Below are 113259 nucleotides of genomic sequence, written 5' to 3' on the forward strand. Positions count from 1 at the left end.
ACCGCACGAAGCGCGGCCCGGACCTCGGTGTGCGGGAGCGCGCGGTGGTGGCTTGTGGTGTGCCCATTCACCTTCGGCAGGGCCTCGACCGCCTGGTCGACCGGGTTGTCCGGGCGGTAGTTCCGACCCACGCACCAGCGGAACACGGCGGCGATCCGGTGCCGGGCCTTCCGCGCGGCGGCAGGCTTCGAGTTCCAGATCGGCGCGAGGCACCGCAGCACGTCCGCGCTCGTGATCCGGTCCACCGACTTGTCGAGGAGAGGGGCGGCATGGAGCCGGAACGTGGACTCCCACTGCTCGGGAAGCGGGCTCCCGACCTTCCACGCCTCGCGGTGCAACTCGATGGTCTTCTCGGCGGCCTCGGCGAACGTCGGGACGCCGCGAAGACCATTGAACTACACCGCGAGGCGTGGAAGGCCGGGAGCCCGCTTCCCGAACAGTGGGAGTCCACGTTCCGGCTGCACGCCGCGCCGCTCCTCGACAAGCCGGTGGACCGGATCGAGAGCGCGGACGTGCTCCGGTGTCTCGCGCCGATCTGGAACTCGAAGCCCGCCGCCGCGCGAAAGGCCCAGCACCGGATCACTGCGGTCTTCCGGTGGTGTATCGGTCGGAACTACCGGCCGGACAACCCGGTCGAGCGCGCGGTCGTTGCACTGCCGAAGGCGAACGGCCACACGACAACGCACCACCGAGCGCTGCCCCACGGAGAGGTCTCCGCCGCGCTCCGGGCGGTTCGCGGGACTACCGACACGCACCCCTCGGCGGTTCTGTGCGTCGAACTGATCGTGCTGACGGCGGTTCGTCCCGGCGAGGCACGGGGCGCGCTCTGGGACGAGATCGACATGGACGCGGCAAGGTGGACGATTCCCGCTTCGAGGATGAAGGCGGGCCGCGAGTTCGTTGTGCCGCTCAGCGCAGGCGCACTGGACGTACTGGACCGGGCGCGCAAGCTGGCGACCGAATCGCCGCTGGTGTTTCCGTCGCGGACCGGCGGGCCGCTGCCGCCGAAAGCACCGCTCAGGGTGCTCAAGCGCGCCGGGGCTGCCTCGACGCTGCACGGGTTCCGGTCGAGCGCCCGGTCGTGGATGGCGGAGTCCGGCGTCCCGGCCGAGGTCGCCGAGGCCTGCCTCGCCCACGTCCCGAGAAGCCAAGTCGTTCAGGCGTATCAGCGGTCCGATTTGTTGACGCGCCGCGCCGAAGTCATGCAGGCGTGGAGCGAGTACCTCGGGTAGCCACACCCCTCCCACGACCCCGATCAGCACGGCCTTTCCACCTCCGTAGCGCGGTCGGCGGGCAGCCGCGACCGGGTTGCCCCCATCCACGTCGGCGGGCCGGGTCGAACCGTCCTCGTCGGACCGGCTTCCACACCTCTGGACGATCACTCGACAATTTGCCAATGGGGGTGTCTCTGCCGCGCCGCTGGCGGCGGCCTCGAACGGCTCTCGGACAACGTCGGACGACCCCGAACGACTACGGACGAAGTAGGTCATTTCCTACAGTTGACGCCCCTCTGAACAGCCTTTCAGCGTTCGAGCATGGAGACGCTGGAAGGACAGTTCATTTCGCGGATCAGCGCGTTTCTCGGGCGCTCGGGCCTGAGCCGGACCGCGTTCGGCAAGAGGGCGGTGGGCGACCCGAATCTGATGCGCCAGATCGACCGTGGCCGATCGCCGTCGCTGAGGACGGCGGACCGGATTCTCGCGTTCATCGCGGAGCAGAACGGTGAGTGCCGACGTGCGGGGGATCGGCTTCGACGTCCGCGACACCGAAGACCGACCAGCAAGCAGCGAACAAAGAGGAGGAGCATGACGATGACCGGGAACCCCAACGAACAGAGAACGAAACCGCCGACGCGCTTCCTGCGGCTGCCGGAGGTGATGGAGCGCACCGGCCTGTCGCGGAGCACGATCTATGTCCGGGTGGCTGCGGGGCGCTTCCCCCGGCCGGTCGCGCTGGGCGGGCGTGCAGTCGGCTGGATCGAGGCCGAGGTGGACGAATGGGTCCGCGAGCGCATCGCCGAGAGCCGGTTCGACGGCGATCAGGCCCGTGAGCGCGGCGGGGCCGCGCACGGGGACCACGAGGCCGGTTGGCGGGCGGCGGAAGCCCGCCCGGTTCGATGATACGGCGCGCTGGAAGCGGCCAGGGAACAGCCCGTTGGCCACGCCTTGGGGAGTCAAGCCAGCGTACCCGGTGTAAGACACCGGGCTGGCGAGGGGATGGCGCCGCCCCCCTTCGATCCCCACCAAGATCCGCGCGCCGCTGCGGCGCGCGGGCGGGGGCTCCGCCCCCCGTCCCCCGTGTTGGCCGGTCGTCCGATGAGTGACCGGCGCCCCGCAACCGTCTCCGCCCGCGTGTCGGCGGCCGAACTCGCCGACTGGCGGGCCAAGGCCGCGGCCGCTGGCGTCCCGCTATCGGCGCTCGTCCGGGAGGCCATGGCCCGAACGCGGACATGGACCGCCCCGGCGACCGAGGTCGAGCGCGAGCGTACCAAACAGGTCGCGCGGATCGGCAACAACCTCAACCAGATCGCTCGCTGGGTGAATACCCACAAGGCGGCCATCGAGGCCGTCGAGGTGATCGCCCACCTGATCGCCATCGAGCGGGCGCTCCGGGCACTGGCCCGTGTCGGAAGCCCGGACGCGGATGCTCGTTAAGTTCCTCGCCCACGGGACCGGATCGGCCCGCAAGGCGGCCCGCTATCTCCTCGGTGAGCGTGACGCGGCCGGGAAGCCGCGCGAAGATGTCGAAGTCCTGCGCGGGGACCCGAACCAAGTGGCCGATGTGGCCGACACTCTGGCCTTCGAGCACAAGTACACCTCCGGCGTGATCGCATGGGCACCGGAGGACGAACCCACCGAAGAACAGATCGACGCGGTTCTCGACGCGTTCGAGGAGACGGCCTGGGCCGGGCTCGAACCCGACCGCTACGCTTGGGCGGCGGTGCTCCACCGGGAGCAGGGCGGCGGTGCCCATGTCCATGTCTTGGCCGCACGCTGCGACCTTGAGACCGGGCGGAGCGTCAACATCGCCCCTCCGGGCTGGGAGAAGACGTTCGGCCCGTTCCAAGACGCCTTCAACCACGAACACGGCTGGAGCCGACCCGACGACCCGGCGCGGGCCAGAGTGCAGCAGCCCGGACACCGCGCCTACGTCGAAGCTGCCCAGCTGCGCGCCGGGCTCCGGATCGAAGCCTCCCCCCGCGACCTGATCCGGGACTACCTGCTCCAGCGCGTCGAGCACGGCGCGGTGAAGGACCGCTTCGATGTCGTCGCCGCGCTCCGGGAGGCGGGCTTGGAAGTGCCGCGCCAAGGCAAGAACTACCTGACCGCGATGGACCCCGAGACCGGAGACCGTTGGCGGCTGAAGGGACGGCTCTACGCCTTTGACTTCCAGCGCGAACGACTTGACCGAGCGGATACCGAGGCGGTTGGAGCACGAGCACAGGGAAATCGGGGAGTTCACCCCGAGCGAGCTCGCGCGGCCCGCCGAGAACTCGCCGCGCGCCGCGAGGAACGCGTTGCATACCATCGAGCGCGATACGGGGGTAGCGACCGGGCGGATGCGCGCGCTGCTGCCGAGGGCTTGGCTCCGACTGCTGACATTCGGTCTGAGCCTCTGGCTCGGCATCTTCGGCGGAAGCTGGGCGACGATGCGGTGGCTGCGGACGCGCATCCCAGCCCGGATCGAGACGGACACCAACCTGGACGTCGACATCGAGGAGGCCCGGCGGACGCTCGTGCGGATGGAGGTGGACACCTGGCGGATCGCACTTCTGAAGATCGAGGTAGAGCAGGCCGTGGTGTTGTCGGCGGGGACGCTGGACAAACCGCGCTGGACCTGGCGCGAGCGGCCTGCCGCAAGGCTCTCAAGAGAGTGAGGAAGCTGTATGAACGAGTTGGAACGGCAGTTGACGGCGGCCTTGAAGAGGTTGTCCGAGCAGTACGAGACGGAGCAGCGGCGGCACTCCGGGCAGGTCGAAGCCTTGCGGCGGCACGTCGAGCGGCTGAGCGCGGAGAACGACACCTTAAGGCGGCAAATCGAGCGGCTGAACGCGCAAGTGACGCGCTTGAAGGAGTACTACGGGACATCCGCCGCCGCGAGACCGCGCGGCCACGGCTGGTGATAACGCCGCCGCGCAGGCCGGACCGCGATGCCGGACCGAGCCGGTGAGGGTGCCCCATATCAGGAAGTCGGCTGTGCGGGATCGAGAGGACGGCCACTTGCGAATGAGCGATACCGGCACGCGGGAGGGCGGCACCCGGACCGTCGCCAACGAAACCCGGCGGGCTGCCCTGGGTTGTCAACCCCTTGGACGACCAAGCATTATTGGTCAGCGGGCATGTCAACGGAAAACGGTTCAATAGGAACAGCGAGGAGAGCTTCGAGGCGATGGTGCTGAAGCGTGGATGCCGCAGGGTATGCCACCGAGCGGGTTCTACGCCTCCCGACCGCAGCCCGAACGACGTGCCGGGCCACACCACCTGCGATTCCCACGTGCCGTTGGAACTTCTTGGCGTCCACGGAGTCGAGCCGCCGACACTCGGGGAGGACATTCCGTGAACGGTTTTCGGTTCATCGACCTTTTCGCGGGCATCGGGGGGCTGCGTCGTCCGTTCGAGGAGATCGGCGGCAGGTGTGTGTTCACGTCCGAGTGGGACCGCTTTTGCAAGCAGACCTATTCGGCCAACTTCCCGGAGAGTGCCGACCACCAGTTCGTCGGGGACATCCGACCCTACTCGTCCCTTCCCGAGATGATTCCGGCGCACGATGTCGTGCTCGCGGGATTCCCGTGCCAGCCGTTCTCGATCGCCGGAGTCTCCAAGAAGAACGCTCTGGGCCATCCCCACGGTTTCCTGTGCGACACCCAGGGAACGCTGTTCCACGATCTGGCGAAGATCATCGCCCACCACCGTCCCTCGGCCTTCCTCCTCGAGAACGTGAAGAATCTGAAGAACCATGACCGTGGGCGAACGTTCGCGACGATCCTGCACGTCTTGGAGACCGAACTCGGATACAACATCCGCACGAGGATCGTGAACGCCTCCCCGTGGGTGCCTCAGAAGCGCGAACGCATATTCATCGCCGGGTTCGAGCGGGACACCGGATTCGACTTCGACGATCTTGAAGTCCCGACCGGGAACCACCCTACCCTTGAAACCATCTTGGAGGCGGACGTCGATCCCAAGTACACGCTGAGCGAACACCTCTGGACCTATCTCCAGAACTACAAGAAAAAGCACCGCGCGGCCGGGAACGGGTTCGGCTACTCGCTGTTCGGACGGGGAGATGTGGCTCGGACGCTCTCGGCCCGCTACTACAAGGACGGCTCCGAAATCCTTATCCGGCAAAACGGTCTTCCACGACGGCTCACGCCACGGGAATGCGCGAGGCTGATGGGGTTCGACGAGCCGGACGCACCGACGTTCGAGATTCCCGTCTCGGACACGCAGGCCTACCGTCAATTCGGCAACGCGGTCGTGGTTCCCGTGGTACGTGCCATCGCACGGCTCATGGCCCCCCACATCGAGGGCGCTGTTGCATGAGGCGCGGACAGCTTCGCGACCACTTCACGGGAGTCGGCGCCAAGTACCTGTCCGCAGTTGATGCGGAGCCGAAGAGGTCCAACCAGCATGAGATCGGCGTGACGCCAGACATGAGGAGGCAGGTCCTGGGCGAACGCAAACAACGCTTCAACGTTCGCTATGTCTGGCTTGGCGAGGAGCAAGGCACGCTTGCCGCCGACGGGAGCGCCGCTCCCGAGCCCGACGAGCCGGGCGGGTTCACTTCCTACGCCCCGGCCACATACTACGACGCGAGGGAGAATCAGCCCCACCGTTCGCCGGAATGGCGGCTCTACTATTCCGCGAATCCCGTCACGGAGGCCATGAGGGAGGGCGATGCGCTGTTCTTGGCGATGCACAATGATGGACTGCTCTACTTCGTCGTCGCCGCTGCGGGGTCCACAGGCGAGCAGCAGCTCTCATGGCTCTTCGGAGTAAGCCCCGGCAAGTCCTTTCTCGCGCGCGAGATCGAGGCCGACGAGCCCTTGGGGTTCGCCGCCCGCTACATTTTCGACGAACTCGGGGTGGTGTTCGAGGAGGCCGATGAGGCCAGACTGGACGGCATCATCGAGCAGTTCGGCACAGTGTTTCCCAAGACCGCCGATTTCTCCGAACTCGCGCGCAACACCTTGCAGGATGCCGTCAGCCCGGAAGATGATCCGGACGGTGCACTCCTTGCTTGGCTGGAGCATGAGGAGGCCCTCTTCCGCCGCCTTGAGCGCAAGGTCGTGGCGGAACACCTCCGGGACGGCTTCGTCACCGAGGATGAGGTCGACGTGGATGGTTTCCTGCGTTTCTCGCTCAGCGTCCAGAATCGGCGGAAGGCGCGGATGGGCCATTCTCTGGAGCACCAAGCGGCGGCGGTCTTCCGCGCCCGCAAGCTGTCGTTCGACCGCGGTCCGATTACGGAACACAACCATCGGCCGGACTTCCTTTTCCCCGGCATCGAGGCATATCGGGCCGCCGCCACGGGGTGGTGGTGCTTGGCAATGCTCGGGGCCAAGTCGAGTTGCAAGGACCGCTGGCGGCAGGTTCTGGTCGAGGCGGAGAAGATTCCGGACAAGCACCTCCTGACACTCGAACCCAGTATATCCGAGTCCCAGACGCACCAAATGACCGTCGCGAAGCTTCAACTGGTCGTGCCCCATGCCATCCACGCCAGCTACACCGCGAACCAGCAGGCATGGCTATGGACGTTCGAGGAATTCATCACGGAAGTCGAGGCGCGACAGCGATGACGAATGGGAGACCGGAGCCATGGCTCCGCAGCCGAACCGGACGACGCGGCCGCTGGTAGAGGGGAGGCCTGGGAGCGATCCGCTCACTGCCCGACAGCGCAGCGAGTTGATGGGCCGGATCCGCTCCAAGGACACGAAGCCCGAGATGATGGTCCGGCGGCTCGTTCACGGCATGGGCTACCGCTACCGCCTCCACGCCAAGGAACTGCCGGGCCGTCCCGATCTGGTGTTCCGACCGCGCCGCAAGGCGATCTTCGTCCACGGCTGCTTCTGGCACCGCCATACGGGCTGCCCGGCAAACCGGCTCCCAACCACCCGGCGCGAGTTCTGGCGGCAAAAGCTGGACGGCAACGTCCGCCGCGACCGACGAAACGAGGGGGCCTTGGAGGAGATGGGCTGGCGCGTTCTGGTCGTCTGGGAGTGCGAGACGAAGGACCTGGATCATCTGGCCGACGCGGTCAGGAGGTTTCTTGGCCACGCCCATGGACAACCGCGGGTCCCGAGCAAGGCCGCCACAAGGGCACATTCGCACCCTTGACCATTTCCGCCCATGGCGACCAAGGCAGGGAACGGCTCTCTTGGGCGGTCACCGCGCCAGCAGGGCTGACGATAGGAGGATCACGCTGTGGAGCTATTCGCCTTTCAGTTGCTGTACGACAACATCCACGACTTCAAGACCACCGCGATGCATGTCGAGTCGGAGATCCGACATCACGGCATACGCAGTGATAGCGACGGCACCGTGCCCACCATGCAAGGCCGCAAGCACCGGGACATGTGGGTGTCGATGAAGACGGTCTCGCACTACAACCTCGGAGTCGCGTTGGAGTTGATGCTGAAGCTGATCCTTCACCTGACCAACAAGCCCATCCCTCGGGGGAAGCAGGGTCACTGTCTAGCGAAGCTGTACGGGCAGATTCCCGAGGAGTACCAAGATCGGCTTGAGTCCACATATCGAAGCGTGCTTCCTGCCGACGGCCTGACCCTTATTGCATTCGCCTGCACTCCGACACGCCGGACGCCTCCACAGCCTCCCGTCAACAGAGAGATCTCAAACCTTCAGGGCTGGTTCGAGTACCTTGATAGCGATCTGAGATGGTGGGAGAAGCGTTACTCGTGGGAGGCGCTGGACGGTGGGCGCTGGTGTCACCACCTCAGCGACATCTCTACCTTCGTAGAACTCATCAACCGCGTAATGCTCCAGATCGAGAGACCTTCGGTGGCCGGGGTGGGGGAATGACGTGCCAACGTTCGCGTCCGTGGCATTCGCTAATCCCCCCAGAAGTGTCCAGCTGCATCCGATAGGGTCGCATGGCTTCTCGTCCCAAATCTGCATATCTTGAGTGATACATGAGTCGATATGATCCACCATAAGTCGTTGTTCACTCGTACGTTATAGTTTCATACGATAGTTCCGCCCGAACTGGGCGACCTCGACGGGCTGGAAGTGCTGGCGCTCCACGCCAACGGCCTGTCGGGCTCGATCCCGCCCGAGCTGGGGGACCTCGCGAGCCTTTTGTTCCTGAACCTGAGTACCAACGACCTTTCGGGTGCGATTCCACCGGAACTCGGCGACCTCGCGAGCCTAACGACGCTGCAGCTCTTCACCAACGGCCTGTCGGGCGGGATCCCGGCCGAACTCGGCAACCTCGCCAGCCTGAGCGAACTGGACCTGAGCTCCAACAACCTCTCGGGTGCGATCCCGCCCGAACTCGGCGGCATCGCCAGCTTGGAGTACCTGTCGCTCCACACCAACGGCCTGTCAGGAGCGCTCCCGGAGAGCTTCCTGCAGCTGACCCGATTGGAGTCGCTGGCCGTCAGGGGCACCTCGATCTGCGTTCCCGGGAGCGCCGCGTTCACCGCGTGGCTGGCCGGGCTCGAATACCAGGATGCCGGCGACCTGGACCGCTGCGTCAGTCCCGACCGGGCCCCGCTGGCGGCGCTTTACGAAGCGGCCGGCGGGTCCAAGTGGACGAACAGTGCCGGTTGGCTGACCGACGCACCACTGGAGGAGTGGTTCGGCGTGGAGACGGACGCTTCCGGGAGGGTCACGAAGTTGGGCCTCGGCGCCAATAACCTCTCCGGTTCGATTCCACCGGAACTCAGCGACCTCGCGAGCCTGACGACGCTGGAACTCTTCACCAACGGCCTGTCGGGCTCGATCCCGCCGGAGCTCGGCAACCTTGACGAACTGGAGCTGCTGGCGCTCCACGCCAACGGCCTAACGGGAGGGCTCCCGCCCGAGCTCGGCGACCTCGCGAACCTTGTGTTCCTGGAGCTTTTCGGAAACCAGTTGACGGGTCCCATTCCGCCGGAGCTCGGCACCTCGCCAGCCTGACCTCCCTGAACCTCGGCGGGAACAACCTGTCGGGCTCGATCCCGCCGGAGCTGGGGGACCTCGCCAGCCTGACGAGCCTGTCGCTCCACACCAACGGCCTGTCGGGAGCGCTCCCGGAGAGCTTCCTGCAGCTGACCCGATTGGAGGTGTTGGCCGTCCCGGGCACCTCGATCTGCGTTCCCGGGAGCGCCGCGTTCACCGCGTGGCTGGCCGGGCTCGAATACCACGACACCGGCGAACTGGACCGCTGCGTCGGTTCCGACCGGGCCGGGTGGACGCTTGCGGGGGGGTCACGGAGTTGGTCGGAGACGTTCCCGCGGGAACGCCTCCGCAAGTCGGTCACCTTGAAGCACCCCCCTGCTGATACCAGATTGAGCCTGTTCCAGGGCTTCATCCGGCGGGACGGACAGGTGTCGAGTCCCTCTGCCTGAAGAAAACACCCCGCATACGTTCCCGCGGGAACGTCCGGAACGCTCGGAAACGTTCCCGCGGGAACGTCCCTGACCCGCGACTGACCAGGAAACTCCGGAAACCCAATGAGATCTCTCTCTGGTGTGCATCCGCCCGTGGCCACGCCTTTTGGCGAGGACGGCGAACTGGCACTCGACGCGTTCGACAACAACCTGCGCGAGTGGCTCTCGCACCCCGTCGCCGGCATCGTCGTCGCGGGCTCCACGGGAGAGGCCCCGCTCCTCGACCGCCGCGAGCTTTGCGCGCTGGTGGAGACGACCGCCGCGCGTATCGGAGACCGCACGCTCACGGTCGGGACGGGGGCCGAGTCCACGCGCGAGGTGATCTCCGTGACCCGCGAGGTGGCGGGCCTCGGCGCCGACGCCGTCCTCGTGCGCTCCGGCTCGTACTATCTGAAGGCGATGAAGCCGGGTGTGGTGCGCGATCACTTCCTGGCGGTGGCGGACGCGTCGCCGGTGCCCGTCATCCTCTACCACATCCCGCAGTTCGTTCCGGTGCACCTGACGCCGGATCTCGTCGGCCGGCTCGTCGAGCATCCCAACATCATCGGGATCAAGGATTCCTCGGGAGACCTCAGGAACCTCGGAGCCCTGATCGAGGCATGCGGCCGCGATGCGCAGGTGCTCGTGGGCTCGGGAGCGCTCCTCTACGCGGCGCTGGAGGCGGGAGCGGTCGGCGGCATCCTCGGCGTGGCCGTGGTCGCGACGCGGTCGTGCTGCCAGATCTTCGACGCCTGGCGGGAAGGCGACCATCGCCGCGCCGGCGCGATGCAGGAGCGCGTGGCTCCGCTACACAAGCGCCTCGTGGCAGAGGGAGGAATCGCCGCCGTGAAGGCCGCGCTCGACCGGCTCGGTCTCTACGGCGGCCCCACGCGGAGCCCGCTCAAGCCGGCCGACGACGCCAAGCTCGCCATGGTCGATGCCGCCCTGGAAGCCGCCGCCCTCGGCGTCTCCGCCTGAGCCCGGCCCGAAGCCGTTCCCGGGTCGCCATATTGAAGCTATGAGCACCAGCAGCGACGGCATTGCGCCAGAGTCCCTGGCGGAGCTTCAAGCGGCGATCTCCCAATGGCACGAAGCCCGCAAGGAGATGGCGAGCGAAGACGAGGATCGCCTCTGGGAAAAGCTCCGTCTCGAGTGGAACTACAACAGCAACCACATCGAGGGGAACACACTCACATACGACGAGACGGAACTTCTCCTGCTTCACGACCAGGCCGTCGGTTCGCATCCACTGCGTGACTACGAGGAGATGAAGGCGCATAACGTCGCCATCAGCCTGGTCCGGAGACTTGCGCCAGCCGAACCGCCCCTCACTGCAGCCGATATCAGAGAACTGAACCGGGTCCTCCTCAAGGAGCCTTTCTGGAAGTCGGCGGAGACGCCCGACGGCGGGGCGACCCGCAAGTGGATCGAACCGGGGAAGTACAAGACGGAGCCGAACCACGTGCGGACGCGTGCGGGGGAACTCCACAGGTTCGCCGAGCCCGAAGAGACGCCCGCGCGCATGGAAGAGTGGGTACGCGAGTTCCGCAGCGACCTGGCCCGGACGGACTACCCGCTCCCGGAGTTTCTGGCCGAATCGCACTGGTCGTTCGTCAACATCCATCCCTTCGATGACGGAAACGGACGCACGGCGCGACTCATCACGAACTACATTCTCCTCCGCAAGGACCTGCTTCCGATCGTGATCAAGAGCACGGACCGCGACCGATACTTCGGGGTTCTCCGTCGGGCGGACGCGGAAGACGGCCTCCCGCTCGCGGAGTTCATGCTCGCTCAACTCCTATGGTCGCTCGACCTCGGAGTTCGCGCGGCGCGCGACGAACCGATCGCCAACCCGGAGGAGTTGGTCACGGCAAGAACCCGAATAGAAAGCCGGCCATACAGTGTTCAATGAGAGCGTGCGCTGCGTCGTCGTCGTGGGCGCGCAGTGGGGAGACGAAGGGAAGGGGAAGATCGTGGACGTGCTCGCCGAGCAGGCCACGATCGTGGCGCGCTACCAGGGTGGCGCGAACGCGGGGCACACGGTGCGGGTGGGGGAGGGCGCCGACGAGGAGGAGTTCATTCTCCACCTCATCCCCTCCGGGATCCTGAATCCGGAGACGCGCTGCCTCCTCGGCAACGGGGTCGTCGTGGACCCGTGGGTGCTGAAGCGTGAGATGGACGCGCTTCGCGGCCGCGGGATCGACCTCGACGGTCGGCTCGGGCTCAGCCGGCGGGCGCATCTCGTCCTCCCCTATCACCGGCTGCTCGATGCCGCGCAGGAGGACAGCCGGGGCTCGAAGAAGATCGGGACGACGGGGCGGGGGATCGGTCCGGCGTACCGCGACAAGATCTCGCGCACGGGGCTCCGCGCCGGCGATCTGCGCAACCTCGACTACACGCACGAGATCGTGGCGGGGGCGGCGGTGCGCGCCAATGTCGCGCTGGCGGGACTCGGCGACGATCGGCGGGTGGATGAGGACGAGGTGATGTCGCAGCTGGAGGAGGTGCGCCCGGCCATGGTGGCACTGCTGACGGACGCGGGGGACGAGATCCGCGGCGGGCTGGCGACCGGCGGACGCATCCTCCTCGAGGGAGCGCAGGGGGCGCTGCTCGACATCGACCATGGGACATATCCCTTCGTCACGTCCTCGACGACGACGGCGGGAGGCGCCGCCTCGGGGGTTGGGATCGGCCCCACGCTCATCGACGAGGTGATCGGCGTGGTGAAGGCCTACATCACGCGGGTAGGCGAGGGTCCGCTGCCGACGGAACTTGCCGAGGCGGAGGCCGAACGGCTGCGGCAGCTCGGCGGCGAGTTCGGCGCCACGACGGGCCGTCCCCGCCGCCCCGGCTGGTTCGACGGCAGCGTCGCGCGCTACGCGGCCGGCGTGAACGGCCTCACCGGCCTCGCGGTCACCAAGCTGGACGTGCTCGACACCTTTGAGACGGTCCAGCTATCCACCGGCTACGAACTAGACGGCGCCCCGGTCTACTCGTTTCCGGATTCCGTCGCGGATCTGGCCCGCGTGTCCCCCGTCTACGAGCGCTGGGTGGGCTGGAACGCGGACACGACGGGGTGCCGGGCCTTCGACGACCTTCCCGGCTCAGCGCGCCGCTACCTCGCCCGGATCGAGGAAGTCTGCGCCACACCGATCCGCTTCGTCGGCGTCGGCGCCGCCCGCCGCGAGACGATCGCCCTGTCCGCGGACGCCGCTGCCTGACTCGTTGCCTGAAGTCTCGGAAAGCCCTAAACTGCGCGGCTCAATACGGATCGGGTGCGGGCGGTGCGGCGCCTTCTCGAGACGCGAATGGAGACCTTCCAATCGCGTTTTTTTTTCGGTCGCGAAGCAGCCCGGTCCGGTCGGCCGTTGGATCGTCTTGAGAGTGGTGGATGTTCGAACGTCTCGGTGACCGGCTCGACGGTGCGCTGAAGAAGTTGCGCCAGCGCGGCGTCATCACGGAAAAAATGCTGGACGAGGGGCTGCGCGAGGTGCGGCGCGCCCTGCTCGAGGCGGACGTCAACTTCCGGGTCGCGCGCAACTTCCTCGCCAAGGTGAAGGAACGCGCCCTCGGCGAGGACGTGCTGAAGTCGGTCCGGCCGGGCGACCAGATCGTGAAGATCGTTCACGACGAACTGGTCGCCCTGCTGGGCGAGGCGGCGCCGGAGGCGTCGGAGGCGGCGGTCCCGCCGACGGTGATCATGCTCGTCGGCCTGCAGGGGTCGGGGAAGACGACCACGGCGGCGAAGCTGGGGCGGCGCCTGGCGACGGAAGGCCGGCGGCCGGGGCTCGTGGCGTGCGATCCTTACCGTCCGGCGGCGCCGGAGCAGTTGGAGGCGCTGGCGAAGCGGGTGGACGTCCCGCTCCTGGCGCGGCCGAGCGGCGAGGACATGGCGGAACTCGCGCGCGGCGCGCTGGACGAGGCGAGGAAGAGCGGGGTCACGCACCTGCTGCTGGACATGGCGGGCCGGCTGCAAGCGGACGAGGAGTTGCTGGACGAACTCCGTCGCGTGAAGGCGGCCGTGGAGCCGCAGCAGGTCCTGCTCGTCGCCGACGGCATGACCGGGCAGGAGGCGGTGCGGATCGCCGAGGGCTTCCACGGTGCGGTGGGACTCACGGGGGTCGTCCTCACGAAGATGGACGGCGATGCCCGCGGGGGCGCGGCGCTCTCGATCTACAGCGTGCTCGGCGTGCCGATCCGCTTCGTCGGGACGGGCGAGCGGCCCGAGGACCTCACGGTCTTCGATCCGGAGCGCATGGCCGGACGGATCCTCCAGATGGGGGACATCGTCGGCCTCGTGGAGCGCGCGCAGCAGACGGTCGACCTCGGCGAGACCGAGCGCTTGCAGAAGAAGATGCTGGGGGGGAAGGGAGACTTCGATCTCGCGGACTTCCTGACCTCGATCCAGCAGATCCAGAAGATGGGACCCCTGAAGGGGTTGCTGAAGATGATGCCGGGTGTCGACGCGAGCATGCTGGAGCAGGCGAACGTCGACCCTCGACGGGTGAGGCACCTGGAGGCGATCATCCTCTCGATGACGCCGGAGGAGCGGAAGCGGCCGGAGATCCTGAACGGGTCGCGCCGGGCGCGGATCGCCAAGGGATCGGGACGGCCGGTGCACGAGGTGAACCGCCTGCTGAAGCAGTTCCGCGAGATGCGGAAGATGATGAAGAAGATGGGCAAGCTCATGCCCCGGATGATGGCCGGAGGTCCCGGCGACCTCGGCCGCCTGATGGGCTGAAATCGGGACGGAATCGGAGAACTGAATGGCGACGACAATCAGACTCAAGCGGCGTGGGGCGAAGAAGGCGGCCTCTTTCCGCATCATCGTGACGGATTCGCGGGAAGGGACGGCGGGCGCCTCGATCGAGCGCCTCGGGCTCTACAACCCGCGTACGCAGCCGTCGCTCGTGCGGATCAACGCCCAGCGCACGCTGCATTGGCTCAACGAGGGCGCGCAGCCGAGCGACACGGTGCGCTCGCTGCTCCGGAAGACGGGCGTGTGGCAGCAGTTCCACGACGGCGTGGATCCGGCCTCGCTCGAAACGGCGATCATCGAGATCGGCCCGCCGCCCGGACAGCGCGGCACCTCGCAGCGCCCGAAGCCGAGCGCCGAAGCCCCGCCCGAGCCCGAGCCCGAGCCGGAACCTGAGGCCGCGCCGGAGCCGGAGCCGGAGCCGCCTGCCGCGGAGGAAGCCGCACCGGTCGAAGCCAAGGCCGAGGCAGCCGCTCCGGCAGACGAATCCGCCGCCGAGGCGACCGAAGATGCCACTGAGGCGGGCGACGCCGGCGACGCCGCGGACGACGCTGGCGACGCGGCGGACGACGCTGGCGACGCGGACGACTAGCCTCACCGGCAGCCCCGTTGCGGTGATGTCCGACGCGCCCGTGATCGTGGCCCGCATCGTCCGGCCTCACGGGATCCGCGGCGGGCTGCTCCTGCAAGCCGAGACCGACCATGCCGAGGCGCTCTTCGAGGCGGGTCGGCGGCTCCAGCTCGTCGACTCGGACGCCCGGGCGCTCACGCTCGAGACGGCGAGGCCGCACAGCGGGCGCTGGCTCGTCGAGGTCCGCGAAGTGGCGGACCGCACGGCGGCCGAGGGGCTCCGCGGCGCGCGCCTGGGCGTCCCCCGCGACGAACTGCCCGACCTGCCCCAAGGGGGCTATCTCCTGCATGATCTGATCGGCATGTCGGTGTGCGAGGCGGGCGCGGCCATCGGCGTGATCAGGGACGTCTACGATCAGCCGGGCGCGCCGCTCCTCGCGCTGGAAGTCGGCGGCCGCGAGCGGCTCATCCCCTTCCAGGCCGATCTGGTGGTGGAGCTGGATTTCGAAGCGGGGGAGGTCCACATGACGCTCCCCGCCGGCCTGCTCGATATCTGAGCGCCTTGAGCTCCCGGCCGGCCGCGCGCGACGAGACGCCGATGCGCATCAACGTCCTCACGATCTTTCCCGGCTACCTCGAGGGTCCGCTGGGCCTCTCGATCCCGGGCCGCGCGCGCGAGGCGGGGCTCGTCGACTACCGGCTCATCGACCTGCGCGACTACACGGCGGACCGCCACCGGACGACGGATGACGAGCCCTTCGGCGGCGGGGGCGGGATGGTGATGAAGCCCGAGCCTTTCGACGCGGCGCTAACGGCGCTGGACCGCCCGGGGCGCGTGGTCTCGCTCTCCCCGCGCGGGCGGCCGTTCGACCACGAGGCGGCGGTGCGCTTCGCGCTCGAGTCCGACCTCACGCTCCTCTGCGGACGCTACAAGGGGATCGACGAACGGGTCGTGGACGCCCGGGTCGACGAGGAGATCTCGATCGGTGACTACGTCCTCAGCGGGGGCGAGCCGGCCGCGCTCGTCGTCATCGACGCCGTGGTGCGTCTCCTGCCGGGGGCGCTCGGCGATCACGATTCGGCCGCCTCCGACTCGTTCTACGAGGGGCGCCTCTCCGCTCCCGCCTACACCCGGCCCGCCGAGCACGGCGGCCGATCGGTGCCGGACGTGCTCCGGTCGGGGGATCACTCCCGCATCGACCGCTGGCGCGCCGCGCAGGCCGATGCGGCCACGCGCCTCCGCCGTCCCGACCTCCTGGATCTCGACGCCGCCGACTGAGTTCGCCAGCGGAGCGGATTTTGGCGCGCGCCCGTCGACAATGGTATACTAAAAGGCTGCGGCCGTACCCATCGTCACATCGCCGCAACCCTCCCGTGACAGAGTTTGGGACGCAGCTCGAGACGATACAGAGACGTAGAGAAACAAGGATAGACGAACGATGGATCCCAGAATCGCCGGCATCGAGGAGGGGTATAAGCGCACGGACCTTCCGGCTTTCGCGCCGGGGGACACGGTGCGCGTCCGCGTGCGCGTGAAGGAAGGCCAGAAGGAGCGCGTGCAGCCGTTCGAGGGCGTCTGCATCAGTCGCCGCGGGGCGGGGATCAACGCGACCTTCACTCTGCGGCGGATCTCGGGCGGCGTCGGCGTCGAGCGGATCTTCCCCCTCCACTCCCCGTGGATCGCGGGGCTCGAGGTGGTTCGGCGCGGTGATGTCCGGCGGGCCAAGCTCTACTACCTGCGCCAGCGCCGCGGCAAGCGGGCCCGGGTGCGCGAGCGGAAGTGGTGGCTCGACAAGAAGCAGGACGGCTGACGCAGGCTCCGCTCGACTACGAAGAAGAGGGCTGGGCTTCCGGCCTGCGCGTGGTCGTCGGGATCGACGAGGCCGGCATGGGTCCGGTGGCGGGTCCCGTCATGGTGGGGGCCGTCGCGCTCCACCCCGGCCAGCAGTTCGAGGGCTGTACGGACAGCAAGCAGGTCCCCCCGGCCCGCCGTGAGGAACTCGCCCGACGCATCCGCGCGGAGAGCCTTGCCTGGCGCGTCGCGGCCGCCTCGACCCGTGAGATCGAACGCCTCAACGTCCGCGCGGCGACCATCGTGGCCATGCGCCGTGCGCTCGATCGCTTGCCCCTCGAGGCGGATCTCGTGCTCGTGGACGGCAACCCGGTGCCGGAACTCGGCGAGCACCGCTCGATCGTCGGTGGAGACCGGGCCTCGCATTCCATCGCCTGCGCCTCGATCCTCGCGAAGGTCACGCGCGACCGCCTGATGCGGCGCCTCGGCGCACGATACCCGCTCTACGGCTGGGCGTCCAACAAGGGATACCGGACCCGCGAGCACATGGAGGCGATCCGGCGGCACGGCCCGACGCCGCACCACCGGGTCACCTTCCAGGGCGTCCTGCAGAGGGAGTTCGAGTTCGATCCGGAGTTCAGTCCGGAAGCCTGAGGGCGGGCGGCAGGCCTGCGCTCGCGTCCCCGCCGTACCAGCTCGCGATGACCGTCTCGGCCGGCTTGCCCTGCGGCGAGTAGTCGGTCGCGATCCAGTCTCCGGCCGGGGATCCCGCGTACCACTTCCAGGCGAACCCGCCCGCGAACCAGGGACGATTCCACCACACGCGGAAGAGCGCCTCGTAGGCGGCGGACTGCGCCTCGTAGTTCGCCGGCACGCCGCGCGCCCGCCGTCCCTCCGGCAGTTCCCACTGGCGCCCGGCGGCCCCGTCCACGCTGCGGTAGCCGTACTCGGCGAACAGAATCGGCTTGCCGGTGGCGATGGCGACTTCGCGCAACTCCTCGCTCCACGGCTGCCACGCCTCGACCAGCGTCTCCATGTCCGGCGTGGCGTCCCGGGCGAGTGGGAAGTAGGCGTCGACGCCCACGAGGTCGAGGGCATCCCAGAACTCGATGAAGGCGTACTTGTCCCAGTTCGCCGCGTAGGTGAGCCGGCCCCCGTAGATCGCGCGCACCTCCTCGATGAGCGCCCGCCAGTAGTCGGGCCGCGCGAGCGCCACGAGATCGACCTCCGTCCCCACGCTCATCATCTCCACATCCATCGAGTCGGCGACCTGCGCGAAGCGGAGGATGTACTCCCGGTATCCGGAGAGGAACGTCTCCCAATCCTCCTCCGTCTCGGGCTCGTACTCCCCCGGCCAGCCCTGTCCGCGCACCCAGAGGTGGGGCTTCAGGAGCACGGAGAGCCCACTCGCGCGGGCGTATTCGATCGTCTTCGCTACGCCGTTACTCCGTTCGCCCCAGAACTGGCGCTCGCGGTCGAAGGCGACGCGGGGCTGGGCGGGATCCACGAAGGCGTAAGGGACGACGGCGACCCAGTTCGCCCCCGCCAGGGCAGCGGGCACGAGCGCGTCCGGCGCCAACTCCCGTCGCGGGGCGGAAAAGGAGAGGCCGCGGATCTTCTGCTCGGGCTCGATATTCGCCGCAGCGACGGCCAGGCGGCCGGACAGGATCGCATCCCGCTCCGCCCCGCCCGACCCACAGCCCGCGAGGGACAGCGCCAGGGTCAGCCCGCAGGCGGACAGCGCGAGGGTCAGCCTGCGGGCCGTCACCGCCAACCTCAAAACCGGAGTTCTCATTCTCAGTGTTCTCATACTCATCTATACCATCGTGCCTTTCGGCACCTCGAATCTCAACACGTTCGCGACTCTTCCCGTGCGAGCCGCCATCGTCCCCCGTACGAGCCGCGACCTCGTGTCGGGTTCACGCGCCCGTGGTGTCGCCGCCAGCGTCCCACTTGAACGAAGCCCGGGTCCGGGGTTTCTTGTGCCCATGAATGCGCCCACGCATGCGGAACCCTTCGACTTCGACGGAGCCTACGGCGGCGACTACGAGTACATCGCCCGCACCGTAATCCCCGGCTACAGGAGTTCGTTCCGGCAGGCGCTCGCCCTCCTGAGGGGACGCTTGGGGCCGCGGCCGCGCGTGCTGGTCGTCGGGGCCGGGACCGGCATCGAGATGGTCACCTTCAAGACGGCGGAGCCAGGGTGGCGGCTCAGTGGCGTCGATCCGTCGCGCCAGATGATCGACATCGCCGAGCACCGGATGCGGGAGGCGGGCGTGGCCGACGGCGTCCGGCTCGTCCACGGGCACGTCTCCGACCTCGAGGAAGGGGATTTCGACGCCGCCACCTGCTTCAACGTCATGCACTTTCTCCCCGATGACGGCGCCAAGCAGTCGCTCCTGCGCGACATCGCCCGCTGTCTCGCGCCCGGCGCGCCCTTCCTGCTGTTCGAACTGCACGGAGACCGCGAGGGCCCCCGCTTCGATGAACTCTTCGCGGCATGGAGCCGCTACTGGGAGATCCAGGGGATGGGAGAGACGGAGCGGGCGGCGTTCCGGGCGAAGATCGAGGAGGGCATCCACTGGGCTTCCGAGGCGCGCCTTCTCGAACTGCTCGCGGGCGAGGGATTCGAGGACGCGTGGCGCTACTATCGGGCGCTCCTCTACGGCGCCTGGATCTCCCGCCGCGCGCGGTAGCGCCGTAACCGGCCGCGACGTTCCCGCGGGAACGTCTCAGCTCCCCGGGTCCAGCTCCGGGAAGTAGCTCGAGAAGAAGCCGCGGTCGCGGGTGAGGAAGCGGTCGGCGGCTGCGACTGCGTGGGCGCCGATCAGGAAATCCGTGATGATGCGGTCCCGGGTGCCTCCCGCCTCGCGATAGCGTCCCCATCGGTGACCGGCATCGTGCGCCATCGTCGGGTCGATCGGGGATACGACGACATTGACCTCCCGGAGCGCCCGGTCGAGCGTTTCCCGATCCAGGAAGGCGGGCGCCAACTCGGCGTATACGACGGTCGAGACGATGATCGCCCCGGCGTCATACGCTGCCACCAGCCAATTCCTCGAGGTCGCCCCGTGCCGCTCGTCCTGCAGAAAGATGTCCAGGAGGACGCTGGTATCCACCGCGGTAATCACCGGCCGCGAATTGCCTCGAGGTAGTCGTCCGTGTTCCCGCCCCTCCCAAGGATGCCGTAGACGCGGTCCACGGGATGTTCCGCGGCGGTCTTCTTGCGAATGAGCAGGCCCCCCTCCGTCGGGACGAGTTCCACCTCGACGTTGTGATTCATGCCGAAGCGCTCTCTCAGCTTCTTCGGGATGGTGATCTGCCCCCGCTCGGAGATACGCATGCCTGAACTTACCCCTCTGTGTAAAGTATGAAATACTTATGCAGATAATCATATCTATGTATGCGTTCCACGAGCAAGGCGTTGCCGGAGGAGGCGCCTTCGGACAGCATACTGAGGGAGGACCGTCAACTGGGGATCATCACAGGCGAACTGGTGAGACGAGGCTACGGCCTCGGAAGGCGAGGGCGGGGGCGCTCCGTTGCGTCGCTCCCGATTGCTTTGCCGTTCGTGTTCCTGACGTGCGGCGGGGCCGGAGTCGGCGAGCCGGATCCCGGAGCGGCGCGCGTTGCGTCGGTCGAGATCATGCCGGGCGCCACGCTGATCGTGGGAGAGGGCGGGGAAGCGAGCTTCTCGGCCGTCGCCCGCACGGAGAGCGGAGCGACGGTGTCGGGTGCGTCCGCGCGCTTCGAGTGGTCCGTCGAAGATCCGGCGGTCGCGACCCTCACTTCGGGATCCTCGGCGATGGCGGTCGCGAGGGGGGGCGCGCCGGGGGTCACGCGGGTCGTCGCCGCGGTGGATGGGGTGCGCGGCGAGGCGCGGCTCGAGGTCTTCGTGCCGGAGGAAGTCTCCCGCTACGAGCCGGGGCGGAGGTACCTCGGTCGGAACGGTTACGTGGAGTACATCCCCGGGGACATGGGGATTATCCTGTCCGCCGCTCACGGTGGCGCCATTCTCCCGGCCGAGATCCCCGACCGCGAGGGCGGGACCCATGTGACAGACACGAACACGCGCGAACTGACGCTCGCCATGCGCGACGCGCTGTTCGAACTCACGGGACGGACGCCCCATGTCATCATCTCCCACCTCGTGCGCGCGAAGCTCGATCCGAACCGTGAGATCGTGGAGGCGGCCGAGGGGAACCCGTACGCGGAGCAGGCGTGGCGCGAGTTCCAGGGGTGGATCGAGACGGCGCGGACGACGGTGGCCGAAGACTTCGGGACGGGGCTGTACCTGGACATCCACGGCCACGGCCACGCCATCGACCGGCTGGAGTTGGGCTATCTGATCGGCCGGGACGATCTCGACCTGCCGGACGCGGCGCTCGACCGGGCGGAGGTCATCGCGCGCACGAGCATCCGGACGCTCGGGGAGACATCCTCCCTCCCGTTCTCGCAGCTTCTCCGCGGCGCGACATCCCTCGGAGGGCTCCTGGAGGCGGAGGAGGTGCCGTCGGTGCCGAGTCCGGCGGACCCTTCACCCGGCGACGCACCTTATTTTCGCGGGGGATACAACACGCGCGAGCACGGCTCGCTGCTGGCCGGCGAGATGGTGAGCGGCATTCAGATCGAACACCACTACCGTGGGGTGCGGGATACGGACGGGAACCAGCGCGACTACGCGGCCCGGGCGGCCCGCGCGCTGCGGCGCTTCATGCTGGAACACTACGGGGAGCACTACGCGGGGATCGGGGGTACGAGTCCACCATGAACAGACCTGGAATGTGCACGCGGCGGCTCGCGGCTCGGGCCGGACTCCTGGCGGCCACCGGGGCGGCCGTAGTGGCGGCGGTGCCCCACGCGTGCGCGATCCTGGCCCAGGAGAGGCCACCGGAGGCGTCCGGGGAACCCTCTCCGGAATCGACGGTGCTCATGCTTTGGGGGGGCGTACGAGCCGATGGCGAAGTCGTGCTCGAACCCGCTTTCGCGTATGAGGGGAGTGTCCGCGGTCCGGGGGCGCCCGGCGACTACCGGGTGCGGGGTCTGGACGGCGAGGGGGAGACGCTGTTCTCGATCAGCTTCACGCCGGGCGAGATCTCGGACGGGAGCAAGGGGTTCTCGTACTCGATTCCGTTCGATGCGGCGTGGACGGAGGCGCTGGACCGGCTCGAGTTCAGCGCGCCGGAGGGAGTCACGACGGTGGACCGGGAGGCGGGCGCCCGGGCGATGATGGTGATCGACCGCGCCACGGGGCAGGTGCGGTCGATCTTGCGCCGCGGTCCCGTCCCGCTTCCGCCGGAGTTGGCGGCCGACAGTTCGCGGGTCAGGATCCTGCGGGGACTGCCGCGCCCACTGCTGCGCCCGCCGCCGCGTCCGCCCGGTTGACGTGTTAGCTTGGGTCGCGCCGGGCGGGTCTCACGTCGTACTCGCCCCGAGTCTCGGCCGGGTAGCTCAGTTGGTAGAGCAACGGACTTTTAATCCGCAGGTCGTGGGTTCGATCCCCACCCCGGCCCCTCTCTCCCGCGGCGGCCTCACTCCGGAGACCGGTCACCTCGATCCAGTCGAAGAGCGCGGTGCGGCCCGTCGCGCCCTGTCGCGGCACGCCCCACACTCCGACCGAGATCAGGTCGGTGGGCAGGTCCGCCCTGAACTGGAATTCGAACAGTTCCTCCGTCGCCGCCTCCACCCGCAGCCGCTGGCCCCTGAGGCTGACCGCGACCTCGGTGAGTTCGCCCGCGCCGTCCCTGACCGCCTCCGACCTGCCGTAGGTGTCCCGTACGACGTACCACCCGGGCCCGAACTGCCCCTGGGCGTCAAACACGTAGAAGCGGTAGTTGGTGTCCTCGTCGTTGATCGACACCCCTGACCCCAGGTTGAAGGCGTAGACCGGAAAGCGTGCGTGTCCGGTGAAGAAGACGAGGGATGGGTCCGTGTTCTCGGTCGTGGCGCGGCCCATGCTGGCGCGCACTTCCCACGACGTGATCGGCGATTCGAGGTCGCGGGTCACCGTACCGCGGCGTCCGCTCGTGGTATTCCTCACGCTAAGGATGCCGTCCGTCACGGTGGCGGTCGCGTACTCGGTCTCCCAAGCGGTGGGGTCGAACGCGTTGAAGTCGTCGCGGAACCCGTCGGGCCGGGCGGCCGTGACCGTTACGGTGAAGTCCTGTGTCGCTTCCCGTCCTCGGGAGTCGCTCGCGGTGACCGTGACGTTCGCCGTCCCCGTAGCCACGCCCGTCAGCGCGAGTAGGCGGTTCGGGACCGAAGCGGTGACGATGCCGGAGTCCGTGCTCGCCGCCGCATAGGCGAGCGAGTCCCCGTCGGGATCCCGGAAGTACGCCGACACATCCAGGCGCACGGTCTCCCCCGCGAGGAGGCTTTGGGTGGGGATCTCGTCGACGGTTTGGGGCGAGTTGTTGGGCGGGCCGACGACGACGGAGGTGCTCTGCGCGGCCGAGAGGCCGCCGGGGTCGCGCGCCGTGACAGTGAGCGTCACCGCTCCGGTCGAGACGCCGGTGATCGTGACGACGGCCCCGGACGCCGAGACCCGGGCGATGTCCGAGTTCGTCGTCGCCGCGGTGAATGTGAGCGAGTCCCCGTCGGGATCCCGGAAGTACGGCGACACGTCCAGCGTCTCCGCTTCGCCGGCGGGGAGGCGCTGCGGCGCGAGCATCTCGACCGCTTCCGGCACGCGGTTGGGCAGTTGCGCCGTCACCTCGAACTCCTGGGCGGCCTCGAGGCCCTCACCGTCCCGCGCCGCCACCGTGACCGTCGCCGTGCCTGCGCCCCCACGGCGGCCAGCGTCAGCGTGGCGTCGGCCGCGGAGGCCGTGACCACCGCCGTATCGCTGCTCTCGGCGGCGTAGGCGAGAGTGTCTCCGTCGGGGTCCCGGAAGTAGACAGAGAGGTCGACGGTGAGGTAGGCGCCCCTGGTGAGGACCCGGGCCGGCATCGTGTCCGCCACCGTCGGCGCACGGTTGCGTGGCCGCACCGTGACGGCGCCGCTGAGAGCGGCGGAGCCGGGCGAAACCTCCGTCACGGTGACCGGCGCGGATCCTGAGAACGCCCGCGTCCAGTCCTCGTTCTCGGTCACAGTGCTTAGGCCGGTCGGCGGCCTGTTCGACATCGAACTGCAGTTCCTGAGCGCTGTGCCCCCGACACATGAGGCGACCTTCCAGGCTGCGGCGGCCTGGTGGGAGTCGACGCTCGCCGAGACGGAACTTGCGGACGTCCGGTTCTCCGCAGGACAGCGCACGTGCAGCGACACGCCTCAGTTGTCGGAGGCACAGACGATCGATGATCTCCTCATCCTTGTGAGCGTGGTCGAGATCGACGGGCCGGGTGGTACGCTCGGGAGCGCCGGGCCCTGCCTGATCCGCACTTCCTCGCTGCTGCCCATCCTCGGGAGGATGCGGTTCGACGTCGCCGACTTCGACCGGATGGAGCGGACCGGCGATCTGTTCGAACTCGTCCTGCACGAGATGGCGCACGTGCTGGGGCTGGGGACCCTGTGGGAGCGTCACGGCCAGCTGCGGAACCCCTCGACGGCGGGCGTCTCGCGCGACACGCACTTCGCGGGCAGGGCCGCCATCGAGGCGTTCGACGAGGCGGGGGGCACGGCATACACCGGGGGCGGGAAGGTGCCCGTGGAGAACAGCACGGGCCTTAGGGGATCGGATAACAGCCACTGGCGAGCCTCGGTGTTTGGGAACGAACTCATGGTCGCGTTCCAGAAGAGCGGCATCCGCGAACCGATGAGCGCGATCACGATCCGGTCGCTCACCGACCTCGGCTATGCCGTCAACCTCGACCTCGCCGAGCCGTACCGGCTGCCGCTCGCCGGCGCCCGCGCGGCGCCTGACCCCGACCACGTCATTTTCCTCGGCGACGACATCCTGCGGGAACCCATCCACGTGGTGGATTCCGAGGGCCGCACGGTGCGCGTGATCGGCAGCGATCGATGAGGACCCGGGCAAGGATCCGCGCGGCGGGCGTCGTCGTGGCCGCCGGCTGGCTCGCCGGATGCGCCGACGGGACCATGGGGCCGGCGCCGATCCCGCCGCCTCCGCCACCGCCACCGCCGAACCATCCGCCCGAGGCGAGCAGCACCCTGCCTTCGGCAACGCTCGTCGTCGGCGACACGCTCGCTTTCGCCGTGTCGAATTTCTTCCGGGACCCGGATGGAGACTCGCTCGCCTACACGGCGGAGACCACGCAGGCCGGGGTGGCGGAGGCGACAGTAGCGGGGGACCGCGTGACCCTCATCGGGGTGGCGCCGGGTTCCATCGCACTCACGGTGACGGCGCGCGACCCCGGCGGGCTCTCCGCAGCGGACTGATTTCCAGCCGGCTGCCATGCGCGACCACCGATGCGATGGTCGGATCCTCCGCCTCCGCCGTGTAGGCGAGTCTGTCCCCGTCGAAGTCCGTGAAGTGCAGCGACAGGTCGATGACCGCGGCATTCATCGTCGTCAGCAACACGTCGGGAATCGGGTCCGTGGCCACCGGCGGCCGGTTGGGCACAGTCACGGTGAACACCTGCTGGGCCGCGAGTCCGTACGTGTCAGTGGCCGTCAGGGTGATCGTCGCCGTGCCTTTGCGTACGGCGGCGACTGTGAGGTACACCCTGCCCTGCGAGACCATGGCCACACCCGCGTTCGAAGTGGCGGGCGAATAGGTCAGCGTGTCGCCGTCGGGGTCCGTGAAGTAGCGGGTCACGTCCACGCCCATCGAGTTGCCGGCTCTCAATTCGAGGGCGGGGATCGAATCGACCGGCGCGGGCGCCCGGTTGGGCACCGTCACGACGAGCGTCTGGCGGGCGGAGAGGCCGTTCGGGTCGCGCGCCGTCACCGTCACGACGGCTGTCCCCCGGGCCACTGCCGCGACCGTCAGAATATCTCCCGCCACCGCGGCCGCGACCACTTCGGCGTCCGAGGTCCCGGCCTCGAAAGTCAGGTCGTGGCCATCGGGATCCCGGAAATGGGAGGCGAGGTTCAGAGATGCCGAATCGCCCGGCGCCAGTTGCAGGGCGGGGAGCGCCGCCCGCGCGACCGGGGCCTGGTTCGTGACCGTGACCGCAAAGATCTGCTGCGCGGCCTGCCCGTCGGGATCCACGGCCGTCACCGTCACCGTGGCCGTACCCCGCGACACCCCCGCGACCGTCACCTCGCTCCCGGCGATCGAGACCGAAGCCATCTCCGCGTTCGATGAGGACGCCGCGTAGCGCAGCGCGTCCCCGTCCGGGTCGCGGAAGAAGGGCAGCACGTCGAGCGTGGCGGAGTCCCCCACCACGAGCGCCGCGGCGGGAACCGACCCCACGGCGGCCGGCGCCCGGTTGGGCGGGGGAGGAGGAGGCCCCGGCACCGGCTCCGTGGCTCCCTCCCCGCACGCCGCGGCCAGAACGAGCGCGGCCAGGGCCAGCCGTCCCCGCACGTCACGGAATCGGGTCACTAAATCGGATATCTCGCCGCGCGCGTCAGACTAGTTCCAGCGGTAGCCGAGGCGGGCGTAGTAGAAGCCGCCGTTGGAGCCGAAGGGGGAGCCCGGGCCGTAGCGGTTGCCGGAGAACGTCGCCCCCGGGTTCTCCTGCGGGTAGGTGTTGAGCGCGTTCTGGCCGCCGACGGCGAGCGTCATCGCCTCGCCGATCGACCAGGTCGCCTCGAGGTCCACGAGGTACGCACCGGGATATGCGAGGTCGTCCCGCGCATCGAACCAGCCGTCGTAGGAACTGAGGCGCGCGAGCAGCCCCAGAGGGCCGAACGCGCGCTTGCCCGTAAGGATCCAGCGCGTGGCGGGGAGCGCCTCCTCGAGCTGCCGGATGCGGGTCTCGTCCACCTTCTCCGGGTCGAACTTTGTGACCTTCGTGTTCGTGTGGTTGAAGGCGAAGCTGATCGAAGTCCCGCCCCCCGCGGAGGGCGGCGCCCAGGTCGCGACGACGTCGATGCCCTGTGTGCGCGTGCTGAAGTCGTTCGTGAAGAAGCGGAATTCCTGCAGGTTGCGCGCGCTCACGATGCCCTCCTCGACGAGCCGCGTCTGTTCGTCGGCCGTGAGGGTGAAGCGCTGCGTCAGCGCGAGGCGGTCGGAGAGTGCCACGCGGAAGTAGTCCGCCGTGAGAAGGAAGGCGCCGAGGTCCAGCACCGTCCCGGCCGCGAAGTTGCGGGATCTCTCGGCGTCGAGCGGGACCCCGCCGCGCAGCGCCGCGACCGCCGAGGTGGAGGGGATGGTGCCGCTGTTGACGAGGTCCCCGAGTTCGCGGTCGAAGATGGTCGACACGTTGAAGGCGTTCTGCTGGCCGGGCGTGGGCGCCCGGAAGCCGGTGCTCAGGCTGCTGCGCAGCGCGAGGTCGTCGGTGAGCCCGTAGCGTCCCGCGAGCTTGCCATTCAGCGTGGATCCGAAGTCCTCGAAGTTCTCGAAGCGCAGAGCCCCGCCGAGCGTCCAGCGGTCGTTCCGGTAGTCGTGGAGTTCGGCATCGGCGTACACGGCGGTATTCGTGCGGTGCCAGTCGCCGGCCGCGATCGGACTGAAGCCCGGGAATCCGTTGGAGCCTGCGCTGAATCCCTGCGGCGCGAGGGGCCCGAGCCTCCACGAGGCCTCGTCGCCGAGCCCGATCGTGAAGTACTCGTCGCGCCACTCGATGCCGCCGGCCACGTCGAGCAGGTCGCTCACCGTGTAGGCCGCGTCCACGTGCAGGTCGACGTCCACCTGACGGTAGAGCCCCGGATCGAACTCCACGGGCGTGGCCGAGCCGAGCGAGGCGTTCACCGTGTTGAAGATGAAGAAGTCCACCTCGTTCCGGCCCCAGTTGGCGCTCACGTCCCAGTGGAGGCGTCCGGCCTGTCCCTCGACCCCCGCAACGAGGGAGGCATCCGTCACATCCGCCCCGAATTGGGGCGTGAAGCCGCCGGGGAACCGCTCCTGGAAGGTGAAGCAGTTGGGATCCGAGAGGACGTGATTCAGGGCGGCCTGGTCCGGGAGCCCGTCCGTGACCCTGACCACGGGGCAGCCGGCGGAGCCGTCGAGCACGCCATCCTCGGCGTCGAGCAGGTCGCCGATGAGGAGCGTCTCCCCGCCGTCCAGGCTGAACACGCCGCTCCGCGTGTTCGGGTTGCGGAAGAAGAAGCCCCCGGTCACGTGCTGGCTCGCGTAGTTCGCGTGCGCGTAGGCCTTCGTGGAGCTGCCGAGGAAATAGCCGAAATTGCCCCACAGCTTGAGGTCGTCCTCGATCTCCGGCGCGCCCCAGATCTGCGCGGGATCCCGCACATGCGTGTTCCCCCGCGAAACGAGGAGGGCGGCGTCCGACCGCTGCACGCTGCGGCTGGTCGAGTTCGACCGGCCGTACTCGGCGCTCAGGTTCGCGAACCCCGTGGCCCCGAGCGGAAGTCCGGTATTGCCGGAAATCGTGTAGCCCTCCCCGCCGCCGTCGCCGAAGCCGCCGGCCCGCATCTCGAGCGCGCCGCCCGAACGCGCATCCCTGAGGTGGAAGTTCATCACGCCGGCGATCGCGTCGGAGCCGTACTGGGCCGAGGCGCCGTCGCGCAGGACCTCGACCTGGCGCAGCGCGATGGCCGGAATGCTGGAGAGATCCGGCCCCTGCGCGCCGTCGGCCACGCCGTTGCCGATCCAGAGGATGGCGGCCGCCCGATGGCGCCGCTTTCCGTTCACGAGCACGAGCGTGTGGTCCGGGGCGAGCCCGCGCAGGTTCGCGGGTCGGATGATCTTGGCCGCGTCCCCCGTGGCCTGCGGGTTGATGTTGTAGGAGGGGACTGTGGTTCGCAGGAGGTCGCCGATGTCCGTGTCCCCCTGATCCATCAGTTCCGAGGGGGCGATCGCGTCGATCGGGACCATCGACTCGGTCACGGTACGGGGTCTCGAGCGGCTGCCGGTGGCGACGAGGCCGGCGACGGAGATGACGGTCTGGGTCAGGGGGACCTCGAGCACGACGACGGAGTCGTCCACGACGGTCGCCTCGCGGAATTCGATGCCATAGCCCAGCAGGCGAACCTCTACCCTGACGGGGCCGGGCGGGAGGCCCGGGAGGTGGAAGTGTCCCTCGAAATCCGTGATCCCGCCGTAGCCGAGCCCCGGAAGCGAGATCTGTGCCCCCGGCAGACCCGCGCCCGTCTCGGCGTTGAGCACGATGACGTCCAGTCCACCTTCCTGTGCGAGGACTCCCGCCGGCGCCATCGGCAGCGCCAGGACCGCAATGAAGAAGATTCTCCGCATCCTACGCCTCCTTCACGCCCGTCGGGGCGGCGGAGAGCAGATTCCTGGTCCAGGCCGCGACGTGGTCCATCTGCCCCTCCCGTTCGCCCGCCCACCGGGGCAGCCGGAGGGCGTTGGCGACCAGCACGCCTCCGCCGCCGAGGCCCATCAGCGCGGGGACCATCAGCGCGGCGCCCGTCCTGCCGTCCGCGACCATGAGGAAGGCGACGATCACCGACATGACGGCAAACATGACCCCCAGGACGGTCGTTTCGAGCGCGTCGCCCTTGCGCGTTCCCAGGCGGAGCCGGTGGCCGGACTCCGACTGTTCGAGAACCGCGTGGAGGTTCCCGTTGCTCCATTCGCGGATCCCGCCCTCGGCCCTGACCTCGCCCTTCGCGTCGAACGTGGCCCGCAGTTCGGCGACCAGAAATCGCCACTCGCGATCCGTCAACTCCCGCGGGAGATCAACGACCCGGCCCGCGGAAATCGGAATGCCCAGCAACTTCCGCCGCGGAAGCGTGCGCGGGAGCGCCTCAAGGTCCGCGGCCGCCACCGCGATCCGCTCGGCGGAGAGGCCGACCTCCAGACCCACAGCCTGGAGTTCCTTGAGCGTGAGGCCTCCCTCCACGCGCGCGGGCGGGCTCGCCCGGTCTTCCTCGGCGGCGCGCGCGAAAACCTCTCGGATCTCTTCTTCTCCGTACCGGCGTTTGCTGTCCATGGCGGCGTGAATCTGTAGTCCATCGGCGGGCGATGGAAGGATGACGATGGCGGCACGGATGATGGCGGAATGGCACCGGACGACGCAGCTTGTCGCGGTGCGCTGCGCCGGGGGGCGCACCGAGTCGGGCGGGTAGCGAGACGAGGAGGGGGATGTGAAAGCCATCAAATGGCTTGCGGCGTTTGCGGTCGTTACGCCTCTGCTAGGTCATGGATCCGGGGCGGCGCAGACCGCGTTCGGAATCAAGGGCGGCGCGACCTATGCTGACGCGGCTTTCAGGGACCAGTTCACGTCGGAAGCGCTCCTCCGAAAGGTGGGCGGCGGCTTCGTGACGTTGCCGCTGTCGGAGCGCGCCACGGTTCAGTTGGAGGCGCTCTATATCGAACGGGGGTTCTCGACCTCGGGCCTCCACCAGGATGGCTCGAGCACGAGGATGTCCTATCTGGATTTCCCTATCTTGCTAAGGTTTCGCCCGACACCGAACGCCGGGCGCGTGCGTCCGATCCTCGTGGGCGGCGCGTACTGGGGGCACGAAGTGGCGTGCCGTCTGGAAGGCGGCGTGGCGCAGTTCGAGGAGAGCAACAGCTGCGAGGGGCGGTTCCAGCTGCGCGGGGTCGCGGACGTGGGCCTGATCGTCGGCGCGGCCCTTGAGGTGACGACCGCCGACGCCTGGTTCGTGACGCTCGAAGCCCGCTACCACTACGGGGTGAGGAACCTTCACTGGGACCCCGCGTCCGATGGCGCGCAGGCGCGTAACCTGTCCGCCATGGCCGGTGTTGGAGTACGGGTCGGAGGCTGACCGCTAGTCCGGTCCGCCGGGCCGGCCCGTGGCCTGCCATGCGGGAGGCGGCGTGGCGGGCCACGCCTTGACGGCTTCGACGATCCCGCGCGCGGACTTCTCCGGCGCCTCCAGGATCACGCCCCGGTCTCGCGCGCTCGTCATGAACCCCGTCTCGATGATCACGCCCACCGTGCTCGGATGGAGTGCGTGCCGGTAGCGGCGGTAGTTGAAGGCGTAGTAGTTCCGCATGCGGCGCGTTGCGATCGGCAGGCCCCGGAGACCCGTCGCTTCTCCGTACTTCTCCCGCAGGATCTGCGCGATCTCCGGCGCGCGTCCCGTGGCGTCCCGGCGCGGAGAGGCCACGCGGTATCCTGAAGCCTGGGGGCTGTCGCTCCCGTCGGCATGGATCGCGATGAAGAGGTGCGCGCGATAGCCCGGGGGGACGACGGCGGGGAGGATGTCGACCTCGTAACCGAGCGCCTCGAGTTCGGCGCCCGCGAGCCGGGCGATGGCGAGGTTCGCCTCCCACTCGGCGGTCTCCCGCCACCGCGTACCGTTGTAGCGGATACGGCGGAGTTCGTGAGGGGCTTCATCGGCCCGCCAATGCCCGGCCTGCAGTCCGATGCGGATGGGTGCGGCGGGCCCGGGCACCGTGGCGTGCCCAAGCGCGCTCGCCTCGCCCTCCGACCCGCGTCGGGCGGTGGACGATTCCTGGGCGACTGCGGGTCGGGGCGCCTCGTGTCCGGCGACGAGGGCCACGGCGACCGTGAGCAGCGTTAGCCTCAAATCTGGCCTCAAGTGCGCGATCTCCTCCCAAGGCGATCCCGGCGGGCCTCGACATCCGACCCCCAGCCAAGACCGTTGACGCTACCCGCGGCAACTCTCACGGGCAATACGCGCCGCCCGGCCGGGGTTCCCGTTCAGCGGCAGCGCAGGCCGGGACTCGCCGGGAGCCCATCGGTGGCGGAGGCCGCGAGCGCGTTGAACAGGAGCTTGAACGTGTTGCGCGGCTGGCCGCGGAAGTGGGGCCGGAAGGCGAAGAGCACGACGTGCCCCGCTCCGACTTCGACCTGCGCGACGGCCGGATAGCCGGCGAGCACCTCCTCGCCGCCCAGCGTCCAGCCGCTGACGAGGAAGTCGTCGTCCGCGTAACACACGGGCGTCGAGACTCGGCCGCCGCCCGCGACCCCGCCGCTCGCCGCGCCGCCGGTGCGCTCGAGCACCTGGCTGCGCGCGAAGAGGGCCATCGCCTCCTCGTCCATCCCGTAGCCGAGTGGGTGCGAGGGGTCGACATCGAGCCGGATGACGGAACCGGGGATGAAGAACTCCTGCGAGGACAGCCCGCGAGTCCGGTTGCGGAAGGGGAGGGCGAAGGTCTCGATGGCGTAGTCCACGGCCTGGTCGAAGGCCACCAGCCACCCGCCGCCCTCGACGAAGCCCCTGAGCGCGGCGGCGCCCTCCTCGCCGAGCCCGCCGGTGTACTGTTCCGGCATGGACCCGGGTGCGTGTCCCTGCGCGATCCCGCCCGCGCCCTGCGAGGGAAGAAGGACGACATCGAAGCGCGACAGGTCCCCTTCTCTCACGTCCGCGTCCCACACGTTCTCCCACTCGAAGCCGTACTGGTCCAGCACCCAGCGGGTCCAGCCCTCGGGCATCGGGGCCTGCCACGAGCGATAGATCGCCACGCGCGGCGCGTGGGCCTCGGCAACGGCGTCGGAGGAGGGCGAGGCGGACACCCCGGTGAGCGTCAGGCCGTGGTCGGCGGCGAGCGCGCGGGCGGCGTCGGCGGACAGTCCGGGGAGCCAGTACGCCCCTGCCGGCACCTCGCCGTTCGGCGTTGGGAGCATCTGCACGGTGCGGAAGCGCTCCGGAGCTTCGTCCGCGTCCTCCGCTTCGCCGCGCCCGCCGCCCGAAGCGGACAACCCGCGGTAGATCGAGTTGGCGTTGCCGTGCGCCGCGAACCCCGCCGCCCCCTCGCCGCGCACTTCGCCGATGTCGGCCGAGGCCTCGCCCCACTCGCCGCGCGGCATGTCGAACGGCTCGTCCACGTTCACGGCCTCGAGGCCCATCTGGAAGCGGAGTTCGTAGCCCGTCATGTCGTACGGCGGCTCGGGCGGCCCGCCGGGGTACTGGCGCCGGTCCGGGTACTGCTTCGGTTCCATCAGGTCGACGACGTAGGGCCGGAAGGCCTGGGGCGGAATCACGTACGACCCCGCGGGGAAGGCGACCTCTCCCGCCGAACCCTCAATCGAAAACGGCTCCGAGGCGCGCAGAAATTCGATCCCGGATTGCGACATCAGGTTCATGAACTCGACGACGGTCCCGGGGTCGTGCGAGGCCGCCGGATCCAGCACGTAGGCGAACGGACCGCCCTCGGCCGCGTTTCCGCGCTCGATCTGGCGCCGGCCCATCCGGTAGTGGTTGAAGAGGTACTCCTCCTTGAGCTTCGCGCCCATGTCCGCCACGGCCTTGGCGGCGGTCATCATGTAGTCCATGGCGTCGCGCAGGTGCCAGCAGCCGCCGAGCCACGGGTTGTTGTAGTTCGTCGAGGGCGTCTTCGCGGGCAGGTTCCCGGCACGCGCGCCGAACGTGTCCGGGATCTCGTCCTCGTCGTAGCAGCGGGGCGTCGCGTAACCCGCGCCCGCCGTCTCCGTCAGGAAGCCGAGCATGTTGTGATAGTCGGGCCCGCCTCTCATCGACCCGTTCCACCACAGGTCGAACACGATGCCGCTGTTCACGCCCGGCTTCCCCTCCTCGTCGAAGCGGCGCCGCATCGAATGCCCCATCTGATTGAGGGAACTCACCACGAGCGGGTCGAGGTGCGGGCTCACGGGGTTCTCGAAGGGCGGCATCCAGATGCGCCCGGGGAAGGGGCTCGACTGATGCTGATTATAGACGATCTGCGGAAACCAGTTGTGATAGAGTTGCCGCGTCACGGCCTGTGTTTCGACCTGCGTCAGCATGTACCAGTCGCGGTTATTGTCGTGCCCGATATAGTGGTGATAGAGCTCCGGGACGCGCGCCATCTCGAACTCGCCGCCCACGTTCGACATGTACCAGTCGGCGACGATATTGAGGCCGTCCGGGTTCATGTTCGGCATCAGAAGGACGACGGCGTTCTCGCGGATCCGCCGCGTCTCGGCCGACTCGTCCGTCACGAAGTGGTGCGCCATCTCCGGCATCAGCTGCCCGTGCGCGACCTCGGTGGCGTGCAGCCCGCCGTCGATCCACACGACCGCCACGCCCTCGCGCGCCAGCGCCCGTGCCTCCTCCTCATCGAGGACCGAACCGTAGCCTTCGTCCGGGTCGCGAGCGTAAGCCAGCGTGCGCGTGATCTCGCGAATCCGTTCCAGACGCTGGAGGTTCGCCGGTGAGGAGATCGCGGCCAGGTAGAGCGGCTCGCCGCGCGTGCTCTCGCCGATCTGCTCCAGCACCATGCGGTCGGTGGAAGCCGTAAGCGCCTTGAAGTAGGCCTTGATCCCGTCGTAGTTCGTGAGCTTGTAGTCCTCGCCGGGCGCGAACCCGATGATCTCCTCGGGGGTCGGCACGTCGCCGCCACCGCCGTCAACCGCGCACCCCGCGAGCAGCAAGGTGCCCAGCATCACGGCCGGCAGCGCAGACGTGGGCAGGACCCGGCCGCGCCGGTGTGAAGTCAGGGCTCGCATGCGTTCACCTCGGCAATCCGTCAGTTCGGGATGACACGGACCACGCGGCCATCGGAATCGACGACGGTGATCGGCCCCCGGAAGATGTCGTCGCCATACGGGATGGCGCGAGCGGGCGTTGCGCGCGCGGCCGCATCGGGCTGCGGCAACTGATACCATTCGGCCAGGCCCACCTTGACCGTGTAGCCGAGATCCGCCAGCGACTGCACCGTGATCAGGCTCAGGGGGTCGCGCTCCCCGATGGTCTGGTAGGGAGTCATCAGTTCGTGCCCGAGCACGGATTCCCGCCAGTGCGAATCGGCTGCCCCGGGACCCGACTGGTTCTCGACGGGCACCTTCTCGCCGTCGTCGTAATTCGCACCGCCCTTCTCGTCGAACGCCTGCCTGGCCAGCGGCCCCGTGAAGTGGGCGTCCGCTCCGGGGTTGTGGACCGAGGGGTTGCGGAGCAGGCCTTGATCGAGCCACACCGTCCCGATCCCGAACACGTGGCCGATCTCGTGCAGGACGACCTCCTCCAGGTCTTTCAGGTCGCCGTCCTCCTGCAACGCTCGCAGGTCGGCCGCGTCGAACTCGACCGCTCCGAGGAAAGGCAGGGCCGAGCCGTCGCGGATACCGCACGGACCCGCCCGCGCCAGCGTCTGCCCTTCGCCGTCGATCTCCCGGATCGAGGCCACGACGACGATGTCGTCCACCGTTCCGATGCGCTGCTCGCTCAGGATGTCCCAGCACCCGGTTTCCGCGTTCTGGCCGCGGGGCACGTCGGGCAGTTCCGTGTCCGCAAGGATCGCCGACCAGAAGCGGACCGCTTTGTGCAGAGCCTCCTTCTGTGACTCGGTGACTTCGTCCAGGAGGATCAGGTCGATGTCGAACGAACCGGGGCTGGCCTCTCTCACCGTCACGGGGAATGAGATCTCCGCCGTCCCGCCCGCCGAGTCGGCCGCCGTCACAGTGGCCATCGCGGTCCCCGCGGCCACGGGCGTCAGGGTCACCGTGTCCCCGCTGACGGTCGCCCCCGCGACAGCGGAATCGGAGGTCTTGGCCGTGTACGTCAAGGCCGCTTCTTCGGGATCCCGGAAGTAGGGCGACAGGTCGATCTCCGTCTCGTGGGCACCGGCCTGCATCCGCTGTGGCGACACTTCGCGCACCGGCACGGGCGGCTGGTTCCCCCCCGACCCGAATAGGACGAGGGGGTTGCCGAGCCCGATTTCGAGGCCGGTGGCGGCTGCCGGGATCGTGGGCGCCGGCCCCGCGACGACCTGTGCCTCGCCCGCACCCTCCCCTGCGCCCATCACGGTGACCTCCATGCTCACGGTGCTGCCGGCCTCGAGCACGGTCGAGTCTGCGGACAGCTCGCCCCCCTGCACGGACAGCGGGATCCGCATGCGGAACGGCGCCCCCCCGGCGAGGCGGAGCGCGATCCGGGCCGGCCCAGCGGCGTCGGGGGCCTCTCCGTCCGTGCGCTCGACCTCGATCTGGAGCGCAAACGGCGCCCCCGGGTTATCGGTCAGGCGCAGCGTGTCGAGGCTGGCGAGTCCGACGAACACGCGCTCGGGGAGCCCCTCGAGCCGGTTCCGCTCCAGCCGCAGGATCCGGAGATCCGCGAGCCCCGCGAACGGTTCCGGGGGGAGTGCCGTGAGCCTGTTTCCGTACAGGCGCAGCACCTCCAGCCGGCTGAGACCGGAGAACACCCCTTCCGGCAACGACTCCAACGTGTTCCGGTCCAGCCGGAGGTCCCGCAGGCTCGCAAGTTCGGCAAAGACGCCCTCCGGTAGCGACTCCAGCCCGGCGTCCTGGAGCAGCAGGCTCTCGAGCCGCGCGAGGCCCGCGAAAGCGCGCGCGTCCAACTCCCCAATCCGGCCGTTCCCCAGATACAGCCACTGCAGCGCCGCGAGTCCGCTGAACGCCCCCTCGGGCAGCGTCTCGAAATCGTTGCCGCCCAGGTTGAGCCGCTCCAGGCTATCGAGCCCCGCGAACACGCCGGGCGTCAGCGTGCGGAACGCGTTCCCCCGCAGTTCGAGGATCTCCAGCGACGACAGCCCTTCAAAAGCGCCGGCCGGCAACTCGGCGAGTTCGTTCTCGCCGAGGTCCAGCGTCGCGAGCCTCGAGAGCCCCTCGAAGGCGCCGGCCGGCAGTGTCTCGAAACCGTTGTTCCGCAGGCGCAGCGTCTCGAGGCTCGCGAGGTCGTGGAAGGCGCCCGCAGGGAACTCGATCAGGCCCACGCCGGAGAGGTCGAGGTTCCTCAGGTTGTAGAGGCCGGACAGGTCGCCGCGCCGCAGGGAGGGGATCTCGTATCCGGCGAGGTTCAGGGTCGTGATCCCGAGATGAGAGATCGTTACGCCCTGACAATTCGGCGCGCGCGTGCGCACGACGAGAGCATCCCGGATCTCCGGTGTCCGGTCGCAGACACCCTCGTGGATTGCGACCGGAATCGAAGTCGTCGCTCCGAGGGTGTATCCCGCATCCGGCGCCGGTGAATCGAGAGTAAGAAGGAAGACTTCGCGCGCGGGCTCGATGTCCGTGTCGTCGCGGATGGGGATCCGGACCTCCGCAACGCTCGCGCCGGCGGGGACGGACACGGATCCCGCGGCTTCGTAGTCCGCCGCGTCCGCATCCGCCGTTTCCGGATCTTCGTCGGCCGCGAGCGTGAATCGGACGGTGAGGGGAGATACCGGTGGGGGATCGAGCCGGATCGGCACGATGGCGTCGGTGCCCTCGGAGGCCGCGGGCGACGACGACGCGATGGTCGCCACCGGTGTGCGGGCGGGTTCGGGCCCCGGCTCCGTGCTGCCGCCGTCACATGCGGCGATACCCAGAGCGATAGCGGCTGCCGCCCACCGGTTTCGCGTACGAACGATCATTCAGGAATCTTACGGGCGGTACGCGCGCGCTGCCTCCTCGGCGGTGACGTAGCCGTCGAGGACATCCTCCCGGACGCGTTCGGGAGGTCGCCGGGAGGGGTCTCCGAGGCCGCCGCCCCCGGGGGTCTCCAGCACGATCCGTCGGCCGGGGGGCACGACCTCGCGCCCCTTGGGCCGGAAATCGCCCACGCCCGGCACATGGACCCGGCCCGCGGCCCCATCGCCGCCGCCGTCGCGTCCCCGGGCCGGATTGCGGACCCGCTCGAACATCTTCGAGACGGCGAACGCCTCGTCCTCCGCGTGCGAGATCTCCATGACCTGTCCCAGGCCGCCCCGGAACTCGCCCGGGCCGCCGGAGTCGGGGAGGTACTCCTTTCGCCAGAAGATGAGCGGCGCCACCGTCTCGGTGATTTCGATCGGCGTGCTGCGGACGCCCGAGGGGAACGCGGTCGCCGACAGGCCGTCCTTCCCCGGCCGGGCGCCCGTGCCGCCGGCGTGGAAGGGGTTCACGACGAATGCCTCCCCACCGGACCTGTGCGAGCCGGTCAGTCCCGGCCCCGCCATGATGACGGGGTTCCAGAGGCACGACGCGCCTTCGGCGGGCACGGCTCCGGGCTCCAGCGCCTGCTCGAGGCAGCCGAGTACGACGTCCGGCAGCATCTGCCCGATCGCGTGCCGCGCGGAGACGGCGGCGGGCGGGGGCGCGTTGAGTAGCGATCCGGGTGGGGCGGAGACCTCGATCGCGGCCAGCGACCCGGCGTTGTTCGGGACCTCGGAGCCGACGATGCAGCGCACGCCGAACGAACTGTAGGCGCGCGTATAGGTGACCGGGACGTTGATGCCGCGCGACGACATGGGCGAGGTGCCGTCCCAGTCGATCGTGATCGTTCCGTCGGGCAGGACCGTGAGGGCGCACACGAGGTCAAGATCCTCATCGTAGCCGTCGATCCGCATCCGGTTTCGGTACGTCCCGGGACGGAGCGCCCCGATGCGCTCCCGCATCGCCCGCCGCGAGGTGGAGATAATCGTCTCCGCCAGCGGTTCCAGGGAATCGATCCCGAACTCGGTCATCATGGCCACCAGCCGCTCGCACCCGGTGCGGTTGCAGGCGGCCAGCGAGTAGAGGTCGCCCTGGGCCACGTCCGGATCGCGGACGTTCGCCCGCACCAGCCGCATGAGTGTCTCGTCGACCCGTCCGCCCCGGATCAGGTAGCCGATCGGGAGGCGGATCCCCTCCTCGAACACCTGGTTCGCGTCCGCGCCGAAGCCGCGTCCCCCGACGTCGGCGATGTGGCTCGTGGCCGCGAACAGTGCCACCGGACGCCCGTCCAGAAACGTGGGGGTCACAACGGTGAAGTCGTTGAGGTGTCCCGTGCCCTCCCAGGGATCGTTCGTGATGAGGACGTCGTCCTCGCCCAGCGTCTCCACCGGGAAGTCCCGGAGGAAAAACCCGACGGAGGCGGCCATGGCGTTGACGTGACCGGGCGTGCCCGTGACGGCCTGCGCGAGCATGCGCCCGGAGAGGTCGAACACGCCGGCGGAGAGGTCGCCCGCCTCGCGCACGGGAGTCGAGAACGCGGTGCGCACGAGGGTCCGGGCCTGCTCCTCGACCACGGACAGCAGCCGGCTCCACGTGATCTGCCCTTCGAGCGCCGCGATTCCGGTCTGCGCGTCGGTCGCCGCCGCGCCCGCCGCCGCTTCCGCCGCTGCCTGCCGCTCGACGAACAGATGACCCCCGGGGACCACGCGCGCGTCCCAGCCGTCCGGGACCACGGTCGTCGTCTGGTCCTCGGCGATGAGCGCCGTGCCCTCGACGCGGGTTCCCTCCGGGAGCGCCCCTCGCGTGTGAACCGCCGCCGTCATCGACTCGCCGCCGGGTCCGTCCCACAGCTCCGTCCACCGCTCGGGGGTGGGTCCTGTCGGGGCGGGTTGCCCCTCGCCTTGCCCCCCGCGCGACGTTCCCGCGGGAACGTCCGCTTCGGCCAGTTGCCCAACTGGTGGGGTCAATGCGCGGGGCGACGTTCCCGCGGGAACGTCTGCGGCCTCCGTCGCGGGCGCCGAGACGACGAGCGTCCAGCTCAGAATCTCGATGTCGAGGCCCGGGATCGTGCGTCCATAGACCGTCTCGTAGCCGCGATCGAACGCTTCGCGAAGGGTTGCCGCGTCCTCGATGGTCTCCGGGAGGTCGACGCCGATCTCGTGACCCTGGCCCACATAGCGCATGTAGGCGCGCGCCTTCCCGGTCGTGGCCGCCCCCGGCGCCCCGCGCGACACGACGGCCTCCGCCTCGTCCCTCATCTCATCGAACACCGCGCCGACGACCTCGGGATCGAACCCGGACAGGCGCATGTAGCGGCTGCGCACGACCTCGTAGGAGATCGGCGCGAGGAGAAAGCCCACAGCCGAGCCCACGCCCGCATCGGCCGGCACCAGGAAGCGATCCACCTCCAGCTTGTCGGCGAGCCTCGCGGCGTGGATCGGGGCGGAGCCGCCGAAGGCGATGAGTGTGCGTCCCGCCACGCCCTTGCCCCATTCGATCGCGTGCGTGCGGGCGGCGTTAGACATGTTCTCGTCCACCATCTCGCTGATGCCGAGAGCGGCGAGCTTCGCGTCGAGCCCCAGTTCATCGCCCACGCGAGCCTCGATTGCGGCTTTGGACCGCCCTCGGTCGAGGGGAATCGAACCTCCGGCAAAAAACTCCGGATCGATCCGTCCCAGGGCGACGTCCGCGTCCGTCACGGTGGGTTCGTCCCCGCCCCGGCCGTACGCCGCCGGCCCCGGCTCCGACCCGGCGCTGGCCGGCCCCACCTGGATCCGTTCCAGATCGTCGACACCGGCGATCGACCCGCCCCCGGCCCCGATCTCCACCATCTCGATCACGGGGATCCGCACCGGCAACCCGCTCCCCTGCTTGAAGCGGTAGCTGCGGGCGACCTCGAAGGTGCGCGAATGGAGCGGCTGCCCGCCGTCGATCACGCACAGCTTCGCCGTCGTCCCGCCCATGTCGAAGGAGAGCACGTCGCCCAGTTCCAGGTCGCGCGCCAGGTGGCTGGCGAGGATGGCGCCCCCGGCGGGCCCGGATTCCACGAGGCGGACCGGAGCGGCGACCGCCGTGTCGAGCGTCGTGAGTCCGCCCCCCGAGGTCATTAGAAGGAAGGGACAGGCGAGTCCCGATTCGCGCAGCGACGCCGAGAGCCCCCGCAGGTAACGCGCCATGAGCGGCTGGACATAGGCGTTCGCGCAGGCCGTGGACTGCCGCTCGTACTCGCGGACTTCGGGGCATACGTCCGAGGCCAGCGTCACCGGGAGCCCCGGCCGCCACTCCTCCAGGATCTCTCCGATCCGGCGTTCGTGATCCGGGTTGGCGTAACCGTGAATGAGTCCGACCGCGACGGATTCCACCCCCTCCGACGCGAGCGTCGGGAGAAGGGCCCGCACGGAACCTTCCTCCAGCGGCACGAGCACGCGGCCGCGGTGGTCGACCCGTTCCTTCACGGGGAGCCTGAGACGGCGCGGAACCAGGGGCTCCGGACGGTCGACGCCGATGTCGTACTGCTCGAACCGGTTCTCGTGGGCCATCTCGAGTGCGTCGCGGTGCCCGGACGTCACGATGAGGGCGGTGCGTGCGCCCCGGCGTTCGATGATCGCGTTCGTGGCCAGCGTCGTGCCGTGGATGACGAGACGGACGGCGGAGGGTGGGACGTCCGCCAGCCCCAGCACCTTGTGCACGCCCTCGAGGACGCCCCGTTCGGGCGCCGAGGCGGTCGTGAGCACCTTCGTCGTGACGAGGCGCCCGCCGGCCTCCAGCGCCACGTCCGTGAAGGTCCCGCCGATGTCGATCGCGAGCCGAGCCGAGCCGCCCGACCCGTCCGTCGCCCCGCCGCTCACCCGTCTTCGCGCAGGGGGACGGTGTAGTTGAGCGCCAGGCGTCCGCCGTCCGGATAGATCGTCTCGCCAGTGAGGTACGAGGCGTAGTCGCTCGCGAGGAAGACGGCCACCGTCCCGATCTCGTCCGGGTCCCCGAACCGTCCCAGGGGAGTGCGCGAGAGGATCGTGCGCCGCGCCTCTTCGTCGGCGATCACCGAGTCGAGGATGTCGGTGACGATCGTCCCCGGCCCGATCGCGTTCACCCGGATGTCGTGCGGCGCGAGCGCCATCGCCATGACCTTCGTGAGCTGCATGACGCCGCCCTTGGAGGCCGCGTAGGCGAGCTGGTTCGGGATCGTCACGACCGCATTCGTGGACGACATGTGGATGATCGTCCCCTTCACGCCACGCTCCACCATCTGCCGCGCCACGAGGCGGGAGAGGAGAAAGGTCCCGCGCAGGTTGACGCCCAGCACCCGGTCGAAGTCCTCGACCTCGGCGTCCAGGATCGAGCCCGCGGCGATGATCCCCGCGTTGTTGAGGAGGATGTCGCAGCCGCCGAAGCGCTCGGTGCAGGCGTCGAGCAGGGCGGCGCAGTCGCTCTCCTCGCTGACGTCCGCGCGCACGGCGAGCGTCTCCCGACCCGTCTCCTCCGCGATCTCGCGGGCTGTCTCCGCGCAGCGTTGCTCCAGCACGTCCCCCAGCACCACGTCCGCGCCGTGCCGGGCGAAGGCGAGCGCGCACGCGGCGCCGATCCCCTTCGCGGCCCCGGTGACGATGGCCGTCTTCCCCTCGAGTGTGATCATGCTGAGACCTTCCTCGTTCTGTTGACGCTCCACCCGCGACGCTACTGCGAGGTAGCCTTCCCGTGCTGTCTGGTGGTGATGATCCCGCGTTGATCGCCGTTGCGAAACTGACGGAGGTCGGAGCGGCGGTCACTATGGTATCGACGAAAGCGGCGTGTGGCATGGAGCAGCAGGAGATCCTCTGCCGGTGGTGGCGAGCTCGCCAACTCGCGACCCGGATCCCAATATGGTATGATCTCATAAGATACCATGAAGATGGAAGGTACCATGAAAGAACCCAGGCAGTCGATCCCCGAGAGTCCGCCGGATCGCTCGGCCGAACCCGAGCGCGTGACGATCGACGAAGCGGGGCGGCTGGTGGTTCCCGCGCGCTTTCGGAAGGCTCTGGGTATCCGGGGCCGGCAGCAGTTGGTCGTGGGCCTGGAGGGCGACACGATCCGGCTGCGCACCCCGAGCGCGGCACTCGCGCGCCTGCAGGCCATCGCGCGGCAGAAGCGGCAGGGGTCCGGGAGCGTCGTCGATGAGTGCATCCTGGAACGGCGAGCCGAAGCCGCCCGTGAATGAGCCGGTCGCGAGCGTTCTGGACGCTTCGGCCGTCCTGGCGGCGCTCTTCGAGGAACCCGGCGCGGAGCGCGTCGTCCGCGCGCTTGAACGTGGCGCAGCCATTTCCTCCGTGAACGCGGCCGAAGTGGCGGCGCGCCTCTCGCAGAGCGACTGGACCGCGGGAACGGTGGCGAGCGTCTTCGATGAACAGGGGATCGAAATCATCCCGTTCGACCGCGAAACCGCCCTGCTCAGCGGCGCCTATCGTCAGAGCACGCGGCACCTCGGCCTCGGACTGGGTGACCGGGCCTGCCTGGCCACCGCGCGCAGGCTCGGTCTCCCGGCGCTCACCGCAGACCGGAGCTGGGCCGACGTCGCGATCGCCGGCGTAACGGTCGTCCAGATCCGCTGACGGCTCTTGTGGTCACGGTGTGGTAGTGAATTGGAGGGGTGCGGTGCTGCATACTGAATCATCGAAGCGCAACCGGGAGCGATCCGCGATGGAATTCGCAATACGCGAGGCGAAGGCCCGCCTCTCCGAACTCGTCGCCGCCGCCCGCAATGGCGAGCGCGTGATCATTACGAAGCATGGCCGCCCCGTAGTCGAACTGGTGCGGTGCGACCATGGCGGCGGGATCGATTTCGACAAGCTGGAGGCAGCGCGCCGTCGGCTCGGAATCGAGGGCGACCGAGAGAGGTGGCCCCGGGAATACGACGATCCGGCCTTCAGCCGCCACGTACTCGGCCTCGACAACGAGTAGGCGGACGGACGAATGCGCGTCTTGCTCGATACGTCCTACCTCTACGATTTCATGGAGGCGCCGGGACGATTCCGTGAGTCCGAACGCCGGTTTCTCGCCGCTCGTGACGTGCGCCTCCACGTAAGCGCCGTGTCCATCTGGGAAATGCGGCTCAAGTACCAAGCCGGTCGCGCGTCCGGCGCGCGAAAGAGTCCCTTCGCGCCGCAGGGCGTGCTCGCGGTTCTGGAAGATCAGGACGTGACGTTCCTTCCCATGACGATCCTTCATGCCGCGCAGGCGCTCGAGCCACCCCTCGATCACCGGGATCCGTTCGACGAACTGCTGCTGGTCCAGGCTCGGCAGGAGGGTTTCAAACTGCTCACTGCCGACCGGCGTCTGGCCGGCCATCCGCTCGCCGTCGCCGTGGAGGAGCTCGGCTAGGACAGGTCCCTCAACGCCACGTCCTCGCGTTCCCGCGGGAACGTCTCCTGACAGTGCAGCATCCCCGGTGCAACCCTCTGGGTGGGGGCGTTGTCAGTAGGGTGTGTTGGTTTTTCAGCACAACGGCGCCAGGTTGACTTCGCCGGGGGGAGATCGGCCCCCCGGAGAGTTCGTGAGCCAGCCGCAGCGAAGGAGACGATCGCAGTGAGCCCACTTCCGGAACTGAGCCGACGAGAGCGCGAGGTCATGGATCTCGTGTACGAACTGGGGAACCCGACGGCCGCGCAGATCCGGGAGAACATGGCGGACCCTCCGACCTACTCGGCGGTCCGCTCGATCCTGCGGGGTCTCGTGAGCAAGGGGCACCTGGTGAGTGAGGCGGACGGCCCCCGCTACCTCTATTCGCCCACGATGCCGGCGCTACGTGCCCGACGCTCAGCCATGCGCCGCGTGCTCAAGACCTTCTTCGGCGACTCGGTGGAGGGGGCCGTGGCCACGCTGCTCGAGCTTCGCAAGGGCGGCCTCAGCCCGGAGGAACACGCCCGCCTGCAGGAGATGATCGAGAAGGCGGCGGAGGAGGGACGGTGAGCCCCGCGGTGGTCCTGACGGCGCAGGTGACGCTGCTGCTGTTGCTGGCGCTCGCGCTGGCGTGGCTTGGACGGCGCGGGTCGCCGAGGACCATTCACCAGTTGTGGACCGCGACGTTCGCCCTCGTGCTCGCGTTGCCTCTGCTGGGCATCCTCGCTCCCTCCTGGAACGTTCCGATCCTCCCCGCGCGCGGCGACGAACCCCGGCCGTCCGCGGCTGAGGCCCCAGCCGCCGCAGGAGCCGCCGCGGAAACCGCCGTAGAAGCCGCCGCCACGCCACGGGTAATCCCCAAGGCGCGGGGCTCCGACATCCGGAACCCGGGCGCCGTTCCCGCCGCACGCGCCGGCCAGCCAAGCGGAGCCTCGTGGAGTCCTCTCCGCGTGCTCTTGATTGTCTGGGCGCTGGGTTGTGCGATCTCGCTGATCTCGCTGGCGGCCGGAGCCATGCGCCTGCGAGCGCTGGTACGTGCCGCCCTTCCGCTTCACGACCCGGCGTTGCGCCGACAGGCCGATGCGATCCGGCGGCGAATGCGTATTCGTGCGGATGTGCAGCTGCTCTCCAGCGACCTCGCCGCTACGCCGATGACGGGCGGGCTGTGGAAGCCGGTGATCCTGCTCCCCGCGGCGGCGGTGGACTGGAGCCCCGAACGGCGGGCGGTGGTGCTGACCCACGAACTCATCCATGTCCGTCGACGGGACGTGCTGCGGCAACTCATGCGGCGGATCGTCCTCGCCCTCTACTGGTTCCATCCCCTCGGCTGGCTCGCGGCACGACGCGCGGAGGTCGCCAGCGAGAAGGCCTGCGACGAAGAAGTGCTAGCGCTCGGCGCCCGCCCCTCCGATTACGCTCGCCTCCTTCTGCGGCTGGCGTCTGCCCGCGGCCGGCGTCCGAACCTGCTCGCGCTCCCCCTCGTTAGAACCTCGCAACTGGAGACAAGAATCGTGGCCATTCTGAAGTGTAGCCGTCCGCGTCCCAGCGTGACCCGGACTGTCGTGACCCTGACGATCGTAGGCTCGGCGGCGGTCTCTGTCGCTGCCGCCCATCCCGTCCCGTTCGACGAAGTTCCGGTGCCATCTCACGAAGCCGGGCCCGCCCGGGAGGACGCGCCTCCGGCTGCAAGCGACGCCCCTCCGGCCGCAATCCCGGCGCCGCGCGACGGAGAACTCGCGGTCTCGGCCGCGGTCGGGCCCCAGGCAGGGGGGGCGATGCGGCAGGAGATCCAGTGCCCGTGGGCCGGCAGCGACTCGATACGCACGATGAGGGTACGCGGGGGCCTGCGGGTCACCGGCTGGAACGACGGCGACCGCACGATCGAGAGATTGGTTGCGGGGATGTACCTCTGCATGCGGACGCACGGAGACGTGGTGATGAGCGACGACGGCACCGAGGTCCGAGCCGTGGGCACCGACAGCTGGCTCCTTCTCGAGTCGAGGGAAGACCAGATCCGCCGGCTCGTAATCACCGAGGGCCTCGGCGGAATCGAATACGCGTGGAGTGTCGACGACGTGAGCCGGACCTTCGACGCCGAGGCACGCCAGTGGCACGATCTGATGCTCAGAATCATGAACGGGTATCAGGAGGTGATGGAGATTCGGGGGGAGGAGTCCACTCTACGCGGTCGGATCTCGGCTCACCGGGGTCACGTCAGCAGTCTGCGCGGCCAGATCTCCGCTCACCGGGGTCACGTCAGCAGTCTTCGCGGCCGGATGTCCGCTCACAGTGGCCAAGCCAGCACCCTGCGTGGCCGGATTTCCGCTCACCGAGGTCATGTCAGCGGTCTGCGCGGCCGGATCTCTGTCTACCGGGGCCGGATCTCCTCTTTGAACGCCGCAATGCGGCTGGCGGCGAGAGCCGAAACCCGGGCAGCGCTGGAGGATGAGCTTCAGGAGTTGGAGTCGCGCATGCGGCAGACCGAGGAGGAGGTCGCCGCGTACGACCTGGACGGGAAGGTCCGGGAAGTTGAGCAGCAGATCGCGGCCCACGCCGCGGAGCGAAGAATCCGCGAAGTGGAGCAGCAGATGGAAGACTACGATCTGTCGGGGAAAGTCGCGGCCATCCGGGCCGAGATCGAGGCGTACGACCTTGAAGGGAAGAGGCGGGAGATCGAGCGGCTGATCGAGGAACTGGACACGGACCGCCGCATCGAGGAGATCGAAGACTCGCTCGAGGACGAAATCGCCGCGCTCCGCCGTCTGGCAGGCTCGACGGGCTGATGTCGAGGAACCCCGTCCTGCTCGCCGCGGCGTGGGTCACCCTCGCCGGCTGCGGCGACACCGCGCCTCAGCCCGACTGGACCACGGTGCGGGACACCCTGCCGTCGGGCACGGTCCGCGTGACGAACGTCCCGAGTGCGGATGTCTCCCCCACCTGGACACTGGTCGAGGAACTCCGCGTCGGCACGGTTGAAGGCGCCGGACCGGACGCGTTCGGGCGTCTGAAGGGTCTCGTCGTGCTGGACAACGGGGGCTTCGCCGTTCTCGAGGCCCAGGTACAGGAACTCCGTGTCTTCGGACCCGATGGCGCTCACGTCGCAACGCATGGCCGTAAAGGCGAAGGGCCCGGCGAGTTCGCGAACGCAACCGGGCTCATGCTGGATCCCGAGGGACGCATCTGGGTCCCGGATACGCGCAACGGGCGCATGTCGGTCTTCGATCCCGAGGACGGTTTCGTCGAGTCCTTCCCGTTCGCCGATGCGAACTTCAACGCGACCTGGAACGGCGCGATGGTGGACGGGAACCGCATCTACCGGCCCTGGCGGTCCGGGAACCGGAGACGACTGCACGTCTACGACCTCACGATGACTCGGTTGGACTCGCTGCCGCTGCAAAGTGACGTCCCGGAAGACGAAGAGTGGGATCCCGCAAGCCAGCCCGGCGCGTTCTACCAGGAGACAGGCGGCGGCTACATGATGTACGGGATCCCGTTCTATCCGGCCGAGGTCCGCTACATCGACCCGCGAGGCGCTTTCTGGTCGACTCGGGACGGCGACCCGCAATACCACCGCATCAAGCGGTGGCGGCCCGGCGGCGACACGACGCTCCTCGTCGAGACCCGGCGACCTCCCGTCGCCATCCCCGCCGTCGAACGCGACTCCGTCATCGACATGATGCGGCAGATGGTCTCGGACATGGGCGTGGGCGAATGGGACTGGTCCCGGGTGCCCACCGTCAGCCCCGCCGTCGAGGACATTGTCGAGTCGGCCGAGGGCAACCTCTGGGTCCGCACCCCGTCAGGTGGCGAGGGTGCCCTGTTCGATGTCTACTCCGGGGACGGCGCCTACGTCGGAACCGCCAGTCTGGGGCCCGGCTTCAGCCTCTTCGATGACGTCGCCCCCGTCGTGCGCGGCGACCGGGTCTGGCTGATCGTAACGGACGAACTCGACGTGCCCTTCGTGGTGCGCGCACGCATCGCGCCTGCCGGCTGACCCACGCTAGCCTCCGAACAGTTCCGCGATGGTGCGTTGGCGATAGTCGAAGATCCGGTTCAGATCCGGCCGCACCAACCGCCGCTCGATCAACGATCCTCCCGGGACGCTGTACGTGATCCGGTCTTCTACGCGCGTGCCTTCTCCGTCTTCACGGAAACGGTGCTCGTGGACCCACTTCCGATACGGGCCGCGACGCTGCTCGTCGACGAACGCGTGCGGCGGATCCCACTCGGTAATCTCGCTCCGCCACCGAAGGGGCACGCCCCGCAGGCGGAGGCGATAGTCGATCAGCGTGCCCACCCCCATCTCGATCGGGGCCGGGGTCACGATCCGGAACTTCAGGAGGGGCGGCGTGATCCGCTCCAGGTTGCGGGCGTCGGCGAAGAACTCGAAGGTCCGCTCCAGCGAGCTGGGGACCCACTGGAAGAACCTGAGGGCGCGATCTTTCAAGGTCTTCCCCCTCGGTGTGAGAGCGAGGAGACGTTCCCGCGGGAACGTCTCTTACCTCGCGCAGCCGGATACTTCGGGGTGGGCGGTCCACCTCTCGAACGCTGCTTCGCCCGCCCCTAGCTCGACTGACGTCGATGTTCCGGGCGCCAGATCCGTCCGCGCCGTAGGCCCCAGTTCCGTGCCCGACGACAGGTGGACTTCGACCCGCACGGCGCAGAGAGTCTCGCCCGTCGTGTTTTCTACCGTCCCGGTGAACGTGCGGTTCCCCGGATCGAAGGAGAGGACCAGCCGTGCTCCGCGTCGGGTCGCGTCCCACGTCTCAGCCTGTCCCAGGTACTCGCCCGACTCCTCGCCTTCGTCGCCCTCGTCGTGTCCACCTTCTGCACCGTGCTCGCCACCGTGCTCTCCGCGTTCCTCGCGGTCGTGCTCTCCGCGTCCCTCACGGCCCTCGCCGTGTTCGCCCTCGCCTTCCTCGCCGCCCTCGCCATGTTCTCCCTCTTCGTCGCCTTCGCCGACGCCGGCGGCGGAGAGCTTCCGGTGCATGCCGCGCACGTTGAGTTCGCGCCAGTCGTCGTAGCGGTCCCAGTGACTGTAGTCCTCCATGACGACGGTCTCGGCTGTCTCGTCCTCGCTCAGCCCCGCCGCGACGGCTTCGCGCACGGCCGCGTCCAGGTCCCGGTAGTAGGTGAGCTGCCGTTCAATGGCGGCCCGGTCTCCCGCCGGTCCGTGGCCGAACACGATGGTCTCGAACGGGATCTCGAGCAGGCCCTCGATCGCCCCGAACATGTCGGGGAAGTGGAAGCTGGAGAGGTCCTGATACCCGAACCGGTCGCGCGACACGAAATCCACCGCGAAGGCGAGGTTGTGCGCCGGCAGGAAACCGACCGCGATGTCGTCGCTGTGGCTCCGGCCCAGGTAGTGGAGTTCGATCTCCCCGCCCGCGAGCGTCATCGTCTCATCGAAGGTGGCGGTGGGCGGGGGAAGGTCGGGGTCGGCGGCCTCCCGCAGCGGCGCGTCGGCGTTTGTGTGCGCATAGATAGGGACGTCCGCGCCGAACGCATCGCGCAGCACCTCGGCGCCCGTCGCATGATCGGCGTGGTTGTGGCTGTAGACGATGGCCGCGAGTTCGGCCCCTGGCGCCACCCGGCGGATCTCCTCCGCGTAGGTGGCGGCCGCCTCCACGGAAATCGGATCGAAGGCGACGATCCCCTCCGCTGTCTCGACAAAGAGCGCGTTGTGCCCGATCCAGCGGAACTGGTATACCCCCTCCGCGACCTCCGTCGTCTCGAACTGGGGCGGCGCGTCGGCGGCCGCGGCGCCCTCGTCGGACGGCGCCTCCCCTCCTCCGCAGCCGACCCACAACGCAGCGGCGACCCACGCGAAGAGAGTGGTGACGGTCGAATCGAATGAGCGCTTGCGAGTCATATCTACTACCTCCATAGTAGGCAGCGCGGTGCGGCTTTGGTCGAAGTGGGCCGATGACCGCGCCTTACTCCGAACAAACCTACGCCAGCGCAGGGGGCTGCCAAGATGCGACGGAGATCACGAACGGGTGTCAGTCGTGGGAGCGTGGTCGCCGCAGGGGTCGTCGCGGGGCGGCTGGCGGCGCTCGGGGCGGCGCTCGGGGCGGCCGGCCTTCAGGCCCAGGAGATCGTCGATCTTCCCGCTGAGGATCGTCCCTTGTCACCGGACCTCGAACTCGTGTACCGGCTCGGCTCGGCCTCCGCGGGAGAAGAGTGGGAGGAGTTCACCTCCATCTCCGGCGTCGCCTTTGACGGCGCGAGCAACCTCTATCTGCTGGACGGGACACAGACATCGGCCGACGTGCGCATCGTCGTGGTGGACGCGGCGGCGGGATTCGTGAGCAGCTTCGGCCGCGCCGGTGACGGGCCGGGCGAGTTCCGCGCCGCGACGCAACTCGTGGTGTGGGAAGACGGGCAGGTCCTGGTCGAGGACATGATGCACGCGGGATACCACGTCTTCAGTCCGGCCGGCGAGTTCGAGCGCATGGTGAGAGAGAGCGGAGGGGGCCTGGGGTTCGCCATGGCGCGCCGCCCGAACCTCCGCCCCGAGCGGACGGGCGCTCGCACGCTGGTGGGCCGCAGCCGGCGCACGATCCAACGCGTCGACATGTCCTCGGAGGAGGTCGAGGACCGAGTGCTCGTAGAGCCCTGGGACCCACGGGGAGAGGAGTCGCGGGAGGGCTGGGTCGGCGATTTCGATGACTTGCTCGCCGCCCTCCCCGAGGAATGGGGATTCGAGCCTGAGGTGCGGTTCGACGCGCTGCCATCGGGCGGGGTCGCGTTCTCGGACTCGTCGGCCTGGGCTATCAAGCTCACCGACGCGTCCGGCGAGATTGTCCGCATCCTGCGCCGCCCCATCCGGCCGCTGCCGGTGACGGACGAGCTGAAGCAGGTGGAGCGAGAGCGACGGACTGAGGAGGCAAGGGGCCGTACGGTCAACCAGCGTGGCGGCCCGCCGCCCCCCCAGGTTCTCGCAATGCTCGACGACTTGAGGGCGGCGCAGGTCGAGGCGGTCGAGAACATGCGGTTCTTTCCGGAGGTGCCGGTCATCGCGGCCGTGCGCACGGCCTGGGACGGCACACTTTGGGTGCAGCGGAGCACGGAGCCGGGCTCGGACGAGCCCGGCCCCATCGACGTGATCGCGCCGGACGGACGCTACCTGGGTACGCTCCAGACGGGGACCGCGTCGCTCCCCGACATGCCGGACGCCTTCGGCCCGGATGGCCTCGTCGCGTTCATCGGAGCAGACAACTTCGACGTTCCCGTCATCACGGTGTGGCGACTTCCGCCAGCGATCCGCCTGGAATCGGCGCGACCTCCCCCGGCTCGATGAAAGGAGCCTCCTGATGAGGCTGAGAACACGAGCGACCGTCCTTGCTCGAACGTTTCTCAACGGAGTGTTCGTCGCTGCGCTGGGAGCCGCCGGCCTGCAAGCCCAGGAGGTCGTCGATCTTCCCGTCGAGGATCGTCCCCTGTCGCCGGACCTCGAGTTGGTGTACCGCCTCGGGTCAGCCGCAGCGACCGCCGAGTGGGAGCTGTTCTCCTCCATTCAGAGCGTAGCCTTCGACGGCGCGGGCAACCTCTACCTGCTGGACGGGACGAGGATGGCGGGCGCCTCGCACGTGGTCGTGGTGGACGCCGCCGGTCGATACGTGCGCGACTTCGGTCGCGCCGGCGGGGGTCCAGGCGAGTTCGGCACCCCAACGCAACTCGTCGTATGGGAAGACGGGCGCGCCATCGTCGAGGACATGATGCGCAGGGGATACCACATCTTCAGTCCCGACGGCGAGTTCGAAGACACGGTGCGGGAATCCGGCTCGGGGTTCGGCATCGCGAGCCGCCCGGGACTTCGACCGGCACGGACGGGTCCTCGGTCGCTGATCGGTCGCAGCGAGCGTTCCGATCGTGCGGCTCGATATGTCGTCGGAGGAAGTGACGGAGCACACGCTGGTGGAGGCCTGGGCCCCGCGTCAGCGGGAGGAAAGCCGCGACCGTGGCGACAGGGAGATCGAAGACGTGATAGGCGAAGTGTGGGGGTTCGAGCCGGAGGTGCTGTTCGACCTGCTGCCCTCGGGCGAGATCGCGTTCTCAGACTCCTCCGGCTACGCCCTAAAGCTCACCGATCCTTCCGGCACGGTATCGCGGATCCTGCGCCGACCCATGCAGCCGCTGCCAGTGACGGACGAGATGAAACGCACGGAGCGCGAGCGTCGGGTCGACATACGACGGAGCCGCAGGGACACATGGTTCGGGACGCCGACGCCGGAGATGGTGGCGCTCGCGAATGAGGTCAGGACGGCCTGGCTGGGGGCTGCGGAGAACATGCAGTTCTTCCCGGAAGTGCCCCTCATTGCGGCCCTGCGCGCCACTTGGGACGGCGCGCTGTGGGTGCAGCGGAGCACGGAGCCGGGCTCGGACGAGCCTGGCCCGATCGACGTGATCGCGCCGGACGGACGCTACCTGGGCACGCTCCAGACGGGGACCGCGTCGCTCCCCGACATGCCGGACGCCTTCGGCCCGGATGGCCTCGTCGCGTTCATCGGAGCGGACGAGTTCGACGTCCCCGTCATCACGGTGTGGCGACTTCCGCCAGCGATCCGCCTGGAATCGGCGCGACCTCCTCCGGGCGCGGGCCAGTCCGCGCTCACTATGTGACGGTTCAGGGCGCCAGCCATTCCGGCGCATGTAGGCCACCCGCGAAACGACGCACCAGCCGCCGCCGCGAGATGGCCACGGTCGCGCGGGAGCGCTCACCCGTCACCGTCGCATCGATCTCCCGTGCAGCCCGCAGGCCCGAATGGAGGGCTCCCTGCATCCATCCCCGATCCGCCGAGGCGTGCTCGCCGGCGAAGTGAATGGGGCCCTCGGGCGATGCCAGCTCCGGGCGCTCCGCGAACGGGGGATCGTACCGGGTGTAGGCCGCGCCGATCCACGGCTGGTGCTCCCACGCGAAGTGGGTTCCGCCCTCCGCGACCTCGCCTGAGGCGGGGAAGAGGTTATCGAAGCGATCGATGAAGTCGGGCACGATGGCGCCGGCCTCCATCGCCGCGACCGTGCGCGCCATGTCTCCGAACAGGTAGGACATCAGAATTCCCCGAGGGCCCGGCTGGTTCCAGGTGGGATGCCAGAACTCCGAGAACCCCTCCACAAGAGACAGTCCCCATCCGCTCAAGCCGTCGTCCTCCCAGGCTCGTTCCGCGTACTGGACGTAGATCCGGGTGACGTCCTCGTAGGAAGTGGCCGCCCCTCAGTTCCTCCGCGGCGTCGCCGATTCCGTGGGTGGCCACCACCCCGGCCTCATCCCGGATCACCCTCGACACCGGCGAGCCGTACCGCACACGGTCTCCGAGCGCCTCGGCGAAGGCCATCGGCAAGGCATCGGTCCCGGCCGGAATCTTGAGCCACGTGTCCCGCCCCCGACCCAGGAACACGTCCGGCGTCTCCCGGTAGCGGTCCCCCTGTTCGGGAACGATGAGGTACTCGCCTTCCTGCGTGTAGAAGGGAGATGTCTCGATGCCGAAGTGGTCGATGTAGCCGAGCGTTCGATCATGGTCGGGCGGGATACGGGCCGGGCCGGATTCGGCGATGAGCCCGTCGTCAAAGGGCTCGCGAAGTGTCTGTGCCCGGCCTCCGGCGGCGTCCCTTGCTTCCAGAACCCGGACATCGTGCCCCGCCCGGACCAACTCGTATGCGGCGACCAGTCCGGACAGACCGGCGCCCACCACGATCACGTCGACCCGGTCTCCGGATGGGGGCGGCGGCTCCGTGATGACCGGACCCGTGCCGTTGTCCGAGCAGCCGGTGCCCAGCGAGAGAGAGACCAGGGCTCCGCTGCCGCGGACGAGAAAGTTCCGGCGGCTGACAGTTGCCTTCTTCATCACCGGTTGAAGGTGTTCCGTACGCGGAGCGAGCGCCGGAAGTAGACCGTCCAGATCGCCGCCCACGCCAGCGACCCGACCACGATGACCGCGAGGATCGCGATCGCGGCCGCCCATTCCTCGGGGGTCCTCCCCTGCGCCGCCCCGTCGGTCTCCGGACCAAGGGGGACGGCGGCCGCGCGCAGCGTCATCTGGAGGGCGACGACCCACAACACGATGACGTTCCACCTCGGGGCTCGCGGCGACTTCAGGAGGATGAGAGCGAGCGGGGACGCGAGGAGAAGGAAGATCACGGCCAGCAACCAGAGGGCGTAGTCGAGAAACCACCCCGACAGGCCCGCCGAGTGGAGGAGCAGGAAGGGGACGGAACCAATAAGGTACACTAGGAGCCAGCCTCCCACGCCGACCGGCGTGCTCCCGTTGCTCGCGGTGTTGGCGGGCGCGTCTGGTCCCATCGGCTTCCCCGGTTTCGGTTCGCGGTGTGCCCGAGGAAACTAGGGCCGAGGCGTCCCCGGTGAATCCAGCGGGGCCGGCCGGGCCCGCTTGACATTACCCCGGCCCGCCGGCATCGTCTCGCGTGGTCCGAATAAAAACCGAATAACAACACTCCCGGAGCGTCCATGTCCTACGCCGAGCGTCTGACCGCCAACCTTTCCATGTCCATGCACCTGTTCAAGAAGACCCTTGAGACGTTCGCGGAGGAAGATTCGGGTTTCGGGCCCAGCCCGGATGTCTTCACCGTGGCCGGCCATGTGGCGCACGCGGCCGGTACGGTCGACTGGTTCGTCGACGGCGCGTTCGGCGAGGGCTGGAACATGGATTTCGAAGGACATCTCGAGGAGGCGAGGGCCGTCACTTCGCTGGCCGAAGCGATCGCCTGGATCGACCGGGCCTATGGTCGCGCGATCGAGGTCATCGGGGCCGCGTCGGACGAGGATCTCCGCGCGCCGATCGGGGATCCGCGGATCATGGAAGGGCAGCCGCGAGGGGCGGTCGTGAACGGGATCACGGATCACACGGCGCACCACCGGGGCGCGCTTACGGTCTACGCGCGTCTGCTCGGCAAGGTGCCGGTGATGCCGTACGCCTAGCAGTCCCCGGGCAGCTATACCTCGCGCACGAAGAGCTGCGCGGCGGATTCGCGGCGCAGCGCGAGGAGAGTGCCCTCGACGGAGATGATCGGGTCTCCCGCGGGGGAGTTTCGGATCCGGTGCAGCCTGCAGCCGGGCAGGATGCCACGCTCGAGGAGGGGTTCGACTTCCTCGGTGGGGGCGTCGATGCGCTCCAGTTCGACCGCCTGGCGCAACGGTACGTCCATCAGCGATGTACCGGACCCGTTCGATCTTCCGTTCTTCAAGCCGCGTTGCCCCTCAACCTGGTTTGACCATCGAAGCGCAACATACTAGCGTCCTCCTCGGTTGAGAACCAGTCTCAACTAACGATAATCGTTATCGGTTGTTTCCCGTCATGTCCCCAGTCGCGACCGCGCCACGCGCCGGAAGCCCCCGCACGGATGTCCCGGATTCGGGACCGCCCGTGGTCGCGCTCATTGGGCCGCCCAACTCCGGCAAGACGACGCTCTTCAACCGTCTGACGGGGCTGCGCCAGAAGGTCGCGAATTATCCCGGCGTCACGGTCGAGAAGCACGTCGGCCGGGCGCGCTTCGCGTCGGGCGTCGAGCTGGACATCGTCGACCTGCCGGGGGTGAGCGGGTTCTCGGCCCGGTCTGCGGACGAGCGCATCACGCGCGACGCGCTGGAGGGCCGAATCGAGGGACTGCGGGCGCCGGAGGCGATCGTGCTCATCGTGGACGCCGTCCGGCTCGAGACGCAGCTCATGCTCGCCGGCCCCGTCCTCGAACGCGAGCGCCCCACGCTGCTCGTCCTCAACATGGCGGACGAACTCGAGGCGGGGGGCGGCGGGCTCGACGAAGAGGCGCTCGCCGAAGCGTTCGGAGTGGAGGTCGTCCGAACCGACGCCCGGACGGGGCGGGGTGTGGAAGCGGTCGTCGACTTCCTGGACCGGGTGGCCGTACGCCCGTCAGCGCCCGGGATCCACGCGAAGTCGGGGTCGGGGCGGGAATCGGGGTCGAAGTCGGAGCCGGCGTCGGGATCCCGGGTGCGAGCCGGACTCCCCACGCTCGACGCGCTCTCCCGCCGTCGTGAAGCCGTCCAGCAGGCGCTCGCGGCGGCGAAGTACAACTCGGCGGGCCCGCCGAAGCTGACGCAGCGTCTCGACGCGGTCTTCCTGCACCGGATCGCGGGGCCAGCGGTCTTCCTCGTCCTCGCGGTGCTCGTCTTCCAGGCCATCTTCGCCTGGGCTACGCCGATCATGGACGGGGTCGAACTCGCCATCGCCACCTCCGGCGAGTGGGTCGCGGCGCGTCTTCCGGCGAGCTGGTTCCGAGACCTCCTCATCGATGGCGTGTGGGCGGGGGTGGGCTCCGTCCTCGTTTTCCTCCCCCAGATCCTCATCCTCTTCCTCTTCCTGGGGATCCTGGAGGACTCCGGCTACATGGCGCGGGCCGCGGTGATCGCCGACCGCACGATGCTGAGGGTCGGCCTCCAGGGACGCGCGTTCCTGCCGCTCCTCTCGGCCTACGCGTGCGCGGTCCCGGCGATCCTCTCCTCGCGCACCGTGGAGGACGAGCGCGACCGGATGGCGACGATGTTCATCGCTCCGTTCATGACCTGCTCGGCCCGGCTCCCGGTGTACGCGCTCCTCATCGCCGCGTTCATCCCCGAGCGCCAGCTGTTGGGGCCGTTCGTGGGGACGCGGGCGGCGACGATGCTCGGCCTCTATGCCCTCGGCCTCGCCGCCGCGGTCGGCACCGCCTTCCTCCTCCGCCGCACCCTGCTGCGCGGGAAGCCGTCCGGGTTCGTGATGGAGTTGCCGCCGTACCGGATCCCCTCGCTGCGCACGCTCGGGCTTCGCCTGCTCGACCGCAGCAAGATCTTCCTCCGGCGGGTGGGCAAGATCATCCTCGCCGTGACGGTCATCCTCTGGGTCTTGGCACAGTTCCCGCGGATCGACAGCGCCCCGCCCCCGATCGAGGAGAGCGCGCTCGGGCAGATGGGTCAGGTGATCGAGCCCGCCATCGAACCGCTCGGATTCGACTGGAGGATCGGCGTGGGTCTCGTCTCCTCGCTCGCCGCCCGCGAGGTCATCGTCGGCACGCTCGGCACCATCTACGGGATCGAGGACACCGACGAGACGTCCCTCGAACTGCGGGCCGCCCTGCAGCGGGATCTGGATTTCGGGGGGGCGGTGGCGCTGCTCGTCTTCTTCGTGTTCGCGCTTCAGTGCATGTCCACCGTCGCCATGATGAAAAGGGAGACGGCGGGCTGGAAGTGGCCTCTGGCCCAGTTCGGCTACATGCTCGCGCTCGCCTACGCCGGAGCGCTGGCCGCAAACCAGCTGCTCTGACGCAGCGTCAGTCGGCCCGCCGACCCCTCACGCGGGCCTGCTCGCGGAAGAGCACGGGGTAGAGCAGGGCGTTGGCGAGCGCGACGACGGTGAACACGATGAGCGCGTCGACCATGCTCCAGTAGTAGAAGGGCCGGATCCCCTCCACGTAGTGGTTCATGTAGACGGCGGCCAGCGCGCAGAAGAAGGCCGCCATCAACAGGTAACTCTTCAGGCTGCGGACCCAGAGCGAGCCCCTGAGCACCGGGTTCAGGAGATGAAAGACGACCGCGGCGACGAACCACATCGCGTAGTTGTAGCCAAGCGAGATCATGAAGTCGGTGGACGAGAAGTCCTGGTCGAATGCCTCCGGGAAGAGGGGTAGAGGCCGGTGCATGGGCTCCATGATGGTGAAGCCCTCGATCCACCCGCCCACGGTGTAGCGCACGACGTTCAGCAGCACGACGAGGCCCGCCAGCTTCAGGATGGTCTTCACTCGGCCTCCTCCCGGCTTTGCCACGGATCGGTCCGGGCGAGACTATCCATCGCGAGGGTCGGAAACAACAGACGACGTGACGAGGAAAAGGGGCCGCCGATGAGAGCCGGTATCGGGACAATGTGTGTGCTCGCGGGGGTCGCGTGGGCCGGTGTGCTCGGGTGCGGTGGGGAGCCTGCAACGGAGGCTCCGGCGGACGACACTCCCTTCCACATCCTAGTCACGAACGACGACGGGATCGCGTCGCCGGGTATCCAGGAACTCGCGGCGGCGCTGCGCGCGGTGGGCGAGGTGACGGTCGTGGCCCCCTGCGGCCAGCAGAGCGGGACGAGCATGTCCATCGGCCTCAACCAGGAGATCCGGCTCCGCACCTACCCAGAGGCGGAGGATGCCGGCGACGGTGGGACCGCCGGTCCGGCGGGGCAGTGCGTCGACGCCACGCCGGCCGGCGCCGTCCTCTTCGCCGTCCGCGCACTGGCGCCTGAATCCGGCTTCGACCTCGTCGTGAGCGGGATCAACCGGGGCGCGAACATCGGCGAGGTCTCGCACATGTCCGGGACGATCGGGGCCGCGATGATGGGGGCCTATCTGCGGGTTCCAGCCGTGGCGGCTTCGCAGGGCGGGCGCCCGGGCGGGTTCGAGCACGCCGCTGGTGTTGTCGCCCGCTTCGTGGCCGAGCTGCGGCGCCGGGGGCCGGAGACCGGCATCGTCTATTCGCTCAACTTCCCGGCGGCTACCGCGGAGGAAACCGCCGGCATCGCGGCGCGGCCCATGGGCGGCAGCTACTTCGGTATCGACTATGAAGAGACGGAGGCGGAGCCGGGTGAGGACGGCGGGGGAGAGCGCCGGTTCCGTCCCGTGTTCGGGCCGCCGGATCCCATCCCGGCCGGGAGCGACACGGAAGCGCACAATGAAGGTCTCGTCACGATCACCCCGCTCCGCTTCGACTGGACCGATCTTCCGATGGTCGAGGCCCTTGAGGGGTGGGACCTCGACGCGCTCCTCGGGGCTGACGCAGACGGGAGGTAGGCCGCCGCCTACCAGCCGAGGACGTAGCCGAATACGAGCGGGGCGACGATCGTCGCGTCGGACTCGATGACGAACTTCGGCGTGTCCACATCCAGCTTGCCCCAGGTGATCTTCTCGTTGGGGACGGCGCCGGAGTACGATCCGTAGCTCGTAGTGGAGTCGCTGATCTGGCAGAAGTACGCCCAGTGGGGGCACCAGCGGCGCAGGTCCTGCCGGATCATGGGGACGACGCAGATGGGGAAGTCGCCCGCGATCCCGCCTCCGATCTGGAAGAAGCCGACGGGGCTTCCGTCCGGGTCCGGCGGAGGCCCTTCGCCCGACCTCGCGCCGGAAACCGCGTCGATGTCCGGGAGTTCCGCGACGGTCCGGCCGGTGCTGGTGCACGCGTACCACTCAGCGAGTTCGGCCATGTACTCGGTTCCGGCGAGCACGGGCCCGGGACGGCCCAGGTCTCCGGACAGTTGTCGGGCCACGAGGACGTTGCCCAGCGTGGAGTCCTCCCAGCCCGGCACGAACAGGCGGAGATCGGCCTCGGCCGCCGCCACGAGCCACGAATCGGCCGGATCAATCTGATAGCTGTGCGCCAGGGTCCGGTCGCGGATGAGTTGGTAGAGGTACTCGTGAGGAAGTCGGCGCTCGCCCGCGGCGTCGGCTGCCCGCCACAACTCCTGCAGCGGGGCCTCGACCGCGCGGAACGCCTCGGCTTCAGGGATGCAGGTGTCGGTGACGCGGTTCAGCCCGCGCCGCTCGAGGTCCTTCTCGTGCTCCGCGGTGAGTCCGCGCCAGTCGGGGATGCGCCGGTAGTGGTCGTGCGCCACGAGGTTGAAGAGATCCTCCTCGAGGTTGGCGCCGGTGGCGCAGATCGCGTGGACCTTCCCGGCCCGGATCATCTCCGCCAGGGAGAAGCCGAGTTCCGCCGTACTCATGGCGCCCGCCAGCGTGAGGAGCATCTGTCCTCCGCCGTCGATCAGATCGCGCCAGGCCTGGGCGGCTTCCCGCAGGGCCGCCGCGTTGAAGTGACGGTAGTGACGGTCGATGAAGTCGGTGAGCGTCACCGTCGGCGGGCGGTCAGACCAGCAGCGTGGGCTGGAACGTCGGCGGGCGGCGGACGTTCGTCGCCTGCTCGAAGGCGTAGGCAATCCGGATCAGCGTGGCCTCGCTCCAGGCGCGACCGCACAGCGACATCCCGACCGGAAGCCCGCCAATGAACCCCATCGGGACCGTCATGTTCGGGTAGGCCGCCATGGCCGGCGGCGTCGAACAGCCCCCGCCGCCCCCACCCGAGGCGTCGAGCGGATCCTGCACGGCGGGGATGCCGGCCGTGATCCCGACTAGGGCGTCGAGTTGGTGTTCGTCCATGGCGCGGTCGATCCCCTCGTCGCGCGACAGCCTGTGGCTCGTGGCAAGCGCGTCGAGGTAACGCTGGTCCGTGAGCGGTCCCCGCTCCTGAGAGCGCACGTGCAGTTCCTGCCCGTAGAGGGCGAGTTCGAGGTCGTGGTTGGCCTCGTTGTACTCGATGAGTTCGGCCAGCGACTTGATCGGGGCGTCGGGGCCGAGAGAGGCGAGATAGGCGTTCAGGTCCGCCTTGAACTCGTGGTACAGCACCTCCATCTCGTACTCGTTGCCGAAGCGGAGTTCCTCCGGGAGCGTCACGGGGTCGACGACGGTCGCGCCCCCCGCCCGCATGACGTCGAGCGCCTCCTCGAACAGGGCGTCGACGCGGCTGTCGAAGCCGGCGTACTCGCGCAGGACGCCGACGCGGGCGCCGTTGAGGCCGCCCGGGTCCAGCGCGCCGGTGTAGTCGGTCAGGAAGTTGCCCGCGCTCGCGGCGGTCAGCGGGTCGCGGGGGTCGACGCCGACCATGGTGCCGAGCATGATCGCCGCATCGCGTACGGTGCGGGTCATGGGGCCGGTGCTGTCCTGGCTGTGGGCGATGGGGATGACCCCGCCCCGGCTGTGGAGGCCGATCGTGGGCTTGATGCCGACGAGGCAGTTGCGCGACGACGGGCCGACGATCGAGCCATCGGTCTCCGAGCCGATCGCCGCGACCGCCAGATTCGCCGCGGCCGCCGACCCGGACCCGGAACTCGACCCGCCCGGCGTGCGGTCGAGCGCGTACGGGTTCTTGCAGAAGCCACCCCGGCCGCCGTCCCACCCGCGCCCGCTCCAGCCCGACGCCCCGAACTCGAACGATTTCCAGCCCGCCCACTCGCTCATGTTCGCCTTGCCGAGCAGCAGCGCCCCGGCCGAGCGCAGCCCCGCCGCCACGAACGAGTCCTGCGGCGGGATGGACCCCAGGAGCGCCGTCGACCCGGCCGTCGTCGTCATCCCATCCGCCGTATCGACGTTGTCCTTCAACAGCAGCGGGATCCCGTGCAGCGGTCCCCGTGGTCCCGAGGCCTGGAACTCGCGGTCGAGTTCGTCGGCGATCTCGAGCGCGTCCGGATTCGTCTCGAGCACGGCGAACAGCCGCGGTCCCTGCCGGTTCAGCGCCTCGATCCGCTCGAGGTACATCTCCGTGATCGACCGGCAGGTGTACGCCCCCGACCGCATCCCCTCGTGGACTGCATCGATCGTGATCTCGTCGAGCGCGAAATCCGGAACCTCGGAGGTGGAGCCAGCATCTCCCGATCCCGAGCGCTGGTCATCGCCCCGAGGCACGCAGCCACCCAGGGAGAGCAGGGCGCCGGCGGCCACGCCGGTGCTGACGAAGGTGCGTCGATCCATCTCGGTCATGGTTCGTTCCCGAAGGTTTGGCGACCCGGGGTTTCGCCCCGGGCTGCCGAGGGTTTTGCGGGGCCGTGGAGACGCGAGGTCCGCGACGGCGACCGAACCATCATGGAAGCGGCTTCGGCCGACGGTCAATGAGCCTGGCTCTCCGCGGCCCCATTGACGCCCCCCGAGCGCGGCTCCACCGTCCAAAGTCAACGCTCAGGAGGTGAAGAGGATGAAGAGGACCGCCAGACCGTCCGCCCGCCGCCGCGCCCGCACCGCGTGCTCAGGCGTCCTCCCGATGGGCCTCCTCGCGTCAGGTCTCCTCTGTATCGGTGCGACCGGCGTCCAGGCCCAGGCCGCTCCCGACTTCTCGTCCGTCCGCGACGAGATCCGGAGCGCGCTCGTGGCCTGGGACCAGCCCTCGATGGCCGTCGCCGTCGCGCTGGGCGGAGAAGTCGTGTGGGAGGGGGGGTTCGGGTGGGCGGACCGCGAGCGGCGGATCCCGGCCACGGAACACACGATGTATTCGCTCGCCTCGATCTCGAAGCCGATCACGGCGACGGGGCTCATGGTCCTCGTGGAACGGGGCCTCGTCGACCTCGACGCGCCGGCCAACGACTACCTCGGCCCGGCGAAGATCGACGGGCGCGCCTGGGACGCAGCGCGCGCCACGGTGCGGCGGGTGGCCAGCCACACGGCGGGACTCCCCCTCCACTACCAGTTCTTCTACGAGGACGAACCGCACCGGCGACCCCACATGGACGAGACGATCCGCCGCTACGCCAACCTCGTGACGGCGCCGGACGAACGCTGGAACTACTCGAACCTCGGCTTCGGGATCCTCGACTACATTATCGAGCGCGTCTCCGGGCAGTCGTACCCCGATTTCATGCGCGACGAGGTGTTTCATCCCCTGGGCCTCACCCGGACGTCGGTCGACATCGGCCCGGGGCTCGAGGAGTTCACCGCGACGCGGTACGCGACGGACCAGAGTCCGATCCCGTTCTACGACTTCGACCACCCCGGCGGCTCCGCCGTATTCAGCAGCGCCCACGACCTCGTCCGCTTCGGGATGTTCCACCTTGGCCACGATCTCGACCATCAACGGCGGATCATCTCCGACGCGTCGATCGAGGCGATGCGGCAGCCGATCCGGGAGAGCTCCCCCGGCAACGAATACGGACTCGGCTGGGCGCTGCGAGCCCTCCCGGGGGGTCTGCGGCTCCAGCGCCACGGCGGCGGGATGGGTGGCGTCCGCACCGAACTCGCGATCGCCCCGGAGGAGAACGCGGCCGTCGTCGTCCTCTCGAACTCCGCGACGCCGCTCACCGGCTACATCTCCAGTCTCATCTGGCACACGCTGTCTCCGGAGACCGTTCCGCGGCCTACGCGGCCGGAGGTCCCCGATCCGCACCGCCTCGAGCGCGAGGGGATCCTCGAGGATGAGGCGGATGGTGGCGCGCCGCTGATCGGGTTCACACCCATGCCGGAACTCGTCGGGGACTGGGTCGGCGAGGTCGACACGCACCTCGGTCCGCAGCGACTGGCGCTCGTGATCGACGACGGCGGACGCGTCCACGTCCAGTTGGGGGATCAGCTGTGGACGCTGCTCAACAACGCGCGCCTCGACGGCGGGTACCTGCGTGGCGGCTTCAAGGGCGACATCGGCACGGAGGACGCGAACCGCACCGACTACGTACTCTCGCTCGAGCTACGGCTGAGGGGCGACGTGCTGAACGGCTCGGTGACGGCCATCACGCTCCCGAACGTGCGACTGGGCAACGCGCTCACCCACTGGGCGGAGCTTCGCCGGCGCCGCTGAGCGCATACGACCACGGCTGCGGCCAGTTCGGGCGTCCGTAGCATTTGGTCGCGCAGATCACGCCCCGGCCCACGGGTCGACGATCTCGATGCCCATGTTCTCGAAATCGCGGACGTTGCGCGTGGCCACCGCCATGCCGCGAGATGCCGCGATCGCCGCGATCTGACAATCGGCTGGCGCGACGGGCCGTCCGAGCGAACGGCGTACGGCGGCGATGTTGCCATGTTCGCGCGCGGCATCGCGGTTGAACGGCAGCACCCGATCCTCGAAGGCGTCGCGCAGCATCGCGTCGATCTCGAATACCAGCGTCTCCCGGCGTCGGCCGGCCGGGAGAATGGCGGCGCCGTAGCGCAGCTCGGCTTCGCCGATGGCGGAAAAGAACAGGTCGTCCACTGGAAAACCCGAGACCCAGGTTGCGACAGCGGGATCGGGCAACTTGCGGATCAACTCGGACACCACGTTGGTGTCCAGTAGCAGGGGCAAGCGGTCAACTCACTCGAAGAAGGGTGGCTCGCGCGCCGGTTCTCTCGGCGGCAACTCCAGATCGATGCCGTTCGTCGGCCCGAAGTGCGAGCGGATTATGCTGGCGAGGTTCCCTGAACTCGGCCTCCGCCGGACCGCGTCCCGAAGGATCAGTCGCGCCTCCTCCTCCATGGAGCGACCGTTGCCTGCCGCCCGTACCCGCAAGCGGGTCTTCACCTCGTCGTCCAGGTTGCGGATCGTGATGCTCGCCATGACCTCGTACCTCCTTGTCGTTAGCCACTCTACCGGATGATTGCGTTGCAATCAAGGTGGGGGCCGGATGCGGATGACCCATACTGGCGCAGCCGCGACTGGCGCGCGCCCACGCGCCGGGCGAACGTGCGCAGAACGTGAGACCGCGACGGGTCCGGCCCCCCGCCGTCCCGCTGCACGATACCGGAGGTCCCGTGAGAGAGCCGCAGATGAAGACGATTCCGTGGCTGGCGCCGCCCATGCTGTGGGCGGCCGCCGTGCTGTCGGCCGGATGCGCCCCGGAGGCCGACGAGCCGCTCCCGTCGCCCCCCGCCCAGACCGAGGCCGAAGCCGAAGCCGAAGCCGCTTCAGCGGCGCACCGCGACTTCCTGCTGGAGAACTACGAGAAGTCCGAGCACATGGTCGCGATGCGGGACGGGATCGAACTGTACACGCTCGTCTACGAGCCGCGGGACCGCTCGCGGGAATATCCCATCCTCCTCTTCCGGACTCCCTATTCGATCGGTCCCTACGAGCCGGGCGAATACCGGAACCCGCTCGGTCCGTCGCGGGAGTTCGACCGTTCCGGCTACATCTTCGCGTTCCAGGATGTGCGGGGTCAGTTCAGGTCGGAGGGCGAGTTCGAGGTCATCCGCGCCCCGGCGCCGGAACCCCGCGGCCCCACCGACACGGACGAGATCACGGACAACCGGGACACGATCGAGTGGCTGCTCGCGAACGTCGACAATCACAACGGGCGCGTGGGGCAGTGGGGGATCTCCTACCCGGGCTGGCAGACGGTGATGGGGATGGTGGACGCGCACCCGGCGCTCGTCGCGGCCTCACCCCAGGCCTCGCCCTCGGACATGTTCATCGGGGACGACTGGCACCATAACGGGGCCTTCCGGATCATGTACGCCTTCTCATGGCTGTCGGGGAACGCCCGCCGCCGCGACGGCCCCACCTCGACGCGCGGGGCCCGCTTCGACTACGGCACCCCCTCCGGCTACGACTTCTTCCTCAACGCCGGGTCCGCCGCCACCGTGGACGAACTTTATTTCCACGGCGACGTGCCGGCGTGGCGTGATTTCATCGAGCACCCCAACTATGACGAGTTCTGGCAGGCGCAGAACGCCCTCCGCTACCTGGACGACGTCCGCCCCGCGACGCTGAACGTGGCCGGCTGGTTCGACACCGAGGACTTCTACGGCCCGATGTCCATCTACCGGACGGTCGAGGCGGAGAATCCCGGCCTCGAGAACACGCTCGTCGTCGGCCCGTGGCTGCACGGCGGCTGGGCGCGCATGGATGGCGATTTCCTCGGCTGCATCGCCTTCGACACGAAGACCTCGCTCCACTTCCAGCGCGAGTTCCAGTTCCCCTTCTTCGAGCACCACCTGAAGGACGAGGGGACGTGGGATGCGACCGAGGCGAACGTCTTCCTCACCGGGACGAACGAGTGGCGCGCCTACGGTTCATGGCCGCCAGCGGGCGTCACCTCCATGAATCTCTATCTGGGCTCGGACGGGACGCTGCGCTTCGAGCCGCCGACGCGAACCGCGGACTCGGCCGCCGAGTCTCAGGCCGATTCCTGGGTGAGCGATCCGGCGAATCCCGTCCCGTTCTCCGCCGAGGAGCGGACGACGCTGGGCCATTTGTGGAAGGTGGAGGATCAGCGCTTCGCCTCGGAGCGTCCCGATGTCCTCGTCTACCAGTCCGAACCCCTGGAGGAGGACCTCACGATCGCGGGTCCGATCGGGGCCGAGATCTTCGTCTCCACGACGGGGACGGACTCCGACTGGATCGTGAAGCTGATCGACGTCTATCCCGACGACGCGCCGCCGAGCGCCAACTGCGCCGTCCCCATGGGCGGATACCAGATGCACCTCGCGGGCGAGATCATGCGGGGCCGCTTCCGGAACGACCTCGAGAACCCGGAGCCGATGGTGCCGGGGGAGGTGACAAGGATCGAGATCGACCTCCGGGACCGCTTCCACACCTTCAAGGCGGGGCACCGGCTCATGGTCCACGTCCAGAGTTCATGGTTCCCGGCCTACGACCGGAACCCGCAGACGTTCGTCGACACGTACCGCGCGGTGCCGGGCGACTACCAGGCCGCGACGCAAACGGTCTACCGCTCGGCCGATCACCCGTCGCGCGTGATCCTCGGTATCCTGCCGCGTTAGCCCGCGCCGCCGGACGTTCCCGCGGGAACGTCGGCAAACCCGCGTGGCTCTACCGCGCGACCCGCTTCTGACACAATGTGCGAAGGCCGTTGAGAGAGAATCACCGAAGACGAAGGGCGGGACGAATGATCCAGCGGACATTCCGGCGGGTCGCGCGCACGGCGGTGGCTCTGGCGCTCGGCGGGTTCACGATTGCGGCCGTGACGGGTTGTGCTCCGGGGGACGAGGGAGCAGCGGAGGGCGGAGAGCCGGGGGTGGCCGTCGCCTTCCCGGCGGAGCCGCCGGACGGGCCGATGCCCGAGATTGGACCGGCTCCCGAGGACTACACCCCCACCGCCTCGGGGTCCCCGTCCACCGACATCTGGATGGGGACGCTCGTGCGCGAGGGCGGCGCGCTCTCCGTCCCCGACCTGGGGCGCGGCACCGACCGTGACGGTTACGACAACCAGCCGAGTTTTCTGCTCGATGGATCGGCGATCCTGCACACCGCGGCGCTGGACCGGAGGCAGACCGAGATCATGCGTCTCTCGGCGGCGTCCGGGGTCGAGTCCGGCGCGTCGGAGCGGCTCACGAACACGGCGGAAGCCAGCGAGTTCTCGGCGCTCCAGATCCCGGGGCAGGACGCTTTCTCCGCGATCCACGAGATCCGCGGCAAGCAATATCTGTGGCGCTACGACCTCTCCGGCGCGTCGCTGGGGCCGATCTTCGCGACGGCCGAGCCGGTGGGCTACCACGCGTGGGCCAACGAACACATCGTGGCGATGTTCATCCTCGGCGATCCCCCCACACTCCAGGTCGGCGACGCGTTGAGCGGAGATATCCAGGTCGTGGCCGAGCGCCCGGGCCGGTCCATCCACCGGATTCCGGGGACGGAGGAGATCTCATTCGTGCGGAAGGTTTCCGACGAGGAGTGGTGGATCGAACGGCTCGATCCCGCCGCGGGAACCACGGAGCGGATCACGCTGACGCTCCCGGGTCGCGAAGACTACGCCTGGACGCCCGAGGGCGAGATTGTCATGGGGGACGGCGGACGGCTGTACGCCTGGTCGGACGGCTCCGACTGGATCGGGATCGCCGACTTCTCCGACCTGGGCGTCGGCGGAATCACCCGCCTCGCCGTGAGCCCCGACGGCTCCCGGATCGCGATCGTCGCCAACCGCCCCGGGGGCTGAGCGACGTTCCCGCGGGAACGTCTGCGGCGTGCCGGCTACTCGAACAGCAGCCGGTCGAGTCCCTGCGTGAGGCCCACCCGCTGCGGCGCCATGCGCGCCGCGAGGAGGGTCCCGCCCACGTAGGGTTCCGCGCTCGACCCCGCGTCATGCCGGATCGAGAGGCGCTCGCCGGGCAGACCGAAGATCGACTCAACGGAGACGACATAGCTCGGAAGCCTCAGTGAGTGTACCTGCGCGCCCCCGATCGTGGCCCCCCGCGCCTCGCGTGACCCCAGCGTGTCCTCGACCGGCCGGCCGAATTCGTTCTCCGCGACCGTCCCCAGAAACTCGGCCAGTTCCTGCGCGGTGCCGCTCGGGGCATCCGGTTTCCCAGCCGAGGCCATGTCGACGATCTCCCAGTGCGGAACGTGGCGCGCGGCGATCCCCGAAAAGTGCTTCAACAACGCCGCCGTGACGGAGAAGTTGCCCGCGGCGATCACCCCCACGCCTCGCGCGCGCGCCGCCTCGTCGATCTCCCCGTATTCCCGTCCCGTGAGGCCCGAGGTGCCGACGACTGCGGCCACGCCCGCCTCGACCGCGCACATGATGTTCCCGTACACGGCACTGGGATGGGTATAGTCGATGTAGACGTCGGCCGGCTCGCGGAGCGCCTCCCCCACGTCGGCCGTGATCCGCACGTCGCCGACCGTCTGTCCCGACGCCTGCCGCGCGACGGCGCCCGTCAGTTCGAACTCGTCCGACTCGAGGATGGCAGCCACGACGCTCTCGCCCGTCCACCCCGTAGCTCCTCCCACGCAGACCCGAATACTCATCTTCGCTCCCGTTGTGTCGACGCTCCCCACGTTCCCGCGGGAACGTAACGCGCCGCGTCCCGGATGGTATGTTGTCGGTTCAAGCTCCCCTGTACGCGAGGATGAGAGTATGAGCATGGATCGGAGAGACTTCGTTCGAACTTCGGCCGCCGGTCTGGCTTCCGCCGCCGGACTCGCCGCTGCCCCCGCCGTCCGCCGCTCGCGGGCCGCGCTCCCCATCGTGATTTCCGACCTCAGCGGGATCCGCTTCAACAACGGCGGACCCGACAGTTCCGTGGAGCGCGCCTTCCGCGGCATCGTTGAGGGCGAGGACGTGCTCGACGCCCTGACGGCGGGCGTGAACATCCCCGAGAACGACCCCACCGAGATGGGGATCGGCTACGGCGGGCTCCCCAACGCGGACGGCGTTGTCCAACTCGACGCGTGCTGCATGCACGGGCCACGGCGCTGGGCCGGCGGCGTCGCGGCGCTCGAGGGTGTCCGTACTCCCTCGCTTGTCGCCAAGGCGGTGGCCGAACTCACCGACCACCACCTGCTCGTCGGGGCCGGTGCCCAGGCGTTCGCCCGCCAACTCGGGTTCGAGATCGAGGACGACCTCAATACGGAAGCGTCCCGCGCCCTGTGGCTCGAGTGGCGGCGGCGAATCGATCCAAGCCACTGGCTCGATCCCCGCAAGCGGCTCGACGCCGGCCTCTCGATGGTCGACGATGGCCTGATCCCGGCCCATTCCTTCTGGGGTACGACGAACTGCAACGCGGTGAACGCCGATGGCGACATCTGCGGGGTGACCACCACGAGTGGGCTGTCGTGGAAGATCCCCGGGCGTACCGGCGACTCCCCGATCCTCGGAGCCGGCCTGTACGTGGACAACGACGTCGGCGCCGTCGGCTCGACCGGCCGGGGCGAGGCGAACCTCTACAACCTCTCCTCGTTCCTCGCCGTCGAGTTCATGCGCCAGGGGATGAGCCCGCTCGACGCCGGCATGGCAACGCTGGAGCGGATCAAGTCGAACACGGTCGAATCGAGGCTCCTCAACGCGCGCGGCCTGCCGAACTTCGACGTCCGCTTCTTCCTCCTCAACAAGCAGGGGGAGACGGCGGGTGTCGCCATGTACGGTGCCGCGGAGACGCACTATGCCGTCTGCACGGAGAACGGGGCGGAGGAGCGGCCCCTCGAGGGGTTGTTGGAGGGTTCGCCCCGAGACGCGTAGCGGCGCGCCCCGGGACGGTTCCCGGCCTCCTAAGGCTTTGGCAGGGGGAGGGCTACCGGTTGTAGTTGGGCGTCGGACCCCGGAGCCGCGCCCACACGCCATCGCAGGCGGCGAGCACGTCTGCGCTGAGTGGCGGGCCGTCGAACGCGGCGAGGTTCTCCTCCAGGTGCTCGAGGCGGGAAGCGCCCACGATGATGCAGTCCGCGCCCGCTTGCTCCCGCAGCCAGCCCAGCGCGAGCTCAACCGGCGTGAGGTCGGCGTCCCGCGCGATCGTCGAGACCTCTGAGACGGCGTGGAAGTACTCGTCGTGCCAGAAGCGGTCGAGATACATCCGGTTGCCGTCGAAACGAGTCCCGGCCAAAGGCGCCCCCTGAGACTGCTTGCCGGTCAGCAGCCCGCCCGCGAGCGGGTTGTAGACGACGTTCGAGATGCCGTAGCGCTCGGTGAAGGCGAGGTATTCCTGTTCGATCCCGCGCGCCGCAAGGTTGTACATCGGCTGCGCGATCCACGGCTTCGCCCAACCCTCGCGCTCGCAGACCGAGAACATCTCGCCCATCTGCCACGCGCTGTAGTTGGAGGTCGCCGGATAGCGGATGATCCCCTCCAGCCGGAGTTCCTCCAGCGTGGCGAGACTCTCTTCTATCGGGGTGTCATAGTCCGGTAGGTGAAGATAGTAGACGTCCAGATAGTCGGTTCCGAGTCGCCGCAGCGAATCCTCGATTCCGCGCCTGATGGCGTCGCGTGAGAGGCCCGTGTATTCGACCGGGTCTCCCATCGGATTGCAGACCTTGCTCGCGAGAATGACCTCTCCGCGCCGGTCCCCGAGGACCTCCCCCAGGATCTCCTCGGACAGGCCCTGGTTGTAGACGTTCGCGGTGTCGAAGAAGTCGACGCCGCGCTCAAGACAGTGTTCCACCATCGCCGCGGCGGTATCGATGTCGGTCTGCGACCCGAAGGTCATTGTGCCCATGCAGGCGCGGGACACCTTCAGGTCGGTATGGGCGAGTTTTCTTCTCTCCACGTTCTTTCGTATCCTCCCGTAGGGTGCAGGTGGCCGGAGAACGCCCGCTCGCAGTGGGGCGCACCGACGGCACCGGCAACGTAGCGGAACCCGAGCGGGGGACGGAACAGATGACGACTGGCCCGGTCCGGACGCGGTCACTGGAGGAACTCGCGGCCGACGCGGCGGCGCGCTACGCGGCAGCGAATCCCCTGAGTCAGGCGAGCTTCGAACGCTCGACGAACTACCTGCCGGGGGCGGACACGCGAACGGTCAACCACTACGACCCCTTTCCCGTGACCATCGTCCGTGGCGAAGGGTCGCGGCTCCACGACCTCGACGGGCACGTCTACGTCGATTTCCTCAACGACTACACCGCCGGGCTATACGGCCACTCGAACCCCGCCATCCGGGCCGCGATCGTGGAGGCGGCGGGGAAGGGCCTCACCCTCGGGGGGCCGAGCCCGAACCAGCAGGAATTCGCCGAACTCATCTGCCGCCGCTTTCCGTCCGTCGATCGCCTGCGCTTCACGAATTCGGGGACGGAGGCGAACCTCATGGCGGTCAGCCTGGCTCGGGCCGTGACCTGCCGGGAGGGGGTACTCGTGTTCGACGGCGCGTATCACGGCGGACCATTGAACTTCACCGGCCCCGACCGGCGTCTGAACGTGCCATTCCCGTGGATGGTCGCGGACTACAACGACGCCGAATCGGCGCGATCCCTCATCGCGGAACGGGCGACCGAACTCGCCTGCGTGCTCGTCGAGCCCATGCTCGCGGGCGGCGGGTGCATCCCCGGAACTCGCGTGTTCCTCAACGCGCTTCGAGATGCGACGAACCGGGCCGGCGTCCTGCTGATCTTCGACGAGGTCCAGACGTCGCGGCTCGCCCCGGGCGGCCTGCAGGGAGCGCTCGACATCCACGCCGATCTCACGACCTTCGGAAAATACCTTGGGGGCGGCGCTTCCTTCGGCGCCTTCGGGGGGCGCGCGGACCTCATGGACCGCTTCGATCCCCGACAGGAGAATCATCTCAGCCATCCCGGCACACACAACAACAACTCGCTGACCATGGCGGCGGGCCTCGTGGGCCTGCGCGACGTGTTCACGCCGGATGTGGTGCGCCGGCTGACGGTGCGGGGAGACGCGCTGCGGGCCGCCCTCACCGGGGTCGCGGCGGCGAGGGATGCGCCCGCGCAGGTCACGGGCCGCGGTTCGATCATGACCGTCCACTTCCAGCGGAGGCCGATCCGCCGCCGCGCCGATGTGGCCCACACGCCGATGGCCGCCCGCGACCTCTTCCAGCTTGAGATGTTGCTGGCCGGCTTCTACGTGGCCCGCCGAGGGTTCGTGACGGTCTCGCTGGCCCACGATGACGAGGACTGTGACGCGCTCGTTGCCGAGTTCGACGCCTTCCTCGGAAGACACGCCGCCGCGATCGACGCGGCGCTCGCGTGAAGCTTGGACGCCGCGAGTTCGACTCTTCGGCACCCTCGGAGTGACGCGACCCGGTCGGCGCCCGTCCTTGTCCGGGGTTCTTCATTCGGTTTCCCGGAAGGGTCCACAGCACGACCAGGGAGAGGGAGATGGTTGATGCTTTGACGCGACGCCCACGGATGACGGCGGCGCTGATGGTGGTTCCGCTGACGATCGGCGCCGGATCCGCCGCGGCTCAGGACGCGGGCGACTGCGGGGATCGGGCCTCGCTTCACGTCCTCGTCACGGAGGAGTCCGGGGCCCTCAATCTTCCCGGGGCCACGATCGTCCTCCGCTGGACGAGCGATCAGGTGTTCAGACCCCTGCGCGAATCCGCCGGAGCGGACGGGAGTTTCTCGCTCTGTGTCCCGACTGATGCGCGGGCGGCGACGCTGTGGGCGGAGTTCGGGGATGATTCGAGTGAAGAGACGATCGTCACCTTCGAACCCGGCACGCCGTACGAAGTTCACCTGCGCGTCCTGTTCGGAGACGCCGAGCCCGGAAGGATCGTGGGGCGCGTGCTCGATGCGACGACGGAGGATCCCGTGGCCACGGCCACGGTGTCGCTGAGCGGCCGGCCCGCGGAGGTGCAGAGCGACCGCCAGGGCCGGTTTGCACTCACCGGGGTGCCCGCCGGGCCGCACCTGCTCGAGGTCGATAGGATCGGCTACGCCTCCCTGCGCTACGAGGTGACCGTGGTCCGCGGACTGAGCACGGAGCTGGAGATCGGCCTCGTGCCCGCGCCGGTGGAAATGGAACCGCTCGTGGTGACCGCGACCCGACCGCGACGGCTGGAAGTCAACGGGTTCTACGACCGCAAGTACTTCGGCGAACTGATCGGCGGCGGCACCTACTTCACGGTGGAGGACATCGACCGCCGGCGTCCGCTCCGCGTCACGCACATGCTCGCCGACGCGCCCGGCATCCGACTTCGGTGCCCCGGCTCCGGGTTCCGCGACTGCTGGGTCGAGAGTTCAAGGGCATCCGGAGGATTCACGCCCGGGGGCTGTGAACTCAGCGCCTATCTCGATGGTTCTCCGATTCCGGTCCGGGAGCTGGACACGCTGGTGCTGCCGGTGGAGGTCGGCGGCATCGAAGTGTACCAGGGGGCCGGCGAGTTGCCGCCCGAGTTCGGTGGATACGACGCGCGCTGCGGGGCCGTCGTGATCTGGACGAAGTAGCCCGCCGCAGTCCCCTACCTCACGCGCACGTGCTTCTCGAGCATGCGGCGACGCACGACGCCACCGTAGACGTTCCCTTCCGAATCCACGCCCACGGCTTCGGCCCCGCTGTGCTCGATCGTCGTGGACTCGATGTCCTCGATGAAGTGCGAGACGGAGCCGTCGCGCGCGCTCCCGATCCGGATCCCCTTCTTCCAGCCGGGGTTGTTCGGCCCCCAGCTCTCCGAGTCCGCGACGTAGATCGTGTCGTCTTCGTCGATGAAGATCCCGCTCGGGCGGCTGAACTGTTTCCACTCCTCCAGAAACGTGCCGTCCTCGAGGAAGATCTGGATGCGGTTGTTCGCCCTGTCGCCGATGAAGATCCGGCCCTGCGAGTCCCTGGCGATGGCGTGCGGCGTGCTGAACTGGCCGGGCCCCGAGCCGGGGCCGCCCCACGCGTCGAGAAAGTCACCTTCGGGGCTGAAGCGGACGACCCGGTCGTTGCCCTCGCCGTGACCCTCGGTGACGAGCAAGTCGCCGCCGGGGAGGACGAGGACATCGGTCGGCTGATTGAATACATTGGGCCCGAGTCCCGCGACGCCGGCCTGCCCGAGCGTGAGCAGGAGTTCGCCGTCGGGGCTGAACTTGAACACCTGGTGCCCGAGTTCTCCGTTTCCGCGCGCGTCGGTGGCCCACACGTTCCCGTCGTAGTCGACGTGGAAGCCGTGCGGATAGTTGAGCAGGCCCGCGCCCCACGAAGCGAGCGCCCGGCCGGACATGTCGTACTTGATGATCGGGTCCTCGGGACGGTCCGCACAGCTGTTCTCGAAGCAGCGGTGCATGACGTAGAGATTGCCGTCGGGTCCCTGCTCGACGCCCGTGACCTGTCCCCACTGCACCGCGCCGGGGGGCAACTCCGCCCAGGGCTCGATGCGCTCGTAGGGACTGGGCAGGTCGTTGACGGGTTCGACCTCGGCCGTCGCTTCGGGCTCCGCGCCGCACGCCCCGGCCACCGTGATCAGAAAGACGAGGCCCCCGGCTCCGATCTTCGCCGACTTCGCTTCGATTCGTGTCATGCTTCGTCTCCCTCGTCTCCCTCGGGGTTGGCGGACTTCTCGTCCCGGGCGGGCCAGCCTCCGGTTCGGATCACGCCTTCCTGCGCGACCGAGGCCACGAGCGTCCCGTCCCGGGCGAAGAACGTGCCCCGCGTGAACGCCCGCGCGCCACTCGCGACCGTGCTCTCGGTCACGTACAGGAGCCAGTCGTCGATCCGGAAGGGACGGTGGAACCAGATCGCGTGATCGAGCGAGGCGCCCATCAGGTCGCGGTCGAAGAAAGTACGCCCGTGCGGAACGAGCGCGGCGCGCAGCAGCCCGTAGTCGGAGGCGTAGGCGAGCACCGCCTGGTGATCGAGCGGGTCATCGCCCAGATCTCCGACCGTACGAATCCAGGCCCGCCGGACGGGCCTGTCCGGCTTCGGCCTGAAGGGGTCGAGCGGGGCCACGGGACGCCGGTCGAGCGGCCGGTCCTGGGTGAGCAGCGAGCGGAGCGGCTCCGGGATGCGCTCGGCGCTCCGCCGGATGATGTCGATCTCGGACTCGAGTGCCTCGGGCGGCAGCACATCCGGCATCTCGTCCTGATGCGCGATGCCGTCCTCCGTCTTGTGGAACGAGGCGGACATGTTGAAGATCGCCCGCCCGTGCTGGATCCCCGTCACGCGCCGCGTCGTGAAGCTGCGTCCGTCGCGCAGGCGGTCCACGAAATAGACTGCCGGGATCTCCAGGTCTCCGGGGAGGATGAAGTACCCGTGCAGCGAGTGCGCCGCCCGGTCCTCCGTCTCGACCGTCCGGCGCGCGGCCACGAGCGCTTGGGCGAGCACCTGTCCGCCGAAGATCCGCCCGGAGCCGATGTCCCGGTTCTGTCCGCGGTAGATATTCCGCTCGACCGGTTCGAGGTCGAACAGATCGACCAGATCGCGCGCGGTGTAGGTCAAGGAAAGCTCTCCGGCGGCACGCGGCGGAGCGTGGCCTGCTCGAAGGCGTAGGCGAGTTCGATGAGCCGCGGCTCGCTGCAGGCTGCCCCCGTGAACCCGATCCCGAACGGTGCGGGTCGCGCGTCGAAGCCGTCGGGGAAGGGTGGCGTCGGCGCATTTGCCACGAAGCCGAACGGCACGACGATATGGGGGTACTGCGCCCGCGCTGCCAGCGCGGCCCCCCGGCTGCCCGGCGTGAAGATGGCGTCGAGGTCGTATTCCTCCAGTACCGCGTCGATCCCCCGCATCTGGCTGAGAAGCGAGTCCTTCGCCATGTCCGCCGCGTTCCGGGCCCGGTCCGCCTCCACGTCCATCTCATCGGAGATGTCGTAGCGCGACTGCTCGTACTTCATCGACCCTGCGTGACGGTGTTCGAGGTTCCATTCGCGCAGCTCGGTGAGCGTCTTCACCGGCGCCGACGGCCCGAGGGATTCCAGCCACGCGTCGAAGTCCCGCTTCATCCCGTACTTGAAGTTGACCGAACACCCCTCGTCCGAACCCTTGGCCTGGTGCCCGCCGATGCAGAGCTGCCACGTGTTGAAGTTCGCGTCGGGGTCCGGGTCGACGAAGCTGGTGATCTCGGCCGGGTCCACGAGCACCGCGCCCGCCGCCTCGAGCACCGCGATCGCCTCGGACATGAGCGCCGCGGCCTCCTCGTTCAGCCCGCCGATCGTCTCTCCTCCGACCTCGACGGGCTCGTAGTAGAAGGCCCGGGGGATCCCGATCCGGGCGCCCTCCAGCCCGTCCGCGTTCAGGAACGGCGTATAGTCTCGGCCCGGCGGCGCCTCGCAGCGCGCGGTGGCCGCGTCGTTCGGGTCGGGCGCGGCCCCTTCCATGGCTCCGAGCATGATCGCCGCGTCGGTCACCGTGCGGGCCATCGGCCCCGCCATGTCGTGATCGAGCGTCACGGGCGCCACGCCCCACCGGCTCACACGGGCTATCGTAGGCCGGATCCCCACGAGCATGTTCGCGTTTGAGGGGCTGATGATCGACCCACCCGTGTCCGTCCCCACGTTTGAGGCCCAGAAGCTGGCGGCCGTCCCGATCCCCGAACTGGATCCGCCCGTCGTGAGCGCGGGCCGACCGTCGTTTCGGTCCTCGCGCGGGTCGCGGCGCGGGTCATACGGGTTGAGGCCGTAGCCGGTGAGGGCGTTGTAGTTGCCGGGCATCTGGTTCGGCGGCCCCGCCATGAAGTTCGCGAACTCCGTGAGCCCGGCCTTGGCGATGATGATCGCGCCCGCCTCGCGCAGGTTCGTCGTCAGCGTGGCCTCGTACGGCGGAAAATAGCCCTCGAAGGCGAGCGAGCCCCCCGTCGTCGGGATGTGCGTCGTGTGGATGTTGTCCTTGAGCGCGACCGGGATGCCGTGCAGCGGCCCGCGCAGGTTGCCCGCCGCCCGTTCCGCGTCGAGCGCCGCGGCCTCCGCGAGGGCATGCGGATTGATCGAGACCGCCGCGTTCAGTTGCCATTCGTAGCGCGCGATCCGCGACAGGTGCTCCATCACGAGCTGACGCGACGTGAGCTTCCCGCTCTCCATCGCCGCCGTCATCTGGGGGATCGTCGCCTCCACCACGTCGAACGGCTCCGCCTCGGCGGACGGGGCCCCGCAGCCGGTCGCTGCCACGAGGCACGCCGCCAGGGCTCCGGCCATCCCGGCGCGGGAGAAAACGCCTGAAGCTGACCTCATGGGACCCTCCGATTCGCGGGACTTTGGCGCGGCACTCGAATCTGGCCGTGCGCTCACCGTATAGTAATGGATCGTTCGCTGTCCGCCGTAGCCTCGACCCGGGGAGACCGCCGTGCCCAGCCACCGCCTCCTGCGCCGCGCCGTCATGGCGCTCGCCGTCTGCGCGCTCGCCACCGTCGCCGTCCCGTCCTTGCGAGCGCCGCTTCACGCCCAGGATCTCGACGCGACGCGCCCGATCGACCGCCTCGATACCGTGTGGATCGAGGAAATGACGTGGATGGAGGTGCGTGACGCCCTCGCGGAAGGCATGACGACCGCAATCATCGGCACCGGGGGCATCGAACAGAACGGTCCCTACCTGGCCAGCGGCAAGCACAACTTCGTGCTGCAGGCCACCGCGGAGGCGATCGCGCGCGAACTGGGGAACGCGCTCGTCGCCCCCGTCATCAAGCTGGTCCCGGAGGGGAGCATCGATCCGCCCTCCGGGCACATGCGCTACCATGCCACGATCAGCGTCCGGCAAGAAACGTTCGAGGCCATGCTCACCGACGTATTGGGCAGCCTCGCCGCGCACGGATTCGAGAACCTCGTCCTCATCGGGGACAGCGGCGGCAACGTCAGCGGCATGGAGAACGTCGCCGCCGCCCTGAATGCGGCCTGGGCCGGCCGACCGGCCCGCGTCCACTTCATCCCCGAGTATTACACCGAAGACATCTACAGTTGCGACTTTCTGAAGGAGGAACTGGGGATATTCCAGCAACCGGACGAGTGCGTCGCCACCCGCAACGAGTACCACGACGACTATCACTATTCGTCAATCATGGCGACGGTCGATCCGAGCACGATCCGGGGGAATCAGCGCATGGACGCCGGACTCTTCTCCATCAACGGCGTCGACCTCTCGCCGGTGGAGCGGACGATCGAGAACGGTCGGCGACTCGTCGACTACCGCGCCGAGATCACCGCCCGCGCTATCCGCCGCGCCATCGACGGCAACGACTGACGCACGCCGGATTCGTTCAGGCCGCGTTACCGCGTCCGGCCGCGGCGCCGTTGAACACCTTCGTCTCGATCCGGGCCACGCGTTCGGTGATGTCGAGGCGGAATCCGTTCACCTCGCCGCGGAGCTCGCTCACGTCACTTCGAACGCCCTGGATCTCTCCCCGAAGCTCCTCGCGCATCCCGAGCATCTCTTCCCGAAGCCCGTGGATCTCGCCGCGCACTACCGTCCGCAGTCCCTGCATCTCGCCGCGCACTTCCGTCCGCAGTCCCTGCATCTCTCCACGCAGTCCCTGCATCTCCCCGCGCAGGCCGTGGATCTCGCCCCTCACGTCCCCCTGCAGGCTCTTCATGTCGTCCCGCAGCCCGTAGGTGGTTGTGAGGGTGAGCCCGGCCAGCGCCGCGCCCACCGCGAGAATTCCGATGAGTTCCACTCCCATTCCCGTTTGGCCTCCTCCGGAACCGTATGACGTGCCGCGGCGCCTCCGGCCACGGTCCTCGGCCCTACGTTCCGGGTAACCCTCAACCTGGGATCAACTGACGGCCGCGTCTACCTCCCTGTCACAATGTCAGTTGCGGGGATCGGAACCGCCGCCGCCCTGCGGCCGTCGGTCCCAGTAGTCGGTGGGACGGTCGTCGCTCATGAGCGCGTCCTCGTCCACCCAGTAGTGCTCGCCGAACGGCTTGGGGTCGGGCCACACCTCATCCAGCGTGTCCGCGTCGTACACGATCCCGTCCTTGATCACGAGGCGGATATCCGTCGTGTTCCGGATGTCGTCGAGCGGGTTCGAGTCGAGGACGATGAAGTCCGCCAGCTTGCCCTCGGCGAGCGATCCGGTCTCGTGCTCCAGACCCAGGAAGTGGGCCCCGTGGATCGTCCCGATCTCGATCCCCGTCATCTCGTCGGTCCCGGCCGCGGCCATCCACACTTCGTAGTGGGAACCGAGGCCGTGCAACTGCCCGTGTGAGCCGATCGCCCCCCAGCCGCCCTCCTCGATGATGTCGCCGAGGCCGCGCGCGAGGAGGGGGGAAGCTGTAGTCGGTCTCCGGGCGCATCATGCGGCGCCGGGTGGAGGGGATGAGCATCCGCCACGGGAGCCAGCGGCGCATCTTCTCGTCCTTCCACACCTCGTACGTCTGGAAGAAGTACTCCTCGTTCCACGCGCTGGGACCGCCGACGATGAAAGTGGGGGAATACACGGCGTCGGCGTGGCCGAAGAACTTGGCCACGTCTCCGTACAGGGGCACGTAGCTCATCGGGTGCTCCCACCCGGTATGGCCGTCCATGATCATGCCCATGTTGTACTCGATGTCGCCGCCCTCGGCGGTGACGCGCAGGCCGCGCTCGCGGGCCGCCTCCGTGACCCACTGCCGCTGGTCGCGCCGAGGCTGCAGGTACTCCTTGATCATCACCGCGCCCCACGACGCGAGGCGCGCCACGTTCTGGTCTGCGACCTCCCGGCTCGTGATCTCGTTCTGGCGCGCTCCGTCGCCCGAGTACACGGGGTCACCGGTGCTGTAGGTGCGCGGGCCGATCATCGCGCCCGCCTCGACGAGTTCGGCGGCGGGGAAGACGTTGGAGGACCACTGCGAGTTGTCGAGCGTCGTCGTGATCCCGTACGCCATGTAGATCGCCGACTCCCAGTTGCGCTGCGGGATCACGCCCACGTGGTCGCGGTGGTGGTGCGCGTGCATGTCGATGAGCCCGGGCATGATCGTCGTGCCGGAGGCGTCGATCACGTGGTCCGCGCCGGCGGTGTCGCAGTCGCCGATGCAGGCCAGGCGGCCGTCGCGCACCACGATGTCGCCGCCCTCGATGACCTGATCATCCTCGACCGTGATGATCCGCGCGCCGGTGAAGGCGACGCTCCCGCGCGCGATGTGGCGCGGGAGTTCGAGATCGATCGGCGTCTCGGCCGTCTCGCCGCTGTTGGGGTCGTGCGTGTAGTAGCGCGGACCGCTCACGAACTCGAGCGTGTTCGAGTCGCGCCAGCGGGGGTGGATCCCGCCCTCGAAGCTGAACCTGCGTGACCGGGAGCTGGCCGCTGCGCTTGGCGATGCGGACGATGTTGGACCCCGTCCCGCCGTACGGGAACGGCATCCGATACACGTTGTCGCCCTCCTGAAAGGCGAGCCACGCCCCGTCCGGCGACACCGCCGCCTCATCGGCGTCCGGCAGCGTGAAGTGGACGCGGCGGTCGCTTCCGTCGAGGAGGATGGAGGCGATCTCCGTACCTGCCGGCTCGCCGTCGTCCGGCCCGAGGGCCTCCGGATAGAAGAGGCGCCCCTCCGGGCCGAACGACGCCTGCGCGACGGGCCGCCGCGGCATGAGCGGACGCCCGCCCGCGTAGGGCCGCGCCACCTTGGTTATCAGGGTCGCGTCGCCGCCTTCCGCCGGCACGCGCACGAAGTCGAAGAACTGGTTGCTGGCCACGGTGCGGCCGTGGCTCGTCGCCCCCGACCCGCGAGTGACGACGATGTCCCGCCCGTCCGGACTCCACACCGTGTTGAGGTATTCGCCCCTTTGCGTCGTGAGCTGCTGCGGCTCACCTCCGTCCGCGGGGACCCGCCACACGTGACCTTGGTCGGCGTCCGCCCAGCTCGTGAAGGCGATCGAGCCCCCGTCCGGTGACCACGCCGGCGCCATTTCGAAGGGTGAGAACGAGTCCGGTGTGAGCCGCCGCGGGGTTCCGTCCGGGAGGTCCATGATCCACACCCGTCCCACCGCCTGGAAAGCGAGCCGGCTCCCGTCCGGCGAGGAGGCGGTCCAGCGCGGGAACTTCACCCTGAACGTCTCGCCCAGCGCCATCTGCGGCCGCCCCGCCATCTCCGAGATCGTGCGCTGCACGCGGGCGGTGAAGGGGATCGTCGTCACGGTACCCTCGAGATCGACCCGGCGGATCTTCCCGCCCGCCGAAGTCACGATCGAGCGCGAGTCCGCGCCCCAGCTGTAGCCCGGCAGATCGCGGGACACCTTCATCCCCTCCGCCATATCCACCTCGATCGGGTCCATGAGAACGCGCTCATCCCCCGTCTCGAGGTCGCGCAACCAGAGCGCCGTCCGGGGTCCGAAGCGCAACCCATCGTGCGAGATCGTCCCGTCCGGGATGCGTCGTGCGAAGGCGAGCCAGCGCCCGTCCGGGGACGGCTCCGGCGCGATCGCCCCGCCGCTCGAGGTCTGCCCCTGCTGCACCATGAGCCCGGAGGTGATCTCGTCCACCCGTCCCGTCTCGAGGTCGAGCCGCCGGATCTGCTTGTGCCCCTGCATGACGTCGGTCCGCCCGGACCAGGTGCCCGGGGGCGCCGTGCGGATCTGGAAGTAGAGCGACATGCCGTCCGCCGAGAACGACGGCCAGGCGGCGCCGGAATAATCCGAGCCGACGAGTTGCACGCCCTCCCCGCCGTCCTTCGAGTACATCCACAGGCCCGGCGCGGGACCGCCGCCGCCCCGCCGCGTCGAGGAGCGCCGCACGACGATGAAGCGACCGTCCGGGCTCCACGCCGGCTCCCAGGCGCGCAAGCCCTGATCCTCGAATACCGGGCGCGGGTTCGAACCGTCCGCGTCCATCAGCCACAGGTTGCTCTGTCCCCCGCGATCCGAAATGAAGGCGATCGTCGAACCGTCGGGCGACAGGGCCGGGTGATAGTTGACGGCCACGCCGGTGTTCTGCGTGAGGACCGTCGCCTCGCCGCCCGTCGCCGGCAGGCGGTAGATGTGTCCGAGGAGGTCGAACACGAGCCACTCTCCGCCCGGCTCGAGGTCGATCGACATCCACGTTCCCTCGTCCGTCGTGAAGTCGATCTCTCGCGTCTCGCCCATCGGCGCCGTCACATCCCACGCCTGCGAGGCGTCGCCTTCCTGCGGGAGCGCGGCGGCCCCGGGCGCGGCAAGGGCCAGAGCCAACAGCGCCAGGAGGCCGGCTTGAGCCGAACAGGTGCCGAGAGCCGAACAGGTGCCGAGAGCCGAACGGGTGTCGAGAGCCGAATCGGTGCGGGAATCGCGCATGGTGGAACCTCCTTACGATGTTGTGCGGCGCTCGAGCCTGGTGGCGTCGAGGATCCGGCTCGCCAGTTCCTCGATCGAGCAGCGCGTCGCGTCGATGAAGGGGATGTCGAGGCGCTCGAACAGCGATTGCGCCTGACGGATTTCGAAGCTCACCTGGCGGGGCGAGGCATAGCGGCGGCCGATCCCGCGCGCGCTCCGCAACTCCCCCAGGCGATGGGGTTCGATCGTGAGCCCGTAGATCTTGTCGCGGTGCGGCCAGAGGGCGGACGGGACCCGTCGCTCCTCCAGATCGCTTCCCGTGAGAGGATAATTCGCGGCGAACACGCCGTACTGAAGCGCGAGATACAGACAGGTCGGGGTCTTTCCCGATCTCGATACGCCGATCAGGACGAGGTCGGCGTTGTCGTATCCCTGCGGGTTCGAGCCGTCGTCATGAGACAGCGCGAAGTTCATCGCCTCTATGCGGCGGTCGTATTCCCGGTAGTTCTGGATCCCGTGAGACACGCCCATCGCGTGCTGCGACTTGTGCCCGAGTTCCTGCTCGAGCGGGGCGAGGAAGGAGTCGAAGAAATCGAGGAAGAGGGCATCCGTCTGCGCCACGATTTCGCGCACGGCGGACCGCACGTCTTCCTTCACCAGTGTGCTGAAGACGATGGGCGGCGACCCCTGCACCCGGGCGGCGGCGTTGATGTTCAGGGCGGCCCGTTTCGCCTTGTCGACGGTGGAGACGAATGGTACGGTGATTTTCGTGAAGTCGAGGGCGTCGAACTGCGCGATCAGGCTCTGGCCGAGCGTCTCGGCTGTGACGCCCGAATGGTCGGAGACGAAGAAAACCGTTCGCCTGGGTCAACAGATGCCGTAAGATTCGTATCTTGTTGTAAACATTGGTGTTACGAGTTGGGCAGGTTGGATTCCTGCTGTTTGAGTCCCGCCAAATGGGATTCTCAGGCCTGAACCCCGCGGCGGCCTTCCAACGCCTCCCTGAGTTGTCCCTCGTCGGCCTGCTGGTAGCAGCGGAGAACCGTCTTCGCGTTCTTCCATCCGCCCAGCTGACACAAGACCTTGAGGGGAAGGTCCATGAGATCGGAAGCGAACTTCCGCCTCAGCGAGTGCCAGCCGCGACCACGCTTCGGTTCGAGACCGGCGAGCCTCTCGGCTGTCCGCCACCTTCCGCCGAGCATCCAAGGCCTCACGCAGATCAAGGGATCCTGCGTGGAGGGTAGCACCGGAGCGTTGCCTCTCGCGGGGTTTCTCGCTCGTGCCCCCTCAAGTGCGGCGATCGCCTCGTCGGTCAGCGGCGTGGTGTGCTCGTATCCGGTCTTCTCGTGCTCCGCGCGCCACCGGATGGTCTTGTCCTCGAAGTCGATGTCGAACCACCGAAGCTTGCGGATCGCTCCGATCCGGTGCCCCGTTTCGTGCGCGAGCACGAGCGCGACGTGGAACCGCCAGTCGACCCGGCGCGACACCTTCAGAAGCGCCCGGTACTCCTCGCCGGAAAGCACGACCCGGAGCGGGTTCTTCTCGACGGGCGTTTTCAAGCCCCTCAGTGGATTCGATTCCAGGAGCAAGCGGCCCTGCTCGTCCCTGGACCTCGCGGCCCAATTCAGTATGGCGACCAGAAACCTCAGGTCGCATTCGATCATTCGGTTCGACACGGGCTTCCCGCTCGGCCCCACCCTGCCCGCCCTGCGCTCCCGGATGAATCGGTCCCAATCCCGCTGAGAGAGTGTTTCCGGCCTTCGGTTCGGTCCGAGGAACCCGAGGAACATCCGCATCGCGACCCTGTCGCGCTCCTGCGTCCGCTTGGCCTTGGTGGGCGTCACTTCTTCGCCGTAGATGTCAAAAAGCCTTTCCAACGTGAGCGGCTCGGGCTCGGCCTTGCCGTTGGGCTCGTGCATCGCGAGGCCCGCAGCGGCTTCGTCCGCCTGACGCTTGGCCCGCGTCCAGTCCCGGTGTTTCAGGGACCGAGTGAGCCTGCGCCCGTTCTCTCGCCACTCGATCTGGAAAATGCCGGTCTTCGGGTCAGGAAACACCCTCACCCGGTTCCGGCCCCACTCGCCGGCGCTGTAGCTCCGCCGGTCCCGCTTCGTGCGTGCCATCATTCGATTCCTCTGATGATGGACCGCACGATCTGCGCGTCCGAAACTTCGCTGAGCGGTGTTGCCCGCGCCAGATCCAGCCCTGCCCGTAGCCATCAGCGGCTCGGACCCTGATCGCGGTCCGGTCCCGGGCGGCGCATCAGATACGGAGGCCGCGCGGTCTCGCGACGACGGATGTCCCGAAATACTCAGCCAAGCGTGTCGCCAGCGCGTCGAGCCGCTCGATTCGCATCTGCAAGGCTTCGTACTCCGCGCTCTGCCGCTCGACGCGCTGTCGCAAGGCTTCGATCTCTCCGCCTTGCCGCTCGACGTGCCCTTGCAAGGCTTCGACCTGCTCGGAGTGCCGCTGCTGCTCCGTTTCGTACTGCGCGCACAGCCTCCGCAAGGCCCTCGTCAACTGCTCCTCTAACGCGGTCATAGACCTCCTTTACTCGTTCGACAGCTTCAGCGCCGGACGATCCCCGTCCACCCACCAGGGCGGATCGGCCAGCGTCCCCTTCGGCAGCACCACGACCCGCTCTCCCTCGATCTCCAGCAGCGCGACCCCCCAGGTGTCCACCTCCAGTTGGGCCAGCGTCCGCCGGGCGTCCTCGATGTCCCGGTTCAGTTCGGCGCGGGTCACGATCCGGTCCTGGATGCTCATCGCCAACCAGCGCATCGTCGCCCAGCTTCCGCCGAAGAAACCGATCCAGAGACTCAGGCCGACGATCAGCGGCCGTTGCCACGCCTTGACCAGCAACTCGCGCATCTTGCCGGTCGCCTCCTCCGTATCGCGCTCGATGGTACGCAGCGCGCTCCTCGCGACGAACCGCGAGTGCTCGGCGAGCCTTTCGAGCTCGTTCGCGGTCAGCTCCTCGATCTCCCTGCGCTCGCTCTCCAGCCGCATCCGCAGCCGTTCGGTCAAATCGTTCGCGTTGGAAATCAACTCCGTACACTTCTCCTTTCAGTCGCCACCGGTCCCCGGTCTCCGGGTCCAGCGCGGTGATGTAATCCATACCCTGGCGCGGCACTTCGAGGCCCGCCTCCCGGAGCGCGGCGACAACATCGTGGCGGTCCTTGACCGCACCATGCTCGACACGCTGGAGCAGGTAGTCCCGAAGTAGGTCGCGGGGGGAGGATTCGAGCCGGAGACCGGCCCGCAGCCGGGTCGCCTCGATGTAGGCGCGGTGGCCGGGGTGTTGCACTCTGGCCCGCTCCGGGTCGTCGGGTCGGCTCCAGCCGTGTTCGTGGTTGAAGGCGTCGCGCAGCGGATCGAACGTCCGCTGCCAGCCCGGAGGCGCAATATTGAGGCTCCGCCCGGTCTCCAGGTCGCACCGGGCGGCGAGGACATGGACGTGAGCGCCTCCGCCCTCCTCACGGTGCAGGACGGCCGCCCAGGCGTATCGGTCGGGCTCCAGCCCCGCCCACGCCGTCTTCTCGAACTCGTCGAGCACAGCTTCGATCTGTTCGTCGGTGGGGTGGTCCTCCGGTGCCCAGGCGATTACGCCGGAGGTGTACCTGTGCTCGAAGTCGAGCGAGTCGGCCACCGAAGCCACCATGTCCGGGTTCCCGCGCAGCACCTCAACGCCTTCGCGCGGCTTCCCGGTCGCGTCCCGCTCCCCGAGGAGGTAGCCGGCCGCCTTGCCGGCCGAGCCGGTCCCGTGCGCTAAGAACTTAACGTGCATCGCGCTCCGGATTCTCGAATCGAGCCAGCGCGCCGAGCGCGCGCTCGATGGCAACCAGACGGGTCAGGACCTCGACGGCCTCGGCCGCACCCTTGTGGGTGTTTGCCCACTTGGCGATCTGGTTGAGGTTGTTCCCGACGCGGGATACCTGCCGGGTACGCTCGCGCTCGACCTCGGCGGCGCGGGCCGTCCAAGTCCGTGTTCGGGCCATGGCCCTCCGGATCAGCGCGGACAGCGGCACGCCGGCGGCCTTCGCCTTGGCCCGCCAGTCGGCGGACTCGGCCGCCGACACGCGGGCGGTGACGACGGCAGTGCGGCGCTCAGGCATCACGCCGCACCGGCACGGGGGAAAGGGGGCGGCGCCCCCATCCGCGACCTCTCGGGAGCGCGAACAGCGGGGGGTTCGAAGGGGGGGCGGGAGCCAGCCCCTCGCCAGCCCCATTGTATGACAATGGGTAGGCTGGCTTACCGGCCTTAGCCGCGCCAAACGAGCCCGTGGGCCGCGCCCGTGAACGGTCCGGCTCAACCCGCGGCATCTGCGTCCTCCACGGGCTCACGCGCCCGCGCCGGGCAAGGGTTCCGGGCATGGATGCCGCAAGACTCGGGCGCTCCCCGGATGCCGGTCAGTGCTGGCCCGGCGATCCAGCCAGCCCAGGGGCTTCACCGCCTTCTCGCGTCCTTCGGGTGAGTGACCGCCCGCCAGGCTCGGGCGGCCGCGCCGTGACGGCACGAGAGTCCGTAGTGGAGATGGCATCCGGCTCGAACCCTCCCCTCAACCGCCGCGAACCGCCTCCTCTCCATCTCCATGGCATGAAGGCGAACATGGAGTCGGCAAGTCGTGCAAGTGGGTGGGAAATAGGCCATTTCCCACGTCGCGCCGAGGCAACGAGTTGCAGCATCGGGGTCCGGCCACGCGCCGCCAATCGCGCCTTGATGTCCGTCCCGCTTACCGTCCCTCCAGAGGTCCGAGACGTTCGGGGGCTTCATCACCAAGGCCGTCGGGGACGGCGCGTCGGGGTCCCTGAGGGAAGTGTCTACCCGCGTGCTGAACCGGTGCTTCCGCGTCTCCATGCCTTGAACGCTGAGTAGCCACCCGCCAGCAAGTCAACCCGCCCGGAATCTCCTATTTGTCGATAACGTCTGAGGAGGTCCAATAGCGTCGAGTAGCCGGCGGAGGTCGTCGCCAACGGGGCGGAGAAACACCCCCGAGATCGCTGGCAGTCGGGCAGCTGTAGGGTGCGATGCTAATCGATCGGAATGAAGACCTTCCGAAGAGGGATCATCGCTCGTGCCTCCGGCTCCAGGCGCTCGTAGTGGTCGGTGAGGAGCTTGATGAACTCGTCGCGCGTCAGCGTGGTCACGGAGACCCCGGACGGAACGCGCTCAGCCTCGTACAGTGCCTCCCGAGAGAACCCGCCCGTCGAGACGAACAAGCCTCGGTCCCTTCCTCGCAGAGTAGCGATGAAGTTGCGCAGGTCGACCGCGCCCGCGCGCTGATTCCTCTGCTTCACCTGGACCTTGATGCGGGGTGATTCAAGTCCAAGGGCGTCGGACTGGGCGATCACGTCCACTCCTCTGTCCGCGCCCGCGGCTGTGCGGCTGGCGAAGTACCCCATGGCTCGCAGGAGGGCTGCTACGAGTTCTTCGAAGTCAAACGGGTCCATGTGGGTGATCTTGTCCGAAATCAGCTCTTCGGCCTGTCCTCGCACTTCTTCGAAGAGTTGCGTACCCGCCCCCTCGTCAGACCCTGTGTCAGGATCGGGCTTGACTTCCTTGCCGGACGCGAGGGCCTCGATCTCCGCTCTGTGTTCGTTCATCGAAAAGAGCGTCAGCGTGCTTCCGGCGCTGTTCTTGGCCTGCACGGAGAGCTTGTCCCGTGAGATGCGCGTCGTCCAAGAGACCGGGCGGATGTGATGAAGCTCACGGTCCTGGTCAGGCTCGTAGCGGTACGGCCCGGCGCAGGTCCCGATCATGATTTCTCGCGTGTCCTGGATCGGGGTGAGGATTGTGTCCCCTTGCTTGATTTCGTGGACGAAGCGGTAGAGCTGGCTCGCCCAGTTGACCGCTCGCCCCTTCTTCATGTTCGGGTATTGGCGCGTCAACACCGACAGGATTGCGTCCCGTGACTTCAAGGCCGAGGCGCTTTCCTCCATACCGAAGCCAATCGCGGCAATCCCGATCTCTTCGAACTCGTCGGCGTAGGCGCCGCCCGTTCCAGCCCGAACGACCCAAGTGTTGGCGTTAGCCACGTGGAACTCCCTCCGTTGGCTCTTTGAACTGATCGCACCCGCACCCGGTCAGAATGGAGATGCCTCCTCTTCGGCACCAGCTGCCGCGTAGGCCAGCCGGAACGCGGTTTCGGACAGCCACCGCCGAAAATCCGCGTTGTCGGAGAAGCGCTTGAAGAGTCGAGTGTCGTCCTGCATCATCGCCAGCACCGCTCGCTGTAGCGCCTTGTCGGATTCGACGCGAGCGTTTTCACTGTCGGAGTTCCGCCGCGCGTTCTTGAACCTGGCGTCCTTCGCGACCGCGGCCGGGATGTCCTCCGTGGCCGTCCGGATGACCCGGTCAGGGTCCCCCCACTCGATTCCGCCGAACAGGTCGTTGAACTCGTCGATGATCGTCGACAGCCGGTCGGTCTCGATCTCGCCCCTGCCTCCGCCCTCGCCCGTCTGGACCGGATTGATCTCCGCGTCCTCGTCCTCAAGAATGATCTCCCGGACCTTGTGCTTCTCGACGCGGTAGCTGTCCATGTCGATCCTCTCGAGGATGCCCTTCGACAGATCGGGCTCCTCCGGCGCGGGCAGCTTCGGGATCAGGAAGTTCAGGAAGATCGATCGCTCCTCCCAGCCCAGGTTGGTGTAGGGCAGGATCGAGGAGAGGAACGCGTAGGCGCGCGCGAACGCCTTGGCGCTGCCCTTGAACCGGACCTGCTCGTCCTCGTCCAGATCTCCGAGGTAGGCCGCGACGCACCCGTCGAGGATGGGGTCCATCTGGGTGCGCTCCGCGCCGTCCAGGTACAGCTTCACGAACGCCCGGACCTGATCGGGAGCGAAGACCTGCGCCCCTTCGAGGTCGGCCTGCAAGTCGTGGAGCCGGTTGGGGTCGGTCTCGTCGGACAGGACCGTGGTCCGGTAGTAGTCCGAGAAGGCCTTCGTGATGGTCTCTGTGTCGTTCAGGAAATCGAGCACGAACACGTCCCGCTTCTCCGGGTGCGACCGGTTGAGCCGCGAAAGCGTCTGGACCGCCCGGATCCCCGAAAGCGTCTTGTCCACGTACATCGTGTGCAGAAGCGGCTCGTCGTAACCGGTCTGGAACTTGTCCGCGCAGACGAGGAACCGATACGGATCCTCGCGGAACGTGTCGGCGATCTTCGACGAGGGCAGGCCGTTCAGGCTGGCCTCGCTCACCCGGCCTCCGCCGTAGTCGTGCTCGCCCGAGAACGCGACGAGCGCCTCGTGGGGGCTCCTGCGCTCCTTCAGATAGTCGCGGATGGCGTGGAAGTACTGGATCGCGCGCTCGATGCCGTTCGTGACCACCATCGCCCGCGCCTTGCCGCCGATCCGGTGCTGCGCCAGCACCTGTTCGTGGAAGTGATCCACCATGATCTCGGCCTTGAGCCGGATCGCGTGCTCGTGGCCCTCGACGTAGCGCCGGAGTTTCTTCCCGGCCTTCCGGACATCGTACTCCGGGTCCTCCTCGACCGTCTTGGCGAGCCTGTAGTAGCTCTCGACCGGCGTGTAGTGTTCGAGCACGTCCAGGATGAACCCCTCCTGGATCGCCTGCTTCATGCTGTAGGTGTGGAACGGAAGCCGCCTGACCGTGCCGTCGCTCTGCGGGTCCGGCTCGCCGAAGAGTTCGAGCGTCTTGTTCTTGGGCGTCGCGGTGAAGGCGAAGTAGCTGGCGTTGTCGAGCATCTTCCGGCGCTCGATCTCGTCGTTGATGCGGTCCTCGTAGCTCTCGTATCCGTCCTCGCCGTCCCCTTCGCCGAGCGCGGCCGACACGGCCCCGGCGGTCTTGCCGCCCTGGCTCGAATGCGCTTCGTCGATGATGATCGCGAAGGCCCGGTCGCGGTGCCCGCTCCCGATCTCATCGAGGATGAACGGGAACTTCTGGATCGTCGTGATGATGATCTTCTTGCCCTGCTCGATGAACCGCCGGAGATCGCCCGACCGCTCGGCGTGCCCGACGGTCGATCCGACCTGCGCGTACTGCTTGATCGTGTCGCGGATCTGTTTGTCCAGTATCCGCCGGTCCGTGACCACGATGATCGAATCGAAGACGGTCTTGCCGTCCTTCTTAAGGGGGATCATCTGGTGCGCCAGCCACGCAATCGAAAAACTCTTGCCACTGCCCGCCGAGTGCTGGATCAGGTATCGCTTCCCGGCCCCGTGACGCTTCGCGTCGTCCAGCAGGCGGCGCACCACGTCGAGTTGCTGGTACCGGGGCCAGATCTGGACGCGCTTCTTCCTGCCCGTCCTGGCGTCCTTCGGAGCCAACATCTGGGCGTAGTCCTCGATGATGTCCGTCAGGCTCTCGCGGGGCAGCACCTCGCGCCACAGGTACTCGATCTTGAGACCGTCCGGGTTGGGCGGGTTGCCCGCGCCCTGGTTCCAGCCCCGGTTGAACGGCAGGAACCACGAGGACTTGCCCTTCAGGTGGGTGCAGAAGCGGATCTCGCTCTCGTCCACTGCGAAGTGCGCCACGCAGCGCCCGAGCCGGAAGAGCGGCTCCCTCGGGTTGCGGTCCTTCTCATACTGCCGGACGGCGTCGTGGACCGTCTGCTTCGTGAGGTTGTTCTTGAGCTCGAATGTGAAGACTGGGAGACCGTTGATGAACAGCCCGATGTCGAGCGCGCGCTGAGTCTCGTCCCTGCTGTAGCGTAGCTGGCGGGTGACGGTGAAGCGGTTCAACTCGAATAGCCGCCGGGCCGTCTCGTTGCCCGCCGATGGCGTGCCGTGGAAGAGCTCCAGGTGGTGGGGACCGTGCCTGACGCCGTGGCGCAGAACGTCGATGGTGCCGCGCTTGTTGATCTCGCCCTGCAGCCGGGCCAGGAACTTGCGGCGCGCGGGGCAGTCCTCGGCGAGGCGGAGGGCGGCGGCGGACTCGGGTTGAGTGGCGTGGAGGAAGGTCCGGAGTTGGACCAGATCCACGCAGTACTCGCGGTTGTAGTCGCGACCGTTGCCGGGCGACCAGCCGACGCCGCCGTATCCGGGGGTGGGCTCGCCCACGGTGCCGCTCGGCGGCGGATCGCAGGGATCGCCGGTCAACGCCTCGCAGATCAGGCGTTCAAGGCCCCGTTCGGAAGTGTCCGTGGTCATGTCAGCCGCGATGCGGGATCGGCACTTCGACGGCTTGCCCCGGACGCACCGCCTCGATGGCCTCGGCGATCTCTGCGGTGCGCAGGCGAACCTGAGACCAGTCCGTGGACAGCAATGCGACGAGCCCGACCCGCCACCGAGACAGGTTCTGTTGGTGGGCCAGGCTCTGGTCGGTCGTCACCAGAACCGCGTATCCCTCTCGCTCCGCCAGATCGAGCAACTCACCGTTGCTCTTCTCGGACCAGCCCTTCTCCGCCAGCGTGTCCACGGAGTGTCCGGGCAGGTGTCTCCGCAGAGGCGCGGGCGTGCCCTGGTCGAACAGCAGCTTCAACGCGCCAACGCCGTTCTCAACGTATTCGCCTCGTGTTCGAGCACCGCTCTTACCTGCCGTTCCTCGACCCCCGGAAACCACTCGACGAAATCTTCGACGGTGGCACCGCTGGCAAGGTTCTCGTAGAGTGCGAACAACGGAATCCGCGTGCCCGAAAAGACCCAGGCTCCGCTCACCTTGCCCGGGGTCCGCTCGACGGCCGCGCAATCCTTCCAGTTCGTCATGGTATGGCCTCCTTCGCCATCTCGTGTGCAGTTGAATGTAAGTTCGATGCGGTGGGGATGGGGTCGGCCCGGTCGCGATCATCGGCGAGCGGGTCGGTCTCCGGTAGTCTGGCTGCCGCGTCTCGCGCGTCGAGCTTGCCCGTCACGACATCGGCGATCAGACGGGTGCGGTACTCGTCAAGCAACTCCAAACACGCTTCCGCCGATGCTATCAATCCCTCGATTTTCCTCACCTGGATTGCGACGTATTCCAGGACGGAGAGCTGTTCTTTTTCGGGCGGCAGGAACACGGTCGTCGAGAGGAACACGTCATCATACAGACGGAGGAAACCAGCAGTCCCCGTCCCCAAGCCCGTGGAAACCCGCCGGAAGTGCGAACGATAGGCCGATGTCCTCAACAGATCGCTCAAGTACTTCATTTGGAGCGGTGCCGTCTTGTCGAACACAGAGTAGTCGGGGCTGACGAGCCCATCGACACCTGAGCAGAACACGAGCCCGTTGTTGGCCTGCAAGCGATTGACCACGAGCTGTCCTACAGCGAGCTGCTTGTAGCCTACCAGCGTCCTTCCCTGTGGTGGCCGGGTAAAGTGCTCAGAGTAGACCACTACTCCGTGGTCTCGCCGCAACGACAACAGCGTCTCTTCTCCGGTACTGGACCGCCGGTCGACCACGCGGAGGATGGTCTTCAGGCGGCGCCTCTCCCAATGCTCCGGCACCTTTCCCAGCCACTCGACGCCGGAGTCCTTGTAGGCCGGATAGGGCTGGCCGGTTCGGACATCGATCCGGCCCCTGACGGCCTCGTGGATCAGCGCCCGCTTCCGCTCCTCCAATAGCTCGACCAGCCGTTCCTTCGCCCGGATGTAGCGCCGGATGCGACGGTCGGCGTGGTCCAAGAAACGGGCGATGGCGGTCTGTTCAGTGAGAGGTGGAAGCGGGACTCTCATCGACCTGATCGCGTTCTGCGACAGGCCATACCGCGTCACGCCTGCTGCTGCGACCTGACATTGCCATGCTACACGGGATTCCTTCAGCGCTTGGAAGAGGTATCCTCCGTCGAGGGATGCCCCATTGGGCCTGAGCATCGCCAAGTGGTATCCGCAGACGAGATCGTGTGAGGCGTACTCAACGAGGGCTGGCACGCCAATGTCCGACCAATCCTCGGAGTCCTTGGTGATTAGCACGTCCCCCACGGCTAGCCGAAACTTCCGTATCTCCCGCTCCTTGGCAGTTCCAGCCACGAACGGAACGCGGGCACCGATCCGGTCGTTGTGGTATACGTCCACATAGTTGCACAACCGAACGGGGGATTCTCCTTCACGGATGTGCTTATCGACGTTGCTGACCCGCAAGTCGGCAACCGTCGCCATTCGCCGCACCTCCCAATGCTCCGGCACCTTCCCCAGCCACTCGACCCCGGCGTCCCTGTAGGCCGGATAGGGCCGGAGGCCGGTGGCCCTCATGCCGAGAACGGGCTTGGTGCCATCGATCATTGAGCGGTGTCTCCGTCCCCCATCTGCTTCTCGAACGCTTGGCGCGCGAGGCCCATCACATAGGGCAACTCGCTTGGATCACTGATGCTGGCCTCTGCATCCCCGTTCCCCCAGCGTCCAAGGTTCGTTACATCCCTGGCGAGTGCCCTTGGGTCGTGGAGTTCATGGAAGGGCATGTTCAGCGAGAGGCGTAGACGGCTCCGCAGTGGCACGACGTCAACAAAGTTGGTCTCGGCTTTGTAGGCGACGTAGAGCCTCAGGATCTCCTCGGTGACGTCGGGATCAAGGGCCAAGAGTTCCTTGCGCAACGCGTCGAAGAGCGGCCGCATGGGACTTCTCTTGGTGAGGTTGGGGTGATCGGCAAGCGTGTATCGAGCTCGGCGCCCCTCGTTCGGTCGATACGCATCCAACACCTCGGCCGGCAGTTGAGGGGGTGCCCACACTCTTGCAGCCTTCTCGGCAAGCCGCTTCGCCCGCGCCTGGATGGCGGCTTCGTTCCAGATGTCGACAGATCTAAGACCCTCGTTCAGCCTCAGCGGGCTTTCGGCGAGACCGCCCCGCATATCGCGCTTCTCGAGGAACGATCGGTCTCCGTACTCCGAGTTATAGCCAGTGAGCGTCAGGTTCCCGAGGGTGTGTAGCCAGGTCTCTTGCACTCGTTCCCACTCTGGGCCGAGCTCTTGCCGCCACTTGGCCGATAGATTCTCGTTTTGCGGCATGATGTGCTCAATGGTGTACTCGTCCACTGGCACGTGCTCCTTGCGGCCGTCGTTCTCGATGCGGCGCAGCCAGTAGCTACGACGCGGGAAGTTGTAGAGGTCGCGCGCGGATAGTTCGCGCTTGAATTCATGATCGCCGGGAAAGCGTCGATAGGTCGGCAAGGTCAGGAAGTGCGCCTCGATGCTCTCAAGGTAGCGGTCCTCTTGGAGCGCACGTCCGAAGGTGGCGAAAGTCTTGTTAAGAGAGTTGGTGGGAATGGCACACACCGCGCGGCGGAACACGTAGGCTTCGACCAACCGTACAGCCCGGACGAGGTCGTCCTTCGACAGCTTGCGCTGGTGGTATTCGTCATAGAGCTCCAAAAGGAAGGGAAAGGCCACGTCCACCTTGAGCGCCCGGATATCCTGGAACGCTGACCCGAGGTCCTTGTCGGCCTCCTTGCCGAGCGCCATCGCGCAGTAATGCCCAGCGTACTTTTGGATGTCAGCGACCAGGGTGCCCATGCCAGCTGCCGTCACCTCGGGCGAACGGGCATGGCCTTTGAAGGCTTCGTAGACGGCCCTGATGTTCGGAATCGCACCGGTCTTGAGAGTCAAGTAGTGACGCATGAACTTGTCGAAGTGCGATCCGTAGGCCGCCTGCCCAAAGGCGACCTCCATCGGCCTCCAGTGTGCCTCGTAGAGATGCTCTTGTTGGGTGGGGTCGAGGCCCATCAGGATGAAGTTGCGGATCAGGTCGGCCTGACTGAGCGCTCGGCCGGTCGAGTTCATGCTCTCAAAGATAAGTTGCGGGTTATCCTGATCGCGACTGAGGGCGATATCCACGATCATCAGCTTTGCGATGCCCTTGCACAGCGTCGTGAGGTCGGTCGATATCTCCAGCACCCGCTTCTCGAAGAAGGCGAAGTTGTCCGTGACGCGAAGCGAGGGCTCCGCCGGTTCCGGTCGCTGTTGCACTAGGGCGAGCAGGCTCTGCTTGTCTGTCTGCGTGAGCAGGAGTTTGAAGGCGCGCTCGCCCTCTTCCAGCGGGTTTAGGAGGTAGTAGTGGCGGAGTTTTTTTGCCGAGAAACCGTCCACGGGTTCCTCGTCCCCCAGTTGCCGCGCCAAGGCTTCGAGCAGGAGCATCACGGTCGTCAGGCGCTGCTGACCATCGATGACGAGGAGCGGGGACTGGTTGGAGACTTGGTAGAGCCCTTGTTCAATGTAAACTACGGAGCCGACGAGTGAGCTGCGATGTCGTCGCTGCGGCCCGCCCGCAGGATATCGTCCCAGAGCTGACGGCACTCGGGCTCCGTCCAGCTATAGGTGCGCTGGTAGATCGGGATCACGAATTGGGGGGACCGTTTCAGGAACTCAAGGAACTTCGCTTCAGTGGCCTTCACGATGCACTCCACTCAAGGTCGTCCCCGGCTTCCTAGACTTCGGGATGCACGCGAAGAAGGGATCCTCGCGCACCCGCCTTTCGAGCCATCGCGAGAGCTCGGCATATGACATGTCGGCGATCTCGTCGCTGATCCGATTCCTGATCTCGCGCATCGATTTCACGCAGTCGAACGGCTTCCGTTCGGCCTCACTCGTCATCTTCAAGCTCCTTCGGGGTGCGAATGTCGACAGGAGGATAGCCCGACAGCTGGTTCACCTCATTGTATTGACGGATCCGGCGCAGGTTCACCATGTGCCGGAAGTTCCAGCTGGCCAGCACGTCCACCTCGGCCACGGTCGCAGCGGCAATGTGCAGGGCGTCGGCGCGCATCCCCTCGCCAAGCGCTCCGCTCTCAATATACCCATTCGCCAGGGTCTCCACTTCGCGTGTGACCTCCATTCTCTCCAGGTGTTCCGGGCCGATGGACGGCAGCACCCGGCGCACGGGCTGGGGAGCCCATAGGAGCTCGCCCGCTGTGACAGCCGAAACCACGAGCGTAACCTCTCCGTCCCGGCATCGCTCGATCAGCCGACGAGAGGGTTCACGGAACTCCTCGTCCTCGCAGCCTCCGATTACTGAGGTGTCGACGTAGACGCGGAGCTTGGTGGGAACCAGACTCTTCGCGTGTCCCAGCAAGCCCCCCAGCAACCCTTCCGTCTCGCGCTCGACCGCCAGAATGTCGTCCCCGATCTCTTCGAGCGTCCGCATCGGCTCGGGCTTGTGGAAGTATCGGTTGAAGCTGATTTCGTAGCCGATCCTCACGCTCTTCACAACGTACCACGCATCCCCGGCGTAGGGAAGTACCTCGCGCCGCAGGAACCCTTCGATCCCACCCTCTTCCTTCAACGGAATCTGCTCGGTGTCCCTGAGCGCCGTGTCAGGCTCGTACTCGATGACGCGAGTCTTCGAGCCGTCGCGAGACTCGAACAGCCCCCGGATCGGGTCGGGCGCGGTGCCTCGCCGGTGGACTCTCTTGACTACCGGCTCCGCCTTCTCGTCCCGCTCGGCCAGCGCGGTCTGCAACAGCTTCTTTCGCTTGGCGGTAAGCTTCGCGCGACAACCGGACATCTCGGCCTTGAGCACGTCGAGAAAGACGTTGAAGTCGAAGTGAGGCCCCGGGCCGAGTGTCTTGGCCGCCCGCTCCACGGCGTTCGCGAGCGGCTCCTCCCCGGCATCACGGCACGCCTCGGAGAACCCGGAGGAGCGATCGAGTGACAGATCCACCTTCAGCCTCAGCGGCCGCTCGACCGTCACCTTCCAATACCCGAACGCCTCGTTGTCGAAGACCCGGCTCTCCTCCGTCTCCTCGAAGTCGAGGAACGTCCGGCAGATCCTTCCGATGTCCTCCGGCCCGAGTTCGCAGTTCTTCTTCCCCAGGTTCTTCCTGAGCGGACGGAACCACCTGGTCGCGTCGATCAGCTGCACCTTGCCCCGCCGGTGCTCGGACTTGCGGTTGGTCAGCACCCAGACGTAGGTGGCGATGCCGGTGTTGTAGAACATGTTGAGCGGCAGCGCGACGATGGCCTCCAGCCAGTCGCTCTCGATGATCCACCGGCGGATGTTGCTCTCGCCCTGGCCCGCCGATCCGGTGAACAGCGAACTGCCGTTGTGGACCTCGGCGATCCGGCTGCCGAGCGGGGTGTCCCGCTTCATCTTCGACAGCTTGTTGGCCAGGCATTGACTCCGAGTCTGGTATCTGGCTGTATCACTTGGCCTTACGGGATTTCGTGGTCCATTTCCCGCTGTTTGGTTCCCGCCAAATGAGATTTCAGTCGTGTGCCCCGCGACGGGCTTCCAGAGCCTTCCGAAGCTGTCCCTCGTCGGGCCTCTGGTAGCAGTTGAGCACCGTCTTGGCGTTCTTCCAGCCGCCAAGCTCGCAGAGCACTTTCAGCGGCTGGTCCATCAGGTCGCTCGCAAACTTGCGCCTCAGCGAGTGCCATCCCCTCCGGTGCTTCCGCTCCATCCCGGCGAGTTGCTCGGCTCTGCACCACCAGATGCGCGCCTGCGACGAGCTCACGCATCCTAAGGGATACTTCGCCGAGGGCAGCACCGGCGCGTCCCCGATCCCGGGGCTCCGCCTCCACGCCTGCTTGAGCACGGCGAGCGCCTTGGCGGACAACGGGGTCCGGTGCTCGTATCCCGTCTTCTCGTGCTCGCTCCGCCACCGGATCGTTTCGCCGTCGAGGTCGATATCGGCCCACCTGAGGTGCCGGATGGCCCCGATTCGGTGCCCGGTCTCGTGCGCCAGCACGAGTGCGACGTGGAACCGCCAGCCGACCCGGCGGGACACGTCCAGAAGCGCCCGGTATTCCTTGTTCGTCACGACGACGCGAACCGGGTTCTTCTCGATGGGTTTCCTGAGACCCTTGAGCGGGTTTCTGTCGAGCAGCAGGCGGCCGTGCTCGTCTCTCGACCTCGCGGCCCAGTTGAGCACCGCCATCAGGAACGTGAGGTCCCTTCCGATGGTCTGGTCGGACACGGGCTGACCGCTCGGACCGACTCTGCCCGCGCGCCGCGCCCGTATGAACCGGTCCCAGTCCCTTCGCGACAGCGTCTCGGGTCTTCGGTTCCGACCGAGGAAGTCGAGGAACATCGCCGTCGCCGCCCGGTCGTGCATGCGGGACGAAGACCCCTTGGTCGGCGTCACCTCCTCCCCGTAGATGTCAAAAAGCCCTTCCAGCGTGAGCGGCTCGGGTTCGGCCACGGCCTTGCCGTTGGGCTCGTACGTCGCGAGGCCTGCGGCGGCCTCGTCGGCCTGCCGCTTGGCTCTCCTCCAATCCCGGTGTTTCAGGGACCGAGTGAGCCTTCGCCCGTTCTCGCGCCACTCAATCTGGAAAATGCCGGTCTTCGGGTCGGGAAACACCCTCACCCGGTTCCGGCCCCACTCGCCAGCGCTGTAGCTGCGCCGGTCCTGCTTCGTGCGTGCCATCATTCGATTCCTCTCGCGATGGACCGCACGATCTGCGCGCCCGAAACTTCGCTTAGCGGTGTTGCCCGCGCCAGATCCAGCCCTGCCCGTAGCCATCAGCGGCTCGGACCCTGGTCGCGGTCCGGTCCCGGGCGGCGCATCAGATACGGAGACCGCGCGGTCTCGCGCCGGTGGGTATCCCGGAATACTCGGCCAAGCGTGTCGCCAGCACGTCGAGCCGCTTGATTCGCACCTGCAAGGCTTCGTTCTCCTCGCTCTGCCGCTCGACGTGCCCTTGCAAGACTTCGACGTGCTGCTGCAAGGCTTCGACCTGCTCGGAGTGCCGCTGCTGTTCCGTTTCGTACTGCGCGCACAGCCTCCGCAAGGCCCTGGTCAACTGCTCCTCTAACGCGGTCATAGACCTCCTTTACTCGTTCAACAGCTTCAACGCCGGACGATCCCCGTCCACCCACCAGGGCGGATCGGCCAGCGCCCCATCCGGCACCACCACGAACCGCTCGCCCTTGATCTCGAGGAGCACGAGCCCCCAGGTGTCCACCTCCAGCTGGGCCAGCGTCCGCCGGGCGTCCTCGATGTCCCGGTTCAGTTCGGCGCGGGTCACGATCCGGTCCTGGATGCTGCTCGCCAACCAGCGCATTGTCGCCCAGCTTCCGCCGAAGAAACCGATCCAAAGACTCAGGCCGACGATCAGCGGCCGTTGCCACGCCCTGGCCAGCAACTCGCGCATCTTGCCGGTCGCCTCCCCCATATCGCGCTCGATGGTACGCACCGCGATCCTCGCGACGAACCGCGAGTGCTCGGCGAGCCTTTCGAGCTCGTCCACGGTCAACTCCTCGATCTCCCTGCGCTCGCTCTCCAGCCGCTTCCGCAGCCGCTCGGTCAAATCGTTCGCGTTGGAAATCAACTCCGTACAGTTCTCCTTTCAGTCGCCACCGGTCTCCGGTCTCCGGGTCCAGCGCGGTGATGTAATCCATGCCCTGGCGCGGCACTTCGAGGCCCGCCTCCCGGAGCGCGGCGACAACATCGTGGCGGTCTTTGACCGCGCCGTGCTCGACACGCTGGAGCAGGTAGTCCCGGATCAGGTCTCGGGGGGATGATTCGAGCCGGAGCCCGGCCCGCAGCCGGGTCGCCTCGATGTAGGCGCGGTGGCCGGGGTGTTGCACTCTGGCCCGCTCCGGGTCGTCGGGTCGGCTCCAGCCGTGCTCGTGATTGAAGGCGTCGCGGAGCGGATCGAACGTCCGCTGCCATCCCGGAGGCGCGATGTTGAGGCTTCGGCCGGTCGCCAGGTCGCAGCGGGCGGCGAGGACATGGACGTGTGCGCCTCCGCCCTCCTCCCGGTGCAGCACGGCCGCCCATGCGTAGCGGTCGGGCTCCAGCCCCGCCCAAGCCGTCTTCTCGAACTCGTCGAGCACAGCTTCGATCTGTTCGTCGGTGGGGTGGTCCTCCGGCGCCCAGGCGATCACGCCGGAGGTGTACCTGTGCTCGAAGTCGAGCGAGTCGGCGACCGAGGCCACCATGTCCGGGTTCCCGCGCAGCACCTCGACGCCTTCGCGCAGCTTCCCGGTCGCGTCCCGCTCCCCGAGGAGGTAGCCAGCCGCCTTGCCGGCCGAGCCGGTCCCGTGCGCGAGGAACTTAATGTGCATCGCGATCCGGATTCTCGAAGCGAGCCAGCGCGCCGAGCGCGCGCTCGATGGCGACCAGACGGGCGAGAACCTCTACGGCCTCGGCCGCCCCCTTGTGGGTGTTGGCCCACTTGGCGATCTGGTTGAGGTTGTTCCCGATCCGCGACACCTGCCGGGTGCGCTCGCGCTCGACCTCGGCCGCGCGTGCGGTCCATGTCCGTGTACGGGCCACGGCTCGCCGGATCAGCGCGGACAGCGGTACGCCGGCGGCCTTCGCCTTGGCCCGCCAGTCGGCGGACTCGCCCGGCGTGAGGCGGACGGCAACCAGAACCGGGCGGCGTCTAGCCATCGCGATGCGCCGTCACGGGGGGAACGGGGGCGACGCCCCCGCCCGCGCAATCCATCGGAGCGCGGGTCTGTTGGGGATCGAAGGGGCAACGTCCCTCGCCAGCCCCGCGGTTATACCGTGGGTGGCTGGCTTAGCGGCCTTAACCGCGGCAAACGAGTCCGTGGGCCGCGCCCGTGAACGGGTCGGCTCAACGCGCGGCATCCGCCTCTCCGATGCGCTCATGCGCCGCCCGGCGTCTTGGAGTTCGCGGTCCATGAACCGCGAACTCCGGCCGTGGGCGAACGCCTCTCCCCGGCGGCATCCGAGCGCAACCGACTCGGTCCGGTGTCCCGTCAAGCCGCAGGACCCGCGCGCACCGTGGAGAGCGTCAAGATGGGCGATCCCGTCGCCCGCTTCCCTGTTGAGCGGCTGTGTCAGCGTCTCCATACCCGAGACGTTGAACAACCGTCCTTGAGGCAGTCAACCCTTCGGAAACCTCCTCTTGTCCGGTAACGTTCGAGGATGTCCGGTAACGTACGGGAGCCTCGGGAAGCCGCCGCCAGCGGCGTGTCGAAAGCGCCTCCATCGTCCGCATCTGGCGAGCCCGTCCGCGCTACCGGGCACCTCCATACGGGCGACCGTGCCAAAGTGTTTCAGCAACGGGGCGAAGGCCCCAGGCAGGGCGTCGGTCAGCCTGCAAGGCTCCCGCGCTCAATCGCCGTTCGGCGATGCCTCCCACCGTTCATCGGCGAGGTGCGAGCGGTTCAACTCATCGGCGCGCAGGGTCCAACCCGGCATCGCCCGGTCCATGATCTCCTGGAAGCGCTCGTTGTGGCTCGGCTCGACGAGGTGGACCATCTCGTGGAGGACAACGTATTCGAGGCACGGTAGGGGCTTCTTGGCCAGTTCGGAGTTGAGCCAGATTCGGCGGGCCGCCGCGTTGGAGGTGCCCCAGCGCGTTCATTCGGCGGATGCGCCAGTCGTCCACGCTCACGCCGATCCGGGGTTCCCACTCGGCGAGGACCTCGGGGACGCGCTCGCGGAGACGAGCCCGGTGCATATCCCGGACCCCTACACCGTGGGGGGCGCTCCCAGTCCAGCAGTCCTTGCAGGAAGGCCAAAGTAGGCGGGAAAGGCAGGTCCCCGGTCTACCAGACTGCGCCGCTCCCACATGCCACCAGGGTCATTTCAGCGATGACGTCTTTGGTTCGGAGTAGATGATGCCCTTATCATATGGTTGGCCGAATGTCCGCCCGATTGGTTGGAGTGTGCGAGACGCTTTCGTGATCGACAGCACGGAGTCGAACCCATGGTTGGAAAAGATCGAGGACCCGTAGGCGCCGAGGGCAAGGATGGCGGTGCGAGTCACGACCATGCCGATGAATGGAAGGAACTGAAGGGTGACACACTGTGGAGCTGTCCCGCTTTCACGGACGGTTAGTTTCTGTGGTTGATCGTCTCGGGCTCTTCTCCTTTCGGCCTCTCTCAGGCGCTCGGGAGAGGACGTCCGTGCGCGCCGCCGGTGCGCCTCAGGCCGCATGGTTCCTCTCGTAGTCTGCCGGCGACTCGTAGCCGAGTGCGGAGTGCAGCCGCCGGGTGTTGTAGAAGCCCTCGATGAAGCCGAAGACCTCCCGTCGCGCCTCGTCCGCCGTGCGGAAGGAGCGCTTCCAGATCAGCTCGCACTCGAGCGTCGCGAAGAACGACTCGCACATGGCGTTGTCGTACGCATCGCCCGCCGAGCCCATGGACTGGGCGATGCCCGACTCGCGACAGCGCTCCCCGAAGGCGAGCGAGGTGTACTGCGAGCCCCTGTCGGAGTGATGGACGATGCGCCCCCGGGGACGACGGCGCGCGAGGGCCATCGACAGCGCGGCCTCGACGAGTTCGGTCCGCATGTGCGTCGCCATGGCCCAGCCGACGACGCGACGGCTCCAGACGTCGAGCACAACGGCCAGGTACAGCCAGCCCGCCCAAGTGGGCACATACGTGATGTCGGCCACCCACAGCTCGTCGGGCCCGGAGGCCGAGAAGTCCCGCCTCACCAGGTCCGGCGCGGGCCGGGCCTCGGTGTCCCTCTTCGTCGTCGCCGTCTTGAAGCGCCGCCTGGTCGCGCCCTCGATCCCCAAGCCCCTCATCAGCCGCCCCACGCGCTTCTGGCCCACCCGCTCGCCCTCGGCCCTGAGCGTCGCGTGGATCCGCGGACGGCCGTACGTCTCGCCGCTCCCGGTCCAGATCGCCCCGATCCGCGCCTCGAGTTGCGCGTCCCGCCGCGCGCGGTCCGAGGCAGGACGCTTGAGCCAGTCGTAGTAGCCGCTGGGGGAGAGACCCAGCACCCGGCACATGGCCCGAAGCGGAAACTCGGCCCGGTGCGCCTTCATGAACGCGTACCCCCGCCGGGGATCGATCCGCTCTCCTGCGCGGGGCACCGCCGCGCAGCGGTGGTCAGGCCGCGGCTTTTTTTAGGATGTCCCGCTCCATCCTGAGCCGCTTGTTCTCACGCTCCAGGCGCCGCAGTTCGTTGCGCGCCTCCGTCGTCAGCCCGTCGCTACGGAACCCCTCGTCCACGTCCGCCCGCCGGACCCAGTTCCGGATCGTCTGCTCCGACGGATCGAACTCCCGGGCGAGTGACGCGGCGCTACGCCCGCTCCTCGCCAGTTCCACCAGCCGCTCCCTGTACTCGGACGGATACCGCCCCTGCCGGCCCGCCATAGGACACCTCCTTGCTTGACCCCAATGGATAGGTGTCCGTCAAAGCGGGGCAACTCCAGTGGTGCTGGCGACCGATGGGACGACCTGGGTGCGGCACCGGGACGTGGAGGGTGCGCGGTGGCTGGTCCTCGACCGCTCGGGGACGATTGTCGCCGAAGTAGTGGCACCGGAGGACCTCGTCATACACCACATCGGCGTCGAGCACGTCTGGGGTGTGCGGGAGGATGCCCTCGGCATCCCGTGGATCTACCGGTTCCGGATACGGAAGGGATCGTAGGCGGTCAGGGCATGAGGGCTCTCGGCGGCTCCAGCAGGTCCTCGAGGCGGAAGATCTCGCCGTCCTTGAGAACGATCCGCGCGCGGCGAAGGTCCTCGATATTCTCCAGCGGGTTGCCTTCCACGATGAGAATGTCGGCGAGCGCCCCGCCGGTGAGGGTGCCGATCTCTCCTTCCATGGCGAGAGCCTCGGCGGCGACCGAGGTGGCCGTACGCAGGGCCTCGACCTCGGTGAGGCCGCCCCAGACGTAGTTCTCGACTTCGGCGATGAGGGCGGCGCCGTAGGGGATGATGGGGGAGTCCGTGCCGGCCACGACCTTGCCTCCGCCGCGGACGACGCGGGTCACGGTGTGGCCGGCGTCGGCGAGCATGTCGTCGATGCCGCTGGCTCGGCCCCGGGCGGCGGCGCGCGCGGCCATGCTCTCGGCCATGCCTGCGGGGAACAGCGCCTCGAAGCGAGGTTCGGTTGTCCACGTTGGGTCGTCACCGACCGACTTCCACCAGCCACCCATGAGGGCCATGGTGGGCGTGATCGTCATGCCGGAGGCGGTGAGGAGCTGGATCACGTCGTCGTAGGTGCGGTACATCGCCGTGACCTTCGGGGAGTAGCCGCGGCGGCTCGTGCCCGAGATGTGCTCGACGTGGTCCATCCCGTGCGCGACGGCCGGATAGATCTCGTGGCTCGCGACCGGAATTCCGATCGAGTGCGCGAACTCCACGATCCGGCGCTGGAGGAGATCCGGCAGGCGCACGTACGTCTTGATGAGCGAATAGCGCGTGTGTTCGGCGCGGTCGAGTTCGAGCGCGAGGTTGCCGTTGGGGCCGAGGGAGCCGGCGCCCGAGTAGTAGATGCGGTTGCCGTCCATCGTGCGGCCGGTGGCGAACTCCCGCGGCCCGATGCGACGGCCGGAGTCGATGGACTCGCGGCGCTCCGCAATCTCATACGGGTCGGAGGTCGGGTCGCGGATCGTCGTGACCCCGTAGGCGAGGAAGGTGCGGCCGAGCGCCTCGCCCATCCCGTAGCCCATGTGCGAGTGCATGTCGACCAGGCCCGGGAGCACGGTGTGGTCGCCGGCGTCCACGACGTCGCCCCCGCCGTCGGCCGCGGCTTCGTGATTGGCGTCGCTGTGGGGGACGACGGAGGCGATGCGGTTGCCTTCGACGATGAGGTCCACGTTCTCCGTCACGTCGTCCGAGAGCCCGTCCCAGGCGCGCGCGGCGTGAACGACTACGGAGCCCTCGCGGGCAGGACGCCGCCACTCGAGGTCGACCGGGATCTCGTCGATCGCTCCGTCGTCGAGGTGATAGCGGCGGAGGCCGCGCGTCGTCTGGTAGACGATCGAACGGGAGTCGCCCGTCCAGGAGAGCGCGTCGGCGTGGTGGTTCGTGAGGCGCAGCGGCGGTCCGCTGGGCGCCCCGGTGGCGTCCACTTCGACCAGCCACAGCACACCCTCGCTGACGTACGCCATGTGCCGGCCGTCGGGCGACCACGCCGGGCCGTCCAGCGCCCGCACGCCCATGTTCCGGTGCTCGGCCGCCGTCACGCGGCGCGTCTCGCCGCCGTCGAGCGGCTGGAGGAGGATCTCGTTCCGCCCCTCGCGGAAGCGCGTCGAGTACTGGGAGAGGACGGACATGGCGATCGTCCGCCCGTCCGGGGAGAACGACGGCCGGCTGGAGGCGAACAGATCATCTCGGATCGTCGTGATGTCGCCGGTCGCGAGGTCCACCATCTGGACGCCGCTCTGCAGGCCCATGACCGCGGTGAAGACGATCCGCTCACCGTCGGGAGCGAACACGGGGCCGACTTCGCCGCCCGGCAGAATTGTGACCCGCCGCTCGGCGCCGGTGTCCATGTCGCGCACCCAGATGTCGAGCGACCCCTCACGGTCGGACGCGTACGCGAGTCGCGAACCGTCGCGCGACCACGACGGCATCACGTCGACGAAGGGGTCGTCCGTCAGTTGGAGGGGGGTCGCGCCACCAGCCTCGGTGTCGAGGAGCCAGAGGTCGCCGAGCGCGGTGAAGGCGATGGAGCGCCCGTCCGGGGACACTGCCGGGGCGACGATCCCGAGCACGGGCTCCGGCCCGCCCTCGTCGAAGGAACGCGGCGTGCGCTCGTAGTCCGGCCGCGTGAACGCGAAGGTGGCCTCGAAGGGGATGTCCGCCGCCTGCGTGCCATCCACCGACACGCGCCGGATCCGTCCGTCGCCGGTGTAGGCGATTTCATCGGCCCCCGTCCACATGGGACGGAAGGGGAAGACATCCGCGTCGTCCGGGCTGAGGCGGCGGGACCCTGCGTCCGGTCCCAGCCCCGGCTCCGCGTCGAGCGACGCCACATGGAGTCCTGTCTCTCCACGGCCCACCGCCGCGTACGCGATCTGCGTTCCGTCCGGACTCCAGGCGGGAGACACTGCGCCAGGGGCTTGGGCCGCGACCCGACCCGAGCCGTCAGTGCGACGCACAAGGATGGTCCCGCCATCCCGGTCCGAGGCAAAGGCGAGGGCTTCGCCATCGGGCGACCACTGCGGGGTGAACTCGTGGCTCGGGGCGTCCGTCACCCGGCTGGTGACTCCGCTCGCGAGGTCGAGCGTCCAGATGTCGTAGTTCCCCGACCGGTCCGAGGCGAAGGCGATCGTGCCGCCGTCGGGGGAGTACGCCGGCTCCCGCTCGTCGTACGGGCCGAAGGTGTGCTGCTGCGGGTCGGAGCCGTCGGGCCGGATCGACCAGATGTGCCAGCGGCCGTCCCGGAACGACTGGAACGCGATCCGGCTCCCGTCCGGCGCCCACTGCGGCTGCCGCGCGTCGTAGTACATGTCCGTGATCGCGCGCGCCTCGCCGCCCCCGGCGTCCATCACCCACAGCGTGCCCTGAAGGTCGAGCACGATCCGGCCCCCGTCGGGGGAGAGGGCCGCAGCCATGTTCGTACCCTCGGAGACCGTGACGCGCACGTCACGATCCTGGGCATGGGCAGCCAGGGGCAGGAGGAAGAACGCGGCCAGCGGTGGCAGCGCGTTGAACGAACGACGACGGCGGGGCACCGATACGTGCGACATGGGTCAGCTCCGTTCCAGGGCTGTGGGCTCGACGCCTAACGGTTCTCCGCTTCCGCCATGGCCGCAAGGATCGGCGGTCGGGCAGTTGCCAGCGAGCTTCGAGCGACAGTCACCGGCCAGACACGACTTGTCACCGAAAGATCACGATTCGCCCACAATAAATCCCGTAGCATCCCTCTCGCTGAGTGCACATCGGTGTACAGCCGCTTTCCCTGACCCGGGCTGGGCGGTCGCGACAGAGTCCCTGCCATATCGTAGTTGCAAGCCCGGGGCAGGGGCGGATCGAACGCTTGGAGGGCGACTTGAGCCGGGTGCGAGCAAGCGCGATCCTCAGGCGACGCCGGGGCGCGGCGCTGTCACTATTGCTTCCACTGAGCGCGAGCCTCTCCTGTGGGGCTTCCCCCACGGGCCCGCCTCCCCCGCCTCCCCCCCCCCGCCCCCGCCCCGGCCGACCACGGTGGCGGTCACGCCGTCCAAGGCCAGTCTGTTCGCTCTGGGCGACACCGTGCAGTTGACGGCGGAGGTGCGCGACCAGCGCCGTCAGCGCATGGAAGGGGTCGAGGTCACGTGGTCGAGTTCACCCGATTCGGTGGCGTCGGTGAGCGATTCGGGCCTGGTGACGGCGGTGGCGGACGGCAGAGCGGTGGTGACGGCAACGGCCGGTACCATTTCCCGGAGCGCCGTAGTAACGGTGGCACAGTTGGTAGTCAGTGTGGCGATCACCCCGGATACGGTGGCGCTCTCGGCCCTCGGCGACACGGTACGGCTGTCGGCCGAGCCTCGGGACCGGCGCGGCAATCACGTGGTCGGCAGAGCCGTCTCGTGGTCGACCTCGGACCCGGCTGTCGCCTCCGTGGACTCGGAAGGTCTCGTGACCGGGGTGGACAACGGCTCGACCGAGATCACCGCATCGGCGGACGACGCCTCGGGCAGAGTGGCGGTGAACGTGAGGCAGCGGGTGGCAACGGCGACGCTTTCGCATTCCTCGGTCACCATCGTAGCGGCGGCCAGCGTCCGCCTTGAGGTTCGGGGATTCGACGCAAACGGGCACGCGGTGACGGGGGCGCCCTACGAGTGGTCGTCGAATGCCGCTTCGGTGGCGACAGTTAACACGTTCGGACTGGTCACCGGTGTCCGGGAAGGCGCGGCGACGATTGCGGCGATGTCGGAGAGTGCCCGCGCCACAGCCGAAATCGTGGTTGAAAAAAACCCGGACCGACCGGGGCTGGAGGCCTTCTACGAGTCGACCGGCGGAGCAAACTGGGCCCGAAGGGACAGGTGGCTGACGGGCGCGCCGATCAGCGCCTGGCACGGCGTCGAGACTGATTCCGCCGGCCGCGTGATCCGGCTGTTCCTTCCCGAAAATGGAAACGGACTGGCCGGTTCCATCCCCCCGGCGATCGGGACGCTCACCGAGTTGCGGGCGCTGGTCCTCGCCGGCAACGAACTGACCGGCCCCCTACCGGCGGAGATCGGACAATTGAGGGCGCTTCGCGAGTTGTCGCTGGCGGGTAACGGGCTGACGGGATCGATTCCGCCGGCGCTGGCGAACCTGGACTCGCTCGAGGTGCTGGATCTGAGCGGGAACGATTTGGAGGGACCGATCCCCCGTGAACTGGGTGATTTGAGCAGCCTCCTGGTTCTCAGATTGAACGATAACTCGTTGGAGGGCGAGCTCCCGCCGAGTTTGGGCAGGTTGGGGAGGCTCCACACACTGGAGCTCCAGAACAATCCGTTCGATGGGGAACTGCCCCCGGAACTGGGAAGCCTTTCCTCGCTCGAACACCTGAACGCGAGTGCGGCGACCGAGGGGCCCTTGCCGGCTGAATTGGGCGGGTTGTCCAGGCTGCGCACCCTGTGGTTGCTCAGCAACAGGCTGAGCGGAGGGATCCCCCCTGAGCTCGGCGACCTGCGGTCACTGGAGCATCTGGGGCTCTGTTGCTATTTGACGGGGCCCATCCCCCCGAGTCTCGGCAATCTTCGATCCCTCAAGTTTCTTTACCTGTGGCACAACCGCCTCACCGGATCGATTCCGCAGGAATTGAGCGAACTGCCCGCGCTGGAAACGCTGCACGTGGAACACAACGACTTGACCGGCTCACTGTCGCCGGCGTTCTTCGAAATGCCGCTCCTCAAGAGGCTGTCGGTCTTCGAGAATGACCTTTCGGGCGTTGTGGATCCGGATCTCGGACGGGAAACGCAACTTCAGGCCCGCATGCAAGCGACCGACCTTTGTCTGGCGCCGCGCGCGAGCACCATGCGGGCATTGAGAGACACCGTCGTGGCGGTGGCGTACTGCCCGCCGGAGCGGGTGGCTCGGCACGCCCTGGCGGCGCTGTACGAGGCCACGGGCGGAGCGGACTGGAGGCGCTCCGACGCCTGGTTGACGGACGCCCCGTTGACGGACTGGTGGGGCGTGGAGACCTCCGCCGATGGTTCGGTCGTGGGCCTCGACCTGAGCGACAACGGCCTGAGCGGGATCATCCCGCGCGAGGTCACGGCCTTGGAGAGCCTGGTCCGTCTCGACCTCGGGTCCAACCGGATTTCGGGCCCGCTCCCCCCGGACATGGCCGACATGGAGGCGTTGCGCAGCGTTGGGCTGGGCGGCACCGGTCTCGCGGGTCCGATCCCGCTCGAGCTCACGCATCTGCGCCTCGACCGGCTGGGGTTCTCCGACACGGAGCTGTGCGCTCCGACGACACCTGAATTCACCGAGTGGCTGGCCGCGTTGCGAACGTGGTCGGGAGCCCTTTGCGACCCGCCGCGCGACGAGGATCACCGTCAGGCGCTGGTGGAGGGTCTTCCAGAGAGGCCCTTCGAGGATCACCGCATGGAGGGCGTGACGATCGGCACCCTGGGACTCGGGGTGAACGGAGGCGCGTTCTCGGCGATCAGTCTCGCGCAGGATTGGTTCGGGGGCAGCCTGGTAGCGGGTTTCTTTCACGGTGAGGGACGGGTCGTCGCATTCGCGGGCCAGGACTTCATTGGATCCCAGGAAAGAGCCACGCTGCTGGGACGAGCCAGCATGGATCGGCTTCTGGCCAACGCCGTGCGCTGGGCGGGTGGCGGGGACGGGGCACCCACGGCGGTGCTGGTCGACAACGAGCGCGTTGCCGCGTCTCTCGCCGCCGAAGGACTCGAGGGAGTGAGCATCGCCGGCATCCGGACTGCGCAAATCCGCGATTGGAGTCAGAGTTCGCTGGAGGACGTCGATGTCGCCGTTGTCCAGGTCAACGAATGGTGGGTCCCTCACCTTGACGGCGGCGATGTGGTGGCCCTGCGAGCCTTCGTGGAGGCGGGGGGCGGCCTCCTGGTAGCCGGCTCGGCGCGCCACTGGGACTTCTGGCTGGAACAGGCGCGAGGCCCGTTCCCGGGCGGCGCGCTCTTCGATGGTACGGGCATCTCGTGGAACCGCACGTACCTTGAAAGCATCGATCGCGCGACGACCGAGGCGGAGACGCTGTTGACCTCGCCCGCGCAGCTGTGGGAGGCGTACGTTCGCGGCGAACCCATCGACGCGAGCCGGAAGGTTGACTTGCCGAGCGTCTTTGAGGCGGCCCGCAAGGCGGAGCGCTACGCGGAGTTGGATTCGGCCCTCTCACGCCTGGTGGCGGAGACGCCGCCGCTCCCCGCCTTCGCTACGGCCCCGGAAGCGCGACTTGCGGCCGACGTGGCGGCAACGCTTGGCCCTTACGAGTGGCCCGAACCCCACCCGTGGGCCGCGACCTTTCCCGGACTGCCGGCAGATGGGGCCCGACCCGTGGACGGCTCCGTCATCGTCGACGCCACCTGGAGCGAGTTTCCCGCCGGTGCTCGCCGGCGCGAGAGGCGCTTCCCGCTGGGGTTCTATGCGCCACCGGGCGGCCTCGTCACGATCGGCGTTCCCGCGCAACCCGCCACCGGCGCGCTGAGGATCGCCGTGGGCCAGCAACACGACGATCTGCGGGTCCTTCCCAAGCATGCCACATGGCGCCGGGGACCGCAGGTGCTCCGCACCTTCGACGTGGACGCCGAAGAAATCTCGGTGGTGAACGCCTACGGTGGAGCGCTTGCGCTGGTCGTCCCCGAATCCTACGCGGGCACGATACCGGTCACCGTCTCGGGCGCCATACCCATGGCCGTGTACACGGCGGGCGTGTCGAACGCAGCGGATTGGCACGCGACACTGGATGCGGGGGCCCCGCAGGCGATCATCGAAACGAGAGGAGGGATCCGCCTGGTTGTGTCTGCCGAGGATGCCCGCCGTGTCATCGATCCGGCACTCGTGACCCGTTTCTGGGAGGAGTTTCGCGGGTACCACCTCGAGCTGGCGGCTGAGCCGACGCCGCGAGCGTATGAGAGCACCTGGATCTTCGATCCTCACGTCGGGTACGGCGGAGCCAACGCAACGTGGCAGCGCATCGCCCTTCCGCTGAGAGATGAGAAGTGGGTGCTGCGACCCGGAAGGGCGGACGACCCGGCGGCCATCGTCGCGAGAGACGAGGGCGAGGGCGGATCCGGTCATCGCCCGAGGGTGGACCCGAGTGGCGCGCCCTGGTGGCGAATCGGCCACGAGCTGGGCCACCAGTATCAGACCGAGGACTGGGGCAGCGGGAGGACCTATCCGGAAATCGGCGAAGTCGCGGTCAATCTGTTCACTCTGTACACCCTCAACCACTACATCTACGGAGGAAGCGAATACAGCACCCTCCCCTATTCGCCCGACATTGTGGACCATGTCGCCCTCGACTCGGCGCGCTGGTCCAGCGCCGAGGGCGACGCGCAAGCGATGGACGACGCCCACTTCAAGAAGCTGCAGCTTTACCGGCAACTCATCCACGAGTTCGGCTGGAGCGCCATGCGCGCCGTGTTCCGAAGCTACTACGACGCGGCCTATCCTCGCGCGACGTACGGGGGTGCACTGGACGGCTTCGCGATTCGGTTCAGCGCGATCGTCCGGCGCGACCTGACGCGCTTCTTCCGGCATTGGGAGTATCCGCTTACCGAGGCGGCGGAAGCCACAATACGAGGATTCGGGTACGAGGAGTGGGCGCCGCCAGACTGGTAGGCGACGGGCTGACGGTCAGTTGTCGCTTGCGGCGTTCAGCTCGTGGACAATCCGGCGGTAGTGGCGCATGCGCGAGGCGTAGGCGAAGCCGAAGAAATACCTGCGCAGGCCGTCCGCCGAGCCGGGCGGAACGTCGGGATCGAAGAAGAGGCGGCAGAACTCCTCGCGGGCCCGCAGGACCTCCTGACAGCGGTGGCCATGCCAGCGGGGGTCGGCGGCTGTCAGGTCGAAGAGTTCGAGCGCCCGCGCCAGGGCACCCTCGAAGCGACTCGTGCGCCCGGCTTCGTGGGCCCGGATGGCGCGCTCCACCTCGCTGCCGACGTTTCCCAGTTGTTCGATCAGGTCGAGCTTGGCCCATCCGCCGTCGGCGGCCTGTCTGTGGAGGGGATGTCCCATCTTGCGCGCTCCGGGCCGCTAATCGGCGACGACGAGAGAATCGACCAGGGCGCGAATGCGCTCGCGTGTCCGCTCGTCGTCCACGCCGCGCGAGCGGTTCCCCTGACCGGGCCGAATGTTGATCAGCGCATCGAACTCGAGCCAGTCCGGCCCTTCTTCGTCCAGATAGAGGTTGATGCCCCAGAGATCCTGCTGGCGCGAGCCGTCTTCGAGGAGCAGAGCCTCATCGTCCGCGTGCAGGTCTCCACCGATGGCCATGATCCGCCTGGACACGTCGACGACGGCCTTGATCCAGTCGCCGAACTGCATCTCGGCCAGGTCGGCGAGCTCCGCGCGGGAGATGGATTGCGAGATGATGCGTCCCGCCGTCAAAGCGTCGCCTCCGCAAGAAGGTGTTGGGAATGAAGTGTACACGGTGAAGCTGAGCGGTGGAGCAGGCAACGTAATCGTCGTCCCCTCGACCCGCACTGCGGGCTCTTGACGGGGCGACCGGCGCGGGCAGATTCGCCATTGGTCACGGCCAGCTCCCCGCGCTCAACGGAGGAACAGATGCAAGCGGCAAGACGTATCCCCAGGACATGCCTCGGCGGTCTCGCGCTCGTGCTTCTCATCGGGGTGCAGCAGGCGTGCCAGCCGGAAACCGAGGATCAGACGGAGGGGGAGGGGGAGATGGCTGCGGAACACGCCGAGGATGCCGGCGGCGCCGAAGTCCACTGGGGTTACGAAGGCGACACCGGCCCCGAAATGTGGGGCGGGCTCGACGCCTCCTTCGCGGTCTGCGACACCGGCGTCGAGCAGTCTCCGGTCGATCTCACGGCCGCGACCCCGGCCGGCGCGGGGGACGGCGGCCTCGATATCCAGTGGCAGCCCACCGAGGCGGAGGTCGTGGACAACGGCCACACGATCCAGGTCAACGTGGCGGAGGGGAGTTCCATCGCCCTGGAGGGCAGGCAGTTCTCGCTCGTGCAGTTCCATTTCCACCTCCCGAGCGAGCACACGGTCGACGGCGCGGCCTCCCCGATGGAGGTGCATTTCGTGCACGCGGCCGAGGAGGGAGACCTCGCCGTGATCGGAGTCTTCATGGAGGCGGGCGACGCCGACCCGACCATCCAGAGCCTGTGGGAGGCCATTCCCGGCCCCGACGAGTCGCCCCCAGCGGTCGGCGCGCTCGATCCTGGTTCGCTGCTTCCCGAGGGGCGCGGCTACTTCCGCTACCAGGGTTCGCTGACCACGCCGCCCTGTTCGGAGGTCGTGAGCTGGGTGGTGATGACGGAGTCGATCTCCGTCTCGCAAGCGCAGGTCGATGCCTTCGCGGCGCTCTATCCGATGAACGCGCGCCCCGTGCAGCCGCTGAACGGGCGAGACGTTCGGCTGTACTAGCGGCCGAGCGTTCTCCCGCCGCGGCGGGGGTCGGACCAGCCCGTCCAGGAGCCGTCGGGCATCGCCATGATGAGCTGGAGGTCGCCGGACATGCCGCCCGTGAAGTACGCGTCGGGCGGGCCCGGGTCGCGCTCGCGGACGGTGTGTCCCAGCGCCTCCAGCGCACCGACGGTGACCGCCCCGAGTCCCCCGTATTCGTGGAAGACGAGGTCGGGGAGGTGCTGGTGGTGGACGCGTGGCGCGTGGACCGCCTGCACGACGTTCATCCCGTGGTCGACGACGTTGAAGATCGACTGCAGCACCGTGGTGATGATGGTGGCGCCGCCGGGGGTTCCGGTGACGAGGAAGAGGTCGCCGTCCGGGTCCTCGACGATGGTGGGGCTCATCGCCGACAGCATGCGCTTGCCGGGGCCGATCGCGTTGCGCTCGCCCTGGACGAGGCCGAACTGGTTCGGGGTGCCGGGCTTGGAGGCGAAGTCGTCCATCGTGTTGTTGAGGAAGAACCCCGCGCCGTCCACGACGACCTTGCCGCCGTACCACGAGTTGATGCTCGTCGTGACGGCGACCGCATTGCCTTCGGAGTCGACGACGGAGTAGTGGGTCGTGTGACTCTCATCGAGGAAGGTATCGATCCCGGGATTCACCTCGGCTGAGGGGGTCGCCCGCTCGGCGGAGATCGTCGCCGCGCGGCGGTCCGCGTACACCTCCGAGAGGAACTCGTCGACGGGAAGCTCGACGAAGTCGGGATCGGCGAGATACTCGTTGCGGTCGGCGTAGGCGCGCCGGAAGGACTCGGCCATGAGGTGGATCGTCTCGGGGCTGTTCCAACCCATCGCGCCCAGGTCCCAGCGCTCCACGATGTTGGCGATTGCGGCCATCGTGAGGCCGCCGGAGGACGGGGGCGGCATCGAGTGCACCGTGTAGCCGCGGTAGTCGAAGGCGGCCGGGTCGCGCCACACCGTCTCGTAGCGGTCGAGGTCCTCGAGCGTGATGATCCCGCCGCCGCGCTCCATCTCGGCCACGATCAGAGCGGCGGTCTCTCCGCGGTAGAAATCGTCGGGCCCCTGGTCGCGGAGGCGCGTGAGGACGGCGGCGAGATCCGGCTGCGCGAAGGTGTCGCCGATGCCGGGAACGGC

Annotated in this window: 100 protein-coding genes, 1 tRNA gene and 13 pseudogenes (1 of these 114 only partly in view); 54 read left to right on the top strand and 60 right to left on the bottom strand. The window is 68.2% G+C overall.

Annotated elements, in window-relative coordinates; genetic code table 11:
• Positions 1-338 (bottom strand): phage integrase central domain-containing protein (locus ACOOGH_RS00945; RefSeq protein ID WP_420447143.1); only part of this gene is annotated, 338 nt, incomplete at its 3' end.
• Here ACOOGH_RS00945 and ACOOGH_RS00950 point away from each other — a divergent pair.
• The 21 genes and pseudogenes from ACOOGH_RS00950 to ACOOGH_RS01050 all read left to right on the top strand — a co-directional run bounded on the left by ACOOGH_RS00950 (position 270) and on the right by ACOOGH_RS01050 (position 17364).
• Positions 270-1232 carry a tyrosine-type recombinase/integrase gene (locus ACOOGH_RS00950; protein ID WP_420447144.1) on the top strand — a complete coding sequence of 321 codons (963 nt, stop codon included), beginning with the start codon at positions 270-272 and terminating at the stop codon, positions 1230-1232. The genes ACOOGH_RS00945 and ACOOGH_RS00950 overlap by 69 nt on opposite strands.
• Before the next feature lie 579 nt (positions 1233-1811).
• Positions 1812-2027 (top strand): annotated as a pseudogene (locus ACOOGH_RS00955) (helix-turn-helix transcriptional regulator); the annotation flags it as partial.
• Positions 2028-2315: 288 nt separating this feature from the next.
• On the top strand, positions 2316-2654 hold the full coding sequence (locus ACOOGH_RS00960; RefSeq protein WP_420442123.1) for a MobC family plasmid mobilization relaxosome protein: 339 nt from the start codon (positions 2316-2318) through the stop codon (positions 2652-2654).
• Positions 2644-3081: pseudogene (locus tag ACOOGH_RS00965) on the top strand (relaxase/mobilization nuclease domain-containing protein); the annotation flags it as partial. The gene ACOOGH_RS00960 and the pseudogene ACOOGH_RS00965, both read left to right, overlap by 11 nt.
• Positions 3082-3427: 346 nt before the next feature.
• On the top strand, positions 3428-3877 hold the full coding sequence (locus ACOOGH_RS00970) for a hypothetical protein (protein WP_420447145.1): 450 nt from the start codon (positions 3428-3430) through the stop codon (positions 3875-3877).
• Positions 3878-3886: 9 nt separating this feature from the next.
• Positions 3887-4123 (top strand): MbeD/MobD family mobilization/exclusion protein, encoded by a 237-nt coding sequence (locus ACOOGH_RS00975; protein ID WP_420447146.1) that lies wholly within the window; start codon positions 3887-3889, stop codon positions 4121-4123.
• Positions 4124-4565: 442 nt separating this feature from the next.
• A pseudogene (gene dcm, locus ACOOGH_RS00980) lies at positions 4566-5543 on the top strand (DNA (cytosine-5-)-methyltransferase); the annotation flags it as partial.
• Positions 5540-6799, top strand: a complete 1260-nt coding sequence (locus ACOOGH_RS00985) for a type II restriction endonuclease (RefSeq protein ID WP_420447147.1) — start codon at positions 5540-5542, stop codon at positions 6797-6799. The pseudogene dcm and the gene ACOOGH_RS00985, both read left to right, overlap by 4 nt.
• A gap of 19 nt (positions 6800-6818) precedes the next feature.
• Complete coding sequence (locus tag ACOOGH_RS00990) at positions 6819-7337, top strand: very short patch repair endonuclease (protein WP_420447148.1); 519 nt, start codon at positions 6819-6821, stop codon at positions 7335-7337.
• Between the two features lie 87 nt (positions 7338-7424).
• Complete coding sequence (locus ACOOGH_RS00995) at positions 7425-8039, top strand: hypothetical protein (RefSeq protein ID WP_420447149.1); 615 nt, start codon at positions 7425-7427, stop codon at positions 8037-8039.
• Positions 8040-8246: 207 nt separating this feature from the next.
• Positions 8247-9137 (top strand): hypothetical protein, encoded by an 891-nt coding sequence (locus tag ACOOGH_RS01000; RefSeq protein ID WP_420447150.1) that lies wholly within the window; start codon positions 8247-8249, stop codon positions 9135-9137.
• Between the two features lie 149 nt (positions 9138-9286).
• The gene (locus ACOOGH_RS01005) at positions 9287-9568 is read left to right on the top strand and encodes a hypothetical protein (protein WP_420447151.1); all 282 of its coding nucleotides are present in this window, start codon (positions 9287-9289) and stop codon (positions 9566-9568) included.
• A gap of 105 nt (positions 9569-9673) precedes the next feature.
• Positions 9674-10567 carry a dihydrodipicolinate synthase family protein gene (locus ACOOGH_RS01010; RefSeq protein WP_420447152.1) on the top strand — a complete coding sequence of 298 codons (894 nt, stop codon included), beginning with the start codon at positions 9674-9676 and terminating at the stop codon, positions 10565-10567.
• Between the two features lie 40 nt (positions 10568-10607).
• Complete coding sequence (locus ACOOGH_RS01015) at positions 10608-11504, top strand: Fic family protein (protein WP_420447153.1); 897 nt, start codon at positions 10608-10610, stop codon at positions 11502-11504.
• A gap of 4 nt (positions 11505-11508) precedes the next feature.
• Positions 11509-12813: an adenylosuccinate synthase gene (locus ACOOGH_RS01020; protein WP_420447339.1), complete on the top strand. Its 1305-nt coding sequence runs from the start codon at positions 11509-11511 to the stop codon at positions 12811-12813.
• A gap of 170 nt (positions 12814-12983) precedes the next feature.
• Positions 12984-14333, top strand: a complete 1350-nt coding sequence (gene ffh / locus ACOOGH_RS01025; protein WP_420447154.1) for a signal recognition particle protein — start codon at positions 12984-12986, stop codon at positions 14331-14333.
• A 25-nt stretch (positions 14334-14358) separates the two neighbouring features.
• Positions 14359-14940 (top strand): 30S ribosomal protein S16, encoded by a 582-nt coding sequence (gene rpsP, locus ACOOGH_RS01030; RefSeq protein WP_420447155.1) that lies wholly within the window; start codon positions 14359-14361, stop codon positions 14938-14940.
• The gene (gene rimM / locus ACOOGH_RS01035; protein ID WP_420447156.1) at positions 14858-15475 is read left to right on the top strand and encodes a ribosome maturation factor RimM; all 618 of its coding nucleotides are present in this window, start codon (positions 14858-14860) and stop codon (positions 15473-15475) included. The genes rpsP and rimM overlap by 83 nt, the downstream gene beginning before the upstream one ends.
• Before the next feature lie 41 nt (positions 15476-15516).
• A complete protein-coding gene (gene trmD, locus ACOOGH_RS01040; RefSeq protein ID WP_420447157.1) occupies positions 15517-16197 on the top strand; it encodes a tRNA (guanosine(37)-N1)-methyltransferase TrmD in 681 nt (226 codons plus the stop codon).
• 160 nt (positions 16198-16357) lie between these two features.
• Positions 16358-16729, top strand: a complete 372-nt coding sequence (rplS, locus tag ACOOGH_RS01045; protein WP_420447158.1) for a 50S ribosomal protein L19 — start codon at positions 16358-16360, stop codon at positions 16727-16729.
• On the top strand, positions 16702-17364 hold the full coding sequence (locus ACOOGH_RS01050; RefSeq protein ID WP_420447159.1) for a ribonuclease HII: 663 nt from the start codon (positions 16702-16704) through the stop codon (positions 17362-17364). The genes rplS and ACOOGH_RS01050 overlap by 28 nt, the downstream gene beginning before the upstream one ends.
• On the opposite strand, the gene ACOOGH_RS01055 is transcribed toward ACOOGH_RS01050, so the two are convergent.
• Entirely contained in the window at positions 17348-18478 is a 1131-nt protein-coding gene (locus ACOOGH_RS01055) for a glycoside hydrolase family 113 (RefSeq protein ID WP_420447160.1), read from the bottom strand. The two genes, ACOOGH_RS01050 and ACOOGH_RS01055, sit on opposite strands and share 17 nt — an antisense overlap.
• Positions 18479-18698: 220 nt before the next feature.
• Here ACOOGH_RS01055 and ACOOGH_RS01060 point away from each other — a divergent pair, with 220 nt between their 5' ends.
• Positions 18699-19406, top strand: coding sequence for a class I SAM-dependent methyltransferase (locus ACOOGH_RS01060; protein WP_420447161.1), 708 nt, complete (start codon positions 18699-18701; stop codon positions 19404-19406).
• Between the two features lie 36 nt (positions 19407-19442).
• Here ACOOGH_RS01060 and ACOOGH_RS01065 read toward each other — a convergent pair whose 3' ends face one another.
• A complete protein-coding gene (locus ACOOGH_RS01065; RefSeq protein WP_420447162.1) occupies positions 19443-19829 on the bottom strand; it encodes a type II toxin-antitoxin system VapC family toxin in 387 nt (128 codons plus the stop codon).
• An 8-nt stretch (positions 19830-19837) separates the two neighbouring features.
• Positions 19838-20053 carry an AbrB/MazE/SpoVT family DNA-binding domain-containing protein gene (locus ACOOGH_RS01070; RefSeq protein ID WP_420447163.1) on the bottom strand — a complete coding sequence of 72 codons (216 nt, stop codon included), beginning with the start codon at positions 20051-20053 and terminating at the stop codon, positions 19838-19840.
• Between the two features lie 60 nt (positions 20054-20113).
• On the opposite strand from ACOOGH_RS01070, the gene ACOOGH_RS01075 reads away from it, so the two are divergent.
• The 4 genes from ACOOGH_RS01075 to ACOOGH_RS01090 all read left to right on the top strand — a co-directional run bounded on the left by ACOOGH_RS01075 (position 20114) and on the right by ACOOGH_RS01090 (position 23012).
• Entirely contained in the window at positions 20114-21481 is a 1368-nt protein-coding gene (locus ACOOGH_RS01075) for a hypothetical protein (RefSeq protein WP_420447164.1), read from the top strand.
• On the top strand, positions 21478-22095 hold the full coding sequence (locus ACOOGH_RS01080) for a hypothetical protein (protein ID WP_420447165.1): 618 nt from the start codon (positions 21478-21480) through the stop codon (positions 22093-22095). The genes ACOOGH_RS01075 and ACOOGH_RS01080 overlap by 4 nt, the downstream gene beginning before the upstream one ends.
• Before the next feature lie 55 nt (positions 22096-22150).
• Positions 22151-22223 (top strand) — tRNA-Lys (locus ACOOGH_RS01085).
• A 393-nt stretch (positions 22224-22616) separates the two neighbouring features.
• Positions 22617-23012: a hypothetical protein gene (locus ACOOGH_RS01090; protein ID WP_420447166.1), complete on the top strand. Its 396-nt coding sequence runs from the start codon at positions 22617-22619 to the stop codon at positions 23010-23012.
• Here the strand turns inward: ACOOGH_RS01090 and ACOOGH_RS01095 are convergent.
• Positions 22913-23380, bottom strand: a pseudogene (locus ACOOGH_RS01095) (Ig-like domain-containing protein); the annotation flags it as partial. The gene ACOOGH_RS01090 and the pseudogene ACOOGH_RS01095 sit on opposite strands and share 100 nt — an antisense overlap.
• A 38-nt stretch (positions 23381-23418) precedes the next feature.
• Positions 23419-23658 carry a hypothetical protein gene (locus ACOOGH_RS01100; RefSeq protein WP_420447167.1) on the bottom strand — a complete coding sequence of 80 codons (240 nt, stop codon included), beginning with the start codon at positions 23656-23658 and terminating at the stop codon, positions 23419-23421.
• Here ACOOGH_RS01100 and ACOOGH_RS01105 point away from each other — a divergent pair.
• Both ACOOGH_RS01105 and ACOOGH_RS01110 read left to right on the top strand, forming a co-directional pair.
• Entirely contained in the window at positions 23639-24670 is a 1032-nt protein-coding gene (locus ACOOGH_RS01105) for a leishmanolysin-related zinc metalloendopeptidase (RefSeq protein ID WP_420447168.1), read from the top strand. The genes ACOOGH_RS01100 and ACOOGH_RS01105 overlap by 20 nt on opposite strands.
• Positions 24667-25044: a hypothetical protein gene (locus ACOOGH_RS01110; RefSeq protein ID WP_420447169.1), complete on the top strand. Its 378-nt coding sequence runs from the start codon at positions 24667-24669 to the stop codon at positions 25042-25044. The genes ACOOGH_RS01105 and ACOOGH_RS01110 overlap by 4 nt, the downstream gene beginning before the upstream one ends.
• Here ACOOGH_RS01110 and ACOOGH_RS01115 read toward each other — a convergent pair.
• The 3 genes from ACOOGH_RS01115 to ACOOGH_RS01125 are packed head-to-tail and all read right to left on the bottom strand — an operon-like array spanning position 24998 to position 29627.
• On the bottom strand, positions 24998-26155 hold the full coding sequence (locus tag ACOOGH_RS01115) for an Ig-like domain-containing protein (protein WP_420447170.1): 1158 nt from the start codon (positions 26153-26155) through the stop codon (positions 24998-25000). The two genes, ACOOGH_RS01110 and ACOOGH_RS01115, sit on opposite strands and share 47 nt — an antisense overlap.
• A gap of 30 nt (positions 26156-26185) precedes the next feature.
• Positions 26186-28927: a TonB-dependent receptor gene (locus ACOOGH_RS01120; protein ID WP_420447171.1), complete on the bottom strand. Its 2742-nt coding sequence runs from the start codon at positions 28925-28927 to the stop codon at positions 26186-26188.
• A 1-nt stretch (position 28928) separates the two neighbouring features.
• Positions 28929-29627: a hypothetical protein gene (locus ACOOGH_RS01125; protein ID WP_420447172.1), complete on the bottom strand. Its 699-nt coding sequence runs from the start codon at positions 29625-29627 to the stop codon at positions 28929-28931.
• 154 nt (positions 29628-29781) lie between these two features.
• Here ACOOGH_RS01125 and ACOOGH_RS01130 point away from each other — a divergent pair, with 154 nt between their 5' ends.
• Positions 29782-30426 carry a porin family protein gene (locus tag ACOOGH_RS01130; RefSeq protein WP_420447173.1) on the top strand — a complete coding sequence of 215 codons (645 nt, stop codon included), beginning with the start codon at positions 29782-29784 and terminating at the stop codon, positions 30424-30426.
• A gap of 3 nt (positions 30427-30429) precedes the next feature.
• Here the strand turns inward: ACOOGH_RS01130 and ACOOGH_RS01135 are convergent, their stop codons facing one another.
• The 5 genes from ACOOGH_RS01135 to ACOOGH_RS01155 all read right to left on the bottom strand — a co-directional run bounded on the left by ACOOGH_RS01135 (position 30430) and on the right by ACOOGH_RS01155 (position 41604).
• The gene (locus ACOOGH_RS01135; RefSeq protein WP_420447174.1) at positions 30430-31194 is read right to left on the bottom strand and encodes an N-acetylmuramoyl-L-alanine amidase family protein; all 765 of its coding nucleotides are present in this window, start codon (positions 31192-31194) and stop codon (positions 30430-30432) included.
• Positions 31195-31328: 134 nt separating this feature from the next.
• On the bottom strand, positions 31329-34073 hold the full coding sequence (locus tag ACOOGH_RS01140) for a M14 family metallopeptidase (RefSeq protein WP_420447175.1): 2745 nt from the start codon (positions 34071-34073) through the stop codon (positions 31329-31331).
• Positions 34074-34093: 20 nt separating this feature from the next.
• Entirely contained in the window at positions 34094-36931 is a 2838-nt protein-coding gene (locus ACOOGH_RS01145; RefSeq protein ID WP_420447176.1) for a leishmanolysin-related zinc metalloendopeptidase, read from the bottom strand.
• A gap of 9 nt (positions 36932-36940) precedes the next feature.
• Positions 36941-40819, bottom strand: a complete 3879-nt coding sequence (locus ACOOGH_RS01150) for a hydantoinase B/oxoprolinase family protein (RefSeq protein WP_420447177.1) — start codon at positions 40817-40819, stop codon at positions 36941-36943.
• Entirely contained in the window at positions 40816-41604 is a 789-nt protein-coding gene (locus ACOOGH_RS01155; protein WP_420447178.1) for an SDR family NAD(P)-dependent oxidoreductase, read from the bottom strand. The genes ACOOGH_RS01150 and ACOOGH_RS01155 overlap by 4 nt, the downstream gene beginning before the upstream one ends.
• 267 nt (positions 41605-41871) lie before the next feature.
• Between ACOOGH_RS01155 and ACOOGH_RS01160 the strand changes: the two genes are divergently transcribed.
• The 7 genes from ACOOGH_RS01160 to ACOOGH_RS01190 all read left to right on the top strand — a co-directional run bounded on the left by ACOOGH_RS01160 (position 41872) and on the right by ACOOGH_RS01190 (position 47340).
• Positions 41872-42168, top strand: coding sequence for an AbrB/MazE/SpoVT family DNA-binding domain-containing protein (locus tag ACOOGH_RS01160; RefSeq protein WP_420447179.1), 297 nt, complete (start codon positions 41872-41874; stop codon positions 42166-42168).
• Positions 42161-42559 carry a type II toxin-antitoxin system VapC family toxin gene (locus ACOOGH_RS01165; RefSeq protein WP_420447180.1) on the top strand — a complete coding sequence of 133 codons (399 nt, stop codon included), beginning with the start codon at positions 42161-42163 and terminating at the stop codon, positions 42557-42559. Before ACOOGH_RS01160 ends, ACOOGH_RS01165 begins: the two co-directional genes overlap by 8 nt.
• An 88-nt stretch (positions 42560-42647) precedes the next feature.
• Positions 42648-42908 (top strand): type II toxin-antitoxin system Phd/YefM family antitoxin, encoded by a 261-nt coding sequence (locus ACOOGH_RS01170; protein ID WP_420447181.1) that lies wholly within the window; start codon positions 42648-42650, stop codon positions 42906-42908.
• 12 nt (positions 42909-42920) lie between these two features.
• Complete coding sequence (locus ACOOGH_RS01175) at positions 42921-43328, top strand: type II toxin-antitoxin system VapC family toxin (protein ID WP_420447182.1); 408 nt, start codon at positions 42921-42923, stop codon at positions 43326-43328.
• 204 nt (positions 43329-43532) lie between these two features.
• Positions 43533-43916 carry a BlaI/MecI/CopY family transcriptional regulator gene (locus ACOOGH_RS01180; RefSeq protein WP_420447183.1) on the top strand — a complete coding sequence of 128 codons (384 nt, stop codon included), beginning with the start codon at positions 43533-43535 and terminating at the stop codon, positions 43914-43916.
• Complete coding sequence (locus ACOOGH_RS01185) at positions 43913-46129, top strand: M56 family metallopeptidase (RefSeq protein ID WP_420447184.1); 2217 nt, start codon at positions 43913-43915, stop codon at positions 46127-46129. The genes ACOOGH_RS01180 and ACOOGH_RS01185 overlap by 4 nt, the downstream gene beginning before the upstream one ends.
• Positions 46129-47340, top strand: coding sequence for a 6-bladed beta-propeller (locus tag ACOOGH_RS01190; RefSeq protein ID WP_420447185.1), 1212 nt, complete (start codon positions 46129-46131; stop codon positions 47338-47340). The genes ACOOGH_RS01185 and ACOOGH_RS01190 overlap by 1 nt, the downstream gene beginning before the upstream one ends.
• Positions 47341-47346: 6 nt before the next feature.
• On the opposite strand, the gene ACOOGH_RS01195 is transcribed toward ACOOGH_RS01190, so the two are convergent.
• Together ACOOGH_RS01195 and ACOOGH_RS01200 are read right to left on the bottom strand one after the other, a co-directional pair.
• Positions 47347-47793: an SRPBCC family protein gene (locus ACOOGH_RS01195; protein WP_420447186.1), complete on the bottom strand. Its 447-nt coding sequence runs from the start codon at positions 47791-47793 to the stop codon at positions 47347-47349.
• A 51-nt stretch (positions 47794-47844) separates the two neighbouring features.
• Positions 47845-49218: an MBL fold metallo-hydrolase gene (locus tag ACOOGH_RS01200; protein WP_420447187.1), complete on the bottom strand. Its 1374-nt coding sequence runs from the start codon at positions 49216-49218 to the stop codon at positions 47845-47847.
• Positions 49219-49323: 105 nt separating this feature from the next.
• Here ACOOGH_RS01200 and ACOOGH_RS01205 point away from each other — a divergent pair, with 105 nt between their 5' ends.
• On the top strand, positions 49324-50649 hold the full coding sequence (locus ACOOGH_RS01205) for a hypothetical protein (protein WP_420447188.1): 1326 nt from the start codon (positions 49324-49326) through the stop codon (positions 50647-50649).
• 175 nt (positions 50650-50824) lie between these two features.
• Here the strand turns inward: ACOOGH_RS01205 and ACOOGH_RS01210 are convergent, their stop codons facing one another.
• Positions 50825-51085: a hypothetical protein gene (locus ACOOGH_RS01210; RefSeq protein ID WP_420447189.1), complete on the bottom strand. Its 261-nt coding sequence runs from the start codon at positions 51083-51085 to the stop codon at positions 50825-50827.
• 163 nt (positions 51086-51248) lie between these two features.
• On the opposite strand from ACOOGH_RS01210, the gene ACOOGH_RS01215 reads away from it, so the two are divergent.
• A complete protein-coding gene (locus tag ACOOGH_RS01215; protein ID WP_420447190.1) occupies positions 51249-51971 on the top strand; it encodes a hypothetical protein in 723 nt (240 codons plus the stop codon).
• A 4-nt stretch (positions 51972-51975) separates the two neighbouring features.
• On the opposite strand, the gene ACOOGH_RS01220 is transcribed toward ACOOGH_RS01215, so the two are convergent.
• The 3 genes and pseudogenes from ACOOGH_RS01220 to ACOOGH_RS01230 all read right to left on the bottom strand — a co-directional run bounded on the left by ACOOGH_RS01220 (position 51976) and on the right by ACOOGH_RS01230 (position 53649).
• Positions 51976-52530, bottom strand: coding sequence for a flavin monoamine oxidase family protein (locus tag ACOOGH_RS01220; RefSeq protein WP_420447340.1), 555 nt, complete (start codon positions 52528-52530; stop codon positions 51976-51978).
• A 283-nt stretch (positions 52531-52813) separates the two neighbouring features.
• Positions 52814-53311: pseudogene (locus ACOOGH_RS01225) on the bottom strand (flavin monoamine oxidase family protein); the annotation flags it as partial.
• On the bottom strand, positions 53194-53649 hold the full coding sequence (locus ACOOGH_RS01230) for a hypothetical protein (RefSeq protein ID WP_420447191.1): 456 nt from the start codon (positions 53647-53649) through the stop codon (positions 53194-53196). The gene ACOOGH_RS01230 and the pseudogene ACOOGH_RS01225, both read right to left, overlap by 118 nt.
• Before the next feature lie 165 nt (positions 53650-53814).
• Between ACOOGH_RS01230 and ACOOGH_RS01235 the strand changes: the two genes are divergently transcribed.
• Positions 53815-54285, top strand: coding sequence for a DinB family protein (locus ACOOGH_RS01235; protein WP_420447192.1), 471 nt, complete (start codon positions 53815-53817; stop codon positions 54283-54285).
• A 14-nt stretch (positions 54286-54299) separates the two neighbouring features.
• Here the strand turns inward: ACOOGH_RS01235 and ACOOGH_RS01240 are convergent, their stop codons facing one another.
• Positions 54300-54512, bottom strand: a complete 213-nt coding sequence (locus ACOOGH_RS01240) for a FeoA family protein (RefSeq protein ID WP_420447193.1) — start codon at positions 54510-54512, stop codon at positions 54300-54302.
• 218 nt (positions 54513-54730) lie between these two features.
• Between ACOOGH_RS01240 and feoB the strand changes: the two genes are divergently transcribed.
• Positions 54731-56620, top strand: coding sequence for a ferrous iron transport protein B (gene feoB, locus ACOOGH_RS01245; protein ID WP_420447194.1), 1890 nt, complete (start codon positions 54731-54733; stop codon positions 56618-56620).
• Positions 56621-56627: 7 nt separating this feature from the next.
• On the opposite strand, the gene ACOOGH_RS01250 is transcribed toward feoB, so the two are convergent.
• Entirely contained in the window at positions 56628-57095 is a 468-nt protein-coding gene (locus ACOOGH_RS01250; RefSeq protein WP_420447195.1) for a hypothetical protein, read from the bottom strand.
• 99 nt (positions 57096-57194) lie between these two features.
• Here ACOOGH_RS01250 and surE point away from each other — a divergent pair, with 99 nt between their 5' ends.
• Positions 57195-58124 carry a 5'/3'-nucleotidase SurE gene (surE, locus tag ACOOGH_RS01255; protein ID WP_420447196.1) on the top strand — a complete coding sequence of 310 codons (930 nt, stop codon included), beginning with the start codon at positions 57195-57197 and terminating at the stop codon, positions 58122-58124.
• An 8-nt stretch (positions 58125-58132) separates the two neighbouring features.
• Here surE and ACOOGH_RS01260 read toward each other — a convergent pair whose 3' ends face one another.
• A complete protein-coding gene (locus ACOOGH_RS01260) occupies positions 58133-59179 on the bottom strand; it encodes a deoxyhypusine synthase family protein (RefSeq protein WP_420447197.1) in 1047 nt (348 codons plus the stop codon).
• A gap of 13 nt (positions 59180-59192) precedes the next feature.
• Positions 59193-60860 (bottom strand): amidase, encoded by a 1668-nt coding sequence (locus ACOOGH_RS01265; RefSeq protein ID WP_420447198.1) that lies wholly within the window; start codon positions 60858-60860, stop codon positions 59193-59195.
• Between the two features lie 211 nt (positions 60861-61071).
• On the opposite strand from ACOOGH_RS01265, the gene ACOOGH_RS01270 reads away from it, so the two are divergent.
• Positions 61072-62661: a serine hydrolase domain-containing protein gene (locus tag ACOOGH_RS01270; protein WP_420447199.1), complete on the top strand. Its 1590-nt coding sequence runs from the start codon at positions 61072-61074 to the stop codon at positions 62659-62661.
• A gap of 57 nt (positions 62662-62718) precedes the next feature.
• Here the strand turns inward: ACOOGH_RS01270 and ACOOGH_RS01275 are convergent, their stop codons facing one another.
• Both ACOOGH_RS01275 and ACOOGH_RS01280 read right to left on the bottom strand, forming a co-directional pair.
• The gene (locus tag ACOOGH_RS01275) at positions 62719-63144 is read right to left on the bottom strand and encodes a type II toxin-antitoxin system VapC family toxin (RefSeq protein WP_420447200.1); all 426 of its coding nucleotides are present in this window, start codon (positions 63142-63144) and stop codon (positions 62719-62721) included.
• A gap of 9 nt (positions 63145-63153) precedes the next feature.
• Positions 63154-63396 carry a FitA-like ribbon-helix-helix domain-containing protein gene (locus ACOOGH_RS01280; RefSeq protein WP_420447201.1) on the bottom strand — a complete coding sequence of 81 codons (243 nt, stop codon included), beginning with the start codon at positions 63394-63396 and terminating at the stop codon, positions 63154-63156.
• Between the two features lie 194 nt (positions 63397-63590).
• Here ACOOGH_RS01280 and ACOOGH_RS01285 point away from each other — a divergent pair, with 194 nt between their 5' ends.
• Complete coding sequence (locus ACOOGH_RS01285) at positions 63591-65561, top strand: CocE/NonD family hydrolase (protein WP_420447202.1); 1971 nt, start codon at positions 63591-63593, stop codon at positions 65559-65561.
• Between the two features lie 125 nt (positions 65562-65686).
• Positions 65687-66733: a hypothetical protein gene (locus tag ACOOGH_RS01290; protein WP_420447203.1), complete on the top strand. Its 1047-nt coding sequence runs from the start codon at positions 65687-65689 to the stop codon at positions 66731-66733.
• Between the two features lie 35 nt (positions 66734-66768).
• Here ACOOGH_RS01290 and dapB read toward each other — a convergent pair whose 3' ends face one another.
• Positions 66769-67545, bottom strand: coding sequence for a 4-hydroxy-tetrahydrodipicolinate reductase (gene dapB, locus ACOOGH_RS01295; RefSeq protein ID WP_420447204.1), 777 nt, complete (start codon positions 67543-67545; stop codon positions 66769-66771).
• Positions 67546-67660: 115 nt separating this feature from the next.
• Between dapB and ACOOGH_RS01300 the strand changes: the two genes are divergently transcribed.
• The gene (locus ACOOGH_RS01300; RefSeq protein WP_420447205.1) at positions 67661-68755 is read left to right on the top strand and encodes a N(4)-(beta-N-acetylglucosaminyl)-L-asparaginase; all 1095 of its coding nucleotides are present in this window, start codon (positions 67661-67663) and stop codon (positions 68753-68755) included.
• Between the two features lie 52 nt (positions 68756-68807).
• On the opposite strand, the gene ACOOGH_RS01305 is transcribed toward ACOOGH_RS01300, so the two are convergent.
• A complete protein-coding gene (locus ACOOGH_RS01305; protein WP_420447206.1) occupies positions 68808-69776 on the bottom strand; it encodes an aldo/keto reductase in 969 nt (322 codons plus the stop codon).
• A gap of 29 nt (positions 69777-69805) precedes the next feature.
• Between ACOOGH_RS01305 and ACOOGH_RS01310 the strand changes: the two genes are divergently transcribed.
• Positions 69806-71212 (top strand): aspartate aminotransferase family protein, encoded by a 1407-nt coding sequence (locus tag ACOOGH_RS01310; RefSeq protein WP_420447207.1) that lies wholly within the window; start codon positions 69806-69808, stop codon positions 71210-71212.
• A 140-nt stretch (positions 71213-71352) separates the two neighbouring features.
• Positions 71353-72411: a carboxypeptidase-like regulatory domain-containing protein gene (locus tag ACOOGH_RS01315; protein ID WP_420447208.1), complete on the top strand. Its 1059-nt coding sequence runs from the start codon at positions 71353-71355 to the stop codon at positions 72409-72411.
• A gap of 14 nt (positions 72412-72425) precedes the next feature.
• Here the strand turns inward: ACOOGH_RS01315 and ACOOGH_RS01320 are convergent, their stop codons facing one another.
• From ACOOGH_RS01320 to ACOOGH_RS01330, 3 genes are read right to left on the bottom strand one after another with little or no spacing between them, the layout of a single operon-like run.
• Positions 72426-73466 (bottom strand): peptidyl-alpha-hydroxyglycine alpha-amidating lyase family protein, encoded by a 1041-nt coding sequence (locus ACOOGH_RS01320; protein ID WP_420447209.1) that lies wholly within the window; start codon positions 73464-73466, stop codon positions 72426-72428.
• The gene (gene tesB / locus ACOOGH_RS01325) at positions 73463-74383 is read right to left on the bottom strand and encodes an acyl-CoA thioesterase II (protein ID WP_420447210.1); all 921 of its coding nucleotides are present in this window, start codon (positions 74381-74383) and stop codon (positions 73463-73465) included. Before tesB ends, ACOOGH_RS01320 begins: the two co-directional genes overlap by 4 nt.
• Positions 74380-76107, bottom strand: a complete 1728-nt coding sequence (locus ACOOGH_RS01330; RefSeq protein WP_420447211.1) for an amidase family protein — start codon at positions 76105-76107, stop codon at positions 74380-74382. Before ACOOGH_RS01330 ends, tesB begins: the two co-directional genes overlap by 4 nt.
• 112 nt (positions 76108-76219) lie before the next feature.
• On the opposite strand from ACOOGH_RS01330, the gene ACOOGH_RS01335 reads away from it, so the two are divergent.
• Positions 76220-77110, top strand: a complete 891-nt coding sequence (locus ACOOGH_RS01335; protein ID WP_420447212.1) for a creatininase family protein — start codon at positions 76220-76222, stop codon at positions 77108-77110.
• Between the two features lie 16 nt (positions 77111-77126).
• Here the strand turns inward: ACOOGH_RS01335 and ACOOGH_RS01340 are convergent, their stop codons facing one another.
• The 3 genes and pseudogenes from ACOOGH_RS01340 to ACOOGH_RS01350 all read right to left on the bottom strand — a co-directional run.
• Positions 77127-77546, bottom strand: a complete 420-nt coding sequence (locus tag ACOOGH_RS01340; RefSeq protein ID WP_420447213.1) for a hypothetical protein — start codon at positions 77544-77546, stop codon at positions 77127-77129.
• A gap of 129 nt (positions 77547-77675) precedes the next feature.
• Positions 77676-77852: a hypothetical protein gene (locus tag ACOOGH_RS01345; RefSeq protein ID WP_420447346.1), complete on the bottom strand. Its 177-nt coding sequence runs from the start codon at positions 77850-77852 to the stop codon at positions 77676-77678.
• A 42-nt stretch (positions 77853-77894) separates the two neighbouring features.
• Positions 77895-78029: pseudogene (locus ACOOGH_RS01350) on the bottom strand (amidohydrolase family protein); the annotation flags it as partial.
• 155 nt (positions 78030-78184) lie between these two features.
• On the opposite strand from ACOOGH_RS01350, the gene ACOOGH_RS01355 reads away from it, so the two are divergent.
• A complete protein-coding gene (locus ACOOGH_RS01355) occupies positions 78185-78358 on the top strand; it encodes a hypothetical protein (protein WP_420447214.1) in 174 nt (57 codons plus the stop codon).
• Positions 78359-78931: 573 nt separating this feature from the next.
• On the opposite strand, the gene ACOOGH_RS01360 is transcribed toward ACOOGH_RS01355, so the two are convergent.
• The 5 genes and pseudogenes from ACOOGH_RS01360 to ACOOGH_RS01380 all read right to left on the bottom strand — a co-directional run bounded on the left by ACOOGH_RS01360 (position 78932) and on the right by ACOOGH_RS01380 (position 84136).
• Positions 78932-81112 (bottom strand): hypothetical protein, encoded by a 2181-nt coding sequence (locus tag ACOOGH_RS01360; RefSeq protein WP_420447215.1) that lies wholly within the window; start codon positions 81110-81112, stop codon positions 78932-78934.
• Between the two features lie 12 nt (positions 81113-81124).
• Positions 81125-81955 (bottom strand): annotated as a pseudogene (locus ACOOGH_RS01365) (pyruvate, water dikinase regulatory protein); the annotation flags it as partial.
• 101 nt (positions 81956-82056) lie between these two features.
• Complete coding sequence (locus ACOOGH_RS01370) at positions 82057-83214, bottom strand: tyrosine-type recombinase/integrase (RefSeq protein WP_420447216.1); 1158 nt, start codon at positions 83212-83214, stop codon at positions 82057-82059.
• Between the two features lie 136 nt (positions 83215-83350).
• Positions 83351-83629 (bottom strand): hypothetical protein, encoded by a 279-nt coding sequence (locus ACOOGH_RS01375; protein ID WP_420447347.1) that lies wholly within the window; start codon positions 83627-83629, stop codon positions 83351-83353.
• A gap of 9 nt (positions 83630-83638) precedes the next feature.
• Positions 83639-84136 carry a hypothetical protein gene (locus ACOOGH_RS01380; RefSeq protein ID WP_420447348.1) on the bottom strand — a complete coding sequence of 166 codons (498 nt, stop codon included), beginning with the start codon at positions 84134-84136 and terminating at the stop codon, positions 83639-83641.
• On the opposite strand from ACOOGH_RS01380, the gene ACOOGH_RS01385 reads away from it, so the two are divergent.
• On the top strand, positions 84126-84314 hold the full coding sequence (locus tag ACOOGH_RS01385; protein WP_420447349.1) for a hypothetical protein: 189 nt from the start codon (positions 84126-84128) through the stop codon (positions 84312-84314). The genes ACOOGH_RS01380 and ACOOGH_RS01385 overlap by 11 nt on opposite strands.
• 171 nt (positions 84315-84485) lie before the next feature.
• On the opposite strand, the pseudogene ACOOGH_RS01390 reads toward ACOOGH_RS01385, so the two are convergent.
• From ACOOGH_RS01390 to ACOOGH_RS01450, 13 genes and pseudogenes are all read right to left on the bottom strand, one after another.
• Positions 84486-84875: pseudogene (locus ACOOGH_RS01390) on the bottom strand (relaxase/mobilization nuclease domain-containing protein); the annotation flags it as partial.
• Positions 84865-85203 (bottom strand): plasmid mobilization protein, encoded by a 339-nt coding sequence (locus tag ACOOGH_RS01395; RefSeq protein ID WP_420447217.1) that lies wholly within the window; start codon positions 85201-85203, stop codon positions 84865-84867. The pseudogene ACOOGH_RS01390 and the gene ACOOGH_RS01395, both read right to left, overlap by 11 nt.
• Positions 85204-86119: 916 nt before the next feature.
• Positions 86120-87124: a restriction endonuclease gene (locus tag ACOOGH_RS01400; protein ID WP_420447218.1), complete on the bottom strand. Its 1005-nt coding sequence runs from the start codon at positions 87122-87124 to the stop codon at positions 86120-86122.
• 48 nt (positions 87125-87172) lie between these two features.
• The gene (locus ACOOGH_RS01405) at positions 87173-90196 is read right to left on the bottom strand and encodes a type I restriction endonuclease subunit R (protein ID WP_420447219.1); all 3024 of its coding nucleotides are present in this window, start codon (positions 90194-90196) and stop codon (positions 87173-87175) included.
• Position 90197: 1 nt separating this feature from the next.
• The gene (locus tag ACOOGH_RS01410; protein ID WP_420447220.1) at positions 90198-90464 is read right to left on the bottom strand and encodes a hypothetical protein; all 267 of its coding nucleotides are present in this window, start codon (positions 90462-90464) and stop codon (positions 90198-90200) included.
• A gap of 59 nt (positions 90465-90523) precedes the next feature.
• Positions 90524-90751 carry a DUF433 domain-containing protein gene (locus ACOOGH_RS01415; protein WP_420447221.1) on the bottom strand — a complete coding sequence of 76 codons (228 nt, stop codon included), beginning with the start codon at positions 90749-90751 and terminating at the stop codon, positions 90524-90526.
• Positions 90748-92241 carry a restriction endonuclease subunit S gene (locus tag ACOOGH_RS01420; RefSeq protein ID WP_420447222.1) on the bottom strand — a complete coding sequence of 498 codons (1494 nt, stop codon included), beginning with the start codon at positions 92239-92241 and terminating at the stop codon, positions 90748-90750. The genes ACOOGH_RS01415 and ACOOGH_RS01420 overlap by 4 nt, the downstream gene beginning before the upstream one ends.
• A pseudogene (locus ACOOGH_RS01425) lies at positions 92238-94342 on the bottom strand (GmrSD restriction endonuclease domain-containing protein). The gene ACOOGH_RS01420 and the pseudogene ACOOGH_RS01425 overlap by 4 nt, the downstream one beginning before the upstream one ends.
• Entirely contained in the window at positions 94329-94541 is a 213-nt protein-coding gene (locus ACOOGH_RS01430) for a hypothetical protein (RefSeq protein ID WP_420447223.1), read from the bottom strand. Before ACOOGH_RS01430 ends, ACOOGH_RS01425 begins: the two are co-directional and overlap by 14 nt.
• Before the next feature lie 460 nt (positions 94542-95001).
• Positions 95002-96192, bottom strand: a pseudogene (locus tag ACOOGH_RS01435) (HsdM family class I SAM-dependent methyltransferase); the annotation flags it as partial.
• Positions 96152-97408, bottom strand: coding sequence for a tyrosine-type recombinase/integrase (locus tag ACOOGH_RS01440; RefSeq protein WP_420447224.1), 1257 nt, complete (start codon positions 97406-97408; stop codon positions 96152-96154). The gene ACOOGH_RS01440 and the pseudogene ACOOGH_RS01435, both read right to left, overlap by 41 nt.
• Positions 97409-97451: 43 nt before the next feature.
• Entirely contained in the window at positions 97452-97709 is a 258-nt protein-coding gene (locus ACOOGH_RS01445) for a hypothetical protein (protein WP_420447350.1), read from the bottom strand.
• A gap of 9 nt (positions 97710-97718) precedes the next feature.
• Entirely contained in the window at positions 97719-98216 is a 498-nt protein-coding gene (locus ACOOGH_RS01450) for a hypothetical protein (RefSeq protein ID WP_420447351.1), read from the bottom strand.
• Here ACOOGH_RS01450 and ACOOGH_RS01455 point away from each other — a divergent pair.
• The gene (locus ACOOGH_RS01455) at positions 98206-98409 is read left to right on the top strand and encodes a hypothetical protein (RefSeq protein WP_420447352.1); all 204 of its coding nucleotides are present in this window, start codon (positions 98206-98208) and stop codon (positions 98407-98409) included. The two genes, ACOOGH_RS01450 and ACOOGH_RS01455, sit on opposite strands and share 11 nt — an antisense overlap.
• A 108-nt stretch (positions 98410-98517) precedes the next feature.
• On the opposite strand, the pseudogene ACOOGH_RS01460 reads toward ACOOGH_RS01455, so the two are convergent.
• From ACOOGH_RS01460 to ACOOGH_RS01475, 4 genes and pseudogenes are all read right to left on the bottom strand, one after another.
• Positions 98518-98955: pseudogene (locus ACOOGH_RS01460) on the bottom strand (relaxase/mobilization nuclease domain-containing protein); the annotation flags it as partial.
• The gene (locus ACOOGH_RS01465; protein ID WP_420447225.1) at positions 98945-99283 is read right to left on the bottom strand and encodes a MobC family plasmid mobilization relaxosome protein; all 339 of its coding nucleotides are present in this window, start codon (positions 99281-99283) and stop codon (positions 98945-98947) included. The pseudogene ACOOGH_RS01460 and the gene ACOOGH_RS01465, both read right to left, overlap by 11 nt.
• A 690-nt stretch (positions 99284-99973) precedes the next feature.
• Positions 99974-100210, bottom strand: a pseudogene (locus tag ACOOGH_RS01470) (YgjP-like metallopeptidase domain-containing protein); the annotation flags it as partial.
• Positions 100211-100791: 581 nt separating this feature from the next.
• Positions 100792-101971: pseudogene (locus ACOOGH_RS01475) on the bottom strand (IS3 family transposase).
• A gap of 61 nt (positions 101972-102032) precedes the next feature.
• On the opposite strand from ACOOGH_RS01475, the gene ACOOGH_RS01480 reads away from it, so the two are divergent.
• Complete coding sequence (locus tag ACOOGH_RS01480; RefSeq protein ID WP_420447226.1) at positions 102033-102248, top strand: hypothetical protein; 216 nt, start codon at positions 102033-102035, stop codon at positions 102246-102248.
• Between the two features lie 4 nt (positions 102249-102252).
• Here ACOOGH_RS01480 and ACOOGH_RS01485 read toward each other — a convergent pair whose 3' ends face one another.
• On the bottom strand, positions 102253-105300 hold the full coding sequence (locus ACOOGH_RS01485; protein ID WP_420447227.1) for an amidohydrolase family protein: 3048 nt from the start codon (positions 105298-105300) through the stop codon (positions 102253-102255).
• A 457-nt stretch (positions 105301-105757) separates the two neighbouring features.
• Here ACOOGH_RS01485 and ACOOGH_RS01490 point away from each other — a divergent pair, with 457 nt between their 5' ends.
• Positions 105758-110347, top strand: a complete 4590-nt coding sequence (locus tag ACOOGH_RS01490; RefSeq protein WP_420447228.1) for a leucine-rich repeat domain-containing protein — start codon at positions 105758-105760, stop codon at positions 110345-110347.
• Positions 110348-110362: 15 nt separating this feature from the next.
• Here ACOOGH_RS01490 and ACOOGH_RS01495 read toward each other — a convergent pair whose 3' ends face one another.
• On the bottom strand, positions 110363-110743 hold the full coding sequence (locus ACOOGH_RS01495) for a hypothetical protein (RefSeq protein WP_420447229.1): 381 nt from the start codon (positions 110741-110743) through the stop codon (positions 110363-110365).
• 18 nt (positions 110744-110761) lie between these two features.
• Positions 110762-111115 (bottom strand): DUF5674 family protein, encoded by a 354-nt coding sequence (locus ACOOGH_RS01500; RefSeq protein ID WP_420447230.1) that lies wholly within the window; start codon positions 111113-111115, stop codon positions 110762-110764.
• 177 nt (positions 111116-111292) lie between these two features.
• Here ACOOGH_RS01500 and ACOOGH_RS01505 point away from each other — a divergent pair, with 177 nt between their 5' ends.
• Positions 111293-112123 (top strand): carbonic anhydrase, encoded by an 831-nt coding sequence (locus ACOOGH_RS01505; RefSeq protein WP_420447231.1) that lies wholly within the window; start codon positions 111293-111295, stop codon positions 112121-112123.
• On the opposite strand, the gene ggt is transcribed toward ACOOGH_RS01505, so the two are convergent.
• Positions 112120-113259, bottom strand: partial view of a gamma-glutamyltransferase gene (gene ggt / locus ACOOGH_RS01510; protein WP_420447232.1) — the 3' portion only. Its footprint extends 750 nt past the window's final position; the window shows 1140 of its 1890 coding nt (coding positions 751-1890); the start codon falls outside the window, past its right edge; its stop codon occupies positions 112120-112122. The genes ACOOGH_RS01505 and ggt overlap by 4 nt on opposite strands.

This window comes from Candidatus Palauibacter sp. (genome assembly GCF_965213655.1).
GTDB lineage: Bacteria > Gemmatimonadota > Gemmatimonadetes > Palauibacterales > Palauibacteraceae > Palauibacter.

What these genes read in the sequence shown, in the direction of transcription:
- ACOOGH_RS00950 (WP_420447144.1), top strand. Translation starts at nt 270, where the DNA reads ATGGAGCCGGAACGTGGACTCCCACTGCTCGGGAAGCGGGCTCCCGAC.
- ACOOGH_RS00960 (WP_420442123.1), top strand. Translation starts at nt 2,316, where the DNA reads ATGAGTGACCGGCGCCCCGCAACCGTCTCCGCCCGCGTGTCGGCGGCC.
- ACOOGH_RS00975 (WP_420447146.1), top strand. Translation starts at nt 3,887, where the DNA reads ATGAACGAGTTGGAACGGCAGTTGACGGCGGCCTTGAAGAGGTTGTCC.
- ACOOGH_RS00985 (WP_420447147.1), top strand. Translation starts at nt 5,540, where the DNA reads ATGAGGCGCGGACAGCTTCGCGACCACTTCACGGGAGTCGGCGCCAAG.
- ACOOGH_RS00990 (WP_420447148.1), top strand. Translation starts at nt 6,819, where the DNA reads ATGGCTCCGCAGCCGAACCGGACGACGCGGCCGCTGGTAGAGGGGAGG.
- ACOOGH_RS01010 (WP_420447152.1), top strand. Translation starts at nt 9,674, where the DNA reads ATGAGATCTCTCTCTGGTGTGCATCCGCCCGTGGCCACGCCTTTTGGC.
- ACOOGH_RS01015 (WP_420447153.1), top strand. Translation starts at nt 10,608, where the DNA reads ATGAGCACCAGCAGCGACGGCATTGCGCCAGAGTCCCTGGCGGAGCTT.
- ffh (WP_420447154.1), top strand. Translation starts at nt 12,984, where the DNA reads ATGTTCGAACGTCTCGGTGACCGGCTCGACGGTGCGCTGAAGAAGTTG.
- rpsP (WP_420447155.1), top strand. Translation starts at nt 14,359, where the DNA reads ATGGCGACGACAATCAGACTCAAGCGGCGTGGGGCGAAGAAGGCGGCC.
- rimM (WP_420447156.1), top strand. Translation starts at nt 14,858, where the DNA reads ATGCCACTGAGGCGGGCGACGCCGGCGACGCCGCGGACGACGCTGGCG.
- trmD (WP_420447157.1), top strand. Translation starts at nt 15,517, where the DNA reads ATGCGCATCAACGTCCTCACGATCTTTCCCGGCTACCTCGAGGGTCCG.
- rplS (WP_420447158.1), top strand. Translation starts at nt 16,358, where the DNA reads ATGGATCCCAGAATCGCCGGCATCGAGGAGGGGTATAAGCGCACGGAC.
- ACOOGH_RS01060 (WP_420447161.1), top strand. Translation starts at nt 18,699, where the DNA reads ATGAATGCGCCCACGCATGCGGAACCCTTCGACTTCGACGGAGCCTAC.
- ACOOGH_RS01070 (WP_420447163.1), bottom strand. Translation starts at nt 20,053, where the DNA reads ATGCGTATCTCCGAGCGGGGGCAGATCACCATCCCGAAGAAGCTGAGA.
- ACOOGH_RS01075 (WP_420447164.1), top strand. Translation starts at nt 20,114, where the DNA reads ATGCGTTCCACGAGCAAGGCGTTGCCGGAGGAGGCGCCTTCGGACAGC.
- ACOOGH_RS01080 (WP_420447165.1), top strand. Translation starts at nt 21,478, where the DNA reads ATGAACAGACCTGGAATGTGCACGCGGCGGCTCGCGGCTCGGGCCGGA.
- ACOOGH_RS01100 (WP_420447167.1), bottom strand. Translation starts at nt 23,658, where the DNA reads ATGCCGGCCCGGGTCCTCACCAGGGGCGCCTACCTCACCGTCGACCTC.
- ACOOGH_RS01110 (WP_420447169.1), top strand. Translation starts at nt 24,667, where the DNA reads ATGAGGACCCGGGCAAGGATCCGCGCGGCGGGCGTCGTCGTGGCCGCC.
- ACOOGH_RS01120 (WP_420447171.1), bottom strand. Translation starts at nt 28,927, where the DNA reads ATGCGGAGAATCTTCTTCATTGCGGTCCTGGCGCTGCCGATGGCGCCG.
- ACOOGH_RS01125 (WP_420447172.1), bottom strand. Translation starts at nt 29,627, where the DNA reads ATGGACAGCAAACGCCGGTACGGAGAAGAAGAGATCCGAGAGGTTTTC.
- ACOOGH_RS01140 (WP_420447175.1), bottom strand. Translation starts at nt 34,073, where the DNA reads ATGCGAGCCCTGACTTCACACCGGCGCGGCCGGGTCCTGCCCACGTCT.
- ACOOGH_RS01145 (WP_420447176.1), bottom strand. Translation starts at nt 36,931, where the DNA reads ATGATCGTTCGTACGCGAAACCGGTGGGCGGCAGCCGCTATCGCTCTG.
- ACOOGH_RS01155 (WP_420447178.1), bottom strand. Translation starts at nt 41,604, where the DNA reads ATGATCACACTCGAGGGGAAGACGGCCATCGTCACCGGGGCCGCGAAG.
- ACOOGH_RS01160 (WP_420447179.1), top strand. Translation starts at nt 41,872, where the DNA reads ATGAAAGAACCCAGGCAGTCGATCCCCGAGAGTCCGCCGGATCGCTCG.
- ACOOGH_RS01170 (WP_420447181.1), top strand. Translation starts at nt 42,648, where the DNA reads ATGGAATTCGCAATACGCGAGGCGAAGGCCCGCCTCTCCGAACTCGTC.
- ACOOGH_RS01175 (WP_420447182.1), top strand. Translation starts at nt 42,921, where the DNA reads ATGCGCGTCTTGCTCGATACGTCCTACCTCTACGATTTCATGGAGGCG.
- ACOOGH_RS01190 (WP_420447185.1), top strand. Translation starts at nt 46,129, where the DNA reads ATGTCGAGGAACCCCGTCCTGCTCGCCGCGGCGTGGGTCACCCTCGCC.
- ACOOGH_RS01200 (WP_420447187.1), bottom strand. Translation starts at nt 49,218, where the DNA reads ATGACTCGCAAGCGCTCATTCGATTCGACCGTCACCACTCTCTTCGCG.
- ACOOGH_RS01205 (WP_420447188.1), top strand. Translation starts at nt 49,324, where the DNA reads ATGCGACGGAGATCACGAACGGGTGTCAGTCGTGGGAGCGTGGTCGCC.
- ACOOGH_RS01230 (WP_420447191.1), bottom strand. Translation starts at nt 53,649, where the DNA reads ATGGGACCAGACGCGCCCGCCAACACCGCGAGCAACGGGAGCACGCCG.
- ACOOGH_RS01235 (WP_420447192.1), top strand. Translation starts at nt 53,815, where the DNA reads ATGTCCTACGCCGAGCGTCTGACCGCCAACCTTTCCATGTCCATGCAC.
- ACOOGH_RS01240 (WP_420447193.1), bottom strand. Translation starts at nt 54,512, where the DNA reads ATGGACGTACCGTTGCGCCAGGCGGTCGAACTGGAGCGCATCGACGCC.
- surE (WP_420447196.1), top strand. Translation starts at nt 57,195, where the DNA reads ATGAGAGCCGGTATCGGGACAATGTGTGTGCTCGCGGGGGTCGCGTGG.
- ACOOGH_RS01265 (WP_420447198.1), bottom strand. Translation starts at nt 60,860, where the DNA reads ATGACCGAGATGGATCGACGCACCTTCGTCAGCACCGGCGTGGCCGCC.
- ACOOGH_RS01270 (WP_420447199.1), top strand. Translation starts at nt 61,072, where the DNA reads ATGAAGAGGACCGCCAGACCGTCCGCCCGCCGCCGCGCCCGCACCGCG.
- ACOOGH_RS01280 (WP_420447201.1), bottom strand. Translation starts at nt 63,396, where the DNA reads ATGGCGAGCATCACGATCCGCAACCTGGACGACGAGGTGAAGACCCGC.
- ACOOGH_RS01290 (WP_420447203.1), top strand. Translation starts at nt 65,687, where the DNA reads ATGATCCAGCGGACATTCCGGCGGGTCGCGCGCACGGCGGTGGCTCTG.
- dapB (WP_420447204.1), bottom strand. Translation starts at nt 67,545, where the DNA reads ATGAGTATTCGGGTCTGCGTGGGAGGAGCTACGGGGTGGACGGGCGAG.
- ACOOGH_RS01300 (WP_420447205.1), top strand. Translation starts at nt 67,661, where the DNA reads ATGGATCGGAGAGACTTCGTTCGAACTTCGGCCGCCGGTCTGGCTTCC.
- ACOOGH_RS01320 (WP_420447209.1), bottom strand. Translation starts at nt 73,466, where the DNA reads ATGACACGAATCGAAGCGAAGTCGGCGAAGATCGGAGCCGGGGGCCTC.
- ACOOGH_RS01330 (WP_420447211.1), bottom strand. Translation starts at nt 76,107, where the DNA reads ATGAGGTCAGCTTCAGGCGTTTTCTCCCGCGCCGGGATGGCCGGAGCC.
- ACOOGH_RS01340 (WP_420447213.1), bottom strand. Translation starts at nt 77,546, where the DNA reads ATGGGAGTGGAACTCATCGGAATTCTCGCGGTGGGCGCGGCGCTGGCC.
- ACOOGH_RS01355 (WP_420447214.1), top strand. Translation starts at nt 78,185, where the DNA reads ATGAGCATCCGCCACGGGAGCCAGCGGCGCATCTTCTCGTCCTTCCAC.
- ACOOGH_RS01360 (WP_420447215.1), bottom strand. Translation starts at nt 81,112, where the DNA reads ATGCGCGATTCCCGCACCGATTCGGCTCTCGACACCCGTTCGGCTCTC.
- ACOOGH_RS01370 (WP_420447216.1), bottom strand. Translation starts at nt 83,214, where the DNA reads ATGATGGCACGCACGAAGCGGGACCGGCGGAGCTACAGCGCCGGCGAG.
- ACOOGH_RS01375 (WP_420447347.1), bottom strand. Translation starts at nt 83,629, where the DNA reads ATGACCGCGTTAGAGGAGCAGTTGACGAGGGCCTTGCGGAGGCTGTGC.
- ACOOGH_RS01395 (WP_420447217.1), bottom strand. Translation starts at nt 85,203, where the DNA reads ATGCCTGAGCGCCGCACTGCCGTCGTCACCGCCCGCGTGTCGGCGGCC.
- ACOOGH_RS01405 (WP_420447219.1), bottom strand. Translation starts at nt 90,196, where the DNA reads ATGACCACGGACACTTCCGAACGGGGCCTTGAACGCCTGATCTGCGAG.
- ACOOGH_RS01415 (WP_420447221.1), bottom strand. Translation starts at nt 90,751, where the DNA reads ATGACGAACTGGAAGGATTGCGCGGCCGTCGAGCGGACCCCGGGCAAG.
- ACOOGH_RS01420 (WP_420447222.1), bottom strand. Translation starts at nt 92,241, where the DNA reads ATGATCGATGGCACCAAGCCCGTTCTCGGCATGAGGGCCACCGGCCTC.
- ACOOGH_RS01430 (WP_420447223.1), bottom strand. Translation starts at nt 94,541, where the DNA reads ATGACGAGTGAGGCCGAACGGAAGCCGTTCGACTGCGTGAAATCGATG.
- ACOOGH_RS01440 (WP_420447224.1), bottom strand. Translation starts at nt 97,408, where the DNA reads ATGGCTACGGGCAGGGCTGGATCTGGCGCGGGCAACACCGCTAAGCGA.
- ACOOGH_RS01445 (WP_420447350.1), bottom strand. Translation starts at nt 97,709, where the DNA reads ATGACCGCGTTAGAGGAGCAGTTGACCAGGGCCTTGCGGAGGCTGTGC.
- ACOOGH_RS01465 (WP_420447225.1), bottom strand. Translation starts at nt 99,283, where the DNA reads ATGGCTAGACGCCGCCCGGTTCTGGTTGCCGTCCGCCTCACGCCGGGC.
- ACOOGH_RS01485 (WP_420447227.1), bottom strand. Translation starts at nt 105,300, where the DNA reads ATGTCGCACGTATCGGTGCCCCGCCGTCGTCGTTCGTTCAACGCGCTG.
- ACOOGH_RS01495 (WP_420447229.1), bottom strand. Translation starts at nt 110,743, where the DNA reads ATGGGACATCCCCTCCACAGACAGGCCGCCGACGGCGGATGGGCCAAG.
- ACOOGH_RS01505 (WP_420447231.1), top strand. Translation starts at nt 111,293, where the DNA reads ATGCAAGCGGCAAGACGTATCCCCAGGACATGCCTCGGCGGTCTCGCG.